Below are 88,308 nucleotides of genomic sequence, written 5' to 3' on the forward strand. Positions count from 1 at the left end.
CCCGCCGAAGAAGGTGGTGTCGGCGCTCGGGTGGGAGGCGTCGCCGTAGCTCCAGGCGCCGCCGTCGACCCCGTCCATGATGTCCGCCCGGGCACCGTCACCGCCATGGCGTGGAACACCGCCGCCGCCCGCCCCACCGCGGCTCCGCCCCCGGTAGCCGCCACGACACCGGCGGCGGAGCCGGTGGCCGACGGCGGGCCCGCCCGCCCGCCCGAGTTCAGCATCTACTTCTTCGGCGACTACCCCGAGGTCGAGGACGGCTACGAACTCATCGCCGAGACCGCCCGGTTCGCCGATGCCAACGGCTTCCACGCCCTGTGGATGCCGGAGCGGCACTTCCACTCCTTCGGCGGCCTCTTCCCCAACCCGTCGGTCCTCGCCGCCGCACTGGCCCGGGAGACCAGCCGCGTCCGGCTCAACGCCGGTTCGGTGGTGCTGCCGCTCCACGACCCGATCCGGGTCGCCGAGGAGTGGTCCATGGTGGACAACCTCTCGGGCGGACGCGTCGGGATCGGCGCCGCCTCCGGCTGGCACTCCACCGACTTCGTCTTCTTCCCCGAGCGGTACGGCCGCCATCGCGAGCTGATGTACGAGCAGTTGGCGGACGTCCGCACGCTGTGGCGCGGCGAGTCGCTGACCCGCGACACGGGTGACGGGAAGGCCGAGGTCCGGATCTTCCCCCGCCCCGTGCAGGAACTGCCGCCGATGTACACGGCGGTGGTCGGAAATCCGGCCTCGTACGAACTGGCCGGCCGCAACGACGTCGGCATCGTCACCAACCTCATGGCGCAGAGCGTCGAGGAGCTGACGGCGAACATCGCGCGGTACCGCGCCGCGCGAGCCGGGGCCGGGCTGGACCCCGCGGGCGGGCACGTCGCCGTGCTGCTCCACACCTACCTGGCGGACGACCACGACACCGCGCGGGCGGACGCCTACGAGCCGCTGGCCCGCTACATGCGCGCCTCGCTCTCGCTGTTCGGCACCGTCTCGCGCAGCCTCGGCCACCACGTCGACATGAACTCCCTGGACGAGGACGACCTCGACACCCTCTTCCGCCGCGCCTACGGCCGCTACTGCGACCAGCGGGCGCTCATCGGCACGGTGGAGAGCGTCGCCCCCGTGGTGGAGGCGGTCACCGCCGCCGGTGCGGACGAGATCGTCTCGCTGGTCGACTTCGGGGTGCCCTCGGCCGCGCTGCGCGGCGGTCTGCGCCATCTCGACGCGCTCCGCCGCGGCCACCAGGAGCGCCCGCGGGTCACCGCCGCGCCCCCGGCCCCCGCCGTGCGCGCCGTCCCCGCCGCGACGAAGGCGCCCGCCGCCGCGGCCGCGGCCGACACGACCGGGCAGGAGGCGACCGGGCAGGAGGCGGCCGGGCAGGAGGCGACCGGGCAGGAGGCGACCGCCCCCGACCCGGCCGACGCCGGGGCACCGCTCTCCCCCGCCCAGCAACGGGTGTGGATCACGCACCGGATGTTCCCCGACAGCACCTCCTACAACGAGGTCAAGGGCGTCCGCTTCGACGGCCCCCTGGACCTCGCGGCGCTCCACGACGCGCTGCGCGGACTCGTCGCCCGGCACCCCGGGCTGCGGACCGTCTTCCGCGAGACGGCGGACGGCCCGCGGCAGTACGTGCGGGCCGCCGACGCCCCGGAGCGGCTGGTCCTCTCCCACGCCGTCGTGGACCGCCGCGACGCGGGCCCCGACCCGGAGGCGGCGGTCCGCGAGGTGCTCGCCGCCGAGAGCGCCCGCACCTTCGACCTGGCCGACGGCCCCCTGCTGTTCACGCGGCTCGTCGCCACCGGGGACGACCGGCACGTGCTGGTGCTGTCGATGCACCACATCGTGGCCGACGCCCACTCGGCGTCGATCCTCGCGCGCGACCTCTCCGCGCTGTACCGCGCCCGTCTCACCGGTGCCGCACCCGACCTGCCCGCGCTGGACCGCACACCGGCGGACGTCGCCCGGGACGAACTGGCCGCGCACCAGGACGGGAAGGCCGCCGCCGACCTCGGCTACTGGCGCAGGGCGCTCGCCGGCGCGCCCACGCTGTGCAGCCTCCCCACCGACCGGCCCCGGCCGGCCGCCCTCAGCTCGCGGGGCCGCGCCGTCTTCCGCGACCTGGACGCGACGCTCTCCGACGAGCTGCGCGACCTGAGCCGCCGCCACCGCGCCACGCTCTTCATGACGCTGATCGCCGGCTACGCCGTCGCGCTGCGCCGCCTGAACGGCCAGGACGACATCGTCATCGGCACCCCCACCTCGACCCGGCCCCCCGGCCACCAGGACGTTCTCGGGCTGTTCCTCAATTCCGTGGCGCTGCGGCTGGACCTCTCCGCCGCGGACGACTTCCCGACGCTGCTGCGCCAGGTCCGCGGCGTGGCGCTCGACGCCTACGACCACGCCGACGCCGCGTTCGACCAGGTGGTGGCGGCGCTGGCGGTGCCCCGCACCACCGGGCACACGCCGGTGTTCCAGGTGATCGCGGAGTACGAGTCCCACGACCCGTTCCACTTCGACCTGCCGGACGTCACGGCGACCGCGCTCGACACCGGCGCCGACAAGACGCTCACCGACCTGACCGTCTACTTCACCGACCGGCCGACCGGCGTCCGCTGCCATCTGGAGTACAGCACCGACCTGTTCACCGAGGAGACCGTCGACCGGTTCTTCACGACGCTCCGGTCCGTCCTGGCGGCGGCTGTCAGCGACCCCGACGGCCCGCTCCCGACCGCCGCCGGGGACACGGCGCCGGAAACCGCCGGCACCGCGTCCGAGAGAGCGGGGACGGCCGAAGCAGCCCTCCCGACCGGCGCTCCCGAACCGGAGAGCGGCACCGGTACCAGGAGCGCCCCCGACACGGCCCCCGACACGGCCGCCACCGGGCCCGCACCGCGCGACGTGCCGGCGGCGTGGCACGACGGGCCGGTCCGGGCGGTCCCCGCCGTCACGGTGTCGGAACTGGTCGTACGACGGACCGCCGAGGGCCCCGGCCGCGCGGCCGTCGTCGACGGCGACCGCGTCCTCACCTACCGCGAACTGAGCCGCGAGGCCGACCGGTTGGCGGCGGTGATCCGGGAGCGGTCGGCCGGCACGGAGCCGACGGCCCCGGTGGCCGTCTGGCTCCCCCGCGGCGCCGACCTCGTCGTCGCGCTCCTCGCCGTGCTGCGGGCGGGCCGCCCGTACCTGCCGCTCGACCCCGCGCTCGGCCGCACCCGCGCCGAGACCGTCATCGCCGAGGCGAAGGCGCCGCTGCTGCTGACCGCCGCGCCGGGCTCCCCCGGCGACCCGGACGTGCCGGCCTCCACCACCCCGGTCGGTATCGACGAGCCGGCTCCGGCGGACGCCCCGGTCTCCCGGGCGGGCGCCCCCGGACCGGACGACGCCTGCTACGTCATCCACACCTCCGGCAGCACCGGCACGCCCAAGGGCGTCGTGGTGCCGCACCGCGCCGTGGTCAACCTCTGCCAGTGGCACCACCGCCGCTTCGACTTCACCGCCGCCGACCGCACCGCGCTGCTGTGCAGCCAGAGCTTCGACGCCTCCGTCCTGGAGATCTGGCCCACCCTGACCGCCGGGGCGACGCTGACCGTCGCCGACGACACCACCCGGCGCGACGCCAAGGCCCTGGCCGCCTGGTACACCGCGCAACGCGTCACCTTCGCGATGCTGCCGACCGCGCTCGCCGAGACGCTGCTCCAGCTCCCGGCAGCCGACCAGCCGCCGCTGCGCCACTGCGTCGCGGGCGGCGACGTCCTCCGCACCAGGCCGCACCCCTCGGCCGGGTACGAGGTGGTCAACGTCTACGGCCCGACCGAGACCACGGTGCTCTGCACCCACCACACCGTGCCCCCCGCCGGGGACGGGCCGGAGGACGGCCCGATACCCATCGGCCGGCCGATCGACAACGCGCGCCTCACCGTGCTCGGCGCAGACGGCGAACCGGTCCCGGTCGGCACACCGGGCGAGCTGTACGTCGCCGGCGCCGGCGTGGCCGACGGCTACCTGCACCGACCGGACGCCACCGCCGAGCGGTTCGCCGCCCACCCCGGGCGCGGCGGCGGCGAGGAACGCCGCTACCGCACCGGCGACCTGGTGCGCTGGGGCGACCACGGCGCGTTGGAGTTCCTCGGACGCTCCGACGACCAGGTGAAGATCCGCGGCTTCCGCGTCGAACCGGAGGAGACGGCACACGTCCTCTCCTCGCTCCCGGAGGTACGGGAGGCCGTGGTGCTCCCGCAACGCGACCACGGCGCGGAGGCCCGGCTCGTCGCGCACGTCGTCCCCGCCGAGGACGTCGGCGGTGACGACGACGACCATCGGGCGTTCGCCGACTGGCTGACGCGCCGCCTGGCCCGGCGGCTGCCCGAGTACTTGATCCCCGGCGCGTGGTCCGTGCTGCCGGAGCTGCCGCTGACAGGCACCGGCAAGGTGAACCGCGCGGCGCTGCCGGCGCCGCGCCACACCACGCGGCTCCCCGTGCCGGCAGCGCGCAGCGACACCGCCACCGCGCCGGACGCGCCGCCCGTCCCCGACGCGGACGCGGCTCAGTGGGAGCAGCGGCTGCGCGCCCTGTGGTCGGCGGAACTCCGCCTGCCCGCAGCGGAGATCGACGCCGACGCCTCGTTCTTCTCCCTCGGCGGCCACTCGATCACCGCGATCCGGCTCGCCAACCGGATCCGCGCCGCCCACGGTGCCGAACTGCCACTGGCGGAGTTCTACCAGCGGCCCACCCTCCGGCAGTCGGCCGAGCAGCTGGCGGCCGAGCACCCCCCGTCGAGCGGCACCACCGCCGCAGGCGGGGAGCCGGCCGCAGGCGGGGAGCCGGCCGCAGGCACGAAGGCAGCCGCAGGCACGGAGACCGCCGTCGGCGCGGAGCCGACCGCGGGACGCGCGTCCGGCGGGAGCGCCCTCACGCCCGCCACCGTGCAGCAGCGGGCGTTCCTCGCCGCCCAGGAGACGCACCCGCTGCCGCAGGTGTTCAACGTGGCCATCCGGTTCGTCCTCCACGGCACGCTGGACGTCCGCGCGCTGCGCGCGGCCCTCACCGCGCTGGTGGCGCGCCATGAGTCGCTGCGGCTGCGCTTCCGCCGGCAGGACGGCCGGTGGTTCCAGGAGGTGCTGCCGCCGGACCCGGTGCCGCTCCCCGAGGAGGACCTCACCACGCTGGCCGAGCCGGAACGCGCGGCGGAGGCCGAGCGCATCGGCGGCGACCTGGCGCAGCGCCCGTTCGACCTGACGACCGGCGCCGGACCCGTCCTGCGGCTGCTCCGCACCGGCGAGCAGAGCTGGGCGCTGCTCCTCGTGCTGCACCACGCCACCTGTGACGGCTGGGCGGTCAGCACCCTCCTCCAGGACCTCGCCGCCCTCTACCGGGCGGAACTCGACGGCACCGACGATCCGCTACCCGAGGTCAGCCAGTCCACCGACTACGCCCGCTGGCAGCTGGAGAACCCGCTGCCGCCCGAGGAGTCGGAGCGGCGCGCGGGGCACTGGGTGCGGGAACTGGGCAACGTTCCCTGGCGGTTGGGCCTGCCCACCGACCGGCCCCGCCCTGCGAAGCTCAGCGGCGCCGGGTCGGCCGTGGTGTTCACGCTGCCGGCCGGCGTGCGGCGCGGCGTCGAGCTGCTGGCCCGGGAGCACGGCGCGACCGCGTTCGCGGTCACGGCCGCGGCGATGGGGACGATGCTCGCCCGTCGCTCCGGCCAGTCCGACGTGCTGCTGACCGTCGCCCACGCCAACCGGGTGCGGCAGGAGTTCGAGGAGCTGGTGGCCTGTACGTCGGCCCCGTACGTGTTGCGGGTCCCGGTTGCCGCCGCCGAGGACTTCGGGGCGCTCGTCGACCGCGTGGGCCGCAGCGCGACCGAGGGGGCCGACCGGCTGTTGCCGATGGAGGAGATCGCCGCCGCCGTGCGGGAGGCGACGGGTGACCGCGACCTCCCGGACCGGGTACCGGTCGGCTTCCAGTACCAGAACACGCTCCTCGCCGACCTGGACCTGCCGGGTGTCGAGGCGGCGGTGGAGGACCTGGTGGTCCCGGCGGTGCGGACGGAGATCTCCTTCGGCCTGGTGCCCGCCGGGGACGTCCTGGTCGGCTACATCGCCTACTCGACGGACCTGTGGGACGAGACGACGGTCCGCGGCTGGGCGGAGGAGTACACCGCCCTGCTGACCGAGCGGGTCCGCCCGACGGCGGCCGACACCGCCGGGGCCGGTCCCGCGGCGGCCGACACCGCCGGGGCAAAGGGCGAGGCTGCGGCCGGTAGCGAGGGCTGACCCGACCGCCCGGGTACGGCCGGCCCGACGACGGCGCCGCCCGGGGAACTCACCGGTTCCCCGGGCGGCGCCGTGTCACGGGTGGCCGCGGGCGGATGTGCACCGTGGGCCGCGCGGCTGCGTCAGATGACGCCCTGCGCCTGCATCGACTCGCCGACCAGCTCGAAGCCGGCGATGTTGGCGCCGGCCACATAGTCGCCGGGCCGCCCGTAGCGCTCGGCGGTGTCGTGGCAGGTGTGGTGGATGTGCTTCATGATCTCGGTGAGCCGGTCCTCGGTCTTCTCGAACGTCCAGAGCGTCCGGGACGCGTTCTGCTGCATCTCCAGTGCGCTGGTCGCGACGCCGCCGGCGTTGGCGGCCTTGCCCGGGGCGAAGAGGACGTCCGCGGCGCGCAGGGCACGGACCGCGTCCGGGGTGGTCGGCATGTTGGCGCCCTCGGCGACCACCCGGACACCGTTGCCGACGAGGGTCTTCGCGGCGTCCTCGTCCAGCTCGTTCTGCGTGGCGCAGGGCAGCGCCACGTCGCAGGCGACGTCCCAGACGCGGCCGCCCTCGCGGTACTCGGCGGCCCCGCCGCGCTGCTCGGCGTAGGCGCTGAGCCGCGCGCGGTCCTTCAGCTTGACCTGCTTGAGGAGGTCGAGGTCGAGGCCGTCCTCGTCGACGACGCAGCCGCCGGAGTCCGAGCAGGCGACCACGGTCGCGCCCGAGGCGGCGGCCTTCTCGGCGGCGTGGATCGCCACGTTGCCGGAGCCGGAGACGACGACGCGCATGCCGTCCAGCTCCAGGTCGCGGGCGCGCAGCATCTCGGCGGTGAAGACGACGAGGCCGTAGCCGGTGGCCTCGGGGCGAGCGTGGGAGCCGCCCCAGCCGACGCCCTTGCCCGTGAGGACACCGGCCTCGAAGCGGTTGGTGATGCGGCGGTACTGGCCGAAGAGGTAGCCGATCTCCCGGGCGCCGACGCCGGTGTCGCCGGCGGGGACGTCGGTGTGCTCACCGATGTGGCGCTGCAACTCGGTCATGAACGACTGGCAGAACCGCATGACCTCGGCGTCGGACCGGCCCTTGGGGTCGAAGTCGCTGCCGCCCTTGCCGCCGCCGATGGGCATACCGGTCAGCGCGTTCTTGAACGTCTGCTCGAAGGCGAGGAACTTCACTATGTCGAGGTTGACGGTGGGGTGGAACCGCAGCCCGCCCTTGTACGGGCCCAGCGCGCTGTTGAACTCGACGCGGAAGCCGCGGTTGACGTGCACCCGGCCGGCGTCGTCCGTCCACGGCACGCGGAAGATGACCTGCCGCTCCGGCTCGCAGAGCCGGTCCAGCAGGGAGCCGTCGCACAGCTCCGGTCGGCGCTCCAGCACGACGGGCAGCGACTCCAGCACCTCGCGCACCGCTTGGTGGAACTCCCGCTCCCCGGGGTTGCGGCGCAGGACGTGGGCGTAGATCTCCTCAAGCACGTATGCAGTTCTCCTCGTACACGGCTGCCCGGCGCTTGCCCGCGCGGCAGACTCTTGCGGCTCGACCGCGGTCCCGACGCCGGGTGGGCCGCTGGGCGACCCGTGCCCGTCCGTACCGCCGTCGACAGGCGGTCATCGGCCGCCTTCGGCGCCGATCCTCCGCCCGAGCCGACCGGACACCCGCCGGCCGGCACCTCCCGACACGCGGCGAGCGCCCAGGACAGTCACGAAACGGAAGACAAGGGAGTCCGGATCGCTCAGAAACGATCCGTACCGGAACCACACCACCGCCGCTACCCGCGGCTTCACCACCGCACACACCCTGCCCACACCGTGGACACCGCCCCACGCGGCCCGGCCGCGACCGCCACCGCGAGCCGGCCTCCCCCGGGCGCCGCCGCCCGGCGGTCCCCGCCGGCTTCCCACGGGCTGTGGCCCGGGCCGACAGGGCGTGGCCCGGGGCGGCCACACCGCCCGCCCCGGGCCACGACTGCTTCCGCCCCGCTCCCCGTGCTACTTCCCGACCGGCACCGCGCTGCGCAGCCGAGCGCAGCGGGGGCATCGCAGCAGCCGGGCCGGACCGATCCGGTCCGCGCTGAGGTGCTGCATCGGGAACTCACGGGTGCTGAACTGGTGCCCCTCGGCACAGCGCACAACGGTGGTCTGCAAGAGCCAGCTCCTGTACTTCGACGGCGACCCCGCCACCGTAGGGGATGCTCCCGACCCGTCCGCGCGCGCCGCACGGAGCGCGCCCCACCTCCACCGACCGGGCGCCGCGGCGCTGCGTGTGAGCGGACCGATGAGGTACAGTAACGATCGTCGAGCACCCTCCGGGGCGCCACGCGCGGGCGTAGTTTAATGGTAGAACATGAGCTTCCCAAGCTCAGAGCGCGAGTTCGATTCTCGTCGCCCGCTCCACACGAAAAGGCCCAGGCCAAGGACACCGTCCTCAACCTGGGCCTTCGTCGTGCACCGGCCCGAATCAGCGCCGCGCACCGCCTCCGCACCACCTGCCGTGCGTCAGGTGCCCTTCGGCGCCTCCTCCGCTGCTCGATCGGCACGCACCCGAGTATCGAGCGCGTCCGCGATGTCGCGCTGCCTCTTGAGGTCGGAGTGCTGATAGATCAACGCTGCGCGTTCGGTCGAGCGACTTGTCCATAGCGTCTTCGGACGCGTGCCGGACAGCCGTGCAGGAGCAAGGGCCCGCGGGGGCAAGGAGCCTGCGCGACCAGTAGAAGCAGGCCGCCCGTCGGCAGATGGTCGTCACCGGACATGTGGCCGCCGCCGGCGCCGGGGATCCATCAAAAGTAGAGAATTTGCTACACTTCCTGCATGGAGGAGTGAGAGATCCGCGTCACCGATGAGATCCTCGCCTGGATCAACGCCTTGGACGAGAAATCGAAGGCGCAGGTCGTGGATGCCATCGACCGGCTTGCGGAAGGTGGCCCCGGCCTGGGCCGCCCGCTCGTTGATCGGCTCGAAGGGTCGCAGGTCCACAACCTCAAGGAACTACGCCCCGGCTCCGCAGGCCGCTCCGAGATCCGCCTCCTGTTCGTCTTCGACCCGTGGCGTTCGGCGATCCTACTGGTGGGCGGTGACAAGGGGAACTGGTCGGCCTGGTACCGCCAGGCGATTCCACGCGCGGAAGAGCTGTACGTCGAGTACGTGAAGGAACGCGAAGCCGAGGAGGGACAGCAATGAAGAAGTTTCCCAAGTGGAGCGATGTACGTGCCGATGTTGTTGCGGCTGCCGGCGGCGAAGAGGCTGTAGCCGAGGCCCGCAAGCGCAACCAGGCGTACATCGGCGGGCATCGGCTTGCCGAGCGTCGCAAGTCTCTTGGCCTGACGCAGAGTGACGTCGCGGAACTGATGGGCGTGACCAAGAGCCGGATCTCGCAGATCGAGCGCGGAGAGGTCTCCACCGTGGAAGCCATCGCCCGCTATGTCGCCGCTCTTGGCGGCCGGATCCAGATCTCCGCCGTCTTCGGTGACGACCTGTACATCCTGCGCGGAACGGACACTCACGCCGCGTAGGCCACAGGCCCCGGACGCATCGGCATCCGGGCAGCACCAGTCGTTCGCGCACCGTAGTGCTCGGCGGCGCCACCAGTTCCTGCTCGCTGTTGTGACGGTCAGCCGGTCGCCAATGATGCTGCCTCTCGAATCTCCCCAGCTACTGCTGAGGATGAGACACACCCTCCTCTGTTGATCTACCCGTCATCGTGTGATCGTGCCCGGTGTGCGTCAGGTCGACGAGCGCAGCCGGTCCAGTTCGTCGCTGATCGCCTCCCGCAGTGCGTCATGCTGCGGACCGAGCCCGGACCGCTCCTCGCTCCACCGTTCACGCGGATGGAGCCATACCGGGGCACCCACCACATCGGCGGGCTCCCACGCGAACCGCGGCCAGACGTGCGCGTGCAGGAACGGGTCCGTATTTCCCGGGATCTCCAGGTTGACCCGCAGGAAGGCCGGGTCCAGCCGCCGGCAGACACGCTCGACCGCTTCACCGAGCCGGTCCATGTCGGACAGGAACGCCGGCCGCTTCGCCCTCGGCAGGTCCGACAGCCGCTGCCCCTCCAACTCATCCACGAGCAGAACCGAGTAGCCCGGCAGGAACTGAACATCCCCGATCACCGCGCACCCCGCCGTCAACCGTCGCAGCACAGTCGGGTTCTCACCCCTCAGCGCGGCCCCGATTCGATCCACCCGCCAATCACCAGCCATATCCAGAACCTACAAGCCGACGATTGAGAATCGCTGTTCGCGTAGAGACCCGCTCCATCGACAGGAGGCCCCGGGACTCTCGTAAACGCTCGTGCCCCTCCTCGGGCACCCGAAGATGACCGGGGATCGATGGCCGTGCCCCATCCGTGCCCTTCGGAGCGGACAGCACCGGTCAACAGCGGTGCTCACGGACCCGCCGGGACGGGTGACAAGGAGAGAGTTTCCGCAGATCAGAGCGGATTTCCGCGCGGAAGCGTCGGTGATTCCCAAGCTCAGAGCGCGAGTTCGATTCTCGTCGCCCGCTCCACACGAAAAGGCCCAGGCCAAGGACACCGTCCTCAACCTGGGCCTTCGTCGTGCACCGGCCCGAATCAGCGCCGCGCACCGCCTCCGCACCACCTGCCGTGCGTCAGGTGCCCTTCGGTGCCTCCTCCGCTACTCGATCGGCACGCACCCGAGCATCGAGCGCGTCCGCAACCTTGCGGGCTCCAGGTGGTGACCCTTACGCGCCGCCCTCGGCCATGTGCCGGAGCTCAGCCATGGTGGTGGTGACCGTGGATTCCTGGCCTGGCGTGTCACGGGCTACGGCCGAGCGACCCCTCGGACAGGAGCATGCGACTCCCCGCCCGCTGTGCAGGCATGAGCACGCGACGGTCCGAGACGCCCGACTTCCGGGGCCCTCATCGAGGAATCAATCCACTGACCAGACCCGCCCAGGAGTCCCGGAGAGCACAGGAGTCAGCTTCGAGGGAGGCACGGTAGTGCGCCCCGCTGTCCCCGCATCCACGCGCTGACCCCAACCAGTCCGACAAGCCGTCGGAAACACCGTTGACCTCGGAGACGCTCCCAGGAACTCTGTACGCAGCCACGACTTCCGAGAAGAGAGCTCGACCGTCGGGATCATTCAAGAACTCCCCGGCCTCTGTCGTTTCCGAGCGATAGAAATCCTGAACTTCCAGCTTGTTCTCGATATAGGGCAAGAGGGCCAGCATCTGCCATGCGCGGTAACGGTCCAGTCGGTCGCCAACCTCGAAGACTTCCGCGGTAAGCGCGGGTATCTCTTCGGAGTACCCCAACCGTTCCACGATCTGCACGGACAGATCCACCTCTTCGGTGTTCAGTCGATGCACACCGTCATTCCGGAACCGCTCGGTCGCACAAGAGGCGGCACGCCGATCGAGCTCAGTGACTGGCTCTCCCGCCATGTGCAGAATCGCCGCAGCGAACAACATCTCATCGCAGTGATCCTCGCGACGCGCACTGTCGGCGTAGCCCCTGACTCTCTCCACCCCCGCAGCGCCGACCACATCGACCGCCCCACCCGTCGAGTCCGCTATGGCGGCAGCGAAATAGAGGGAGGTCATGTCATCGAGTGGCGTCACTTCTCCCTTTTCCTCCGGCGGCGAGACGGGAGAGTAAACGCTCGCGCGGAGCTCGAACTCTGACAGATCAGCAACCAGTGCCTCTATACTCGGACTTCCCATACAGGCCGAAGCCGAGAGAACCAGCCCCAGGAAAACGACCGCAGGCGCCCAACGTCCCCGCGGGACACCCTCGTCGGGTTGCTCGGGGGTCGGCTCTCTCCGGGTCACTTTGCGCTCCTCACGTTGTGATACCGATCCGGTTGACGCTGACACTGCCCGCCGGTACCGGCTGCCAAGAACAGCTGAGCAAGAAGCGGGTTTCCCGATTGTCTGGTCACCCACCGAACGGACCGAGTCCGGGAAATATCAACGGATCGAGCACGCCCGGCTGCTTCGGCCGTCCGTCCCGTGGTCGCCGTCGTGGATCCGGGTTCGGCGGTCATCACCGCGTTGTCGTTGCAGCGGTGGAGGATGCGGGGCGTGGCCTCTCCGGACTTCCCAACCACGGCGAGCAGGTCCGCCCGTCGGCCCGACGCGAACCAGGAGGCGACGCGAACGGGGTCTTCACCGCGCATCATTCGCAGCTTGCCTCCCCGACGGCGGACCTCCTCACGCATGCGCTGAACGATATACGCATCAGAATGCATGCCGTACGTCGTTCGCAGCACAGGGACGTCTCCCGTGACCGCGACCGGCACGGCTTGGCGGTCGCCGGGAGAGCACTGGCCACCTTCCCACTGCACACGCGCCGAGCGGAGCGCCGCCCACCGGCTTCGTCGTTGCGTCGACCGTTGCACCGGCCGTACGAGAGCCGGGGCCGCGGGCCGCCCGGGGCTCCCCGCCTCCCGGTGCGGCGGGCTGCGGCCCGAACGCAGCGGGAGCGGGCCCGGCCGAAGGCCGGGCCCGCCGCGGCGGCTCCGTGTACCGGGTCGGAGCCGTCCCCCGCTGTCAGCGCTGCAGGGTCAGCAGCCCCGGGCGGTAGGGCAGGCGACCGTAGTCACCGCCCGAGCTGGGGCTTCGCCCCTGGTAGAGGAGTTGCAGGTTGCAGGGGTCGACGGTCATGGTCTGGTCGGCGCTGGTGCGGAGCAGCTCGCCGTGGCTGATGTCGTTGGTCCAGGTGGCGCCGCTGTTGGCCTTGCCGGCGAACGGGTTGCTCTCGGTCGCGGCCTGCGGCGTCCAGTTCCCGTCCAGGCTGGTCGCGGTGAACGAGCGGAAGTAGCGGCCCTGCGAGCCGATCGCCTCGACGATCATCAGGTACCGGTTCTGGCCCTGCAGCTTGTAGACCTGCGGAGCTTCGAACAGGTTGTTCGTCGTGTCGCTCATGATCACCGTCGAGCTGGCGCCGAAGCTGCTCGGGAAGTTCCCGATCGGCATGCTGGTCCGGTAGATCCTGCCGTTGTCACCGGCGAAGAACAGGTACATGTGCGTGTCGTCGGCGATGAGTGTCTGGTCGATGGGTCCGGTGTCGGAGTTGGAGATCGTCCCGCGGAACAGCTCCTGCTCGGCGGACCAGCCGTTCGGGTTGGTCGGGTCCGTCGAGGTCCGGTAGGAGAACGACGTCCGGCCCCACTGGTAGGCGAGCACCCAGATGTTCTTCGGCGCGAAGTAGAACAGCGTCGGCGCGACCGTGGCGGAGGACATCGCGTTCTGGCTGGCCGAGGCCATCTCCGACCAGTTGCCGAACAGGCCGAAGTTCATCGAACCCCAGCGCGTCCCGGTGTCGTGCGTCGTCGCGTAGACGAGGTGTCGGCCGTTGTAGGGCACGACGGTGAAGTCCTTGAGCGAGACCCATCCCGACCGCGGCTGCGCCAGCGCGCCCGTCGAGGACCAGCGGTAGTTCGACGGCAGGGCGCAGGGGGTGCCGGGGTTGTCGGCGCCGGCCTTGACGAGCTGCCACTGCTGGTTGGTGCCGCCCCAGTCGTCGTACTGGACGACGTTCGCGTTGTCCGCGGTGGAACCGCCCTGCACTTCGAGGGCCTTGTTGCTGTGGCGCGACACGAACCTCACGTATCCGTCCGAGCTGTCGGCCAGCCGCCACTGCTGGTTGGTGGCGTTCAGGTCGGCCCACTGGACGATGGAGCCGCCGTTCGCGGTGGACCAGTTGTGGACGTCCAGGACCTTGTCGGAGTGGCGGGACTTGATGCGGTAGTAGCCGTTACCGGAGTCGACGAACTGCCACTGCTGCTGGGCCTGGTCGTTCCTGGTCCACTGGGTGATGCGGGCGCCGTCGTTGGTCGCCCGGTTGTGGACGTCCAGCGCCTTGCCACTGGCACGGTTGACCAGGATGTACGAGGCGCCGGTGTCGACGGTCGCCGCCCCGGCCGGTTGCGCGCCGAGGAAGGTGGCCACGAGCAGCAGCGGTGCGAGGACGACCAGTGGGCGTCTCAGACGGAGCGGGGACGGACGGCGAAACCACATCGGAGGCCTCCCTTTCGGGGGTGGGGGTGAGGTGACCTTGATGAACCGGAGACGGCCGCCCGGGACGGTCGGGGCCGGGGAGGAGCGAGGGCTGCCGCAGGTGCCGAGGAGCTGATGCGCTGGACTCTCGAGACGGAGCAGTACGCCGCGACGGGGACGGGAAAGACCTCCGGTGGTCGGGGCCCCGACCGACAACCGGTTGCAACCGTGACCGCAACGAACCCCACGCCGACGCATCCCGCAGGCGTCGGGGGCCGTGACCCGGGAGACCCCCGACGCGGGGATCGGAAGCTACCGAAACACTTCCGAAACTTCGTGGACTCCTTGTGGCGACAAGTTAGGAACAGCCGACCCCAGGGTCAAGGCCTGTCGCCGAGCTGTCCGTAAACAGCGCCTCGGTTCCGGCCGGGCGCGGGCCCGGCCGACAGGCGCCGGCACGCGTTCCCTCGCTACCGGACGAGCGGCGCGCACCAGGGCCGCATGCCGCCCGTCCGCACCGAGCTGCTCGTTCGCCTTCGCCGCCCGGGCCCGACGGCGACGGCGTCCGCGGACGACGACCCCAGGACTCCGCCGGACGCGCCGCTCCCCTCGCAGGCTCTCCGAAAAGTTTCGGGCAACGCACGGAAATTCTCTCTGCGCAGGGAGTTGACGTTCCTCTCCCCTGCCCCCAATCTCCCTGTCTGAGAGGACGACCACGGTCCGCTCCCTCGGACCGTGCGCCCTGTGCAACCGGTATCCGTTCGACAGCACCGCGCTCCACAGCACCCGCGCCACCCTGTTTCCGAACCGGTGGGGTTCGCACCAGCGCATCCTGACTCTTCGCACGGCGGAGAGATCCGCGGCGCCGTGTGCGGGTCCTCCCGGCCGAGCCGCGATGGAGTACACCCCCATGCCTTCGTCGACCCCCCACCACGGCCCCGCGTCGGGGACGCGCGGCCGTGCCCGTGGCCGTCCGAGTCCGCACCGCCGGATCCGACCCGCCTCGTCCGCCTGCCGCACCACCGCGGGCGACGCCCTCCACCACACCTCGGTCCTTCCCTGACGTCCATCCTGGAGGCACAGTCATGGGCTCGTACGCCACATCCCCACCCGTCCGCCGGTCACTGCACGGCCTGCTGGTGGCCCTGTTCGTCGTCGCTCTCGGCGTGGTCGGCGCGCTGGCCGCGCCGCCGAGCGCCCACGCGGCCGAGAGCACGCTTGGCCCCGCGGCGAAGCAGAGCGGTCGTTACTTCGGCGTCGCCATCGCCGCGAACAGGCTGAACGACTCGACGTACGCGTCGATCGCGAACCGCGAGTTCAACTCGGTGACCGCCGAGAACGAGATGAAGATCGACGCTCTCCAGCCCCAGCGGGGCCAGTTCAACTTCGCCGCAGGTGACCGGGTCTACAACTGGGCGGTCCAGAACGGCAAGCAGGTGCGCGGCCACACCCTGGCCTGGCACTCGCAGCAGCCCGGCTGGATGCAGAACCTGAACGGCAGCGCGCTGCGCCAGGCGATGGTCGACCACATCAACGGCGTGATGAACCACTACCGCGGCAAGATCGTCGAGTGGGACGTCGTGAACGAGGCGTTCGCCGACGGCAACTCCGGAGCCCGGCGCGACTCCAACCTCCAGCGTTCCGGCAACGACTGGATCGAGGTCGCCTTCCGCGCCGCGCGCGCCGCCGACCCGTCCGCCAAGCTCTGCTACAACGACTACAACGTCGAGAACTGGAACGCGGCCAAGACCCAGGCCATGTACTCCATGGTCCGGGACTTCAAGCAGCGGGGCGTCCCGATCGACTGCGTCGGCTTCCAGGCGCACTTCAACGACGGCAACCCGTACAACAGCAACTTCCGCACCACCCTGCAGAGCTTCGCCGCGCTCGGCGTCGACGTCTCCGTCACCGAGCTCGACATCCAGGGCGCCTCGCCCACGACGTACGCCAACGTGGTCAACGACTGCCTGGCGGTGACGCGCTGCCTGGGCATCACCGTCTGGGGTGTGCGCGACACCGACTCCTGGCGCGCGCACCACACGCCGCTGCTGTTCAACGGCGACGGCAGCAAGAAGCCCGCCTACAACAGTGTCCTCAACGCGCTCAACGGCGGCTCCACCACGCCGCCGCCCACCACGCCGACGGGCGGCCAGCTCCGGGGTGTCGGCTCGGGCCGATGCGTGGACGTGCCCAACGCGGCCACCGCCGACGGCACCCAGGTCCAGCTGTACGACTGCCACACCAACGCCAACCAGCAGTGGAGCCTCACCTCCTCCGGCGAGCTCCGGGTCTACGGCGACAAGTGCCTCGACGCCGCTGGCACCGCGGTCGGTGCCCGGGTCCAGATCTACAGCTGCTGGGGCGGTGACAACCAGAAGTGGCGCGTGAACTCCAACGGTTCCATCGTCGGGGTCCAGTCCGGCCTCTGCCTCGACGCCGGGGGCTCCGGCAACGGAGCCGCCATCCAGCTCTACACCTGCTGGAACGGCAGCAACCAGCAGTGGACCCTCACCTGAGGGGCACCGGTCGCTGACAGCGAGGAGCCCCCTCGCTGACAGCGAGGGAGCTCGCTGACGGAACGCCACGCGGCGGGGCTCGCTCCGCTCACACCACCGGGCCCTGCCGCCGACCCCGGCCCGCCGCACCCCGCGGCGGGCCGGGCGTGCGGTCCGGCCGTCGGCCGGACCGCAGCACGGGGCAGGTCCGGCCAGTACCCGCTGAGGCCGACGACACGGAGCAGCCGGCAACGGATCCGGAGGTGGCGGACGGGCCCGGGGAGGACGAACTGCTGGAGCGGGTCGCGATGCAGTACTACATCGACTACCAGCCGATCGATGTCGACCTCGCGGCCGAGGTCGTCGCCGCGGCCGAGGAGCACGTCTGCCGCTAGAGCGCGCAGCGAGCGCCCTCGGGCGGTGTTTCGAGGTGGAGGAGGTAGGCGTCGACGATGTCGTTCACGCAGTCGCTCCCCGCGATGAGATAGGTGCCGTGCTGCTTTCCCTCGACCGTCAGCAGGCTCGAGCCGAGGGTCTCGGCCAGCGTGATGCCGCCCGTGTACGGCGTACCGGGGTCTCCGGTGGTCGCGACGACGAGGGTGTCGGGGAGGTCGCTGGTCGGGGTGACCCAGGGCTGGTCGCGGGACGGCGGCGCGGGCCACGCCTCGCACTCGTCACGGAAGTCGCCGCCGGTCAGCTCGTCCAGGTCGAACATGGGGGCGACCTCACCGAGTTCGCGTGCCGCGGCAGTCTGCTCCTCGGGGGTGAGGCGGGGCCAGTCCATGCATCGCACCGCGATGTTCGTGTCGAGGTCAATGGTGTGCTCGCCCGCCGCGGTGCGACCGTAGAAGGAGTCGCGCAGGGCGAGGATCTCGTCGGCCTCGCCCTGGCCCAACGCGTCGAGCGCGGAGATGATCGCGGGCCAGCTCGCCTCCGAGTACAGCCCGGCGTTGATGCCGAGGTAGGCGTCCCAGATGGTGACCTCCCGGCCGTCGTTGCTCACCGCCGGCGTCTCGATCAGTGGCTCCAGGATGTCGTGGAGGCGATCGTTGGCGTGGGCTGGGTCGGCTCCCAGGACGCAGTCCGGCGTCTCCGAGCACAGCGCGGCAAGTTCGTCGAAGCGCTGCTGGACGGCGACGTACTGGGACACCCGGTGTTCGGTCGGGCTCAGGGTCGGATCCACCGCGCCGTCGATCGCCAGGGCTCGGATCTTCTCGGGGTAGGTCTCGGCGTACATGGCTCCGAGTTCGGACCCGTAGCTGTAGCCCAGGAACGTGAGCTGCTCGTCGCCGAGGACCTCACGCATGATGTCCATGTCGTGCACGACGTTCACGCTGCCGGCGTTGACGAGGTTCTCGACACCGCCTGAGCCCTCGATGCAGCGGTCGGCGAGCTCCGCCGCCTGTTCGGCGGTGGTGATGTCGTACACCGCCCCGAACCCGGGCGTCTCTCCGGCGTCGTACTCCTCGTCGCTGAAGCAGTCGAGCGAGGGCGTCGAGCCCCCGACGCCGCGCGGGTCGAAGCCGACGATGTCGAACCGCTCGGCGACGGGGCTGTCCTGCCAGAGCGAGAAGTTCGCGGCGACGAAGCTGGTGCCCGCGCCTGCCGGCCCGCCCGGATTGATCAGCAGCGATCCGTCCGCTTCGCCCGACGCCGGAATGCGAAGAAGCGCTATCCGGGCGGTGTTCCCGTCCGGCTTCTCGTAGTCGACGGGCACGTCGATCGTGGCGCACTGCAGCTCGGGGTTGGCGAAGAGCTCCTCGTCCACGGTGTTTGTTGCCCGACCCGAGCAGCCGGCCCAATCAGTGTCCTGCTCGAGGTACTTCTGGAGGCCTTCTACCGGTGCGGGCTCGTTCGGAGGGGAAGCCGGCGCACAGCCGGCGAGAAGGAGCGCTGCCGAAGCAGCCGTTGCGACGGCTGATGCAGCGTAGGTGCGTTGTTTCGTTGCTCGGCCGTGAATCCGCATGGGTGTCCCCTGACTCTTTCGGAGTTCTTTTCGCGTGCCCGAAGTGGCGTCGGCACGGTCTGGTGGATGGGTGATGGGTGGTGCCGACGGTTGCGGCTGGGTGGCGGCGTCCGTCAGGCATCGACGACGTCGGTGTCGACGTCCAGGAGGCGGTTGTGGCGGAAGGTGAGAGCACGCTCGACACCGGCCAGGGCCGAGGTGAGGGCGAGTGCCGTGTTCGCCCACGCCGGCAGAGCGATCGGGGAGTTGAGCGGCGCCGCATGGCGTGCCCAGATCGCCGAGTGGGAGACGGTCTCGAGCAGCTGCGGCGCGAGGAGGACGAGGTTCGCCGCCAGCACGATCACCGCACACACGGCCAGCGACCGCCCCACCCGCGGATGGCGACGCGACAGCCGGCCACGCCAGTGCTCGGGGGTCCCGGGAGCAGGGTCGAGACGTCGCTGCCCACCGTCCGCATGCACCAGGTGGATGCGCTGCATCCCGTAACGGGTGGCCGAGACCTCCACCCGGTCGTGCCCCACCGCGAACCGCGCGGGCATCTCGGCAGTGCTCACGTGGCGGCCGTTCCGGTACATCGACGCCTGCTGCGATGTGTGGTTCACGTCAACGGTGATCGTCGAACCGTCGGCCGCCTCGGTCGCGAAACGCGTGCGCTGGAGCGAGAGTGACGGCCGGAAACGCGGCAGCGGTGATCCCGGCCGCGGAGCGGTCCCGCCGAGCTCGCTCCCGAGCTCTTCGAACCCGAGGAGCGCATCGCCCTGCTCACGCCCCGATCCGGACCCGTCGGGCCGGACGTCCTCCATACCGCCGCCCATGACACTCCCTCCCGCGGGCCCGGACGCCGAGGAGCGCCGCCCGCCAGATCGTCTAGCTTGTCCGTGCTAAATAACGTAGCACAGGCGTGCTACATCGGTGTATGCTGGCGTCATGCCGAAACGAGTCGACCCGGACCTCCGCCGCGACCAGGTCGCAGACGCCGTCATCGACGAGATCGATGCACACGGGATCCGCTCGGTGACCCTCGCCCGCATCGCCGCACGATCCGGTCTGGCCGTCGGCAGCATCCGCCACTACTTCGGCGACACCCTGGGCGAGGTCATGCGATTCACGCTCAGCACGCTCGTCCGGCGAGCCGTGAACCGCAATCCGAAACTCTCCAGCGACCCGGCCACGCGCATCACCGACGTCATCACGTTCGTGGCTCCCACAAACGAGCAGGAACGCAAGGAGAACGCCGCCCTTGTCGAGTACCGGGTCATGGCGCGGACGGATCCCGCACTCGCGGCAGAGGTTGCGGCAACCTCGTCGGCCACCACGGAAGCGATCCGGTCGCTTCTGCTCGAGGCGCTGCCGTCCGGCTCGATCGACGAGGAGGTTCTGAACCGTGAGGTGCTGTACCTCCATTCCTTGATCGAAGGGTTCTCGTTCAGTGCCGGATTGTCGACCGAGCCACTGCGCGAGGAGGATGTCCGCTCCGTCGCAGAAGCAGCGGTGCAACGGGTTCTGCGCTCCCACTCGCAGGCCCGCGAGGAGCGTGGGAGCGGCGCCCGAGAAGTGGGCCTGTGAGCGGGTGAGACGCCGCACCGGGAGCAGCGGGTGGCGGAGGATGCGCACCGGCCGGTGCGCGGTCGGTGCGGACCCGGCCTACGGGTTCGCAGCGTCGCGAGAGGCGATCCTGCTCGTGCGACCGACCGCGCGGCCCACCGCATTGCGCACCGCGAGGCCCGGCCGGGTGCGGGGCACCAGGAGCCTGGAGAGCGGGCCGACGCGTCGCTGCCGCGGGTCCACCTCGCGACGGAGCCGCGACTCGTAGGCGGCGAACGCGCGGGCATGGTCACCGCGGTGGGCTGCGAGCTCGTCCGCGAGTGCGTACGCGCCCGCCATCGCCATGCTGGACCCGTCACCCAGCAGGGCCGTCGCCCCCGCCGCGTCCCCGAGCAGTACGACCCGTCCGCGGGACCACGAGGGCACCCGGACGGTGGTGAGGCGGTCGAAGAACGGAGCCGGGTGGTCGAGGAACGCCGCCACGAGTTCCGGTGCCCGCCACCGCACGTCGGCGTAGGCGTCGGCCACGGTCCGCTTGTGAAGGGCGGTGTTCTTGCGGTCGTGGGGCGCCGGCCGTGCAGGCCGGAAGGTGAAGATCGCAAGCGGGGTGACCCGCGAGGGGTGGAGGACCAGCATCCGGTTCGGCACGGTCAGCATCGTCATCTCGGTCGGGTCCTCGATGACGTCGGATTCCAGCGGGACGGTCGCGCCGTACAGCCCCAGGTCGCTCGCGAACTGCCCTTCGGGGCCGAATACCAGGCGTCGAACGGCGGAGTGCATCCCGTCGGCACCGACGACCAGGTCGAAGCGCCGCGGCGCGGACCGCCGGAAGGTGACGTCCACTCCGCCTTCGTCCTGGTCGAGGGCGACGACCGTGTCGTCGAACAGGAACTCGGCCTCGGTCTGTGTCGACCGGTGGAGCACCTCGGAGAGGTCGGCTCGGGTCACCTCGATCGTCGGCGCCCTCTCCGACGTGAGAGGGAGCCGCAGGATTCGGCTGCCGCCGGGGTCGAGCAGGGCCAGTGACCGGGTGCGGGTGGCCAGCTCGCGGAGCTGCGGGAGGATGCCCATGCGCTCGGCGACCGGGATCGCGGGCCCCTTCACGACGATCGCGCTGCCGCCGGAGCGCAGCTGCCGGGCGTGCTCCACGAGCGTCGGCCGGTATCCGTTGCGGGAGAGCCAGTACGCGAGCGCGGGCCCCGCGATTCCGGCACCGACTATCAGCACCTCGGGCGTCTTCATGACGATGACCTCTCGGAGGGTTCTCCAACCAGGCCCTTGTGGCGCCGGGGCGGTTGTGAGGGAGCGTGGGCACGGGACGGTGCGCGACCGCACCAAGGTACGATCGCGTTCGTACCTAAGGAGAGCACGTCTTTTAGGTATGATGCAAGTCATACCTAGGGAGACGTGTGGTGGGAATGAACCAGGCTGGTCAAGAGGCCGATGCCCACGACCTGGGGGCGGTGTTTCGCGCCCTCGCCGACAGGCATCGCCGTTCGGTGATGACGGAGTTGGCCGCCGATCACGGCGACAGTGAACGGGGCTGCAACTCGTTCGGTCTTTCGGTCTCGAAGCAGACCCAGACCCACCACTTCCGGGTCCTGCGCGAGGCGGGGCTCATCGACGAGATCGACTACGGCAACCGCAAGGGCATCCGGCTGAGACGCTCGGACATCGAGAGGAGATTCCCCGGACTGCTCGCGCTGCTGGAAGCGGAATCCCCGGCCGGCACCGCATCTCCCTGAGTACACCGCCGGGCCCCGAGCCGCGAGCAGTACCGAGCCCAGCGCGGGCGGCTCCCTGATGGCGGGGCGGCGCGTCGAGTCCATGTCGTCCTGCCGGGACCGCATGCGCGTTCACCCGGCCGGTCGGCGCGGACCGTCTTGCCAGGGCGGTCACAGGCGCCGCGGACCAGCGGCGATGCCGCTCGTGGACGGTCCGACACCGCCTGCCGAAACGGATGGCGACGTACGGCTGACCACGGCGGCAGTCCGCTTGCGGCTCCGGCGGACACGGAGGGCGGGCGAGTCGCCAACAGGGTTGCATCACGACCCGGTTGCGCTTCCGGCGTGCCGCCCGAGCGGTGAGGCTGCGGCACTTACGGTGACGGTCACACGCAGCGAGCGAGGGAGCCCGTGACCACACCACCGGCGTCGCAGGAGCCGCAGCTCACCGACGAGGAGCGGGCGTTCCTGGAAGCGGACACCCTGCAGAACGTCCCCGTCGTCCGCGCGCCGCTGCCCCCGCGCCCTCCCCGGCTCCCGTGGGAGGCGGTGCTCGCGGGTGGTGCGGCGGCGACCGTCATAGCGGCGATGCTCGTGCTGTACCTGACGCAGCAGCCGTTGTCGCCGCAGTACCGCGCGCAGGGTTCCTCGGCAGCGATACCGCCCAATTCCGCCGCAGGTCCGGGACCGGGCGACGATGCCGGTCCGGACGGGGGCGGGGCACAGCGGGAGGTGCCGGGCCCGGTGGAGCCGCCGGCCCTGGTGGCGCCGAGTCCGGTCGCTCCGGACCCGCTTCCTGCCCTGCCCCCCGACGCTGATCTGCCGGGGGATTTCTTGCCGGGCCCGCCCGGCGGGGACGCGGCCGACTGCGTTCCGGTGTCCTACCGGACGCCCGGTGGCACGACAGCCTGCCTCCCCGTGGCGGAGGTCTGCGCACCCGGTTCGCCCTGGTACACCCCGCACGGCGACGAGGTGTGCGGCGGGCCCGTGCCCACGCAGCACATCCGCGTCGCTACGCTCCCCGCGGCGGGCGCAACGGCCGGTGCGGTGCACTGCCTGGCCTGGACGGATCTCGGGGACCCCGGACGTCACGGAGGCGCCCGCGACCTCGTCGAGGTCGGGGCCGACCGGAGTCCCGGTGACGCGGGTGGGAACCCGTCACGCAGCGCGGAGCTGCTGGTCGACTTGCCGGCCGACCGGTGCTCGGCGTACCTGACCGGCGCCGACGGCCTGGCGTACCGGGCCGGCGGGGGCTCGGTGTTCTCGTCCGTACCGCTGCAGTGCGAGAGCGCGTACCCCGGGACACGGCTGAGCTACCCGGGTGTGCTGGAGTCGACCGCCGACGCCGGTCCCCCGCTCCACGTCTGCGTCTCCGAGCGGATCGGCGCCTAGACCTGTCGCACGCGGCACGTCGAAGCCCGCGCGTCCCCGCCGGCGGGCACGCGTCATCTGCGGTGTCGCCCCGGCTCCCCGGGGTGGGCGACGGCCGGCCCTCGTGGCACCCTCGCCCCCGCGGCACGTCACCCGCCCGCCGGTCCGCCCCTGCCGAGGAGCCGACGCCACCGGCGTCACGTCCGGGGCGACAGTGACCGTTCGGCGCGCAGCACGTGCCAGGCCGCGACGACGGCGACCGCTCCGAGGACAACGAGGACGCACGCCGCGAGCGTGGTGCCGTCGCCGCTGGGGGCCGAACTCCACCAGTAGAGCTGCCATTGGCCGCCGTCCGGGAATTCCATCCAGCGGGCGAGCCAGTAGTGGGGAGTCCACGACCGCAGGTCGGTCGTGACCAGCGGGAGTGTCACCGTCAACGGCGCGGCTCCCAGAACCGCTGCGGGGATGACCGCACGGGTCACCGCAGCAGCCAGGGCACTCGACGCGGCGAAGACCGCGACAACGAGCAGGGCAGCAGCGGCCGTCGATCCGACCTCGTGCCAACCGGGGCCGGACGCCTCAATGACGACACCGGCAGGCGCCTCCGATGACGGCGGTGCGGCAAGGGGGCGCGACGCGCGGCAGATGCGCATCACGATCCACAGGGTCGCTGCCGTGACCAGTACGCTCCCGGCGGCCAGGGCCGTCACGACCCCCAGCTTGCGTGCCACGAGCAGCCAGACCCTGTTCTCGTGCAGTCGCAGCAGCGCCCAGACGCCGCCCTCGAGAGCACCGGCCACCACGACGGCGGCGAGCGACGCCACGAAGAACAGTCCGAGCAGGGAGGCGTGGTGCGAAACAGCGGAGTTCAACGCGCCCGTGACGGTGTGGAGTGACGCGAGGCTCGCGTCGGCGCCTGTCGTCCCCCGCGCGTACGCCTCCGTGTGCAGCAGCGCCGCGCGCGCGGAGACGATCACCGCGACGGCGCCTGCCAGGACGATCGCGGGAAGGGCAGCGGTGCGCAGCTCCGCGCTCAGCCATGCCGACCGAGATCGAGCGGCGCGCCGATCCGGATGCGACACCGTCGCCGGCGTCCGTGTGTCGGTCACACCAGGCTCCGAGGGCGAACCCGCCAGCCGTGCCAGACCGCGGCGGCCAGCGCCAGCAGCCAGGGCAGCGCCCGTACAGCCGGAGGTACGGCCGAGTCCGTCGGCGCGGACCAGACGTGGTCCCAGGCGGTGAGGTGCGGTTGCAGGCGCAGGGCGTCGGCGAGCACCGCGCCCGGGAACCAGGCGGTGAGCGGAAGTGTCAGCACGCCCAGGACCAGGACGCCCACCAGCACCGTGCGCAGCGGGGAGCGCAGCGCGGCGGCCAGCGCCACAGCGGCGAACGAGGCCACCAGGATCACGAGCAACCCCACCGCGACGCGCTGCGCCGCGAAGGCCCGCACCTCGCTGTCGGAGACCAGGCCGAGCAATGGCGCGGAGCGGCGGGTGTGGGCCACCGCGAGCAGCCACAGTGACAACGCCATGGCAGCCGCCGTGGCGAGGAACCACGTCAGCAGTACCGCGGCCTTCGCGGACAGCAGGCGCCACAGGCGCTGTTCGTGCAGCAACAGCGGCACTGCTGTGCCTCGCGACCACTCGCCCGCCGTGAAGTGGGCGGCGAGAACGAGTACGGCCAGCAGACCCGGCGCGGTCGCGAGCCAGCCGAACGCCGCCCCGATGGCGCCCAGCGGGTGCTGGGCGGGCGCCAACTGCTGTGCGGTGTCGAGGAACCCGGCCTCGATCCGCTGGTACATCTCGACCGTGCGCGGCAGGCCGGTCACGCAGTCCCGGTAGAAGGCGTCGGGCGACACACCGGCGTCCGCCGGGAGGTTCGACGCATCCGCCGCGCAGCCGGCGGGGGTGAGTTGATCGGCCCCGCTGCGTACCTGCGCCAGGTTGCCGTGCGCCACGTCCTGTACGGACAGGGCCTGCACGGTGGCGCCCACCGCCATGAGCAGAAGCAGACCGACCGGAAGCGGTCGGAGCAGGGTGCGACGCAACTCCGCGCCGAAGAGGCGAAGCCAGGTGCTCACGACCGGGCGCCCTCCGGTCCCGCTGCGCGGTCGGCCACGTCCTGATGACCGAAGAACCACTCCTCCAGCCCCTCCGGTCCGTCGGCCTCCCCGAGACCCAGCTCCTCGACGGTCCCTGCCGCGCTCACGACACCGCGCGCGATCATGACGACGTTGTCGCAGAGGCGCGCGATCTCGTCCAGCTGGTGGCTGGAGATGAGGACACCCGTCCCGCGGGCGGCCTCCGAGGCGACGATCGACCGCACCAGTCGGACCCCCGCCGGGTCCAGGCCGTTGGTCGGCTCGTCGAGAACCAGCAGGTCCGGCGATTTGAGCAGTGCGGCCGCCAGGGCGAGTCGCTGGCGCTGTCCTTGGGAGTAGGTCCCCACGCGGCGGTCGGCGGCGTCGTCCAGGCCGACCCGCTCCAGGGAACGCTGGAGCCTGCCGTCGTCGCGCAGGCCGGCCGTGTCCAACAGGATGCGGAGCATCGCGCGGCCGGTCGTCCAGCGGTAGAAGGCCGGCGCGTCGAGAGCGGCCCCGACGCGACCCAGGACTGCGGGGCTGAGCGGCAGCCCGTGCCCGAGCACGCGGACCGTGCCCGACGTCGGGCTGACCAGCCCCGTGGCGATGCGCATCAGTGTGGTTTTCCCGGCTCCGTTGAGACCCAGGAGGCCGGTCACCCGACCGGCCTCCACGCTGAGGGACACGCCGTCCAGCACGGTGCGCCTGCCGTAGGTCTTGGTCACGCCACGGCAGGAGAGAACGGCTGACATCTTCGGAGCCTCTCAGGAAGTGACGCGCGAACCCGCACGTCGAGCTCATCGACCACTCCGCCTGCGGGGGTGGAGTTCACCTTTGCGTAGTAACTCCCGTTGCCCACACCGGTGTTGCTCTTGGTATGGAAGATGTTGTCACAGGACCAGTCGCGCCACGCGACCCATCGGTCCGGACGCAGAGTCAGGTCCTGCATGAAGTCGTAGGAGGTCGACACCGCCGCGCACCGGACGGCCGCCGGCGCCCAGGCGCCGAGCGTGCTCGATCCGCAGGAGCGGCAGCGTGCCGCGGAGTTCCTCCACCACGGCGACCGGGACGGCTGCCTCGCGTCGCACGTGGCGCTGCGGCGGCTACTGTCCGGCTACCTCGGCCGGGGGCCGGCCGCCGTGACCATCTCCCGTGCGCCGTGCCCGGGTTGCGGCCTGCCGCACAGCCGACCGGTGGTGGCGTCCGACCCGCCGCTGCACTTCTCGCTCTCGCACTGCGGGGAGTTGAGCCTGCTGGCGTTCGCGGCCGCACCGGTGGGCGTCGGCATCGAGGCGCTCCCCGGGGCGCGGACGGTGGCGGAGGCCGCCGAGGTGCTGCACCTGAGAGAGGCGGCCGAACTGGCCTTCCTCGGGCCGCTGGAGCGACGCCACGCCTTCGCCCGGGTGTGGACGCGGAAGGAGGCGTACCTGAAGGGCATCGGCACCGGCCTCGCCGAGAACCCGGCCGGTCACTACGTGGGCAGCGGCCCGGTCCCGGCCCCGCTGCCGGGGTGGACGGTCGCTGCGGTGGCCGTGCCCGGCGACCACCACGCCGCGGTGGCGCTGCGGACCGGGGCCGAGTCGGGGTGACGGGGGCGGGTGGCCGCGCCGGGGCGGTCGGGGGCGGCGGGGCGGTGACCCGCCGCACCACCGCCGACCGCCGACCGCCGCGAACTCCCGCCCTGTCACCGTGGAGCGTGCCACCATCGGCACCTCACCGTTGAACAGTCGGGAGTTGGCGTGGGTTTCGATCAGAGTGACGCGGACCGGCTCGACGAGGTGATGCTGGGGCAGCCGATCTCGCCCCACGGCGTCGCATCGCTGACCGGGTGGTTCCTCGACCCCGACCGCGGCGGTCGGTACGCCGCGGGGGTGGGCGCGCACGCGGTCTCCTACCGGCCCGGCGCCTGGACCAGGGTCGAGCCCTGGCCTGGGGCGCTCGGTGACCGCGGCGAGGCGGGGCGGCGCGAGGTCAGCCGCGCGGAGGTGGTGGCCGTCGCCCGGGAGGCGGCGTCCCACGGCGACTGGCGCGCGGCGCTGGTCGCCGCGCACGTCTGGGGCTACGGCGGTACGGGGTTCGGGCGGTTCCGAACGGAGCGGGTTCTGGCGCAGCCCGGTGTGGGCGAGGCGTTGGAGAAGGCCGTCGCCTCGCTGCGAACGGGGGACGTGGCGGACGCCTACGAGGTGTTGGAACCGGTGCGGCACTACGGGGCGGCGTTCTTCACCAAGTTCCTGTACTTCGCGGGCGCGGCCGTCGAGGCGCCGGAGCGGCCGCTGATCCTGGACAACGTGCTGGCGGCGGCGGCCCGGGAGCACGCCACGGCCGTGGGTGAGGCGGCCGTGGTCGCCGACGCCGCGTCCACCGCGGCGTTCGTCTGGCGAGACAGCGGGTGGACGTCCCATCGGTACGGCGTCTTCCTGGCATGGCTGCGACGGGGGACCGAGGTGCTGGTCGCCGAGGACATCGGCTGGCCGTCCGAGCCTGACCTGCTGGAACTGGCGATCTTCGCTGGCGGTTGGGACGGGTCGTCCGCACCGGCGCCGTAGCGGCTCGTGTGGCGACCCGGTGGACGCCGGGTCGCCGCACGGAAACTGTTGGCGAGTACCGCTATGTCGCCTGCATCACGTCGCCGCACGTTTCCGCAGCTCAGAAGCGTGCGACATCACCCGCACTGGCACGTGTCTCATTGAACGAGACTGATCGTCCCGAATGACGGACACAGGCTTTCGTTCGGTGTTCCCCGTCGGCTAGCTTGACGGCCAGGTCAAGAGTGCCAGCGCGAAGACCCGGCTAGCTGGCCGGCAACCCTCCTGCACGGTTGGGGTGCCCCCGGGAGACACGACCGGGCCGCGGTGAAGCGGCAAGCGTGCTCTTCGTGAGAAGTCGCCCCCACCCGGGGTGAGTTGTGCCCGCCTGCCCTCCGCCTCGGCCATACCGTGCCCACACCGACGAGGCGGAACGCATGAGCACCACACCCGACATCGCCCCGGCCGCTGCCGCAGCGCCCACCCATCCGACGCCGACCGAGCCGGCGACCGCAGCCGCGGCCGCGACCGCCGACGACATCGGCCGGCTGGCCGGCCTCGGCGAGGCCGTCGCGGAGGCCCGCGCCACCAAGCCCGCCGTCATCGAGCGCGCCCAGGCCGCCGGCGACGCCCTGTTCCTCGGCGAGGCCCCCGTCACCGAGGCCACCCGCCGCGGCCTGGCCGCCCTCGCCGCGCGCCGCCACGGCGCGGAGGCCCTCGTCCGCCACCACGTCGAACACGGCGCCGACGAGCGGCTGCTGGGTGAGGAGCTGCCGGGTGACCGGGCGCTGCGCGCCGCCGTCGAGCACGTCGAGCTGATCACGGTCTCCCCCGCCCTCGCCGGCCGCGAGGACCTGTACCGGCTGGTCGAGGCCGGCTGGTCCACCGACGCGGTGGTCACCCTCTCGCAGGTCGCCGCGTTCACCGCCTTCCAGTCCCGCGCCGTCCAGGGGCTGCGCCTCCTCCAGGGCGACGCGCCCACCGCCGAACCGGCACCGGCCCGCCCCACCGTCGGGCACGGGCGCACCAAGAGCACCTCCCGCACCGCCGCCAACGGCGGCGACCGCCCGGTGGAGTACACCCGCGAACTGCTCTCCTGGACCGCGTGGTTGCCGCCGGTCCCGGTGGAGGAGCTCACCCCCGAGCAGGAGGACGCCTTCCTCGGGAAGACCAACGGCGAGTACTTCCGGCTGCTGAGCCGACTGCCGGCCGTGCTGAAGGCGCGCACCGTGCTGGACGCCGCGATCTTCGCGACGCGCGAGGGACTGCCGCGCGCCGAACGGGAGTTGGCGGCGGCGGCCACCAGCAAGGTCACCGACTGCGTCTACTGCGCCTCGGTGCACGCACGGAAGTCGGCGCAGCTGTCCAAGCGGCCCGAGGACGTCGACCGGCTCCTCGCCGTCACCCTCGACCGGGACGCGGACTGGCTGCCGGTGGCGACGGCTCCGCTCGCCGCCGGCCAGGACAGCCGCTGGGCGGCGATCGTCGAGTTCTCCGCGGCGCTCGCCACCACCCCCGTCACCGCGACCACCGCCCAGGTGGACCGGCTGCGGGCCGAGGGGCTGAGCGATGCCGAACTGACCGACCTGGTCGCCGCCGTCGCGTTCTTCTCCTGGGCGAACCGGCTGATGCTCAGCCTCGGCGACCCCTTCTGGCCCGGCACCGCCCCCACCGCGCCCTGACCGACCCACCCGACCGGCGCCCCGACCGCCGTCGCCGTCCGGCGCCCTGCCCCGGGCCGGGCGCCGGACCCCACCTGCCCCTCGCGCACCACCGGCACCACCACCCCACACCCCTCCGACCCCAGCAGCACCCCGAGAAACGGAACCGTGATGAGACACCGCCTGCCCCGCGCCTACGCGTTCGCCGCCGCCACCGCCGTCGTGCTCGGCGTCGCGGGCTGCGGCACCGTCACCCCCGAGGACACCGGGGACGGCGGCTCGGACACCACCTCCTCGGACACCGCGGCGACCGGCGACGGCACGCTCACCGTCGTGGACGACGCCGGCCGCACCGTCGAGCTGGACGGCCCCGCCGAGCGGGCGGTCGTCCTCAACAGCTACGGCAACGAGTTCGCGCAGGCCATCGGCGCCGGCGACCGCGTCGTCGGCTACGACCGCGTCTCCGCCTCCCGGCTGCCCTACCTGGGCATCGGCGACGACGAGATCGTCAGCGAGAACCTCCAGGAGATCAACTACGAGTCGGTCGTCGCGCTCGACCCCGACGTCTTCATCATTCCCCGCAACGGGGCCTGGCAGGAGGCCGCGAAGCAGCTGGAGTCCTTCGACATCCCCGTCGTCGTCGCCACCGCCTGGGACTTCGACGTCTTCCACGAGACCGTCGACCTGCTGGGCGAGGTCTTCGCCGAACCGGAGGGCGCCGCCCAGGTCTCCGGGTTCTACGACGAGATCTTCGACCTCGTCAGCGAACGCGTCGCCGACACCGAGCCGGTCCGCGTCTACTGGGAGACGGAGGAGCCCTACCTCACCGGGCTGCCCGGCTCCGGGTTCGACCAGATCATCGTCGCCGCCGGCGGCGAGAACGTCTTCGGCGACCTCGACATCAGCGGCGACCAGCAGGCCGAGACCACGGTCGACCCGGCCGCGATCCTGGAACGCGACCCCGAGGTCGTGGTCCACGAGTTCGGGCCGTCGGCCGAACCCACCGGCCAGGACCGGTTCGACACCCTCGCCGACGAACTCACCGGCCGCGCCGGGTGGAACGGTGTCTCCGCCGTCGCCGACGACCGGGTGTACGTCTCCAACGGCTGGGCCACCAGCGGCCTGTCGAAGGCGCTGGGCGCGCTGTACCTGGCGACCTGGCTGCACCCCGAGGAGTTCTCCGACGTCGACCCCGGCGACTACCTGACCCGCTGGGCCGTGGACTTCCAGGGCGCGGACTTCCCCGGCTCCGACGCCTACATCCAGAAGGTGGGCTGACCACACCATGGCCACCCCGCTCGACTCCGCCGACACCGTCGGCTCCCCCCGCGCGGGGGCACCCACGCAGACCGCCGTCGACCCCGCCTCCCCCGGGGCCCCCACCGGGCCCGGGGGAGGCGGGGACGGCGACCGCCCCGCCGCCGACCGCCCCACGGACGACCTGCCCGCCGCGCGCCCCCGCGCCGCGTGGGCGGGCCGCACCGCCGTGCTGTGGACCGGCACCGCCGTCGCCGTCCTCGTCACCGCCTGGTGCGTCACCGCGGGAACCAGCAACGCCGGGTTCCTCGACGTCTGGCGGTCGATCCGCCTCGCCGTCCTCGGCGGCACGCTCCCCGCGGACTTCGCCCAGACCTACTCGATCATCACCAACCTGCGGCTGCCCCGGGTGCTGCTCGCCTTCGCCGCCGGCGCCGCCCTGTCGCTGGCCGGTGTCGTCATGCAGGGGCTGCTGCGGAACCCGCTGGTCAGCCCGTTCACCCTGGGCGTCTCCCCGGCGGCCGCCTTCGGCGCGGCGCTGGCCATCCTGCTGACCGGCGGCTCCGCCGGCTCCGGCTCCTGGCTCGTCATCGGCAGCGCGCTCGGCGCCGCCCTCGCCGTCTCCGCCGTGGTGCTCGGCCTGGCCTCGGCCAAGGCCATGTCGGCGGCGACCCTGCTGCTGCTCGGCATCGCCCTCACCCAGCTCTTCGAGGCGATGACCGCCGCGCTGCAGTTCGTGGCGGACGAGAACACCCTCCAGGCGATCGTGCGGTGGACCTTCGGCTCGGTCAACGACGCCAACTGGAACGACGTCATGGTCGTCGGCGCGTGCGCCGTCCTGGCGCTGCCGCTGCTGCTCTGGTTCGCCCGGGACCTCAACGCCATCGCCTTCGCCGGGGACGACGCGGCGAAGAGCCTCGGCGTCAACGTCACCACCGTCCGCGTCGGCCTCATCATCGTCTCCGTCGTCCTGGCGGCGGTCGTGGTGTCGTTCTGCGGGGTCATCGGCTTCGTCGGGCTCGTCGGCCCGCACATCGCCCGGCTGGCCATCGGCGCCGACCACCGCTACCTGCTGCCGTTCTCGTTCCTCACCGGCGGACTGCTGCTGGTCGTCGCCGACACCATCGGCCGGACGATCCTGGCACCCTCGGTGATCCCGGTCGGCATCGTCGTCGCCTTCATCGGCGCGCCGATCTTCATCAACCTCATCCTGACCCGGAGGGCCGCCCAGTGAGCCTCGACATGGCGTCGGTCCGGTTCGCGTACCGGCGCAACACCGTTCTGCAAGGGGTCGATCTCAGCGTCGCCGAGGGCGGCTTCTGCGCGCTGCTCGGCCCCAACGGCTCCGGCAAGTCCACCCTCACCAAAATCATCGCGCGGGTGCTCAAGCCCGCCGACGGCACCGTCGCCTTCGCCGGGCAGGACCTGCTCGCCGCACCGCGGCGCGACCACGCCCGCGTCGTCGCCTACGTGCCGCAGTCGGGCGCCGCACCGTTCGAACAGACGGTGCGCGAAGCGGTGCTGCTCGGCCGCACCCCGCACATCGGGCTGCGGCCCACCCGCCACGACCGCGAGGTGGTGGACGACGCCGTCGACCGGCTCGGCCTCACCGGCCTCCGCGACCGGCCGCTCTCCCAGCTCTCCGGCGGACAGGCGCAACGCGTCCTCATCGCCCGGGCGTTGGCGCAACAACCCCGGGTGCTGCTGCTCGACGAACCGACCTCCGCCCTCGACCTGCGGTACCAGATCGAGACGCTGCAGATCGTGCGGTCGGTGACCCGCGAGGAGGGCGTCACCGCACTCATCGCGATCCACGACCTCAACCACGCGGCGCACTTCTGCGACCAGATCGTGCTGCTCGACGGCGGCCGGATCGTCGCCGACGGGCCGCCCGCCGAGGCGTACGACCCGGCCGTCCTCAGCCGCGTCTACGGCCTCGACGTGCTGGTCAACCACGGTGAGAACGGTGTCGAGGTGCGGCCGTCCGCACTGGAACCGGCGCCGGGCGTCATCGGCGCCCCCGCCGCAGCCGGCGCCCGGACGGCGGTGGCCGCCCGATGACCACCCCGGCCGCCGCGGCTCCCGGTGCGCCCGCTGCGTCCGCCACCGACGCGCCGACCCCCACCCCGCCGGCTCCGCAACCCCCGTCCGATTCCGGCCCGGTCTACGACGCCGTCCTCGTCGGCGGCGGGCCCCGGGCCGTCGCCGTCGTCGAACGCCTGGCCGCCCGCCGGGCCGACGCCGCACCGCCCGTCCGCATCGCCGTCATCGACGCGGTGGAGGTCGGCGCCGGGGCCACCTGGCGCACCGACCAGTCCCCGCTGCTGCTCAACAACACCTACAGCGCCCACACCACCATCCACGCCGACGCCTCGACCCGCATGTCCGGACCGGTCGTCCCCGGCCCCGACCTCATCGCCTGGGCGCGCGACAGCGAACCACCGCCGGACCGCCCGGCGTGGGTGGCGCAGGAGGCGAGCGAGCTGCGGCCCTGGTCGTTCCCGACCAGGCGGCTCCAAGGCGTCTACTACCGTGAGCAGTTGGCCCGCGCGGAGGCCACCGGCCGCGTCACCGTGACCCGGGTCCTCGGCAGCGTCACCGACCTCTCCCCGGCACCCGACGGCCGTACCGTCCACCTCACGGACGGCCGCAGCTACACCGGCCGCCGCGTCGTCCTCGCCCAGGGCATGGTCCAGTCGAAGCGCTCCCCGCGCGTCGCCGCCTTCGTGCGCGCGGCGGCCGACCACGACCTGGTGTACGTCGAGCCCGGCATGCCCGCCGAACGCGGCTGGGCGCGGGTCCCCGCCGACGAGACCGTGCTGGTGGCGGGGCTCGGGGCCAACTTCTTCGACGTCGTCGCGCTGCTCACGGAGGGCCGCGGCGGCCGGTTCACCCCCGCCGGGGACCGGGACCGTCCCGCACGGCTGCGGTACCTGCCGAGCGGCCGTGAGCCCCGGCTGGTCGCCGGATCACGCCGCGGCCTGCCCTACCGGGCCAAGGCCGACTACCCGGACGGGTTCCCGCCCCGGTACGAGCCGGCGCTCGCCACACCCGCGTGGTTCGCCGAGCGCGCCGCCGGCCGCGGGCAGGACTTCCGACGCGACGTGTGGCCGCAGCTGGCGCGGGAGTTCGCCTGGGCCCACCTCTCCACCCTGCTCGCCCACCACCCCGAGGCGCTCCGCCCGGCGGTCGGGGCCGACGACCTGCTGGCCGCGCTGCGCGGCGCCTCCGACGACGCAGCGATCGACACGGTGATCACCGACGCCCTCGCACCGGCCCGGCCGTCCCCGGGCGCTGCCGGACGGGCGACAGCCACCACCACCGGCCACCCCGGCGCTCCGGCTGCCACCGTCACGCCGGACCCCAGCCGGTGGGCACTCTCCGTCAGCCGCCTGGACCGCCCGTACCACCCTGGCCCGGTGGACACAGCGAGCTGGCACCAAGCGGTCCGCCACCACATCGACGCCGAACTCGACTCCATGCGCAACCCGTTGACGTCACCCCGCAACACCGTCAACCGCGCCATGGCCGCACTGCGCGGCCCGGTCCGGCGCCTGGCGACCGCGGGGGCGCTGGACGGGGCGTCCGTGGTTCACGACGTCGACGGCTGGTTCACCCGGCTGGGTCTCGCCCTGGCCTCCGGCCCACCGCCGCGCCGGACCGCCGAAGTCCTGGCGCTGATCGACGCCGGCGTGCTGGAACTCCTCGGGGAGGACACCGCGGTGACGGTGGAGGACGGCGCCTTCGTCGGCCGCTCCGCCGTCGCGCGCGACCAGCCGGTCCGCGCCCGGGCGTTCGTCGAGACCCGCATGTCGAAGGGGATCGTCACCGACACCGACGACCCGCTGCTCGGCGCCCTGCTGAGCACCGGCCGGGCCCGGCTCCACGCACGCCCCAGCGACCGCGGCCCCGCCGTGTCCACCGGCACGCTGGACGTCACCCCGGACGACTTCCACCTCCTCACCGCCGACGGCACACCGGACCCGGCCGTCATCGTGCTCGGCATCCCCGCCGAGGCCGTCCAACCCGGCTCCGCCATCGGCGCCACCCCCGGCGTCCCCTCCCCCCTCCTCGCCGGCGCCGACAACGCCGCAGCCCAGATCCTCACCGCCACCCGAACCCCCGCCGCCCCAGCCCCCGCGCCCCGGTGACACCTGTCAGGCCGGCGCCTCTACCGGCTCGGCTCCCCCGCGACCCACGACCGTCTCGACCACGCGCTCACAACCGGCCGCACCCAAGATCGGCAGCGGTCGACAGCGGGCTGACGACGACTGTCCAGCCGGCGCCCAGAAACGTACTGCCGAGGCAGATTCGCCAAAGCCGCGCCGGCAACGCCTCTGGACGAGTCGCCAACCTTCGCAGCACCCATCCACCTGGCGGGGACCAGCACCTGCTGTGGGGAGCACATCACAGCGGCTGACTCCTGCCGTTGAGAGGCAGATCCGGCAGGCTGAGCAAGAGAGCCCTCACCTCGTCCTTGGTCGCCCCTACGCGCGTCTGAAAGTCGCGATCATCGCCCGTCTCAAGCGCTTCCTGGCTTTCACCCGAACACCTGAGGCGAACCTGCTAGACATGCGGCCTCATTCCAGCTAGCAGCACAGCCTCCCGTGCCAGCCCGATGATCGCTGCGTTCTCCCAGCGCTCGCCAAAACTAGAATGGCGGCTCATCAAGAGAGCCTCTTTCTGAGTTCCAAAATCATTCCAGGAGTCACCTTTCTCCTCCATTGACCCCGCCGCATCCTTTAGTGACCTAATATCCCCCCCAGACTGCGAGCCGCGATATCGCCGCATCTCGGTAAGACCGCTTAGAACTGACTGCCAATAAGCTCCGCACATGGGGTGCTACGCTCCCAATATGGCATGCGAGTTCTGGAGCATCCAGGAGGTGGACAGCGGCAAGCAGTGCGGCCTCTGCTACGTCTTTATCGGAATCAGAGATATGATCAAACACCCCGCGAAAGAGTGTAGAGCGAATCACTCGCATCTCACTGAAAAGTGGATTGTGAGCCGTTGCCGCAGCCCCGAGCCAAACTTCACGTTGCCGCTCTCTCAAAACGATTACTTCGTGAGCTGTTTCAGCTAGCCATTCCAGCAACTCGCTTCGATGTGCAGCGGTCAGGGATTCTCTGCTTATGGGCTCGCCAAGGATGGCAGCAACGTACAATGCAGCCGCGGGCATTGCGGAGTAGAGCGACCCTTGATGGAGCATATCGCTCCAGAGATGATCAAGGGCGATAGTCGCTGCGCCAGCGTTCCCAGACGTAAGGCCGGCCAGCTTGACCGGTGTTAGAGGAGCTGCTGGCCCGCCGCCATGCCCTAGGTGAGACCAGCCGGTCCTGTCGAGGATTGAGTTTGCATCGGACACTTCGCTGAAGTCCCTCATCTTCGGGTCAAAGATTCGACTGCGACCAGAGCGCTTAAGACTCCACCCCTCGCCCATGACCAGCTCTCCCATGCCGGTCCGCCTATGCCACCTGAATCCGGCACCACGGCACCCCGGGACAGAAGCCCCACCAGGACGCATCTGGCGAGGCTTCATTCTGCTTATCCCATCTGACTCGAACACGACGAGATTTCCATGAGTCAGGTCCTTGCGAGACGGTACATGCAGATCTTAACGCTCCATAAGCATCTTCAGGAGATTACCCGTCAGGCATTCGCGGATACGGTACCCGCCCTGACCGAAATACGGGAGATTCTCAACAAACGAAAACCTGATCAATTCCTTGACCTCATCATCACCCTGCACATACGCACCCTCGACGAAATCTACCAGCTGCATCACGGTAATCTCCTCGACCGAACCCGAATCAGCCTCAATGAACAGACCTACGGCCCACCGGACGACGTCTGCCAGCAGAACATGAGAAAGGAACTCCTCATAGAAACCCCCATGCTCGGCATACAAGCCGTCAAGCTGTGGAAAGTGCTGATGAAGGCCATGCGAGAACTGATCCTCGTTCATTCCCATCAATCCTCTACGAGAGCCGACTCAAGGTCGACAAGCAGGCTTCTCACTACTACCAAGTCGCACGGGTATCCGCCTCTGCGATTCTTTGATGTGCGCTTACTCGGCTCCTTGGCGAGCTGTTTCCACTTAGGGCTGGTCAGACTCTCTGAGAGCAATCCGGCAGTCGAGATCCTCGCAAACGCCGGCTCCCGGGGCCTGAGACCCAGACAGGTGAGCGCGACATGACGCCGCCACGCCGCAGGTTCATGTAACTCAGCGTGGCAGCTGAGTCAACATACGCGCGAGGCTGTCCGAGAACTCAGACATATGCAATTCGGCGCCATATCTCACGGTGCAGGCGGCAGAGACCAGCTCCAGCGGCGAATAATCACAGCTCGAAAGCATCCTCGCACACATCCCTAGAGGGACTACGAAATCTGCTTGCGCACCATCCGATAGCGAATCGAGCATGGCGTCTTCCCCTGCGAGAACCAACTCCACGATCGAACTCAACACTCCCACCACCCTTGGAGCATCTACTCCATGGGCGAGCTCAATTATGTCTTCGTACTCGGCAAACCCGAATCGATTGACCTGAAGGTGCTCTCTGGCCACATCAACCACCTTCGAAACTGATTCCCTGATGCCGCAGCCTGGGCTGACAGACCAACGCACATGGACTGGCAGGCGTGCCGTGCGCGCCACCGGGCGGGGAATTCAATCCCCGCACCTTTACACCACTTTGAACGATCCCCCCTCGGATCCCGGCCGCACCCTCGGCCGCCCTCGGCCGCCTCCGCCTGGATAAGGCACATCGTTTCAGCACATCCCGCATGGTAGCGACCCCCTCCGCACCAAAACCCTCACGACCAGGGCCAGGACGACCCACCGGATCGAAGAACAAGCACCGCGCCAGACGTCACAACGTCGAAAAGACAGCCAAACGCGCCAACACGATCAAAACCACCAAACCCGCTCAGGGTAAACGCCAAGCTCAGTTTCGACCAATGAGCCGCCTCCAGCGTCGAAATGACTTACCCTCAAACAGCCCCAGGCGCGCAGCACCTACGAACGATCACCGTGCAGCTGAGCAATTACATCCGCAGCGAGCCCCACTGAAGCGTGATCGACTCCTACCGTCGCAGTTCCGTTCAGCCGTGCGGACATGTAATCAGAGACGGCAGAGACTGCCTCTACAGAAGCCACAGGGACAAGCCACCTGAGCCACTCGCAGACCATGCGCATTCGAAACTCTCTAAGAGTTGCCACGCGCCCCAAAGGATCGAATTCCGAATCCAGCTTGATGAGCTTGAACGACGCAGCAAGCCGACCATGCGGCTGATCATAAGACGAAAGAATCAGTCCAAGTTCATCAGATTTACCGAGATGGACATCATCTGCTACTGCGCACGAAGGCAACGGATAGCCGTCTACGCTTGTCAGGGCTCGCTCTTCACTTCCAGAATCAATTACTACGTCGACACGGGAAGCAGCGCCGGGGTCATCGACAGCGACTCGGACTCGATGTACGCCAGCGCTCCCAATACTCTGCACGAAACGTGACATCCCGAGCTCTTCGGCTACCGATGGCTCACCGTCCGATACGAGCGAAAGGGCTCCCACTTCCTCGCCTTCCTCGGCCTGGCCGCCACGCTGACCTGCTACAAGAAACTCACGAGACTCACCACGTGAGACAACTTCTAAATCACTTCATCGAGCTCCCTATTCTATGAACAGCCGCACAGATCGCCCACCCGACAGCCTGGACATTTTCGCTGTAGAAGCCGTACCTGTTGTGAAACGCCTCTTCCGACGCACGATTCAAGAAGGCGAAAGCCAGGGCCCCATACAACGCCCGAAGGTCGGAGTGACTCAGCGCAACCTCAACGTTCGAGCGCGTACTGAAGTCCACTTCTCGCTCCCTAAGTTCGAGAAGTCCCTCCGACGCATCACCCGCCACGACAGCCACTACTTCCGAAGAGTGACTGCCGCCATAGAGATCCACAAGCATCCTTCTGACCAGTTCGAATTGGGCCGGAGTGAAGCTGAGTACGTAACTTTCACCCGAACGCCTGAGGCGAACTCTCCTATACATACGGCCTCATCTCAGCTTATTGAAGATGCTATTGAATTCGTTCAACGACTGATGATAAGCGTGAACCATGTAGGAATTTTGAACGACCGTCACACCTCTACCCCATGAATCCACTCTACTCTCATCGCGTCTGGCAGTTGTTCCTGGCTTCCTTCGGTCGACATGAGTCATGCCCAAGCCGCGCTGACGAGCCAAGTACCTAGCCAATTCGTCCGTGTTGCCGCCAATTCCACTGATGGTGTGATCCGCCGCATCGCTGGCCGAGTTGCAAGTCGGGCACATGCGCTGAACGTTGTAGTCAACGCCATCGGCAATCTCAGGCCCATGGCGATCCTGAAGTGCTGCGTGGGCATCGTCGTCGATCCCTCCGCAGTTGTGAACGAGGACCGGCGCAGCCCCAGCCAGCACATAGTACGTGTGGAGGTTGTTGACGGTGAGGTTGTGGACGGTTGCGGTGGTGGTGTGGTGGGTGAGTGCGGTGATCTGGACGTGGGTGCCGGCACTTGTGCGCAGCCATTGGCCGGGGCGGAGTTCCTCGGCGTCGGTCCATGCGTCGAGTTCGGGTACCCAGAAGGGATGTCCACCGGTGGCGGTGATGACTTCCCGGTCACCTTCGTCGGTCTCGACCGTGACGTCGACCAGTATCCTCACGCCGTTGCCGAGGATCTCGGTAGTCACGGTCTCGGCGCGGGCCTCGCCCGTCTCGGGATCGGTCGCCATTACCCGGTCACCGACCTGGACGTCCTCAATCGGTTTCGAGGAGCCGCCCGCCGAGCTGGTGCACGGAGGCCCGCCACTCGAGCTGCCACCGCCGCCTGATCGCATCCCTCACGATCTCGGGAACTCGACCGCGACCCTGCTGCTGGAACAGGGAGTCGAACTTGTCGTCAGCAAGGAGCTCCTCGGCCAAGCCCACATCGGCGTCACCGCCACCGTCTACGCCCACGTAAGGCTCCGCCTCCGGCGCGACGCCATCGACACACCCTCAGCGCCCCGCTCGGCAGCCTGGAGACCTCAGGGACGGAACGCTCCGACGGCGACGACCTACCACCCTGCACTGACCTCGTCTGCTGACGTTGCCGCCAACTACTGCCGTCACCCGACGCAGAAGCCCCACCCGAACACATCTGGCGGGGCTTCCCTCTCGCTGACGCTATGCAGCTTCTTGAATTTCAACAGCACCCGGGGCTCTCACCACCCCAACATCTGGTCCTCGTCAAACCCGAGCTCGTCCTCGACCTCGAGTTCGACAGCTGCGTGCCATCGGACAACGTCGGGCCACGACTGGGTCGTCATCCGGCGAAGGCCTTCAAAGGCCTCCGGCGTGCCGATCACCGCCAGTGAGGCGATGACCTTCTGGCACAGCCAGTACGCCGGAGCGTCCTCGCCCAACGAACCTTCCGCCACCCTGCACAGGCAGGCGACCGCGTCTGTTTCCCGGATCTCGCCGAGGATCTCCACAAAATCCTCTCTGTTAAACCCCACGGCATCCGAGTCAAGGATCTCCTGAAGAGCCCCGCCCAGGCCCGGCGCCCGCAAGGGGGCGGCCAGATTGGCGAACTTGTCGACCCTTGTCCAGTTTCCCGCGTGAGCGGCTTCTCGGATCCAGGAGGCGATGAGCTGAGTGACCTCGGGGTTCCCCGCCGCGATGGACATGGCATCCCGCCCCGTGCCGTCCGCGAGTGCTTCAACCAGATCGGCCCGAGGTATTTCCTCTCCGGGGAAGGTCACCAGTTCCGCCAATCTTCTCGGCCCTGCCATCACCGACCCGATCGCACTCGGCGAGCGAGCTGTCCAGCAGGACGAACTCCGAATCGTGCTCGCGAACAACCTTGAGCAGGCCCGTGGCACGCAGCAGGTCGTTTATCAAGGCGGTGTAATTCGCTGACCCCGGACCGGCAGCGACCTTCGCCAAAGGGGTGTGCTCCCGTAGATACACCAGTGCCGCAGTCGCACGCTAGGACGGACGCAGCCCGCAACGCCGGTCACCCTGACAGATGACGATGAGCATGGCTACCCACTCCAAGAACGCATGGGGCAGGTCGCAGGGGCCATCTCGAAGAAGCTCATCGGCATTGTGTAGGCGTTGCCGTCAAACGCCATCTTCGCCTGCATGGTGAGTTCTCACCCACTCCTCAATAAGGCAGGTGGCCAGCGAATGTCCGCGCGTGAGAGCCAAGTGCTCGGCTGAGATTCCAGTACCGCCCCCCGAACGCCGCCTCGGGTCTGCTCCACGCGCAAGCAGATAAGCCGTGACATCTACATGAAGTGGTTCACCGCTTTGCTCATGCCCATCGATTTCGACGTCGATTGCATGATGCAGCAAGGTGTATCCATTCTGTTCCTGGTGGATATCAACTCCCCCGTCCAGGAGGTCGCGCAGACGGTGGAGATCCTCCATCTCCACCGCATGATGAGCAGTACACATGTCAGCCATTGAGAAAACCTCAGTTCATCCGGAAGGCTCACTCTCACCGTAACGGGCTCCTGTCAAGGATCTCCGGGAGATGGTCAAACTAGCGAAACGAGAGGGCCAAGAGGACACGCCTCTCGTCGTCAACCGACTCCTCCCCCCAAAGCGAACCGAGCAGACTCGCGAAGCTCGCCACATGAGGCAACTTCTGGGTCTCGCCCCCTCGCGTCAACTCCATCGAGACTGATTCATCGGACGGTCGAAACCCGCAACGGGTCAAGTAGGTCAACTCCCGAGTCTTCGAGTCGTTCCTCCAGCCGCTCAACACCTACCTGTTTAGCGAAATTTGCCTCTTTGACAGAGATCGGGATCAGCCAAAGATAAGTTATTCCCTTTCCACCCACCGTACAGACGGCCGACCGCGCGTCCAGACTATAAGGCCAGGACACAAGAAGATGACTCTTATCCGAATCTTCTGCCCACGGCCTCCCGATATTGAGCACGGATCCGTGAGTCAATCGGTGCCGTGGCGAGCTGTGATAGTGGGCGACCATCGCAAGCGTCTCCACATGACGCGGCGACTCCGCAGATGACATGATGAAGAATTCCCGCATCGGTTCTTCACCGACGTCGAAGGCACCGACTGAGAGATATAGATAACCATCGCCAGTCGACAGCGGCGCTACTCTCCTGACCGAGAAATACTGCAGCACCTCCTCGACCGGCCCGCGCACCCACCGGAAGTCGTCGTGGCGACGATCAGGCCAGCTACTCCTGACATGAGAGAGAAGCGCATCGCGTACCGCTTTCGAGTGCACCACTATCTCACCCCAAACAGACCGGCGATATTCCGATATATCCTCACCATAACAGCGCCTTCACTTTTTTAGCGCGAAAAGCCGACTATGCCATTGATGCCTACTTGCGCATGCGCGCGCTCTTCGTGATTCGGAGCCCGACTCAGCACAGAGGCTGCGCAAATATCACCCATGCCCGCCACTAGGGCTGGCCAGGCTCCCTGAGAACGGTCCGGCAGCCGAGATCCTCGCTAATGCCGGCTACTGGGACCTGGGAACCGAGACAGGTAAATGCGACATGACGCCGCCACGCCGCAAGCCCAAGACGAACGCTCCGGACCGGTACGAGGAGATGCACGAACGCCAGCGTACAGCGCGCTGCCCGCGGCGAATCCGCGTGGAGCACGGCATTGCGCACCTCAAGAACTGGCGGGCGCTGGCCCGTCATCTCGGCCGCGGAAAGCACGTCAGCGACACCGTGCGAGTCGTCACAGGTCTGTCGTCCCATCAACGGGCCGCGGACCTGATCCCGACACGGCAGGTGTGGCCGCCAAGCACCCGCTGAGGTCCTCGACGTCTCAGCGCCTACGGTGCACGAGCTGGTCAGCGCCGACGTCGACCAGACACGAAAGTACCGCAGTTCTTGCCACACGGATCAATCCCTCACCCCAGACCCACCTTCAAGAGTTCATTCGACCCAAGATTGCCGCCAGACGCTCTCGACTGAGCACTTGGTCATTTCTCCTTACTTCAAGAATCACACTGACATCAGCCAAGGAGGAAACTTGCCGCTGAACTTGGAACTCTTGAGCAAAGAACACAGCCTTCGGGAGATTCTGATCTAATTGCCCCATCGCAGTCAGGGAAACATGCGCACACTTGAGAGCATGCTCAATGTCCATGCTGCAGCGATACAGGGCAGCATATCGCATCACTAGCGCGGAATAGAACGAATAGATGCCACCTACTTCGACTCTCTCTTCTCCTGAGGGTTCAAACTCCCGAAATTCTTCCACGGCCGCCAAATAACGCTGAAAGTCTATCGACGAAGCTTCCACAGCCCAGAGATCTTCTACAAGCCGGACGGCCACGTCAACATCCATGCCCCGCGCGGGGTCGAGACCAGATAGTCCCGTAAAGATTTGTGCTGCCCGCTCTGCACAGCTCGCCACGAAGACCGAAGCCTCCGCTCGTGACTGCCTTCGGATGGCAGCCGCGACTACCTTGGCCACTACCATTCAAAGCTCCTTTGGCGCGTTGTTGTTCCACCGTTCCTCGGATACTCACTCGCGCCTTTATCACGCTCCTCCGCAAGGCCGGTCTCCACTGAGCCTTTGCCAACCTGGTCTCTGGGCTGGGCGGTTGGTTCGACACGTGAGTGAAGCCCCTGGTAGACGGGTTCACGACCAAGATCGCCCGATACCCACCAGAGGCTTCACGTGCTTGTCTACCCGTGCGGGCTGGACGTGTCCAGTCGGTCCCTGACCTTCCTCGCCGCTCGTCTGCGTGAGCATCGTCGTCGGATCGGAAGCCGTTGGCGCCGGCTCCCCGTCGGCCGTCAGGCGCTGCTGGTGTTGGCACATCTGCGTAACGGGACCACCTACGCCCAGCTCGCAGCAGGTTTCGAGGTCGGCACGCGTACCGTCTATCGGTACATCAACGAGGCCGTCGAGCTGCTGGCCGTACTCGCACCGACCCTCGACGAGGCAGTACGGACCGCTTCGAGGAAGGCCTACGTCCTGATCGACGGGACCCTGCTGCCGATCGACCGGATCGCCGCCGACCGGCCCTTCTACTCCGGCAAGCACAAGAAGCACGGGATGAACGTGCAGGTCCTCGCCGATCCCTTCGGCCGCCTGCTGTGGGCCTCACCAGCCCTGCCCGGCGCTGTCCACGACATCCGCGCGGCCCGCCAACACGGCATCGTCGACGCCCTCACCGAGGTCGGCATCGCGTGCTGGGCCGACAAGGGCTACCGAGGTGCCGCCGGCACGGTCCGCACCCCGTACTGGGAACGGTGGGAAACCCTCTCCGCAGGCCAGCAGGCGGTGAACCGGTCCCACGCGAAGATCCGAGCCCTCGTCGAACGGGCCGTCGCCACCCTCAAGTCCTGGCGACTCCTCCGGAAGCTGCGCTGCTCCACCACGCGCATCACCGGCCTCGTCCAAGCCGTCCTCGCCCTACATCTGGCCAGCTCAGCGTGAGGATGGCAAAGGCTCACTCTGTGAATTTCGGTGCCACACACACGACCGCGGTGGGGGCCGAGGTTTGACGCCGTTGCTGTCCCACGCCGATCCAGGTACTGCTACGCGTCTCTTTCTGCATCAGATATCGGCAGGTTGAAGAACCGATATACGGCTACTCGCTGACCTTCAACAGAAGTCACCTGCGACGGTTTCGCCGCTGCAAAGATGTCGACAATTTCCCTCTCTTTGGCGGACCGGGACAAGACTGCAGCAAAGCGACCATTATCCACCTGTTGCTGCATTCCCGATGGAAATACGTCTGCTCGCGCACCTTGACAGCAAAGCAGGAGGCCTTCTTTCTCTAGGTCAATTCGGGCACTCAGGAGGCACTTGAACAAATTCGACCCAGCGAAAGACTTCCAGTGTCCGCTTAAGAATTTCATTCTCAAGCCCGCCCCCTCTCCATTAAGGATCTCGAACGACACTGGAACGATCGAAGACCCCCTTCCCGCAGCTAGTATTTGAATCGACTCCATGCCTCACTCCCGATAGTTCGGATTCGGGATCCATTTTCTTGTTGTTTCGTGCCAACATCCACGTATGTGACACGAATCGATGGTACGCGGAACAGCTATCTCGGCCTCGTCTTCTCTTGTTCACGTCAATCCCTCCAGATACTCCTCTACGGTCGATCACGTAAGTGTGACCCTTACGGCTCAATGCGTGAGACTTCGAGGTAGTCGTCGACACGAATCCAGAGTCGGGCGTATATACCCCGGACACACCTGCCACGTGCTCTTCTAGATTCATATTATCCCCCTTGGGCGCAAATCCTTTATCGAAGATCTCGCCGGGATCCCGGGTATCGCTGCGGTAAACGTCCCCACAGTTGTGAACTAGAACCGGGGCTGCCCCCGCCAGCACATAGTACGTGTGGAGGTTGTTGACGGTGAGGTTGTGGACGGTTGCGGTGCTGGTGCGGTGGGTGAGTGCGGTGATCTGGACGTGGGTGCCGGCACTGGTGCGCAGCCATTGGCCAGGGCGGAGCTCCTCGGCGTCGGTCCACGCGTCGAGTTCGGGGACCCAGAAGGGATGTCCACCGGTGGCGGTGATGACTTCCCGGTCACCGTCGTCGGTCTCGACCGTGATATCGACCAGCAGCTTCTCACCGTTGCCGAGGATCTCGGCAGTCACGGTCTCGGCTCGGGTCTCGCCCGTCTCGGGATCGGTCGCCATCACGCGGTCGCCGACGTGGACGTCCTTGGTCGGTTTCGACGAGTCGTCCGCCATCAGGACCTTGGTCAGAAGATCCGCGTGGTGAAGTGCAGGTTCAAGATGCTGCAGTAGCGGTCGGAGGTCATCGACGGTTGCCTAGCAGGTGCCAGCCTGGCCCTGTCGGGGTGATTGTCATAGCCGAGCTCGGTCAATACCCGGTCAGCGCCGGCAAGGTCCGCACCGTCCGGTTCGCCTCGGCCTGGTCCTCATCGGTCCCGGGTTGTCCGCGTTAGCCAGAGCAAGCGAGCCGAACCTGCCCACACAGCAGACGATCCGGGCCCCGCACACAGTCACCTCCCCGGGCGCGGTGACGCGTCCGTACTCGCTGGACTCCTGGGCGTCCGGCTCGACCACTTTGCGAGTGGGTAAATCGCCTTCGGGTCGGTCCACCAATGCGCCGAAGGGGGCCGCAGTCCCGCCACGGCCGTAGCCCTGCGACCACTCCAGCCACCCCGGGTCAAGGCCAGCAGGTCCGCTTCGCTCTCGGCCCTGCGCGCATCCTGGCACCATCTCAAGTCACCACGACGCTCCCCGTCCCCCACCATCACTCATAAGGGCCCTGTAGCGCATACTGTATTGCGTGAAACCTCTCGCCCCCACGGACAGCCCGGGCCTCCTCCGATTTCTGCGGAGGTGGAATGGCGCCCCGAAATCACCCAACGCGAGACTACAGGAACCATCTGATGCACCTAGGGAGCTTGTCGAGTGGCATGAAATCTCTGCCAAGTGGGGCGGGGAGATAACTTCACACAACTATGCCATCCCTCTCGCGCAACTCACGGCGGAGGACGGAATGATCCCGTTCTGGGTTGAGAACCAAGGAACTTGGGTTTGGGCATTCGATCCGACTAGTAAAAATTCCTCCGTGTACGAGCGCGAGCCGTCCGACCGACCTGCCCGGTGGCAACGGACTGGCGAGCGGCTCTCAGATTTCTTGATTCACGCCACGATCATGGAAACCATCCTGGGGGGCTCCTGCTACGAAGGTCGCGCGAGGAGTCCGGGCCGATTGGCTCTGGCATCGGGAGGGAAGCCATGAGCTTCCTCTCCCTGCGTGGAACTGGCCGGCCCGCGGTTCGCGCATCCTCTTTGGCGACAGCTGTTTGACTCTCGTTCACCCGAGTGACGGCCCCGGCGCAGGACATGACATCACCCTCGCAGCGAGGACGCCGGGCGATCTCTCCTGGGCCGAGAATGTTCCAGGAGTAAAGTGGCGTTCTTACTCGGGCATTCAAGACTGCACGACCGATGAACCACTGCCCTGGTAGATAGTGAGCTGATTCCAACCTGCCTGGCGGGTAGTGCGGTTGGGCTGACAACGTGGTGAAGCCCCTGGTAGACGGGTTCACGACCAAGAGTCCCTCGCCCCACCAGAGGCTTCGTGTGCTTGTCTACCCGTCTGGGCTGGACGTGTCCAGCTCTGCCCTGCGCCTGCTGTCGACCGAACTCCGCCGACGCCGGGTGGTGATCGGAACCCGCTGGCGACGCCTGAACACGGGGCGCCAGGCCCTGCTCACTCTCGCTCACCTCCGCAACGGCCACACCTATGCCCAGCTCGCGGCCGGGTTCGGCATCGGAACCACGACCGCCTACCGGTACATCGCCGAGGCCGTAGAGGTCCTGGCCGCTCTCGCTCCGAGCCTCGCCGAGGCGGCACGGACTGCCTCGGCAAAGGCGTTCGTGCTACTGGACGGGACACTCCTGCCGACCGACCGCATCGCCGCCGACCGGCCCTTCTACTCCGGAAAGCACAAGAAACACGGGATGAACGCGCAGGTCCTCGCCGATCCCTTCGGCCGACTGCTGCGGGTCTCCCGAGCCCTGCCCGGCGCTGTCCACAACATCCGCGCGGCTCGCCAACACGGCATCGTCGACACCCTCACCGAGGCAGGCAGCGCGTGCTGGGCCGACAAGGGACACCGAGGCGCCAGCGACACAGTCCGCACCCCGACTGGGGACGATGGGACACCCTCTCCGCAGGCCAGCAAGCGGTGAACCGGTCCCACGCGAAGATCCCCGCACTCGTCGAACAGGCCGTCGCCACCCTCAAGTCCTGGCGACTCCTCCGCAAGCTCCGCTGCTCCACCACCCGCATCACCGCCCTCGTACAGGCCGTCCTCACCCTGCATCTGGCCAGCTCAACAGCATGATGGAAAAGGCTTACGGCCAACCCGAGGAAAGGTATACATGCGGAGTTAAGAATCGTCGCGAAGCTAGATCATCTGCCACTAGATCCATCCATAGATCACTCAGATCTTTTCGAGCTTGTGCCTGCGCACCTGACCGCTGACGACGGTTCCCAAGGCCTCGGGGTCACTCGCCTTGGCCAATAGACCCTCCATCCATGCGTCCACAGAGACCCAGTCGAGAGGAAGTCTAGCCTTTGGCCATCTGGCAGCGAGGTCCCCGGCCAGCGCGATGCCATCTTCAACTAGGTCACCTCTTCCAGCTGCCGCAGCGATGAGGATACCGTCCTCCATCTCTAGTACAGCCGGAGGAAGCCCCTTTTCCTGGCGAGTCGAACAGGCAGTATGATATTCCTTCACGATCTCGTCCAGCGAAGGCGGCTCGCTGAGGGAAAGTCGGCACTGCGAGTTCAGGGCGCTGACTGCGTTCCGGATCTCGTCTGCGTGACGAGAAAAGAGCACCGTCTCCGGCTGCCCCGAGGATCGCTCTAGGCGGTGCCCCAAGGTCAGCGAGATCACGGGAAACTCCCGGGTCAGCGCATGCAAGTGCGCGGTCGGGGTATACCCGTCTCCATTTGTCGAGCGGTCAAGGCAAATACCCTGAAGCACCGGCCCGATCCGCCGCAGTAGATGCATCGGGCGCCACACGTAAAACTCAGTGAATGCTGAAGCCCAGTCCGAAGTTACACGCCGCGCCGTAGCGGGATTCGACTTACAGGTTGTCTCACGTGGTGGTGTTGGGAGCTGCGGCATGATGTCTCTTCGTGAGTGTCGATCTGTCGCAGCGGCTGGTTCCTGACGGTCTGTGGGAACTGGTTGCCCCGTTGCTGCCGTCGTTCAACTCTCGTCCGCAGGGCGGTGGGACGGCGCCGCTGGACGAGCGCGCCGTGTTCGCGGCTGTGGTCTACGTGCTGACCAGTGGGTGTGCCTGGCGGTATCTGCCGGAGACGTTCGGGGTGTCGCCCGCTACGGCACACCGGCGGTTCACCGCGTGGACCGAGGCGGGACTGTGACGCCGGTTGCACCGGGCGGTCCTGGACGAACTTGGCGCCCGGGGTGAGATCGACTGGACCTCGGCGATCGTGGACGCCGCGTCGGTGCGAGCGAAAAGGGGGGCTCGCTGACCGGTCCGAACCCGGTCGATCGCGGCAAGAAGGGCAGCAAGCTGCACGTGTTGTCCGGCCTTCCGCTCGCCGTGGCCGTGTCCGGCGCGAACATGCACGACGGCCTCGCCCTCAAGCCGCTGATCCGCAGGATACCCGCCATCCGCTCCAGGCGCGGACCTCGTCGGCGCCGCCCGGTCAAGCTCCGGGCCGACAAGGCGTACTTCTCTGCTGACCACCTCTCCTGGCTGCGTGAACGGGGACTTGTCCCGCGCATCGCCAGGCCGGGAATCGAGTCCGGCGAACGTCTCGGCCGGCGCCGGTGGAAGATAGAGAGATCGATCGCCTAGCTCTTCGGCTACCGACGGCTCACGGTCCGATACGAGCGAAAAGGGCTCCCACTTTCTCGCCTTCCTCGGCCTGGCCGCCCCGCTGACCTGCTACAAGAAACTCACGAAACTCACCAAGTGAGACAACCTCTAAATCGGCTCTCCCGCTACTCCACTGAACCCGACAAGGCCGCTCTTCTTCGCCCTGTCAAGAATATCCGGGAGATAGTCAAGTTGGTGAACCGAGAGAGTCAAAAGGACGTACTTCTCCTCGTCGCCTGGCTCTTCTTCCAAGTCGAATCGAGACGGCTCAAGAACATCTTCCAGATCCGGCCACCTGGTCAGCAAACCCTCTCGGAAACGCATAACGTCGGAACTCGCGAAGAGATCGCTGGTATCGCCCTCAGCAAGGCCGTCGAAGACATCTTCAGGCTTCCCAGTCGAGCGCTTCCAGAAGGCGAAGTCGCTACTCACAATCTACCCTCTCAGGCTAGGGGTTACAGATTGGACACTTTGTATCACGCCGGACGACCGAGGTTTCGAACCCGTACGTCTGTGCTAGCCACTGATCCTTCCTCCGTTGACTCCTCGTGTAATTCGATCTGTTCACCTTCACCTCATATAGGTGAAGGTTTCCGTCTGGGTTCCGTACCGCGATATCGATCTGGCGCCTGCCGTAAGGCGTCCACAAGTCAAGTCCATTCCCATAACTCTCGCTATAGATATCAGACTTTTCGTAGAACTTCTCAAACGTCTCCGTCATTTCGTCGACACCGGCAGCCCCGCGGGCTTTGTCATGCTTGCGAATGCCGCAGTTGCTGTTGTGAACGAGTACCGGCGCCTCGCCCGCCAGCACATAGTACGTGTGGAGGTTGTTGACGGTGAGGTTGTGGACGGTTGCGGTGGTGGTGCGGTGGGTGAGTGCGGTGACCTGAACGTGGGTGCCCGCGCTGGTGCGGAGCCATTGGCCGGGGCGGAGCTCTTCGGCGTCGGTCCATGCGTCGAGCTCGGGGACCCAGAAGGGATGTCCACCGGTGGCGGTGATGACCTCCCGGTCACCGTCGTCGGTCTCGACCGTGATATCGACCAGCAGCTTCTCACCGTTGCCGAGGATCTCGGCGGTCACGGTCTCGGCTCGGGTCTCGCCCGTCTCGGGATCGGTCGCCATCACGCGGTCGCCGACCTGGACGTCCTCGATCGGTTTCGAGGAGCCGTCAGCCATCAGGACGTGAGTGCCGGGAACGAAGCTGTTGCACGGAGGCTCGCCACTCGCCTCCACCTTGCCTGCGCCGGCGTTGCCGGAGTTACCACCGCCGCCTGCGCGTGAGCCGGCGCCGGTGCTGCCGGCGGGGCGGCTGGCCGATGCCTTGCTGGCGCCACCCGAACTGCCGCCTCGGCTCGCACCTCCGCCCCCGCCGCCGCTGGTGCGTGGTGGTGGTGCGGTGGTGGCTTTCGGGTTGGATCGGCCGGCGGCCTTCTTCTGGACCGGGTTGCCGGTCTTCTTCTTGGCCGTCGTCGCCCTGTTGCTGACCGTGTTCTTCTTCGCGGCGGCCTTCGCCCGCTTCAGTTGGGCCGCGGCGCGGGCGCGCGCCGCGTTCAGCTTCTTCACCCGCAGTGCCCGCGACTCGGCGAGCCTGGCGCGGTTCAGGATCGCCCCCGCGCCGGCCTTGGCCTTCCGCCAGGCGCTGATCGCCGAGACACTTCGATTGATGGCCCGTGCCACGGACGCGACCTTGAACAGCTTGGTCCACGGGATCGCGTTGAGGATGACCGCGCCGCAGCCCCACAGGTCGCCGTTGAAGCAGCGGACGGCGTCGTTGATGCCGATGAATTCCTTCAGCACCGACCAGGCCGCGCCCATGATCACGGACTGCAGGCTCTTGTTCTGTGCGGCCCGCGCACCCGCCACCTGCGACGCGGTCAGCCCCGCGGCGGCGAGCGCCGCCGTGCGCTCCGCGCCGGTCAGGCTGATGGCCAGACCGGTCGGGTCGGCGTGGGTGACGGGGTTGTTGTGGGCGTAGGCGTAGCCGTTGGCCTGCAGCGGGTCGGCGATGTCGAGCACCGGGTCCAGGGAGAGGAACCGTCCGATCGCCGGGTCGTAGGTGCGCGCGCCGAGCTGGACGTAGCCGGTGGCGTCGTCGCGTGTCGCGCCGAGGAACCCCAGGTGGGTGCGGAGGTTGGGCGAGGTGGTGGACGCGGCGCGGACGCCGCCGAACGGGTCCTGTTTCCGTACCCGGACCTGCATGCCCGCCTGCATCGCCGTCTCGGTGTACGGCGTGCCCTGGTGGTCGCTGGTCAGGGCGACGAGTCGGGATGCCCCGGTGCCGTCCGCGTAGCGCATGACGGCGCCGCCGGGGCCGTCATAGGTGCGCTGGGTGCTGACCAGGGTGCCGCCGCGCAGCACCGTCACCTCGGCCTCGCCGAGGTTCAGCACGGCCTGGCGGTCCTGGAGGGTCAGGACGCGCCCGCCGTCGGGGCCGTAGACGTACCGCACCTCGCCCTGCGGGTACCACTGCTGGGCGGTGGCGGCGGCGTCACAGGTGGCGAGGACGACGGGGGTGCTGTTGGCGGTCTGGCCGCCGGAGACGGCGGCGCAGAGCCCGCTGTCGTGGTGGACGAGCTGTCCGCCGGCGGTGCGCTGCCACAGCTGGTCGGCGGTGTCGTCGCAGGGCTGGACCTCGACGGCCGCGCCGCGGGTGCCGGCGGCGGGGTGGAGGCAGTGGTCGACGACGGTGAGGGTGCCGAGGTCGGCGTCGCTCTGGCTGGGCGCCGGGGTGAAGGTGAACTTCTGGGCGGCGGTGGCGTTGCAGCCGTACAGCTGGACGGCCTGGCCGGGTTCCGGTATCGCGGACCGCAGGTCGAGGCACTTGTCGCCCGGTCCGAGGTAGGGGACGGCGCCACTGCTGCCCGGTCCGGAGACGCGGTCGATGTCGCCCTCTGGGGTCCAGGACAGGGTCTGGGTGTCGCCGCCGTCGGAGACGGTGGTGGTGTTGCCCGCGGCGTCGTAGGTGCGCTGGGAGACGGCCTTGATCAGCGCGCCCTGCGCGGTCCGGAAGTTGGACTCGACGGAGGTGAGGGCGCGGCCGGTGGCGCCGCCCTCCCCGTAGCGGTAGCTGGTGACGGCGTCGCCGGCGGTGTCGCCGTCGAGGTCGTGGCGGGTGAGTTCGGTGCGGTTGCCGAGGGTGTCGTAGCGGTAGGAGTGCCAGTAGCCGGAGAGGTCGCGGCCCTTGGCGACGTTGCTGGTGCCGTCGGGGTAGTGGGGCGCGGCGCCGCTCTGACCGGGTGCGGTGCAGGAGGTCTGCTCGCCTGAGGTCCAGGCTTCGGTGAGCTGGCCCAGCGGGTCGTAGGTGAAGCACTGGCGTTCGGCGAGGTTGCCGGCGTGTTCGCGGATGGCGGTGACGTTGCCGGCGGGGTCGTAGCGGTAGGAGCGGTGGGAGGCGAGGAAGCCGGGGACGAGGCCGGCGTCGTCGCGCTGTTCGCGGTAGGTGCGCTGCTCGCGCAGTTCGCCGGTGGCCTCGTCGTAGTCGGCGGTGGCCCACACCCGGTAGGGGTGGGCGCCCAGTGCGGAGCGCAGCACGTGGCCGTAGGGCGAGTAGATGGTCTCGCTGGCGTACCAGTCGGAGCCGGAGACGGTCAGCGGCAGCCCGTCGGCGGTGTAGCGGACGAGGAGCTTCTCCGCCTTGAGGCCGCCGATGGCGGGGAGTTGGGTGGAGCGCAGCAGTCCGGTGTCGGTGTACTCGTAGCCGTAGGTGTAGCTCTCGGCGAGCCCCCAGTGGCGGGCGATCTCCGCGGGGAGGGTGAGGGTGGAGGAGGTCGGCTGATAGTCGGGGGTGTAGCCGCCGACGGACATGCCGTAGGGCAGGCCGTCGGTGTAGCGGGTGGCGGTGGCGGGGAGGCCGATGCCGCCGGGTGCGGTGTCGTAGGTGTAGGTGCCGAGGAGTTCGCCGGTGGAGCTGTCGAGGCGGGTACCGAGCGGCCGTGACAGGCGGTCGTAGCCGGTCCACAGGGTGACGCCGCGGGCGTCGGTGCTGGTGACGGGCCGGTCGAGGTGGTCGTAGGTGTAGCGGGCGGTGCCGGCGTCGGGGTCGGTGGCGGCGGTGAGCCGGCCGCGCTGGTCGTAGCTCCAGCTCCAGGCGTTGCCCTCGGTGTCGGTGGCGCGGGTCAGCGCCCCGGTCTCGTCGTACTCGTAGCGGCTGCTGACGTACTCGGTGCGGGCGGTGTCGGTGAAGGTGTCGACCCGGACGGTGCGGCCGAGGGCGTCGTCGTAGACGCGGTAGGAGGCGGCGCCGTCGGGGTTAATGACGGTGGCGTGGTCGGGGCCGTAGCTGTAGCGGACGGCCTTGGCGGGGTCCTCCTCGCCGTTGAGGACGGGCATCTCGGTGAGGACCCGGCCGACGGAGTCGTAGGTGTAGCGGGTGGCGTTGGGGACGACGGTGTCGGGGGTGAAGAGGGTGGTGGAGGGCGCCCCTTCGGCGTGGTACGCGTTGCGGGACTCGCGGATCTCGCCGGAGGGGTTGGTGAGGGTGTCGGTGATCAGGCGCCCGCCGCCGACGGCGAGTTCCTGGGTCTGGCGTTCGCGTCCGAGACCGTCGTAGAGGGTGGTGCTGACGCGGACGGTGTCGTTGTGTCCGCGGTGGCGGGTGGTGACGGCCGGGGGTTTGCCGGCGGTGATGTGGTAGGTGACGCGGAGGTCGGGGACCGCCGCGGCGGAGGGAGTGCGGCCGACGCCCCAGGCCTCGACGAGGCGGCCGAGGGGGTCGTAGACGGAGCTGGAGGTGTGGCCGTTGGCGTCGGTGACCCTGATCCCGGCGGCGCGGCCGGGTTCGATCTGGGTGGTCTGCTGGTGGCCGAGGGTGTTGGTCTCGGTGAGGCGGTACGCCTGGCCGGTGGCCGGGGTGTAGGTGAGGGTGCCGGTGTTGCCGTCGGGGTCGGTCATGGAGACCACGCGGCCGTGGTTGTCGAAGGCGCTGGTGCCGTCGTTCTGGAAGCCGGAGCCGTCGGCCTTCAGGGACCAGGACTGGCTGGCGAGCCCCTTGGTGGGGGCGGTGCCGTAGCCGTTGCCGTCGTAGCCGACGCGGGCGCCGTCGGTGAGGGTGGTGAGGTCGGCGAAGTCGGCGTCCGCGCAGGTCGTCGGGGAGGTCAGGGCCTGGCGGGTGAGGCCGATGACGTGGGCCGACGCGACGTGGTGGTATTCGAGCCGGGTGCAGGACTCGTCGCCGGTGCGGCCGGTGTCGCCGAGGGACTCCACGCGGGTGGGCAGGCCGTGGGTCGTCTCGTAGGTGGTGTTGGTGCGCAGGGTGCGCAGGGTCCGCTTGTCGTCGCCGGTTCCGGAGGAGCGGGTCCAGCTCGTCTCGGTGGGTTCGGTGACGCGCCAGGCGCGCAGCGGGGTGAGGCCGTCGCCGCGGTCGCGCTGCGCGAGACGGGTCGCCTCGGGGACGGTGACGCTGCGGGTCAGCCAGCGGCCGGCGGGAGCGTCGTGCGCGTCGTAGCTGAGTTCCTCGGCGATGCGGCCCGCGAACGCCTCGCGGTCGGGGGCGATGGCGTTGCCCTCGATGTCGCGGACGGTGACGTCGTCGCCGCGGCCCTGGAAGTAGCGGGTGACGGCCTTGCTGCGGCGGGCGCCGGTCAGTTCGTCCTCGACGCCGGAGTAGACGGTGGTGAGGTCGAAGCCGCCGAAGTCGGAGTAGGTGCGGCGGGTCTTCTTGCTGAACTCCTGCTGGGTGAGGCGCCAGGCGGGGGTGCCGTACTCGTACTCCGTCAGCACCGGGTACGAGCCGTCGACGGCGGGGAGTTCCTCGACCGCGGTGACGACGTACTTGTGGAACCAGTCCAGGTCGTCGGACTCGGGGTCGGGGTGCCAGTGGACCGGGTAGCACAGCTGCTTGTTGGCCTGGGGTGTCGGCAGGTTCTCCCCGGCGGCGCACGGCCCGGTGGGGGTGGAGTAGGTGACGACGCTCTCGCCGCCGTACTCGTTGATGACGCGGCCGACGCGCAGCCGGTCGAACCCGGGCCGGGGGTCGCGCGGGCCGCGCACCACGCGGTTGGGCATGGCGTCGACGTTGGGCTCGAACCGGACGGGCGCGAGGGAGGTGCTGGTGGTGCCGTTGACGGCGAAGCCGGTGCGGGTGATCGACTCCAGCCACAGCGCGGTGTTGGCGCCGGTGCGCAGCAGCGGGAACGACTGGGTGAACCGGTAGCGGTCGACGTTCTGCCGTGCGGTGCTGCCCTCCTGGCGCTGGGCGGAGGTGGTGACGGTGGCGAGGCGCTTGCGGCTGAAGAACGCGGGCGACCCGTTCCAGCAGGTGGTGTTGGGCTTGCAGTGGAGGCTGGCCGGGGTGTCGTACCAGATGCGGTAGCGACCCGGGTCGCCGGAGGTGAAGGCGTCGTCGGTGCAGGTGGCGGAGCCCTCGGCGAAGCAGCGCTCGGCGACGGTGAAGGTGACGCGGGCGAGGGCGTCGGAGGAGTAGACGCTGTCGGCGCGCTGGCCGTAGTCGATGTGCCGGAGGTGACCGCCGCGGTGGTAGGCGACCGGCTTCCGGTAGTCGAGGTTCTTGGCGTAGTGGTTGGTCTCGCGGGCCCACCACAGCGACATGGCGTTGCCGTGGACGTCCTCGACGTAGTCGAGGGACCAGCGCCACGCCTGGTCGCAGAACGATCCGGCGAAGTCGCCGGCCTTGTAGCAGGGTTCGCCCGGGTGGTTGCCGGCGACGGGGACGGTCAGCACGGACTGGGTCTCGGGGCGCCCGGAGGTCCATCCGGGCAGGCGGTTGCGGCCGAACCAGTAGCGGGTGCCGTCGGTGGTGGTGACGCGCCAGTACTCGCCGTCGGCGTCGCCGTTGCCGAGGGCGGTGTCCGTGAGGAGTTCGACCTTGGAGTTGTCGCCGCCGGAGGTGGTCCAGACGCCGGTGGTGTCGTCGCGGACGAGCTCGGTGGTGGTGCCGCCGAGGCTGAGGGTGGCGTTGTGGGAGCCCCAGCAGAGGTCGCCCGTCTTGCGCGAGGAGTTGTTGGCGCCGGACTTCTCGGCGTCCTGGGTGCAGGAGACGTAGGTGCGGGTGACGGAGCCGGCGTTGTAGTCCCAACCGTCGCCGATCCAGGACGACTGGTTGTTGGAGGCGCTGGTACGGCCGTCGACGGACTGCGAGGAGTAGCCGAAGCCGACCGAGGGGGTGAGGCCGCCGGGCGCCTCGGGGAGCTCCAGGGGGTAGGTGTAGGTGAACGCGCCGGAGGAGGAGCCCGCGGCCCAGGAGCCGGCGGAGAGCAGCGGCGTGGCGTTGAAGTCGCCGTCGGCGGAGGAGCCGGTGTCGAGGACGCCGACGACCCGCGGCGCCGCCGCGGCGGTGGACTGGGCGGGGAACGCGGTGTGGACGGCGCCGGAGGCGGTGGCGGGTGCCGCGGTGTTGGCGTCGGTGCCGGTGTCGGTGCTGGAGTCGCTGCCGGTGTCGCCGTTGCCGGCGCGGGTCGACGGGGTTGCTTCGGGGAGCAGTTCGCCGACGGGGACGGTGCCGGAGAGGTGGTAGGCGCGCGGCGGGATGCCGAGTTCGGCGGGGGTCTTCCGGGCCGCCAGCCCCGGCACCGTGGCGAGGGCGCGCGTCAGCTCGGTACGGATAAGGGCGCCGGCGGTGCGGTGGACGTCGGCCACGACGGCGCGGGCGCCGCGCGGCGTGACGGGTGCGGCGACGCGGAGGGCGCCGGTGGCGACGGCCGTGGTGTCGTCGGCGCCGGCGGCCGGCTGGCCGGGGTGGCGTCCGCCTCGGAAGTGCTGTCCTGGGGAGTGCTGTCGGCGGGGGCACTCTCGGCGGTCTCGCTGTCGCCTGGTGCGCTGTCGCCCGGCTCCCCGTCGGCGGGGCCGCGCTCGGCCGCCTCCTCGGCCGCTCGGCGCGCGGCGCCTGCGGGCTCCGACTGGTCGGTGTGACCGGCGAGTTGCTGCGGCTCGGACTCGCAGTCCTCGGCGGTGGGGTCGGTCATGACGCAGGCAGGCAGCAGCGCGAGGCCGAACCGGTCGGCGGCCTCCGGGCCGTAGAGGTCGGCGAAGCCGGTGGCGTCGAGCCCGAGGGCGACCTCGGCGTCCGGGTCGGCGGAGGCGGGCGGCACCAGGGACATGACGAGTCCGGAGAGCCCGGCCTGGCGGGAGACGTCCGGCCCGGCGAGGTCGACCGTCCATTCGCCGGCCAGGGAGGCCGCCTGGTCCTCGTCGGCGCCCTCGGGGATGCCGAGTTCGACGGGGAGGTCGCCGACCGGGACCAGGGTGCCGGGGGCGGCGCCGGTGAGGTCGACGGTGGCGGCCCCCGCGTTCCACGGGGTGGTGGCGGTGGGCAGGTACTCGGCCTCGACGGTCTCGTCCGCCGTGGTGAGTCCGGTCTCGGCCGACCCGTCGGGGGCGATCGGCTCGGCCTCGGGGAGGTCGGGCAGCTCGACGGAGGAGCGCGACATGCCGTCGCCCGGGATCGCCCACGCCTGCGCGCCCAGCACGGTCATCGACATGACCATCGCCATCAGCAGCACGGTCACCGCGCGGCTGCGCCGCAGCCAGCGGAGGGCAACCGGTCCGAGTGGACGGCGGCTTCCCTCCGTCCACGGCACGGCTATGTCGTAACCACTCATCCGGGCGGCACCCATCCCACAACTCGGCTGGATCAACAGGCAGCACTGAGCACCGTGTTGGTCCGCGAGCAGGCCGAACTGCCGTGGCAGGCCGCGTGGTCGGGAACACAGCGCGGCGTCACCTTGCATCAGTCCGCCATGAAATGCACATGACGGAGAGTCATCGCATTACAAGTCGCGCACAGTTTTCACATGCGCGTTTCCAGGCAACCGCAGACACACCAAGACGATCTTGAAAGGTGCGACCTATCGGACCTTCGCCGCGCATTCCCCTGCCATAGCCGGATTTGGCATCTGATTCCGCCTGTCACCCACAGTTCCGGTCACCGTTCATAACGATCCCGAGTCGCTTATAACGCTGGACAGCACCCGGGACAGGCGTGCGATTGTTTCCGCGCCCCTGGGTGACCGGCCATGCACAGGGGGCATGTCGCGCTGCCCGCGCGGCTTCTCGGTCCTCCGCCACGGGAGTACTCCGCTGTGAACCCGCTCCGCCCCCTGCACGTCCTGACGCGCACCCGCGCCCGGCTGGCCTGCACCCTCGGACTGGTCCTGGGCGTGCTGCTCCTCGGACTGCTGCCGCTGACCCCGTGGGGCGGACGGGGTCAGTCCTCGGCGGCCGACGCCGCGCACGGCGGCGGAAGCGGGGCGGCGGAGCCGGCCGGTGAGACGCAACGGCCGCTGGACGCCGCCGACGCCATGGAGCTGGCGCGCGAGCGCGACGAACCCGTCGTCGTCGACGCCGAGACCACCGACACCAGCCTCACCCACGCCCTGCCGGACGGGCAGTACCGCACCGAGATCGCCGCGCTGCCGCAACGGGCCCGCACCGAGGACGGCGACTGGGCCGACATCGACACCACTCTCCGCCGCACCGAGAGAGGCATCCAGCCGGTCAACTCCCCCACGCCGCTGGTGTTCTCGCCCGGCAGCGCGGGCACGGGCGACGACGGTGAGGCGCCGGAAGCCGCCGACCGCGACTCCGACGGCGACCGGGGCTCACGCGGTGTGCTCCGCCCGCACGCGGCGCTGCTGCCCGCCGCCCGCACCACCGACACCGCCGAGGACGAGATCCCGGAGGAGGACCGCGACAACGAGGCGGAGGACGGTGGACCCGGCGACCCCGCCGCCGGCGAACCGCACCCGGGCCACACCGTCCTCGCCGAGATCGGCTACGGCGAGCACACCGTCACCTACAGCTGGCCCGGGACGCTCCCCGAGCCGGTCCTCGACGGCCCGCGCGCGCTCTACCCCGACGTGGTGCCCGGTGTCGACCTGCTCCTCGTCGCCCGCGAGGAGGGCGGCTTCGGACAGCTCCTCATCGTCAAGTCCGCGCAGGCCGCCGCCGACGCCCGCTCCGGCGACCGGCTCGACCTGACCGCGATCACCTACGGCCTCTCCTCCCCCACCGCCGTCTTCCGCCACGACGAGACCACCGGCGGCGTCCACATCCTCGACCCGGACGGCGAGGAGATCGGCGCCGTCCCCACCCCCACCGGCTGGGACTCCGGCGGCCTGGAGCCGACCGACCCGACCGACCCCGACGCCCCCGCGCCGCCCGAGCCGCGCACCGCGACCGCCACCCCGCAGCAGGTGCTGCGGCTGACCGGACTCACCGGCATCGAACCCGGCGCCGCGCACGCGCCGATACCCACCCGGCTCGACGGCGACGACACCTCCCGCGCCCTGCTGCGCCTGGACGCCGCGGCCACCGGCCTCTTCGACACCGGCGCCGACGTGAGCTACCCGGTCTTCCTCGACCCCACCCTCAACGGCGGCGTGCACTCCTGGACGATCGCCTACAAGCCGAGCCCCAACACCAGCTTCTTCAACGGCACCAACTACAACAACGGCACCTCCGAGGCCCGCGTCGGGTACGAGTCGCAGACCCGCGGCCTGGCCCGGTCGTTCTGGCGCATGAACTTCAACAAGAACCTGTCGGGCGCCACCATCTCCAGCGCGACGTTCCGCGTCCGGAACACCCACTCCTGGTCGTGCGAGACCCGGCAGTTCCAGCTGTGGCTCACCGGCGCCATCTCCTCCACCACGACATGGAACAAGCAGCCGGAGTGGCGCACCCACCAGCAGAACCGGTCGTTCGCCCACGGCTACAGCTCCAGCTGCCCCAACGAGTACGTGGCCTACAACATCCGCAACGGCGCGCAGCAGGCCGCCGACGCCGGCTGGGCCACCCTCACCCTCGGGATGCGGGCCACGACCGAGACCTCCACCTGGACGTGGCGCAAGTTCCAGGCCAACAGCGCGCAGATCACCGTCACCTACAACCGCAAGCCGAACGAGCCGACCCGCGGCACGAGCACCCCCGGCGGCGCCTGCTCCACCACCGCAGGCCAGGTGAAGGTCTCCAAGGTCGACGTGGTCCTGGCCGCCAACGCGACCGACCCGGACGGCAACCTGCGTCACCTGTACTTCCGCATGTGGCCGTCCGGCAACAGCGCCAACAAGATCGTGGACCGTCGCGTCACCGTCAACTCGGCCGGCCGCGGCTCCGTCACCGTCCTCGCCTCGCAACTCGTCGACGGCACGACCTACTCGTGGGACGTCCGGGCGGAGGACACCGAGGGCGCCGTCTCCACCTACTTCCCACCGGGGACCGCCGCCTGCCGCATCACCGTCGACGCCTCCGCGCCGCCCGCACCGGAACTCAGCAGCCCCCAGGTCGAGGACACCCCCTGGGACTCCGGCCAGTGGGCCGACATCCGCTACGGCACCCCCGTGCAGTTCACCCTCGACGTCAAGGGCAACAAGGACACGGTCCGCGTCGGCTACGCCTTCAACGGCGTCGGCTACACCAACGTGACCCTGCCCAAGCCCGGTGACAGCCTCACCGTCACCCTCAACCCGCCCAACGCCGGGCCGGTCGCCTTCCACGCGTACGCCTACGACGCCGTCGGCAACCGCAGCGAACGCGCCGAGCTCCTCTTCTACCTGCCGCCCCGCGACGAGGCCGACGGCCCCGGCGACATCAACGGCGACGGTCACCCCGACCTGCTCGGCATCAACGCCGCCGGCGAACTCCGCAGCTACGCCGGGGAGAAGGGCGGCCAGGTCTTCTCACCGGTCCGCGCGTCGTACTCCTCCGACGGCACCATCAGCCCGCCGGGCCACTTCTACGACCCGGCGACGGACACGGTCGCGCTGATCTCCAAGCACTCCGACGTCTACCCCGGTGACGGCCTCACCGACCTGTTCGTCCGCACCCCCGACAACGGCTTCTGGGTCTACCCCGGCGACGGCTACGGCAGTTTCAACGTCGACGACCGGATCAGGGTCCTGCTGCCGGACAACGCGCCCGCCCCTTCCACCTGGCGCCAGATCAAGGCGGTCGGCGACGTCACCGGCGACGGCCTGCCCGACCTGTTCCTCCGCGCCGGCACCTCGTTCTGGGTGCTCACCGGCTACACCGGCGCCAGCTTCCAGGAGGCGCGGCGGCTGACCGTCAACTCCTGGGACAGCCGGGAGATCGTCAACATCGCCGACATCGACCTCGACGGCACGCCGGACCTGGTCTGGCGCAACACCACCAACGGCAACCTCTATGTCCGCCACGGCCTCCCCGGCGAGGTCCGCGGCAGCGTCGACCTCACCTCGCTGATGACGGCGGCACGCTCCCGCGACGGCGACATCCGCCACGCCACCGGCTGGTCGGCCGCGGCCCGCCCGCTCCTCGTCGGCATCCCCGACACCAGCGGCGACCGCCGGGCGGACATCTGGGCGCTCGACGCCACCGGCGAGGTGCGGATCTACCACCCCACCGCGACCGGCATCGGCGACCCCGTCGCCACCGTCCGCACCGGCTGGGGCCGCGTCCGCGCCCTGGGCTGACCGGGCCTGCCGGACCGCGTCGGGCCCGCCGGGCGCGGTCCGAGCAGTCCGTCGCGGGCCGAGCAGTCCGTCACGGGCCGAGCAGTTCGGTGCGGTCCGGCGCGATCAGGCGCGTGTGACGGTGACCAGCGCGGGGGCCCGGATGCCCAGCCGGGCGCTGACGTCGGCGATCACCTCACTCAGCCAACCGATCGCGTCGGTCGTCCACTCGGAGAGATGTCCCCGCATCCGTACGCCGTCGGAGGCCGGGCCGTTCCAGAACCGGTCGTCGAAGGGAGGCGGCCTGAGAGCTTCCGGGCCGACGACGTCGAGGCCACGACAGTCGAACACCGGTCGGGCGACACGGGCGACATCGTCGGCGAGCGCCCGGGCGCTGCCGGTGACGGCACGGTCGCGGCCGCCGGTGACGGTGACCTCCACCGGAGTCGCTGTGCGGGGGTCGCACGCGGGGAACCACTCCGTGGTCCGTGCCGCCGGCACCGGCGCGTACGGCGGGCGCGCCACGCCGACCAGCCCCTGGACGGGGAGGAGGACCTGGATCGCGGCGAGGTCCACGACCCCGGCGCGTGCCGTCGCGCTCTCGGCGCAGTGCAGCAACGGCTGCACGGGCAGCGGCCGGTCGTCCGCCACCGCGGTGGCCTCGACCTGGAACCAGGAGATCAGGTCGGTGTCCACGGCACCGAGCGGATGGCCCCACCCGGCGTCGTTCGTACTCCACAGGCCGGGAGCGCGCGCCATCCCGGCCTCCGATCCGCCGCCGGCCGACCGGTCGTCGAGCCACCCCATCGCGACCGACCGCTGGTGGAACAGCGCATGGGCGTCGAGCTGTGGCCTGGGGTCAACCCGCCGGTGGGGTACCAGAGTTCCGTGAAGAGCGGCGAACAGGGTGCCGCCGCTCCGTCGCGCCGCCGGCACGACACCCGGTTGTGCAGGGAAACGGCGTTCGGGCACGGTCACCACGCTCTCGTCTCTCGGTGGAGGGCGGCCGGGGCGTGTTTCCTCGGTGAGCCGGCCGCGGGCTGTTGTACCTCTACCCGCCCCATCGAGCGCCCGACCGGCTGCGGACGAACTCACGCGCCGAGCCCCCGGGAGGCGACCGGTCCCGCAACGCCTCCGGGACCCGCCACACGTCCGCACCGGCATCGCGACCACAGTGGAAAGCAAGCCGTCGCCGGGGCCTCACGAGCGGAGACACGCACCGCGCGGGGCGGCTGCACGCCGTCTTCACAGCACTGCGCGCGGTAGCTAACCTGATGCGCGAAGTCACCGATGTCTGGGGGAAGATGTCCGGTTCGACGCATGCCTGGTTGCTCACCGCGGTCGCCCGGTTCGGCCGGGAGTCCCAACAGAAACTGTCGGGCGGGGGCAGCCCCGAGGCGTCGATCCGCGGCCCGCTGGAGAACCTGCTGCGGACGGTGGGCGAGCACCACCAGCAGCACGACGTCACCTGGCACGACGAGTACTCCCTGCCCGACCGGGGCGTCCGCCTCGACTACGCGGTGTGTGCCGCCGGCCGGCTGACCGGGTACATCGAGCTGAAGCGCCCCGGGCTCTCGATCGACCCGTCGTCGTTCGGCGCCGCCAACCGGCGGCAGTGGGAACGGCTCCGCGACCTGCCCAACCTGCTGTACAGCAACGGCAGCGACTGGTGCCTCTACCAGAACGGCCACGCGGTGGCCGAGGCCCGGTTCACGGGCGGACTGTCCACGGCGGGGGCGAAGCTCGCGCCGGCCGACCCGGACGCCTTCGACGCACTGCTGAAGCGGTTCCTGCTGTGGCGCCCGGTGCCCCTGACCAACGTGGCGCGGCTCGTCCAGCTGGTGGCGCCCCTGTGCCGGCTGCTGCGCGCCGCTGTCCTGGAGCAGCTCACGGCGGAGGCGAAGTCCTCCGCTCCGCGCGACGACGTCCGGGCCCGCCCCTTCACCGGGCTCCGCAACGACTGGCGGCGCATCCTCTTCCCCACGGCGAGCAACGCGACGTTCGCCGACGGCTACGCGCAGACCGTCACCTTCGCCCTGCTGCTCGCCCGCGCGGAAGGACTGCTGACGGCGGACAGCCCCCTGCACGAGGTGGCCCGGCGCCTGGACGCGGGGCACGCGCTGATGGGCCGCGCGCTGGACCTGCTCACCGGCCACGTCGGCGACCGCTTCACGGTCAGCCTCGACCTGTTGAAGCGCACGGTGGCGCAGGTCGACTGGCCCGCGATCGAGTACGGCAACAAGGACGCCTACCTCCACCTGTACGAGCGGTTCCTCGACGTCTACGACCCGGCGTTGCGGCAGCAGAGCGGCTCGTACTACACCCCGCGCGAGGTCGTGCGCGAGATGGTTCGCCTCACCGACGAGGTGCTGGCGACCCGGCTCGGCCACCCCGAGGGCCTGGCGTCGGACGCCGTCCGGATCGTCGATCCCGCGATGGGGACCGGCACCTTCCTGCATGCCGCGATCGAGCGCGTCGCCGACCGGGCCGAGGAGCGCCACGGTCCCGCCATGCGGCCGGACGCCGCCGGCCGCCTGGCTGGCAGGCTGCACGGCCTGGAGATCCAGATGGGCCCGTACGCCGTCGCCGAACTGCGGACCACCACGCTGCTCAAACGGTACGGCGCGGCGGTGCCGGACACGGGTCTGCACCTCTATGTGTCGGACACGCTGGAGAGTCCGCACACCGAGGCGGACTTCCTTCCCTCCACCTACGCCGCGATCTCCGAGCTGCGGCGCCGCGCCAACCGCCTCAAGGCGGACGTGCCGGTGACCGTCGTCATCGGCAACCCGCCGTACGACGACAAGGCGGAGGATCGGGGCGGCTGGGTCGAGAAGCGCGCCGACCGCGACGACACACCGCTGCTGGACGACTTCCGGCTGGCCGGCAACGGCAGGTACGAGCACGTCCTGAAGAACATGTACGTGTACTTCTGGCGCTGGGCCGCCTGGAAGGTGTTCGACGCGCACCCCGACGACCGGCACGGCGTGGTCTGCTTCATCACCCCCTCGGGCTGGGCCACCGGCCCCGGCGGCCGGGGCATGCGCCAGTACCTGCGGCGCACCTGCGACGAGGGCTGGATCATCAACCTCAGCCCGGAGGGCCAGCGGGCCAACGTCGGCACCCGCGTCTTCCCCGGCGTCGCACAGCCGCTCTCCGTCTTCCTCATGGTGCGCCGCGCGGGCACCGTCCGCGGCCCGGACCACCGGGCGACGCTGCACTACCGGTCGCTGGAGGGTCGGCGGGCGGAGAAGTTCGCGCAGCTGGGCGCGGTACGGCTCGACGACGACGGCTGGCGCCCCGTCCGGGACGGCGCCACCCAACCCCTCACCCCGCGAACGGCCTCGGGGTGGGACGACTACCCGGCGCTGGGCGACCTCTTCCCCTGGGGCAGCCTCGGGGTGACCGCCAACCGGGCGTGGGTGAGCGCCCCGAGCGCGGAGACGCTGCGCCGACGCTGGCGGCGCCTCCTCGCCGAGCCCGATCCGGCCGAGCGGGCGGTGTTGTTCAAGGACACCGACAGTCGATCAGCGCGAGAGCTGAGAGCGACCTCCTCAGCCGAAGCCGATGCTTCGGAGACCGAAAGCTGCCCCGAGCCGATGCGCTATGCGCTGCGCAGTCTCGACCGGCAATGGCTGCTACCGGACGTTCGGCTGCTCGACCGGCCCCGGGCCGACCTCTGGGCGGGCTGCCGCAAGGACCAGCTGTTCCTCAACCAGCAGTCCTCGCACGCGATCGAGTCCGGCCCCGCCGTCGTCACCACACACCTGATCCCTGATACCGACCACTTCAACGGCCGCGGCGGCCGGGTGATGCCGCTCTACCACCCCGACGGCTCCGCCAACGTGGCGCCCGGGCTGCTGCGTCACCTCGCCGGCGTCCTGGCGCTGCCGCACGTCACAGCGGCCGAGCTCGCGGCGTACGTGGTCGCGGTCGCCGGACACGACGGGTTCACCGACCTGTTCCGCGAGGACCTGCTCACCCCCGGCGTGCGCATCCCTCTCACCCGCAGCACCGAGCTGTGGCGGCGGGCGATCGAGATCGGGAGCGAGGTGCTCTGGGCCTCGACGTACGGCGAACGGTTCGCTGACGCGGACGCGGGGCGCCCCGCCCGCGATGTCCGCTTCGCCACCGGCGACCCCCGGCAGGTGCGGTACGACGCACACATCGGCGCGGCCGTGCCGAACCGCCTCACCCACGCCCCGGAGTCGGAAGAGCTCCACGTCGGGCCGGGCCGCCTCGGGCCGGTGACGGCGGCGATGTGGGAGTACGACGTCGGCGGAATGCGCGTCCTGCGGAAGTGGTTCGGCTACCGCAAGGCCGAGCCGAGCAGCAAGCGTTCCAGCCCGCTGGACGACATCCACGTCGAGAGCTGGCCGGAGGAGTGGACGGGTGAGCTGATCGAACTGCTCTCGGTGCTGCGCCGGTTGACCGACCTGGCCCCGCGCCAACAGGACCTGCTGAGGGACATCCTGGCGGCGCCGGTGGTCGCCGAGAGCGACCTGGTCACGGCCGAGGTGCTCCCGGCGGGGAAGGCCGCCGCGCGGGCACGCCACCCCGCGCCCGACGCGTTGTTCACCATGGGCCCCGACGGCGCCTGAGCCTCTGGTGACGGACGACGGTGCCCCGCCGACTCAGTCACCGCCGCGCATGCGGCTCTCGGCCTCGGCCGGCGTCATCGTCTCCTGCGCCATCTCCTGCAGGCACGCCGCGAACCGCCGGTCAGCGGTGCCGTGTCGGGCGGCGAAGCCGCCGATCCGGCTCAGCAGCAACTCCAGCTGCTCAGCGCGCGCCCGGTAGTGGACCGCTGCGCCGAGGGCCGTCACCGAGGTGGTCCCGTCGGCGGTGCGCACGGTGCCCAGCGGCATGCCCGCCAGCGTCCCGCGGAAGTCGTCGGGGTCCAGGCCGCGCGCCGCCAGCAGTTCCGCGGATGCCTCGGTGCCGTCCGGCGCGGGAAGGTCGGCGCGCACGAGCTGGGCCAGCAGCTCGCTCTGCGCGGCGTCGAGCTCGATGTACGGGGTGGGCCCGGCATGATCCATACCGGCTAGCTAACACGAGAGACCGGGCACGCCGGGCCCGACATTCGGACGAGTATCGCCCGACCGCCGCACCGCTGGAAGCAGCCGATCCCACCACCGGTCAGCCGACCGAGCGCGCTCAGGGCTCGCGGTGCAGGGCGACGACGCGGGCGGGGAACCCGGAGCCGCCGCGCGGCTTCGGCCAGGAGGCCAGCACCAGCGCCCCGGCCTCGGGAACGCGGTCGAGGTGGGCGAGCAGCTCGATCTGCCAGCGGCCCCGCCCCAACACGTACGACTCCAGGCTGAAGTCGCCGACCGAGGTGGCGATCCCGGGGTCGGTGTCGAGCTGCTCGTGCCCGACGGCGGTGACGCCGACCGTCTCCAGCAGGTGGCGCAGCACCTCGGCGCTCCAGCCCGGGGTGTGGCTGACGCCTGCGGGGTCGCGGTTGACCATGGCCTGCTGGTCCGGCCACCGGCTGCTCCACCCGGTGCGCAGCGCGACGAACGACCCGGCGGGGATGGCGCCGTGGCGGTCCTCCCAGTCGGCGATGTCGTCGAGCGTCGGGGTGGCGTCCGGGTCGGTCGCGACACGTGCGCCGATGTCGAGGACGACGAGCGGCAGGAACATCTCCTCGACCGGGATGCGGTCGAGGGTGGTGGCGCCCTGGTGGAAGTGGCTCGGCGGGTCGACGTGCGTCCCCCACTGGCCGACGAGCGTGTACCGGTCCACGGTGAACCCGTCGCCGCGGGCCATGTCGAAGACCGTCTCCCGCTGTTCGTCGGGGAGCGCGGGGAAGTGCGGCTGCCCGGGGTGGAACGCGTGGGTGAGGTCGGTGTGGACAGCACCGGCCGTCAACTGCCGATATGCGCACCACAGTCCGGTGTCGGTGGCTGTGCTCACGTGACTCATGCGGTCTCTCCGTGGGCGCTCGCGGCGGGCGGCGGGATCACCAGGACGGGCGCGCGGTGACCGTGCGCCGAGCGGGGCTGTCATGCCCCACTCGGCAGCGTACCGAACGTAGCCGGACCGCGACTCCCCGTTGGCAGCTCGGCGAAGGGGCGGCCCCGGGCAGCTCTCACGGAGCACGATCCGGCGCGGGATCCGGCGCGGGCGGCCCCGCGCCACGCCTGCTGCGCGCCTGGTTCCTACGGTCGGAAGCCGCCTGGGCCGCGGCACGCAGCCGGACGTAGAACGGGTTGTCCTGGCTGATGCCCCATCGGTGGAGGTAGACGAGCATCTGGTTGAGGACGGTGTCGTACTCGACCAGCGCGCCGGAGGCGTCACCGGCTGCCTGCCCGTAGGCGACCAGGCGGGCCCGCTGCTCCTCGGTGATCTTGCCGGCCCGCGCGAAGCCCGATGCGTACTGCTCCAACTTCTGCGGCTGCGCGCCGTAGACCAGCTTCTCGCTGAGCATGCTCTCCTGGAAGTCGTTGAAGGCAGGGTCGTTCCGGAGGGCTTGTTGCAGCTCCAGAAGCGTCTGCTTGCGTTCCGTGGCGAGCGCGCGGACCTCCTCGGGCGTCGCGCCCGCCTCCACCAACTCCATGACGGGGCTGCTTCCGAAAGCCTGGTGGGCGGCGACGTGCGTCAACTCGTGGGCGAGGTGCCCCTGCAGGAAGGACGAACCACCACGGGCCTGGGCGTCGACGTTGAACGTGAACTCGGCGCTGTCCCCCTCACCGGCGGTGATCTTCATCCCGGGCATGCCGTTCATGGGTACCTGCATCCGGGTGACGCGCTGCGCAGCCGCCATCAGTTCGCCGATGATGCCGCGGGTCTCGGCGGGGAGGTCCGGGTCGCCGCTGAGAGCTCCCAGCGTCCGGACCTGGCCCTCCATCATCGCGTGGAAGTCGTCGGGCGGGATGCCGCGCGAAACCTCCTGGGCTGCGGCGGCGAGAGCACGGTCGTCCGTGTCGGGGTTGGCTCCTCGCTCCAGCAACCTGTCGATCTCCGCGACCAGTTCGTTGAAGGCAGCGAGGGTCCTGAACTTCGCCTGACCGTCGCCCGCCTGCTGCTGCAGTTCGGAGACCCCGGCGAGTCGCTGCCCTTCCCCCTTGCCTTCCTTGTGCTGCACGTACGCCTCGCACTGCCGCACGACGGCCTTCAGCGCGATCAACGCCGTCCCGGGACGGTCGGCCGGTACGGCGTGGAACGCGGTGAGCGCGTTGTCCACCTGAACGATCTTCGACCGGCCCCGCATCGGACCGTCACCCGTGCGCTGTTGGAACTCCGCCGTCTCCATCACGCGCGCGACCGTGATGGCGCGCGTGACCGCCGCGTTCCCCGCGGCACGCTGCAGCGCGGCAAGGGAGTGCGGGGCACCAACGGCCGTCGCAGGCGGGGTCACTCGGGGAGCAGACGCGTGACGGACCGGCTCGGAGTTGCCGTGTGTACGCATGACCGCACCGTAGGTGACCTCCCCGCTCCGCGAAAGAGCGCCCTTGACGGGCTGCCGCAGGCGTGGTTCCCGGGGTGGGGGGTCGGCTCGGGCACCGACCCCGCCGCGACACCCTCCGAGGCGCCCGTCCCGCAGACTTCGGGCTCTCACCAGGGAGTTCACCGTGACGAGACCCCGGCCGCGGCGCCGGCGGTGCCGCTTCCCGCCCCCGTGGTCACCGCACCCCCGGCGCCGCTGGAACTGTCGTTCAGCGGGCGAGCAGCGCGGACGTCAGGACGTCCTCCCGGAGCTTCCGGGCCAGGGCGAGCTCCCCGCGCAGCAGCTCCTCGTGCTCGCCCAGCGCCCGCATGGCCCCGGCGACCTGCCGCTGGGACGGAAGGTCGGGAACCGTGATCGGAAGCTCCTCCAGCACCTTGAGCGACACGGTCTTCATCGTCATGCCGCCGGTCGACCGCGCCTCCAACCACCGTCGCGACGCGGCGCTGCTCAGGTACGCCGCGACGTAGTCGGGATCGAGACCCTCGGGCGGCCGCAGCAGGAAGCAGCCCGTGCCGCACACCCACCCGTCCTGCGCGTCCCGAACCACCGAGCACCGCCCCAACTCACCACGCCGGGCGATGACCACGTCCCCGGCGCGGAGCAGGAACCGCGCCAGCCGATCCGTGGCCGGCGAGCAGCAGCCCCGGGGCGGACGCCGAGCCCTCCGCACGGTCGGCGCCGGAGGCCTCTCCGGCGCCGCGACGGCCAGCGTGGTCCGAGTCCCGGCGGGCCGCGGAAACCTCTCACCGGACAGCAGGAGGCTTCCCGGGGGCCGCCCCGCTGGTTCCCGCTACCGCTCGCAGGTCCCGAGCTCACTCGACTTCAGGGGGCGTGGCCGCAGGGTCGGCCCCGTTCACGGTAGGCCCACCGATCCCGGCCCTCATGCCCGCTTCGATGGGTGTGCGGCGCCGCTCTCGCAGGTCTTGCCGTTCGCTGTCCGGGATGGTCATCGACTCGGCGAGTTCGGCGGCGAACGCACCCACGTCCGCAGCGTCGGCTCCGCCGGGGAAGAGCCACCGGAGGTTGTCGTCACGGGTGATCAGGTCGATGGCCGGCTGCCGACCGGCGGCCTGCTCGGCAGCGGCCCGGACGTAGCGCACCTGGTCGAGGGGGATGTCCTGACGGATCTCGGCGTGTTCGAGGAAGGCACTCGACCTGGCGGTGATGACCCGGCGGTCGGTGACGGCGACCAGCGTCCTCACCGCGGACTTGTCCCTCGCCGCCGCCAGTCTCTCCTTCGCGCCGCCGACGATCGCGGAGAGCGGGCCGAGCGCGTCGAGCTGTTCGGGGAAGGCGAGAGCGCGGAGCGTCTCGGTGTCGTCGAGGAACCAGCGCAGGATCCGCAGGTACGGGTCCAGAGCCAGCGACTCCGGCGCACAGACGACAGCCGGCGCCTCCAGCGCGGGGGCCGGCGGACGGAGAGCGTCGGAGAGCGGTTCGATCGCGTCCAGCAGGCGTGCCGAGGTCTCGCGGGCGGCCTTCGCATCCTTCCGCTTCCCGGCCAGCGGCCACCCGTCGGAGCCGGGGAGCTCCGCGGTGATCCGCAGGTGCCGCATGAGCGCACGAATGAGTCTGGTCGCTTCGGAGAACATGGTGTCGAACTCCGCGCGGGCGTCGCGGGCGACGACCTCGGCGTACTTCGCTTCCTCGGCGTCGTCGCGCCCAGCAGCTCTGGCCTTTGCGGCACGCAGCGCCTGATACCCGGTACGCGCCTTGAGCAACGACAGCAGCGCGTGCGCGTCGAAAGCGATGTCCGCGGCGCGCTCCCGAAGGTACTCACGGTGGCTGCGCGTGTCCGACCCGCCGAGATGCGCGAGATGATCACGCACGTTCTCGGGATAGAGCCGAAGCTGCTTCTGCAGCAACGGTTCGCTGGCCGCCACGCTCTCCCAGAGGGACAGCGGAACGGATCCGACCTCCCGTGCGTGGTCGACGGCAGCATCGATGGCGGCGACCAGCCCCGTCAGTTCCGCCCACTGCTCCTTGCGCACGGCGCTCAGGACCTGGTTGGTCGCCGTGAGGTTCGTGCGGACGAGGTTCGACACCTCGCTCAGCATCATCTGCAGCGCCACCATGGCGAGCGCCGGTCCGATCGATGCTGCGGCCTGTGCCTTGCTCAGCCCCACGGGGTAGAAGCGCGCCTGGTGCAGCGTGCCGCCAGGACCCACCACCGTCCCCAGGTTGCCGCCGTCCTTGACGACCAGCTTGCCGCCACCGGCCAGCAGCGCCCGGGTCGAGTCCCCGATCCGGTAGAGCCCGTGCGCGGCGCCGGCCACGCTTCGGATGTTGCCGCCCACCGTGGCCGCGTGCCCGATCGACGCGAGCACCGCCGCGATGCTCCGGCGGTCGGCCTCCGGCACCAACCCGAACTCGAAGTCGAGCCGGCCGTGGGCGAGTTCCGGCGGGACCTCACCGACGAGGAGCGCCACCCCCGGGTGCACCTCGACCAGGGTCAAGGGCTCGGTCTTCGAACCGGTTTCCCCTGACCGGGGCGTGGGCTCGACCACGGCGGTCGACTCGGCAGCTCGGCTGCCCCCGCCCTCCCCCGTGGCGGCGCTCTCCCCCGAGTCCGACGAGTCGTGCATGCCCGTTCCTCCCCCGCACCGCCCGGCAACCCCACCGTGCCGACGCCAATCGCCGCAGTCTATGGCTCGACTTCGAGCGAATCAGCGCGATTCCGCGAAGCTGATCGAGGAGGATCGGACGGGCGGTCACACGCTGGAGCAGCCGAGCTGAACCGGGCGGGCGCGGACATGGCCGACAGAGCGCCCCAGGGCCTCCGGGAACTGCTCTGTCACATTCTCGCGCCTACGCCACTGAGAGATCCTGGCTTCGTGCACGCGCAACGGGAAGGTCACCCCGGCAGGAGGCTGCTCGGCCCGCAGGTCAAATGGACAGTTGAGGTGACGCTCTTCGGGGCATCGTCCCTGGCACCCACCCAGATACCCCCTGCTCGGCGAAATCGATGTGGCCGCGATACTGGAGAGCGAGCGACCGCGGCAGGCACCGGTAAATCGTCCAGGTCTCCCGGAAGCCGGTGCCCCACGCCATACCAGTCGGCGGCGTTCACCACCGGCGGGAATTCCGGAATCTCGGCCGCTTGATTGCACAGCGTCGTCGTTGAACCGAAACCACCGCCCCTGGCCCTCGTCCTCCCGTGACAGACGCGGCCCGGCCCGGCGATCACCGTCCAGAGGCGACCTGACATGCAAGAGTTACGGAACGTAGCCCATACATCGACCCATGGCGCGGCGGGCCGAAGCTTGATCACTCACTCGCACATCCACTCCACGAACTCCAGATAGATCTGCGTCAATCCGCCGACGGCCTGGGCTGATGGGGGCTGCGTCGGGTGGGCTGGGGTCCGAGGACAAGCTGGGCCCGCATGCCGAGCGCGGTGACCTCACTCGGAGCGGGTAGTTAGACTGACCGATGCCCTTATCAGCGACTCGTAGGAGACACAGGACCGTGACGGGCATCGTGGACGAGCTCACGTGGCGCGGGCTGATCGCCCAGTCCACTGACGAGCAAGCATTGCGCAAGGCTCTCGCAGACGGCCCCGTTACGTTCTACTGCGGCTTTGATCCCACTGCGGCCAGCCTGCACGTCGGTCACCTCGTACAGGCACTCACCCTCGGCCGGCTCCAGCAGGCCGGGCATCGACCCTTGGCACTCGTGGGAGGTGCGACCGGTTACATCGGAGACCCCAGGCCGACCGCCGAGCGGACTTTGAACGATCCTGAGACGATCGCCCAGTGGACGAGCCGTCTGCGCGCTCAGATCGAGCGATACCTCTCCTTCGAGGGCGAGAACGCAGCGGTCATGGTCAACAATCTGGACTGGACCGCAAGTCTGTCAGCGATCGAATTCCTTCGAGATGTCGGCAAGCACTTTCGGGTGAACAAGATGCTGACCAAGGATTCCGTCGCACAGCGCTTGGAGTCCGAGCAGGGCATCAGCTACACGGAATTCAGTTACCAACTGCTGCAGGCCATGGACTTCCTCCAGCTCTACCGGAGCTACGGATGCACGTTGCAGACGGGTGGCAGCGACCAGTGGGGCAATCTCACGGCTGGGCTGGACCTGCTCCACCGCGTGGAGCCGGAGGCCGAGGTACATGCCCTCGCGACGCCATTGATGACCAAGGCGGATGGAACCAAGTTCGGAAAGTCGGAAACCGGAACCGTCTGGCTCGATCCGGAGATGACCACACCGTACGCGTTCTACCAGTTCTGGTTGAACACGGACGACCGGGACGTCTCCCGCTACATGCGCATCCTCTCCCTGAAGCCCCGTGAGGAGCTGGAAGCGATGGAGGAGGTCACCCGAGAGCGGCCGCATGTCCGTACCGCGCAGCGTGCGCTCGCTGAGGAACTGACGTCGTTGGTACACGGCGCCGATCAGTGCGCCGCAGTCATCGCCGCTTCGCAGGCACTGTTCGGGCAGGGTGAGCTCCAGGCTCTGGACGAGGCAACGTTGGCTGCTGCAGCCTCGGAGCTGCCGCACGCGAAGGTCAGGGAGCTCGGCCTCATCACCGACCTGTTCGCCGAGGTCGGACTGGTGGCGAGCAGGTCGGCTGCCCGCCGTACGGTGAAGGAGGGTGGCGCCTACGTGAACAACGAGAAGGTGACCGCGGAGGATGCTGTGGCGACAGCCGATCAGTTGCTGCACGGACGCTGGCTGATTCTGCGGCGGGGCAAGAAGAACCTGGCGGCCATCGAGGTCACGGGAAGCTGAGCTCGGACCACAAGCGTGATGACGAGCCCCTCTCCCAAGAGAGGGGCTCGTCGTGTCTCGGAGGCTTGACCTCGTTGTCGGCACGGAGAAACCGGCCACCGAGCCGCCGACGGCCCTCGTGCGGAAGGATCCTGGCTGACGGCCTCGGCCGGCACGGGCGGCCTCAGCCTCGCGGCAAGGCTCCGTTGGCGCTGAACCAGGCGTCGAGGAGGCTCCGGGTCACCGCCTCGCTGTGGTTGCGGTAGTCACGCGCAAAAGCTCTGCCGAGGGTCACGCGGTGCGACCTAAGCGCTCGATCACCATCTATCGCGTCGATCGCCTGGATGAAGTCACGCGCGGAACATTCGAGATCGCTCGCAGATACCACGGGGTACAGGACATCGTTCTCATCGAGCTCGTAGCCATCGATGGGTGGCGGAGTGACGAACGTGACGGCATCGCCGAGCTCGGGGAGGCTGCCGATCCGATGGGCGATGACCGGTACACCCGACTCCATGGCTTCCAGCGCCACTCGCGGGAGGCCCTCGGGACCGAGGGACGGTAGAAGCAGCATTCGGGAGCTGGCATAGACAGCGGTGGGGTCCGGGGCGAACGGTGCTACCCGGACGTTCGGGGAGGGCGGAGCGTAGGGCGGGGCATCGGGCCAGGTCTCGACGACAAGGTAGGTGTCGTCGGGGCGCAAACGAATCAGCGTGTCCCACACACGTCGCCCCTTGATGGGGTGGTGGTTGATCAACGTGAGGAACCCGGCGCCAGGCCCCGGTGCGTCGCCTGACAACAGTCGTCGCTCGGGGAGCAGGTTCGGGAGCACTCGTGCCTGCACACCGGTCTGGTGGCGGAGGGCATCCGCGATGGTCCGGCTGACTGCTTGCACGCTGTCGGCCTGTCGCATCAGGTCGTAGTATCGCCGCATCTCGTCTGCGCCATGCCCACGGTCGGTGGGGTAGAGCTGGTCGGTTACGAGAACTACCACCCGCCGGCCGGTTGCAAGACTCACTTCCAGTGCTCCGAGGTGGGGCTCCCTGAGACGGACTGCGCACGAGTTGAGCAGGACCACTTCGGGGTCCAGGTCCTCCAGCAGATCGTGAAGAGCCTTCCGGTATGCAGCGGCCTCTCCCGGAGCCCTGACGAAGCACTCGTGCACGGTGCAACCCTGGACGGCGCGGGTCCTCCGTGTGCCTCCGGTGCCGCCGCGCGTGGTGATGCAGGCGAGACCGGCCGGGAGCCCGCGTTCCGAGACACGTTGGAGAAGCTCACGGACCTGGAGGAACAGACCGTTGGTGAAGCGTTCGTGGGTGAAATCGTCGATGCTCACGTAGAGGGCACCGGGCATGACGTTACTCCTCGCGGGCTGCAGCCGAGGCGTAGACGGCTAACAGCGCCCGCAGCCGAGCGCCGAGTCTGCTGTCCGCCGAGGGCGGTCCGGCCACGCTGAGCGGACTGTGCGCGAGCATCTTGAGGGCTGCTATCGCTGAGTACAGATCGAGTATCCGCCGCCGTTCGGAACCGGAACACAGCCTTGCGGCGACCCGTTCGATGCAATCCGCTTCGGGACCACGAGCCAGCAGCCCGGTTCGAGCGGCGCCGAGCGGGTACAGGGCGTCGCCGAACCCGACCTCGTCGAGGTCGACGATCGCGGACACTCTTCCACCGTCCACCAGCACGTTCTGGTGCGTGGCATCGATCAGGTACGGCAACGGTTCGACTCGGTCCAGCTCGTGGCTCAGCCCGCGGAGAGCGCTGCGGATGTGGGCCACCGCCTGCGTCTGCCGCTGTGGGGAGGTGAGACTTTCGAGCGCACCGTTGACGTACTCCTCCAACACGTCAGACCACCGCGGATGGCAGCGCTCGTCGCCGTAGTGCGCCACCCCGCCGAACCCGGGGCCGCTGGGCAGCCTCCGCACGCGGCGGTGGATGTCCAGCAGGTCGTCGGCGACGCTTAGCTTCTTCGCGGCAGTCAGATCGGCATAGACGTTGCACAGATCATCGCCGGGCGCCTCTTCGAGGAACATGATGGGCCAGGGCAGGACCGTGCCGGTCAGGTCCATCGACAGCACGCGAGGAACGGGAACCCCGACGCCGGCAAGCAGGCGCCGCCAGTAAGCGAAGCCTGTGAAGCACTCGGCCCGGTCGAAACGTGTGATCCGCGCGATGACTCGTTCCCCGGAGGCCAACTCCACTCTGAACACGAAGTGACTGCGCCCCAGCGGAACCCGACGGGCGCGCAGGGCCTCTTGATGCAAGCAACGACTGGTCGCCTGGACGACTGCCGGGGCCGGCGGGGGTTTCACGGCAACAGCAGGTCGGCCGCGGCGGACGGGATGACGTTCAAACTTGAGTAGTTCCGAAAGAACGACCATGTCGTCTCGAAGTCGTCGGTGCTCACGATCACGCCCGGAACGTCGAGGCAGCCGGCAAGGTGTCCCAGCCCGCTGTCGCACCCGACAAAGAAGCGACAGGACAGCAACCGGGCGACGATCTCGCTGAGTTCGGCCCTCACGTAGGTCACACCGCTGCCGAGGTAATCCGAGGTGTCCGGGCCGCCGAGAATGCGCACGTCGCCGTGAAGCGCGGCCTGGCTGACGAGGCGGCGTGCGGACGGTCGCGGCAGCGGCGTTCCGGAGCGCGCATCGAACTGGCAGTACACCACGTCCTCACGTTCCCGCCGCGCTGGTCTCTCGCGCAGAGGAAGGGGTGCCAGGCCGTAGCGGACTCGGCCGCCATACGTTTCGTGGACGGAGTGATGGAACCGGTCCAGCCAGGGAAGGCTCCACGAGGCCCGGGCGAAGATCGCATCCCCACTGACTGCCCCGGTTGAAGCCGGGGCAGAGCGCACCCGCTCGCAGGCGAACAGCTCCACCACCTGAGAGAGAATGGGGGAGCCGGTTACGGCGACGGACTTCACGGCGTTGTCGCAGCAGTAGTGCTCGAGGCCGGTGACAATGCTCAGCGCATCTCCGAGACGGTTGTGCCGCGCGAATCGCAGTACTGTGCCCTCGGCGAGCGTCGAGGCAGACGTGGCTGCACCGCGTGGGGCGTGAGCGGTGTCGGCGAGCTGGTCGCTGAAACACCGAAGCCCGCGTTGACCGCAGCGCCATGTCCGTGGCGTCGCCTCGATGTCCACGGCCGGTTGTTGGTGGGTATCGACGAAGTGCACCTGATCGAGCCCGAACTCCTCGATGAGTTCGCCGAGCACAGGAGGTCCGCTCACCTCGACACGGGCCAGTCCGTGTCTCCGGGCGTAGGAAGCCAGGCCGACGGCCAGCTCGACACAGTCGCGGACAGCGAGATCCGGGGCGGCAAAGCGCGCGGGCCGCTCCGGAGCGCTTTTCTGCGGTCGCCGGGTCATCGGGCCCCCTCATACACCCCGGGGTCGGACAGTGTCGCGTCGAACCGCCGTTTGCCCTCAAGTAACCGCACGACCAACTCCCTGGCGTGGGAGGCGGAGAAGTACGGGTTCAGCGAGTACACCCGCAACGCCACGACCGGCTCGCCGGAGGAGGTGTAGAACGCCGCAGAGGTCCTGCTGACCGCGATCTGTTCCCCGTCCGGCAGGTCCTGATGCGACAGCCACGCGAACAGGTCAGAGGTGTACCGGTTCACTCGGCGCACCGAGTCGGTGTCGTCGAAGTTCTCTGATTGAGCCGCAGGATCGTTGGGCGGATAGCAGCGCACGAACACATCCGGGCCATAGGACAGGTCGTTGATGACCTTGGCATCCTGGCCGGCCAAAGCGCCGATATGGCCCCGGAGGGCTTCGGCCGTCTCCAGCGCGTGACCGAGGAGCTGCCGCATACCGTGCTTGCCCAACGCCTGCAGAGTCAGCCAGGTGGCCACCATTGTGGCGGCTGACCTTGACGTCTCCAGCGTAAAGGTCCCGGGGTTGTAGGCGTCCTTGTCATGGAACAACGGGGCCATGACACCAGCGTCGCGGCGCAACCGTGAGAAGTCCCGCCCGTCGCGCATGACGATCATGCTGGACGTGTACGGAGAGAAGCCGGTCTTGTGGAAGTCAGTCCCGAACGAGTCAGCGTGCCGCACCGTCCTGAGGCGTTCCACCAGCCGTGTCAGCTTGGCCACCACGGGTGGGGTGAACCCGAGTGGATTGCGCTGCAGGTCGTAGTCGAGGAAGCAGAAGTAGGCCCAGCCGATAACCGTGTCGGCATGCACATGGGGTGTGTAGTCCAACTCGTACTCGGCGGCCAACCGATCCCTCATCACGGCGATCCCGGCGAAGTCGTCGACCGCCATGTTCGAGGTGGTCCCGCCCGCGCCGATGATGCACGCGAGTCGGTGGCCGCGGGCCATGACTTCGCGACAGGCAGCCTCCATCGACTCCAGGTCCGTGGTCTGGTCAGGCAATGACGCAGCCGCGATGTAGTTCCGGGTGCCGATTCCGAGCCAGGCGCACGCGGACTTCTGCGAGTAGTGCGCCGGCCAGGAGCCGACGACCGCAACCCCTGGTTCTACGCCCTCCTCGGAGTGGCCGGGCTGTGCCTTGGCGAGGCCTACGTTGATCGCGTACAGATTCGTCGCGGTGCCACCGAACGTGAAGAGCCCACCGGCCCGGTGGCGGTCGTACCCTGCCAGCCGTGCCAGCGTCCGAGCGCTCGCCGGCTCGGCGGAGAGCGTATGAGCAGCGTCTTCTCCAGTCACGCCGTTCGGCATGAACAGCGACACCGCACACCATGCCGCAAGGTGGACGAACGAAGGCGGAGGGACGACATTCTTGGCGAACATGTGGTGATGCACCTTGACCGCCCCGGCCAACCAACCGCGTAACTGGCCGAGAACCAGTTCCGCATCGACGGAGCCCTCCGGCAGACCCCGTTCACCCATCAACGAGAGGTCTTCTTCCTGACCGGCCTTCGGATACACCGGCCCGGATCCCTGGTGGCTCAGCGCTTCCCTGAGGGCGCTCCGCACGAGATCCACAAGCGCCTCGGCGTTGCCCCCGTCCGGGCGCAGGAACGTCCGACCGCACCAATCAGCGAACTCATCGCCACGAGGGAAGGAACCGTCGTCACCGTGAGCGGAGGCGGCCGGCGGCGGACTCACCGTTCGGACTTTCCATAGAGCTTCATGCGCTCGGGCCGTGGCGGCCGTCGCCGGCCGGAGGCTAGATCCCCGCACGCCACCGCAATGGACCACACCAGATCCCCTCGCTGGCGGCGCAGAATCGCGACACGCCTCAGAGCCTCGTCGTCCCTACCGGCCCGCCGTGCGGTCTCGGCAACCCGAAGGCTGAGCACCGAGAGCCGGTCAAGCGCCGAGCCCATCGACTCCGTGAGGGGAGGCACGCTCTCGTCCACACACCACGACGCGCTCAGTACGCGATCGATGTGTTCGATGAGCTCATGGCGAAGGCCGTTGAGTTCGTCGATCTCCCGCTTGAGGGCGGGAATGTCTTCGTCCCCGACCTGACGCACCCGGTCCTCAGCGTCCCACTGCCAACTGTTGACCACGTGCAGTCGCCCCAGAGGCCGCAGCAAGTCTGGCGCACGAGGCGACGGCATCCCGTCCAGCGCGTCCTCGCACCACTCCAGAAGCCCGTCCGCACGTTCGAGCCGCGATGCGACAGTGGGTACCGGCGCCGACGAAGACCCCCCACGTCCACCCGTACCCGGACATAACTCTGCGGACGTGTCGATCATCGGCTGTGCTCTCCTTCGGTGTCTCGCCAGGATCCCTGCGCTGCCCCTCATGGGAGGCAGCCTTGCGCGCACCTGCGGGCGGCCCCGTCAGCCTCAGTACCAGGGTTCGTTCATCGGGGCGATCAGCTCAGCACCCAGCATGGCCGACCACAGCCCACTCCGACCGGGCTGGCCTCTCGGCACAGTAACAACGCACGGACGGCGTAGGTAGTGGGCGTCGAGCACGAAAGGAAGGCTCGCCTGCACCTGAGGGGAGGCCGCGGAACCGTTGGCCCCCTGTTTGGCCCCCTGAGCACGTCAGAGGGCCAATCGCAATCATGCGATTGGCCCTCTGACCTCTGTCGGGGTGGCGGGATTTGAACCCACGACCTCTTCGTCCCGAACGAAGCGCGCTGCCAAGCTGCGCCACACCCCGATGCGATGTGGATTAGCTTAGCGGACCTCGGGCCGTACGCGAAATCCGTTGCGGTGCGGGGCCCGGCAGGGGTTCGTGCGGGCCGTTCGGGCTGGTCGGGGCGGTGGACCGACCAGCGCGGCGGCGGCCTGTCGGCGCGCGGGGCGCGGCGGTCAGGCGGGGCGTTCGGTGAGGGTGAGCAGGGTGGCCTCGGGCGGGCAGGCCAGGCGGACGGGGGTGTAGCGGTTGGTGCCGCAGCCCGCCGAGACGTGGAGGTAGGAGCGGCGGCCGTCGGCCTCGTGGTGGGAGAGGCCCTTCACGCGCCGGGTGTCGATGTCGCAGTTGGTGACCAGCGCGCCGTAGAACGGGATGCAGACCTGACCGCCGTGGGTGTGGCCGGCAAGGATCAGCGGGTACTCGTCCGCGGTGAAGGCGTCGAGCACACGCAGATAGGGGGCGTGGACCACGGCGAGCGACAGATCGGCGTCGCGCTCCGGGCCGCCGCTGACCTCGGCGTAACGGTCCCGCTTGATGTGCGGGTCGTCGAGCCCCGTCAGCGCGATCTCCAGGCCGGCGGTCTTGACGCGGCCGCGGGTGTTGGTGAGGTCGACCCACCCGGCGTCGTCGAAGGCGTCCCGGATGAGCCACCAGGGGTTGCGGGGGACGCCGGTGGCCGCCTTGTTGCCGTTGAGGCCGTGACGGCCGGAGACACGCTCCAGCAAGTACTTCGCGGGGTTGCGGAGTTGGGGCGCGTAGTAGTCGTTGGAGCCGAAGACGTACGCACCGGGGAACTCCATGAGCGGGCCGAGCGAGTCGAGCAGCTCGGGCACGCCGTCGGAGTCGGAGAGGTTGTCCCCCGTGTTGATCACCAGGTCGGGCCGCAGGCCGGCCAGCGACTGCAGCCAGCGCTGCTTCTTGCGCTGCCCGCAGACCATATGGATGTCGGAGACCTGGAGCACTCGCAGCGGGTGGGCGCCGGGCGGCAGCACGGGCACGGTCACGCGCCGGAGCCGGAACGAGCGTGCCTCCCAACCCGCCGCGTAGCCGAGGGTTACCGCACCCGCGGCGGCAGCGCCCGCCGCCAATCCGAGAGGGACCGAATAACGCGTTCGCATCCCCCCATCGTCGCAGACCCGCGCCTGAGACAATGACCGCATGACCACGCTGAAGGCCCAGTTGCAGAACGACCTCACCACTGCCATCAAGGCGCGTGACGAGCTGCGCTCGGGCACCCTCCGGATGACTCTCACCGCGATCACCAAGGAGGAGGTCTCGGGCAGCACCGCCCGCGAGCTCTCCGACGACGAGGTGCAGAAGGTCGTCGCGCGGGAGGCGAAGAAGCGCCGGGAGGCGGCGGAGGCGTTCGAGGCCGGCAACCGCCCGGAGCAGGCCGCCCGCGAGAAGGCGGAGGGTGCGCTGCTCGCCGAGTACCTGCCGAAGCCGCTCACGGACGAGGAGCTGGCGGAGCTGGTCTCCGCAGCTGTCGCCGAGGCCAAGGAGGGCGGCGCCGAGGGGCCGCGTGCCATGGGCGCGGTGATGAAGCTGGTGACGCCGAAGGTCGCCGGTCGCGCCGACGGCAAGCGGGTCTCCGCCGCCGTGAAGAGCGCGCTGGCGGGCTGACGCGGCGCCCGTTCGCCGATCTGGGGAGCGGGTCGGCGGGCCGCCGGCAGCTCGGCGGCGAAGGTGTACGGCCACGGGCCGGGTGGGGCGCAGGGCGCGCTCGACCCGGCCCGTGGCCGTCTCCGGCCCTCGGCCCTCGGCCCTCGGCCCTCGGCGGTCGGCGGTCGGCGGTCGGCCCGGTGTCGGCGGCCGGGCGGGGTGTCGGCGACCACCCGGTGTCGACAGTCGGCTGTGGCGTCGGCGATGGCCCGCGCCGCCTTCCTCCGGCCGGTCCGGGTGCGTCCAGCGGCCGCCGCGGTCGTCCCCCGGCGGTCACCCTGACGGTGCCGGTCCGACGGGCGCGGGGCGGCGGTGACGTTTCCCGCGCCGACGACGACACCGGTCGGGGCAGCCCCGCCCCGTCCCCCGGGCAGCACCGAGCCCCCGGCGCGAAAGCGCCGGGGGCTCGGTCACGGCCTGCCTGCTCAGCTGCGGGTCACAGCTCCGAGAGGGGCCGGGCACGACAGCCGGACGGAAGGTCGGGGTCAGTCACGGTTCCAGTCGTCCCAGTCCCAGTCGTCCCAGTCCCAGTCGCGGTCCCAGTTGCCACCGCCGCCGTTGCCGCCACCGCCCGGGCCGCCGCCACCGGGGCCGCCGCCGCCGGGACCGCCACCGTTACCCCCGCCGGGGCCGCCCCCGCCGGGGCCACCGCCGTTGCCGGAGCGGTTGCCGGGCCCGTCGCCGCCGTCATCGTCCTCGTCGTCGTCCCCGTCGTCGCCGCCGTTGCCGCGCGGCAGGTCGACGTCGGCGAAGGTGCCGGCCGGGACGCCCTCCAGGGCGCCGTTCATCGCCTGCCGCCAGATCGGGCCGGCGATGCTGCCGCCGCCGGCGCGCTCGACGTAGTTGCCGGCGAGGGTGAAGTTCTCCATGGGGAACGGGTCGATGCCGCCGACCCGGACCGCCGTGGCGATCTCCGGCGTGTAGCCGACGAACCAGACGTTGCGGCGCTCGTCGGAGGTGCCGGTCTTGCCGGCGTTCTCACGGCCCTGGAGACCGACCTGCTGGCCGGTGCCGTCCTCGACGACGCCCACCAGCATGGCGTTGATGGTGTCGGCCGTCCGCTCGGACATCACCCGCTGGCACTCGGTCTCCGGAATGGCGTACTCGTTGCCCTGCGCGTCGCTGACCGCGGTGATCGAGGTCGGTGCGCAGTACTCGCCGCGGTTGGCGAAGGTGGCGTAGGAGTTGGCCATCATCAGCGGGGTGGTCTCCTGACCGCCCAGCGTCACCGAGGGGTAGGCGTTGAGCGGCGTCTCGTCGGCACCCTTGCGGATGCCGAGCTTCTCCGCCATCTCGACCGTCTCGCAGAGCCCCGACTCCTCCATCAGCATCACGAAGTACGTGTTGATGGACTTGCCCAGCGCCTCGGTCATGTCCCAGGTGCCGGTCATGGTCTGCAGCTCGTTCTTGAACTCCCACATGCCCGCGCCGGCCGGAGCGCCGGAGCAGTCGCGGAAGTTGGCCTGGTCGACCTCCATCTCGAAGTCGCTGGAGTACTCCTGTGCCGGGCTGAGCCCGGCCTCCAGCGCCGCGGCCGCGGTCACCGGCTTGAAGGTCGAGCCCGGCTGGAAGCCGAACGACGCGCCGCCCATGATCCCGGAGGTGTTCAGGTTGAGTGTCGTCTGGTGCTGATCGCCGTCGTTGCCGTACGGGCGGCTCTGCGCCATCGCGAGGATGTGCCCGGTGCCGGGCTCCACCTGCACGACGGCGGCGGTCGCCTGGTCCGAGGGGTGGGCGCCGGTGGTGGCCGCCTCGGCGGCCGCCTGCTGCGCCTGCGGGCGCAGCGTGGTGCGGATGGTGAGGCCGCCGAGCTGCCAACGGGCGTTCCGCTCGGTGCTGTTCTCGCCGAAGACGGGGTTGCTGAGGAACTCGCGCTGCACGTAGTCGCAGAAGAAGCCGGCGTCGTGGACGGCGGTGATGCAGCCCTGGCGCGGCTGGCTGACGCTGAGTTCGAGCTCCCGGGCCTTGGCCTCGTCGGCCTCTTCCTGGGTGATGTCCTCGGTCTCGACCATCCGCTGGATGACGATGTTCCGTCGCTTCAGCGCCTCTTCCGGGGCGTTGACGGGGTCGAACCGGGTCGGGGACTGCACGAGTCCGGCCAGGACCGCCGCCTCGTGGAGCTCCAGCTCGCTCGCGGACTTGGAGAAGTACCGCTGCGAGGCGGCCTCCACGCCGTAGGCCTGCTGGCCGAAGAAGGTGATGTTGAGGTAGTTCTCGAGGATCTGGTCCTTGCCGAGTTCCTGTTCGAGCTGGATGGCGTACTTCAGCTCGCGGATCTTGCGGCCGATCTTCTTCTCGGTGGCCTCGGCGAACGCGTCGGAGTCGTCCCCCGCCGCCTCGACGAAGACGTTCTTCACGTACTGCTGGGTCAGGGTGGACGCACCCTGGGTGGTGCCGTCCTCCATGTTGCTGTTGAGTGCCCGCGCGACGCCTCGGATGTCGATGGCGCCGTGCTCGTAGAACCGGGCGTCCTCGATGGCGATCAGCGCCGCCTGCATCACGGGGGCGATCTCGTCGAGCGACACCACGGTGCGGTTGCGGGCGTAGATGTCGGCGATCTTGCCGCCGTCGGCGTCGAGCACGACGGTCTTCTGGCTGAGGGGTGGCCTGGTGAGGTCCGCAGGCAGTTCCTCGAAGCCCTCGACGGTGCCCTTGGCTGCCAGGCCGAGGGTGCCCACCGCGGGAAGCGCGATCCCCGCGAGGACCGCGCCGGCCAGCACGCTCACTCCGACGAACTTCGCTCCCTGCTGCGCCGCCCCGAGGCCGCCGCCCACACGCTTCCTGCTCATGAGGGTCAGCGTACGGGGCGGATCGCCGGACAAGCGACCACGTGTTCGCCTAGGCTGCACGCGTGTCCCTTACACGGGACCACGGACGACGCCAGCCGTCACGCGCGGCGCCCGCCTCGTCACCGGCTCGGCGCGGCATTGACCGGGGACAACGCCGAACACGTGACCGATTTGCGCGGTATGAGGGCCCTTCAGTGGCCGACGCGCCCGGCGCCGCGGCGAACGAGCGACGATCTCGTCACCCACCAGAGTGATAGTGCGATTGCACATAGTCTGATCGGGCCATTTTTCTTTAGGCCGCGTGGGGGTGTTGCCTTCCGGCTCCAGACCGTAACGTCCTGCTTCGGCAAGCTGTGGAACAAGCTCAGGACCGCGACCGTGTCACCCTCGGTCCCCGCGCGTGACCTTCTTTGCCGCCGTTGGGGGAGCCTCGGCAGAGAGAGGACGGCACAGGCATGGGCTGGGTCAAGGAGTGGAACACCAAGGCGGCCTGCCGCGGCACGGATCCGGACGACCTGTTCGTCCAGGGCGCCGCGCAGAACCGGGCCAAGGCGGTGTGCGGGGGGTGCCCCGTGCGCGCCGAGTGCCTCGCCGACGCGCTGGACAGCCGCGTCGAGTTCGGAGTCTGGGGAGGGATGACCGAGCGCGAGCGCCGGGCGCTGCTGCGCCGCCGCCCGCAGGTCACCTCCTGGCGCAGGCTGCTGGCGACCGCCAAGGCCGCCTACGAGGCGGAAGGCGCGGCGACGGCCGCCCGCCGGGCCGCACGTCTCCCGGCGGCGCCACCGCCGCCCGGAGCGGTGGAGCCGGCGACGGCGGCCGTCGAGGCCGCGTAGCGGGAGGCACGAGGGCGGCGCCCGTCGCCTCGTCGGCGGGCGCACGCGACGGGGACGAGGAGCAGCGACGGAGCCGGCACCGATCCGCCTGACCCTCTCGGCGGGGCAGGGCCGCGGGCGGCCCGGCGCGTGGAGCGCCGCGCGTCCGGCGGCCGCCACCCGCTGCCGCACCGTGGACCGCACCCCGCCGCACCGTCGACCGCACCCCGCCGCACCGTCGACCGCGTCCCGCCGCCCGGGCGGGCCGGTGGCGTGCGGTGCGGCGCCGCCCGCGGTGCGAGGTGCGGCAGGGGCGGCGACCGGTTCGGCGCGCGGCCTGGGCCGTTAGAGTCTGTGCCATGACGAAGTGGGAATACGCAACCGCACCGCTGCTGGTGCACGCCACCAAGCAGATCCTGGACACCTGGGGCGAGGACGGCTGGGAGCTCGTCCAGGTCGTTCCCGGGCCCAACCCCGAGCAGCTGGTCGCCTACTTCAAGCGGCCGAAGCAGTGACCGCCCGCACCGAGACCCGGCTGGCCGAACTCGGTCTGGAACTCCCGGAGGTGGCGGCGCCGCTGGCGTCCTACGTCCCGGCGGTGCGCACCGGTGCCTACGTCTACACCGCGGGCCAGCTCCCGCTGGTGGACGGCAAGCTGCCGCTGACCGGCAAGGTCGGTGCCGAGGTGACCGCCGAGCAGGCGAAGGAGCTGGCCCGCACCTGCGCGCTCAACGCGCTGGCGGCGGTGAAGTCCGTCGCCGGTGACCTCGACCGCGTCGCGCGCGTCGTGAAGGTCACCGGGTTCGTCGCCTCGGCCCCGGAGTTCACCGGTCAGCCCGGCGTCGTCAACGGCGCCAGCGAGCTGCTCGCCGACGTGCTCGGTGAGCGCGGTGTCCACGCGCGCAGCGCGGTGGGTGTCGCGGTGCTGCCGATCGACGCCCCGGTCGAGGTGGAGATCGTCGTCGAGCTCCAGGGCGCGATCGACCAGAGCTGACCGCGGGCACACGCGGCACGCCGCCGATGCCGCGGCGTGCGTCGAACCGCCGGAAGGGCGGGCCGGTTTCCGGCCCGCCCTTCCGCGTGCGGTGCCACGCCCCTGGGCGGTGGCGTGTGACCGCGGCTCGCGCCCCCTGCCGCCGTCGAGGCCGGTGCCAGCAGAATGGGCGCATGGCTGATCACCCCGACCACCCCGACCACGGCGTCCACCCCGACCACGCCCCCTCCCGCGCGGGCGAGGGCGCGGGCGACGCACCCGCGCCCCCCGGCACCTCCGGCGCAGACCGCCCGACGGCCTCCGGCCCCGCCCCCGAGTGGGAGCAGCGGTTCCGCGCTCCGCGCACCAGCCTGCCGGAATGGGCGGAGGACGCACCGCACCGCAACCTGTTCGTCTCCAACGCGACCGGCATCTTCGAGCTGTACACCTGGGACCGGACCACCGGCGAGCAGCGGCAGGCGACCAGCCGCCCGAACGGCACCACCGACGGCACCCTGACGCCGGACGGCGCCTGGCTGTGGTGGTTCCGCGACACCGACGGCGACGAGTTCGGCGTCTGGGTGCGGCAGCCCTTCGAGGGCGGCGCCGACGAGCCTGCGGTGCCCGGCCTCGCGCCCTCCTACCCGGGCGGGCTGGCGATCGGGCGCGACGGCACCGCCGTCATCGGCCGCAGCACCGAGGAGGACGGCTCCACGGTGCACGTGGCGGCGCCGGGCGCCGAGCCGGTGGAGATCTACCGCCACCGGCAGACCGCCGACGTCGGGGACCTCTCCCGCGACGGCACGCTCGTCGCCATCGAGCACACCGAGCACGGCGACGCGATGCACTCCGCGCTGCGGGTGGTCCGCCTCGACGGCACGCTCGTCGCCGAACTGGACGACACGGCGGGCGGCACCGAGGAGTTGTCGCTGTCGGTCATGGGGTTCTCGCCGGTCGAGGGCGACCAGCGGCTGCTCGTGGGCCATCAGCGGCGCGGCCGCTGGGAGCCGATGGTGTGGGACCCGGTCGCGGGCGGCACCACCGCGCTGCCGGTCGAGCTGCCCGGCGACGTGCACGCCGAGTGGTACCCGGACGCCTCCGCGCTGCTGATCGTCCACTCCTACCGGGCCCGCAGCGAGCTGTGGCGGCTCGACCTGGCCGAGGGCGCGCTGACGCGGGTGGAGACCCCGCCCGGCACGGTCTCGGCCGCGACGGCGCGCCCGGACGGCACGGTGGAGTACCTGTGGTCCTCGGCTGCCGAGCCGCCGCAGCTGCTCTCCACCGGGGGCGGCGTCGTCCTCGACCCGCCCGGTCTGACCGCGCCGCCCTCGGTGCCGGTGACCGACGTGTGGGTCGAGGGCCCCGGCGGCGAGGTGCACGCGCTGGTGCAGCGGCCTGCGGGCGAGGGACCGTTCCCGACGGTCTTCGAGGTCCACGGCGGTCCGACGTGGCACGACAGCGACGCGTTCGCCGCGCAGCCGGCCGCCTGGGTCGACCACGGGTTCGCGGTGGTCCGCGTCAACTACCGGGGGTCGACCGGCTACGGGCGCGCGTGGACCGACGCGTTGAAGCACCGGGTGGGGCTGATCGAGCTGGAGGACGTGGAGGCGGTCCGCGCCTGGGCGGTGGAGACCGGTCTGGCGGACCCGGAGCGGATCGTGCTGACCGGCGGGTCCTGGGGCGGCTACCTGACGCTGCTCGGCCTCGGGACGCGGCCGGAGCTGTGGACGGTGGGCGTGGCGGCGGTGCCGGTCGCGGACTACGTCGCCGCGTACGAGGACGAGATGGAGGCGCTGAAGGCGCTGGACCGGACGCTGTTCGGAGGTGCGCCGGAGGAGGTGCCGGAGCGCTGGGAGGCGTCGTCACCGCTGACGTACGTGGACGCGGTCACGGCGCCGCTGCACATCACGGCGGGGGTCAACGACCCGCGGTGCCCGATCCGGCAGATCGACAACTACGTCGCGCGGCTGCGGGCGCGGGACGCGGTCTTCGAGGAGTACCGCTACGACGCGGGCCACGGCTCGCTGGTGGTGGAGGAGCGGATCAAGCAGGTCGGCATGGAGATCGACTTCGCCCGGCGGATGCTGGAGCGGGTCGACGGTGGTGCCGGGCCGGCCGCGGGGGCGGCGGGCGACTCCGGCGCCTGACGGCCGACCCGCCGGCCAGCGGCAGCGTCCCGTCGTTGGCGAGCAGCACCAACGACCGCCGTGCCGCTTCCAGGTTCAGTCGGGCGTGCTCGGCG

58 protein-coding genes, 2 tRNA genes, 6 pseudogenes and 1 riboswitch are annotated in these 88,308 nt (G+C 69.9%); of the genes and pseudogenes, 29 read left to right on the forward strand and 37 right to left on the reverse strand.

Annotated features, from left to right (window positions below; all coding sequences use genetic code 11):
- Positions 1-105 precede the first annotated feature (105 nt).
- Positions 106-6,273, forward strand: coding sequence for a non-ribosomal peptide synthetase (locus HCN52_RS00905; protein WP_376767069.1), 6,168 nt, complete (start codon positions 106-108; stop codon positions 6,271-6,273).
- Between the two features lie 122 nt (positions 6,274-6,395).
- Here HCN52_RS00905 and gdhA read toward each other — a convergent pair whose 3' ends face one another.
- Together gdhA and HCN52_RS00915 are read right to left on the reverse strand one after the other, a co-directional pair.
- A complete protein-coding gene (gene gdhA, locus HCN52_RS00910) occupies positions 6,396-7,727 on the reverse strand; it encodes an NADP-specific glutamate dehydrogenase (protein WP_168086393.1) in 1,332 nt (443 codons plus the stop codon).
- Between the two features lie 513 nt (positions 7,728-8,240).
- A complete protein-coding gene (locus HCN52_RS00915; protein ID WP_167969093.1) occupies positions 8,241-8,396 on the reverse strand; it encodes a hypothetical protein in 156 nt (51 codons plus the stop codon).
- Positions 8,397-8,571: 175 nt separating this feature from the next.
- Here HCN52_RS00915 and HCN52_RS00920 point away from each other — a divergent pair.
- The 3 genes from HCN52_RS00920 (at position 8,572) to HCN52_RS00930 (ending at position 9,760) form a co-directional block, all read left to right on the forward strand.
- Positions 8,572-8,645 (forward strand) — tRNA-Gly (locus HCN52_RS00920).
- A gap of 468 nt (positions 8,646-9,113) precedes the next feature.
- Entirely contained in the window at positions 9,114-9,428 is a 315-nt protein-coding gene (locus tag HCN52_RS00925) for a type II toxin-antitoxin system RelE/ParE family toxin (RefSeq protein ID WP_209314015.1), read from the forward strand.
- Positions 9,425-9,760: a helix-turn-helix domain-containing protein gene (locus tag HCN52_RS00930; RefSeq protein ID WP_168086394.1), complete on the forward strand. Its 336-nt coding sequence runs from the start codon at positions 9,425-9,427 to the stop codon at positions 9,758-9,760. Before HCN52_RS00925 ends, HCN52_RS00930 begins: the two co-directional genes overlap by 4 nt.
- A gap of 210 nt (positions 9,761-9,970) precedes the next feature.
- Here HCN52_RS00930 and HCN52_RS00935 read toward each other — a convergent pair whose 3' ends face one another.
- The 3 genes from HCN52_RS00935 to HCN52_RS00945 all read right to left on the reverse strand — a co-directional run bounded on the left by HCN52_RS00935 (position 9,971) and on the right by HCN52_RS00945 (position 14,232).
- Complete coding sequence (locus HCN52_RS00935) at positions 9,971-10,450, reverse strand: HIT family protein (protein WP_168086395.1); 480 nt, start codon at positions 10,448-10,450, stop codon at positions 9,971-9,973.
- 680 nt (positions 10,451-11,130) lie between these two features.
- Positions 11,131-12,042 (reverse strand): hypothetical protein, encoded by a 912-nt coding sequence (locus HCN52_RS00940; protein ID WP_168086396.1) that lies wholly within the window; start codon positions 12,040-12,042, stop codon positions 11,131-11,133.
- Positions 12,043-12,762: 720 nt separating this feature from the next.
- Entirely contained in the window at positions 12,763-14,232 is a 1,470-nt protein-coding gene (locus HCN52_RS00945) for a non-reducing end alpha-L-arabinofuranosidase family hydrolase (RefSeq protein WP_168086397.1), read from the reverse strand.
- Between the two features lie 1,064 nt (positions 14,233-15,296).
- Between HCN52_RS00945 and HCN52_RS00950 the strand changes: the two genes are divergently transcribed.
- Positions 15,297-16,727: an endo-1,4-beta-xylanase gene (locus HCN52_RS00950; RefSeq protein ID WP_168086398.1), complete on the forward strand. Its 1,431-nt coding sequence runs from the start codon at positions 15,297-15,299 to the stop codon at positions 16,725-16,727.
- Between the two features lie 242 nt (positions 16,728-16,969).
- Positions 16,970-17,101, forward strand: coding sequence for a hypothetical protein (locus HCN52_RS25825; protein WP_280923846.1), 132 nt, complete (start codon positions 16,970-16,972; stop codon positions 17,099-17,101).
- Here HCN52_RS25825 and HCN52_RS00955 read toward each other — a convergent pair.
- Together HCN52_RS00955 and HCN52_RS00960 are read right to left on the reverse strand one after the other, a co-directional pair.
- Positions 17,098-18,474: an alpha/beta hydrolase gene (locus tag HCN52_RS00955; RefSeq protein ID WP_168086399.1), complete on the reverse strand. Its 1,377-nt coding sequence runs from the start codon at positions 18,472-18,474 to the stop codon at positions 17,098-17,100. The two genes, HCN52_RS25825 and HCN52_RS00955, sit on opposite strands and share 4 nt — an antisense overlap.
- 311 nt (positions 18,475-18,785) lie before the next feature.
- A complete protein-coding gene (locus HCN52_RS00960; protein WP_168086400.1) occupies positions 18,786-19,274 on the reverse strand; it encodes a hypothetical protein in 489 nt (162 codons plus the stop codon).
- A gap of 325 nt (positions 19,275-19,599) precedes the next feature.
- On the opposite strand from HCN52_RS00960, the gene HCN52_RS00965 reads away from it, so the two are divergent.
- Positions 19,600-20,238: a TetR/AcrR family transcriptional regulator gene (locus tag HCN52_RS00965; protein WP_168086401.1), complete on the forward strand. Its 639-nt coding sequence runs from the start codon at positions 19,600-19,602 to the stop codon at positions 20,236-20,238.
- Between the two features lie 78 nt (positions 20,239-20,316).
- Here HCN52_RS00965 and HCN52_RS00970 read toward each other — a convergent pair whose 3' ends face one another.
- Entirely contained in the window at positions 20,317-21,459 is a 1,143-nt protein-coding gene (locus HCN52_RS00970; protein WP_168086402.1) for an FAD-dependent monooxygenase, read from the reverse strand.
- Between the two features lie 176 nt (positions 21,460-21,635).
- Here HCN52_RS00970 and HCN52_RS00975 point away from each other — a divergent pair, with 176 nt between their 5' ends.
- Together HCN52_RS00975 and HCN52_RS00980 are read left to right on the forward strand one after the other, a co-directional pair.
- Positions 21,636-21,962 (forward strand): ArsR/SmtB family transcription factor, encoded by a 327-nt coding sequence (locus HCN52_RS00975; RefSeq protein ID WP_168086440.1) that lies wholly within the window; start codon positions 21,636-21,638, stop codon positions 21,960-21,962.
- Between the two features lie 390 nt (positions 21,963-22,352).
- Complete coding sequence (locus tag HCN52_RS00980; RefSeq protein ID WP_168086403.1) at positions 22,353-23,333, forward strand: hypothetical protein; 981 nt, start codon at positions 22,353-22,355, stop codon at positions 23,331-23,333.
- Between the two features lie 176 nt (positions 23,334-23,509).
- Here HCN52_RS00980 and HCN52_RS00985 read toward each other — a convergent pair whose 3' ends face one another.
- From HCN52_RS00985 to HCN52_RS00995, 3 genes are read right to left on the reverse strand one after another with little or no spacing between them, the layout of a single operon-like run.
- Complete coding sequence (locus HCN52_RS00985) at positions 23,510-24,421, reverse strand: hypothetical protein (protein WP_168086404.1); 912 nt, start codon at positions 24,419-24,421, stop codon at positions 23,510-23,512.
- On the reverse strand, positions 24,418-25,392 hold the full coding sequence (locus HCN52_RS00990) for a hypothetical protein (protein ID WP_168086405.1): 975 nt from the start codon (positions 25,390-25,392) through the stop codon (positions 24,418-24,420). Before HCN52_RS00990 ends, HCN52_RS00985 begins: the two co-directional genes overlap by 4 nt.
- Complete coding sequence (locus HCN52_RS00995) at positions 25,389-26,144, reverse strand: ABC transporter ATP-binding protein (protein ID WP_168086406.1); 756 nt, start codon at positions 26,142-26,144, stop codon at positions 25,389-25,391. Before HCN52_RS00995 ends, HCN52_RS00990 begins: the two co-directional genes overlap by 4 nt.
- 258 nt (positions 26,145-26,402) lie before the next feature.
- On the opposite strand from HCN52_RS00995, the gene HCN52_RS26045 reads away from it, so the two are divergent.
- From HCN52_RS26045 to HCN52_RS25835, 7 genes are all read left to right on the forward strand, one after another.
- A complete protein-coding gene (locus tag HCN52_RS26045) occupies positions 26,403-26,981 on the forward strand; it encodes a 4'-phosphopantetheinyl transferase family protein (RefSeq protein ID WP_168086407.1) in 579 nt (192 codons plus the stop codon).
- Positions 26,982-27,131: 150 nt separating this feature from the next.
- Positions 27,132-27,938 carry an 8-oxoguanine DNA glycosylase OGG fold protein gene (locus HCN52_RS01005; protein WP_168086408.1) on the forward strand — a complete coding sequence of 269 codons (807 nt, stop codon included), beginning with the start codon at positions 27,132-27,134 and terminating at the stop codon, positions 27,936-27,938.
- A gap of 216 nt (positions 27,939-28,154) precedes the next feature.
- A riboswitch (SAM riboswitch) is annotated at positions 28,155-28,265 on the forward strand.
- Positions 28,266-28,354: 89 nt separating this feature from the next.
- The gene (locus HCN52_RS01010) at positions 28,355-29,599 is read left to right on the forward strand and encodes a peroxidase-related enzyme (protein ID WP_168086409.1); all 1,245 of its coding nucleotides are present in this window, start codon (positions 28,355-28,357) and stop codon (positions 29,597-29,599) included.
- A 150-nt stretch (positions 29,600-29,749) separates the two neighbouring features.
- Positions 29,750-30,856 (forward strand): ABC transporter substrate-binding protein, encoded by a 1,107-nt coding sequence (locus HCN52_RS01015; RefSeq protein WP_168086410.1) that lies wholly within the window; start codon positions 29,750-29,752, stop codon positions 30,854-30,856.
- Between the two features lie 7 nt (positions 30,857-30,863).
- On the forward strand, positions 30,864-32,069 hold the full coding sequence (locus HCN52_RS01020; protein ID WP_245174774.1) for a FecCD family ABC transporter permease: 1,206 nt from the start codon (positions 30,864-30,866) through the stop codon (positions 32,067-32,069).
- The gene (locus HCN52_RS25830) at positions 32,066-32,896 is read left to right on the forward strand and encodes an ABC transporter ATP-binding protein (protein ID WP_168086411.1); all 831 of its coding nucleotides are present in this window, start codon (positions 32,066-32,068) and stop codon (positions 32,894-32,896) included. Before HCN52_RS01020 ends, HCN52_RS25830 begins: the two co-directional genes overlap by 4 nt.
- Positions 32,893-34,986, forward strand: a complete 2,094-nt coding sequence (locus tag HCN52_RS25835) for an FAD/NAD(P)-binding protein (RefSeq protein WP_168086412.1) — start codon at positions 32,893-32,895, stop codon at positions 34,984-34,986. Before HCN52_RS25830 ends, HCN52_RS25835 begins: the two co-directional genes overlap by 4 nt.
- A 1,463-nt stretch (positions 34,987-36,449) precedes the next feature.
- On the opposite strand, the gene HCN52_RS01035 is transcribed toward HCN52_RS25835, so the two are convergent.
- Together HCN52_RS01035 and HCN52_RS01040 are read right to left on the reverse strand one after the other, a co-directional pair.
- A complete protein-coding gene (locus HCN52_RS01035; RefSeq protein ID WP_168086413.1) occupies positions 36,450-36,800 on the reverse strand; it encodes a DUF7674 family protein in 351 nt (116 codons plus the stop codon).
- A gap of 258 nt (positions 36,801-37,058) precedes the next feature.
- Positions 37,059-37,400 carry a hypothetical protein gene (locus HCN52_RS01040; protein ID WP_168086414.1) on the reverse strand — a complete coding sequence of 114 codons (342 nt, stop codon included), beginning with the start codon at positions 37,398-37,400 and terminating at the stop codon, positions 37,059-37,061.
- Between the two features lie 957 nt (positions 37,401-38,357).
- Between HCN52_RS01040 and HCN52_RS25085 the strand changes: the two are divergent.
- Positions 38,358-38,477 (forward strand): annotated as a pseudogene (locus tag HCN52_RS25085) (IS5/IS1182 family transposase); the annotation flags it as partial.
- Between the two features lie 409 nt (positions 38,478-38,886).
- On the opposite strand, the gene HCN52_RS01045 reads toward HCN52_RS25085, so the two are convergent.
- Positions 38,887-39,600 carry a polymorphic toxin-type HINT domain-containing protein gene (locus HCN52_RS01045; RefSeq protein ID WP_245174775.1) on the reverse strand — a complete coding sequence of 238 codons (714 nt, stop codon included), beginning with the start codon at positions 39,598-39,600 and terminating at the stop codon, positions 38,887-38,889.
- Between the two features lie 109 nt (positions 39,601-39,709).
- Here HCN52_RS01045 and HCN52_RS26535 point away from each other — a divergent pair.
- Positions 39,710-39,862 (forward strand): annotated as a pseudogene (locus HCN52_RS26535) (site-specific integrase); the annotation flags it as partial.
- Between the two features lie 209 nt (positions 39,863-40,071).
- Here HCN52_RS26535 and HCN52_RS01055 read toward each other — a convergent pair.
- The 4 genes and pseudogenes from HCN52_RS01055 to HCN52_RS01075 all read right to left on the reverse strand — a co-directional run bounded on the left by HCN52_RS01055 (position 40,072) and on the right by HCN52_RS01075 (position 43,328).
- Positions 40,072-40,623: a HEAT repeat domain-containing protein gene (locus HCN52_RS01055; RefSeq protein WP_209314016.1), complete on the reverse strand. Its 552-nt coding sequence runs from the start codon at positions 40,621-40,623 to the stop codon at positions 40,072-40,074.
- A gap of 4 nt (positions 40,624-40,627) precedes the next feature.
- A pseudogene (locus HCN52_RS25090) lies at positions 40,628-40,891 on the reverse strand (IS5/IS1182 family transposase); the annotation flags it as partial.
- A 650-nt stretch (positions 40,892-41,541) separates the two neighbouring features.
- On the reverse strand, positions 41,542-42,114 hold the full coding sequence (locus HCN52_RS26050; protein ID WP_168086416.1) for a suppressor of fused domain protein: 573 nt from the start codon (positions 42,112-42,114) through the stop codon (positions 41,542-41,544).
- A gap of 656 nt (positions 42,115-42,770) precedes the next feature.
- A complete protein-coding gene (locus tag HCN52_RS01075; protein ID WP_168086391.1) occupies positions 42,771-43,328 on the reverse strand; it encodes a hypothetical protein in 558 nt (185 codons plus the stop codon).
- 201 nt (positions 43,329-43,529) lie between these two features.
- Between HCN52_RS01075 and HCN52_RS01080 the strand changes: the two genes are divergently transcribed.
- On the forward strand, positions 43,530-44,294 hold the full coding sequence (locus tag HCN52_RS01080) for an IS5 family transposase (protein ID WP_168086417.1): 765 nt from the start codon (positions 43,530-43,532) through the stop codon (positions 44,292-44,294).
- Positions 44,295-44,741: 447 nt separating this feature from the next.
- Here the strand turns inward: HCN52_RS01080 and HCN52_RS26500 are convergent.
- A pseudogene (locus HCN52_RS26500) lies at positions 44,742-45,578 on the reverse strand (polymorphic toxin-type HINT domain-containing protein); the annotation flags it as partial.
- 1,356 nt (positions 45,579-46,934) lie between these two features.
- Here HCN52_RS26500 and HCN52_RS01090 point away from each other — a divergent pair.
- Positions 46,935-47,701 (forward strand): annotated as a pseudogene (locus HCN52_RS01090) (transposase family protein).
- A gap of 99 nt (positions 47,702-47,800) precedes the next feature.
- Here HCN52_RS01090 and HCN52_RS01095 read toward each other — a convergent pair.
- A complete protein-coding gene (locus HCN52_RS01095; protein ID WP_168086419.1) occupies positions 47,801-48,256 on the reverse strand; it encodes a hypothetical protein in 456 nt (151 codons plus the stop codon).
- Positions 48,257-48,501: 245 nt separating this feature from the next.
- Here HCN52_RS01095 and HCN52_RS01100 point away from each other — a divergent pair.
- Positions 48,502-49,311 (forward strand): annotated as a pseudogene (locus HCN52_RS01100) (IS5 family transposase).
- A gap of 8 nt (positions 49,312-49,319) precedes the next feature.
- Here HCN52_RS01100 and HCN52_RS01105 read toward each other — a convergent pair.
- From HCN52_RS01105 to HCN52_RS25110, 3 genes are read right to left on the reverse strand one after another with little or no spacing between them, the layout of a single operon-like run.
- Positions 49,320-49,643 (reverse strand): hypothetical protein, encoded by a 324-nt coding sequence (locus HCN52_RS01105; protein ID WP_168086420.1) that lies wholly within the window; start codon positions 49,641-49,643, stop codon positions 49,320-49,322.
- 16 nt (positions 49,644-49,659) lie between these two features.
- Positions 49,660-56,808, reverse strand: a complete 7,149-nt coding sequence (locus HCN52_RS25840) for a ricin-type beta-trefoil lectin domain protein (RefSeq protein WP_312876477.1) — start codon at positions 56,806-56,808, stop codon at positions 49,660-49,662.
- Positions 56,760-57,770 (reverse strand): hypothetical protein, encoded by a 1,011-nt coding sequence (locus HCN52_RS25110; protein ID WP_168086421.1) that lies wholly within the window; start codon positions 57,768-57,770, stop codon positions 56,760-56,762. Before HCN52_RS25110 ends, HCN52_RS25840 begins: the two co-directional genes overlap by 49 nt.
- Before the next feature lie 480 nt (positions 57,771-58,250).
- Here HCN52_RS25110 and HCN52_RS01120 point away from each other — a divergent pair, with 480 nt between their 5' ends.
- Positions 58,251-61,616, forward strand: a complete 3,366-nt coding sequence (locus HCN52_RS01120; RefSeq protein WP_168086422.1) for an FG-GAP-like repeat-containing protein — start codon at positions 58,251-58,253, stop codon at positions 61,614-61,616.
- A gap of 105 nt (positions 61,617-61,721) precedes the next feature.
- Here the strand turns inward: HCN52_RS01120 and HCN52_RS01125 are convergent, their stop codons facing one another.
- Positions 61,722-62,291 carry a hypothetical protein gene (locus HCN52_RS01125; protein WP_209314018.1) on the reverse strand — a complete coding sequence of 190 codons (570 nt, stop codon included), beginning with the start codon at positions 62,289-62,291 and terminating at the stop codon, positions 61,722-61,724.
- A 578-nt stretch (positions 62,292-62,869) separates the two neighbouring features.
- On the opposite strand from HCN52_RS01125, the gene HCN52_RS01130 reads away from it, so the two are divergent.
- Positions 62,870-66,196, forward strand: coding sequence for a type ISP restriction/modification enzyme (locus HCN52_RS01130; protein WP_245174776.1), 3,327 nt, complete (start codon positions 62,870-62,872; stop codon positions 66,194-66,196).
- 33 nt (positions 66,197-66,229) lie between these two features.
- On the opposite strand, the gene HCN52_RS01135 is transcribed toward HCN52_RS01130, so the two are convergent.
- The 5 genes from HCN52_RS01135 to HCN52_RS01155 form a co-directional block, all read right to left on the reverse strand.
- Positions 66,230-66,634, reverse strand: a complete 405-nt coding sequence (locus HCN52_RS01135) for a hypothetical protein (RefSeq protein ID WP_168086424.1) — start codon at positions 66,632-66,634, stop codon at positions 66,230-66,232.
- Positions 66,635-66,752: 118 nt separating this feature from the next.
- Positions 66,753-67,523, reverse strand: coding sequence for a cyclase family protein (locus HCN52_RS01140; RefSeq protein ID WP_168086425.1), 771 nt, complete (start codon positions 67,521-67,523; stop codon positions 66,753-66,755).
- 166 nt (positions 67,524-67,689) lie between these two features.
- Complete coding sequence (locus HCN52_RS01145) at positions 67,690-68,853, reverse strand: hypothetical protein (RefSeq protein ID WP_376767072.1); 1,164 nt, start codon at positions 68,851-68,853, stop codon at positions 67,690-67,692.
- Between the two features lie 403 nt (positions 68,854-69,256).
- Positions 69,257-69,718 (reverse strand): restriction endonuclease subunit S, encoded by a 462-nt coding sequence (locus HCN52_RS01150; RefSeq protein WP_209314019.1) that lies wholly within the window; start codon positions 69,716-69,718, stop codon positions 69,257-69,259.
- Positions 69,719-69,860: 142 nt separating this feature from the next.
- Positions 69,861-71,633 (reverse strand): hypothetical protein, encoded by a 1,773-nt coding sequence (locus HCN52_RS01155; protein WP_168086427.1) that lies wholly within the window; start codon positions 71,631-71,633, stop codon positions 69,861-69,863.
- An 883-nt stretch (positions 71,634-72,516) separates the two neighbouring features.
- Between HCN52_RS01155 and tyrS the strand changes: the two genes are divergently transcribed.
- Entirely contained in the window at positions 72,517-73,785 is a 1,269-nt protein-coding gene (gene tyrS, locus HCN52_RS01160) for a tyrosine--tRNA ligase (RefSeq protein ID WP_168086428.1), read from the forward strand.
- A gap of 163 nt (positions 73,786-73,948) precedes the next feature.
- Here tyrS and HCN52_RS01165 read toward each other — a convergent pair whose 3' ends face one another.
- The 7 genes from HCN52_RS01165 to HCN52_RS01195 all read right to left on the reverse strand — a co-directional run bounded on the left by HCN52_RS01165 (position 73,949) and on the right by HCN52_RS01195 (position 80,948).
- Positions 73,949-75,118: a glycosyltransferase gene (locus HCN52_RS01165; RefSeq protein WP_168086429.1), complete on the reverse strand. Its 1,170-nt coding sequence runs from the start codon at positions 75,116-75,118 to the stop codon at positions 73,949-73,951.
- A gap of 4 nt (positions 75,119-75,122) precedes the next feature.
- Positions 75,123-76,145, reverse strand: a complete 1,023-nt coding sequence (locus tag HCN52_RS01170; protein ID WP_245174777.1) for a phosphotransferase family protein — start codon at positions 76,143-76,145, stop codon at positions 75,123-75,125.
- Positions 76,073-77,134, reverse strand: coding sequence for a glycosyltransferase family 9 protein (locus HCN52_RS01175; protein ID WP_168086431.1), 1,062 nt, complete (start codon positions 77,132-77,134; stop codon positions 76,073-76,075). Before HCN52_RS01175 ends, HCN52_RS01170 begins: the two co-directional genes overlap by 73 nt.
- A complete protein-coding gene (locus HCN52_RS01180) occupies positions 77,131-78,663 on the reverse strand; it encodes a pyridoxal phosphate-dependent decarboxylase family protein (protein WP_168086432.1) in 1,533 nt (510 codons plus the stop codon). The genes HCN52_RS01175 and HCN52_RS01180 overlap by 4 nt, the downstream gene beginning before the upstream one ends.
- 176 nt (positions 78,664-78,839) lie before the next feature.
- Positions 78,840-79,439, reverse strand: coding sequence for a DUF4254 domain-containing protein (locus HCN52_RS01185; protein WP_168086433.1), 600 nt, complete (start codon positions 79,437-79,439; stop codon positions 78,840-78,842).
- Between the two features lie 341 nt (positions 79,440-79,780).
- Positions 79,781-79,854 (reverse strand) — tRNA-Pro (locus HCN52_RS01190).
- Between the two features lie 152 nt (positions 79,855-80,006).
- Entirely contained in the window at positions 80,007-80,948 is a 942-nt protein-coding gene (locus HCN52_RS01195; protein WP_168086434.1) for a metallophosphoesterase, read from the reverse strand.
- Positions 80,949-80,988: 40 nt separating this feature from the next.
- Here HCN52_RS01195 and HCN52_RS01200 point away from each other — a divergent pair, with 40 nt between their 5' ends.
- Complete coding sequence (locus HCN52_RS01200) at positions 80,989-81,453, forward strand: GatB/YqeY domain-containing protein (RefSeq protein ID WP_168086435.1); 465 nt, start codon at positions 80,989-80,991, stop codon at positions 81,451-81,453.
- Positions 81,454-81,977: 524 nt separating this feature from the next.
- Here the strand turns inward: HCN52_RS01200 and HCN52_RS01205 are convergent.
- Positions 81,978-84,281, reverse strand: coding sequence for a transglycosylase domain-containing protein (locus HCN52_RS01205; protein WP_168086436.1), 2,304 nt, complete (start codon positions 84,279-84,281; stop codon positions 81,978-81,980).
- A 455-nt stretch (positions 84,282-84,736) separates the two neighbouring features.
- On the opposite strand from HCN52_RS01205, the gene HCN52_RS01210 reads away from it, so the two are divergent.
- The 4 genes from HCN52_RS01210 to HCN52_RS01225 all read left to right on the forward strand — a co-directional run bounded on the left by HCN52_RS01210 (position 84,737) and on the right by HCN52_RS01225 (position 88,213).
- Positions 84,737-85,114, forward strand: a complete 378-nt coding sequence (locus tag HCN52_RS01210; RefSeq protein WP_168086437.1) for a WhiB family transcriptional regulator — start codon at positions 84,737-84,739, stop codon at positions 85,112-85,114.
- Positions 85,115-85,452: 338 nt separating this feature from the next.
- Complete coding sequence (gene sp36 / locus HCN52_RS01215) at positions 85,453-85,608, forward strand: Sp36 family protein (protein WP_167967906.1); 156 nt, start codon at positions 85,453-85,455, stop codon at positions 85,606-85,608.
- Positions 85,605-86,087: a RidA family protein gene (locus tag HCN52_RS01220; RefSeq protein ID WP_168086438.1), complete on the forward strand. Its 483-nt coding sequence runs from the start codon at positions 85,605-85,607 to the stop codon at positions 86,085-86,087. The genes sp36 and HCN52_RS01220 overlap by 4 nt, the downstream gene beginning before the upstream one ends.
- 173 nt (positions 86,088-86,260) lie before the next feature.
- A complete protein-coding gene (locus HCN52_RS01225; protein WP_168086439.1) occupies positions 86,261-88,213 on the forward strand; it encodes a S9 family peptidase in 1,953 nt (650 codons plus the stop codon).
- Positions 88,214-88,308 lie beyond the last annotated feature (95 nt).

Origin of the sequence: Streptomyces bohaiensis (assembly GCF_012033785.1) — a bacterium.
Taxonomy (GTDB): domain Bacteria; phylum Actinomycetota; class Actinomycetes; order Streptomycetales; family Streptomycetaceae; genus Streptomyces; species Streptomyces bohaiensis.

Bases quoted from the DNA above. Each gene is read 5' to 3' on its own strand.
- HCN52_RS00905 (WP_376767069.1), top strand. From the start codon at position 106: ATGGCGTGGAACACCGCCGCCGCCCGCCCCACCGCGGCTCCGCCCCCG.
- HCN52_RS00930 (WP_168086394.1), top strand. From the start codon at position 9,425: ATGAAGAAGTTTCCCAAGTGGAGCGATGTACGTGCCGATGTTGTTGCG.
- HCN52_RS00935 (WP_168086395.1), bottom strand. From the start codon at position 10,450: ATGGCTGGTGATTGGCGGGTGGATCGAATCGGGGCCGCGCTGAGGGGT.
- HCN52_RS00945 (WP_168086397.1), bottom strand. From the start codon at position 14,232: ATGTGGTTTCGCCGTCCGTCCCCGCTCCGTCTGAGACGCCCACTGGTC.
- HCN52_RS00950 (WP_168086398.1), top strand. From the start codon at position 15,297: ATGGGCTCGTACGCCACATCCCCACCCGTCCGCCGGTCACTGCACGGC.
- HCN52_RS00965 (WP_168086401.1), top strand. From the start codon at position 19,600: ATGCCGAAACGAGTCGACCCGGACCTCCGCCGCGACCAGGTCGCAGAC.
- HCN52_RS00970 (WP_168086402.1), bottom strand. From the start codon at position 21,459: ATGAAGACGCCCGAGGTGCTGATAGTCGGTGCCGGAATCGCGGGGCCC.
- HCN52_RS00975 (WP_168086440.1), top strand. From the start codon at position 21,636: ATGAACCAGGCTGGTCAAGAGGCCGATGCCCACGACCTGGGGGCGGTG.
- HCN52_RS00995 (WP_168086406.1), bottom strand. From the start codon at position 26,144: ATGTCAGCCGTTCTCTCCTGCCGTGGCGTGACCAAGACCTACGGCAGG.
- HCN52_RS01010 (WP_168086409.1), top strand. From the start codon at position 28,355: ATGAGCACCACACCCGACATCGCCCCGGCCGCTGCCGCAGCGCCCACC.
- HCN52_RS01015 (WP_168086410.1), top strand. From the start codon at position 29,750: ATGAGACACCGCCTGCCCCGCGCCTACGCGTTCGCCGCCGCCACCGCC.
- HCN52_RS01020 (WP_245174774.1), top strand. From the start codon at position 30,864: ATGGCCACCCCGCTCGACTCCGCCGACACCGTCGGCTCCCCCCGCGCG.
- HCN52_RS25835 (WP_168086412.1), top strand. From the start codon at position 32,893: ATGACCACCCCGGCCGCCGCGGCTCCCGGTGCGCCCGCTGCGTCCGCC.
- HCN52_RS01035 (WP_168086413.1), bottom strand. From the start codon at position 36,800: ATGAACGAGGATCAGTTCTCGCATGGCCTTCATCAGCACTTTCCACAG.
- HCN52_RS01045 (WP_245174775.1), bottom strand. From the start codon at position 39,600: ATGGCGACCGATCCCGAGACGGGCGAGGCCCGCGCCGAGACCGTGACT.
- HCN52_RS01075 (WP_168086391.1), bottom strand. From the start codon at position 43,328: ATGGTAGTGGCCAAGGTAGTCGCGGCTGCCATCCGAAGGCAGTCACGA.
- HCN52_RS25110 (WP_168086421.1), bottom strand. From the start codon at position 57,770: ATGAGTGGTTACGACATAGCCGTGCCGTGGACGGAGGGAAGCCGCCGT.
- HCN52_RS01130 (WP_245174776.1), top strand. From the start codon at position 62,870: ATGCGCGAAGTCACCGATGTCTGGGGGAAGATGTCCGGTTCGACGCAT.
- HCN52_RS01135 (WP_168086424.1), bottom strand. From the start codon at position 66,634: ATGGATCATGCCGGGCCCACCCCGTACATCGAGCTCGACGCCGCGCAG.
- HCN52_RS01140 (WP_168086425.1), bottom strand. From the start codon at position 67,523: ATGAGTCACGTGAGCACAGCCACCGACACCGGACTGTGGTGCGCATAT.
- HCN52_RS01145 (WP_376767072.1), bottom strand. From the start codon at position 68,853: ATGGAGACGGCGGAGTTCCAACAGCGCACGGGTGACGGTCCGATGCGG.
- HCN52_RS01155 (WP_168086427.1), bottom strand. From the start codon at position 71,633: ATGCACGACTCGTCGGACTCGGGGGAGAGCGCCGCCACGGGGGAGGGC.
- HCN52_RS01165 (WP_168086429.1), bottom strand. From the start codon at position 75,118: ATGCCCGGTGCCCTCTACGTGAGCATCGACGATTTCACCCACGAACGC.
- HCN52_RS01170 (WP_245174777.1), bottom strand. From the start codon at position 76,145: ATGGTCGTTCTTTCGGAACTACTCAAGTTTGAACGTCATCCCGTCCGC.
- HCN52_RS01175 (WP_168086431.1), bottom strand. From the start codon at position 77,134: ATGACCCGGCGACCGCAGAAAAGCGCTCCGGAGCGGCCCGCGCGCTTT.
- HCN52_RS01185 (WP_168086433.1), bottom strand. From the start codon at position 79,439: ATGATCGACACGTCCGCAGAGTTATGTCCGGGTACGGGTGGACGTGGG.
- HCN52_RS01195 (WP_168086434.1), bottom strand. From the start codon at position 80,948: ATGCGAACGCGTTATTCGGTCCCTCTCGGATTGGCGGCGGGCGCTGCC.
- HCN52_RS01200 (WP_168086435.1), top strand. From the start codon at position 80,989: ATGACCACGCTGAAGGCCCAGTTGCAGAACGACCTCACCACTGCCATC.
- HCN52_RS01205 (WP_168086436.1), bottom strand. From the start codon at position 84,281: ATGAGCAGGAAGCGTGTGGGCGGCGGCCTCGGGGCGGCGCAGCAGGGA.
- HCN52_RS01210 (WP_168086437.1), top strand. From the start codon at position 84,737: ATGGGCTGGGTCAAGGAGTGGAACACCAAGGCGGCCTGCCGCGGCACG.
- sp36 (WP_167967906.1), top strand. From the start codon at position 85,453: ATGACGAAGTGGGAATACGCAACCGCACCGCTGCTGGTGCACGCCACC.
- HCN52_RS01225 (WP_168086439.1), top strand. From the start codon at position 86,261: ATGGCTGATCACCCCGACCACCCCGACCACGGCGTCCACCCCGACCAC.